The 86,596-nt window shown below is 69.2% G+C and carries 55 protein-coding genes and 3 pseudogenes; 31 read left to right on the top strand and 27 right to left on the bottom strand.

Going from position 1 to position 86,596, the window contains the following annotated elements; genetic code table 11:
* Positions 1-211: 211 nt before the first annotated feature.
* The 3 genes from ACFU8W_RS37055 to ACFU8W_RS37045 all read left to right on the top strand — a co-directional run bounded on the left by ACFU8W_RS37055 (position 212) and on the right by ACFU8W_RS37045 (position 5,659).
* A complete protein-coding gene (locus ACFU8W_RS37055) occupies positions 212-1,063 on the top strand; it encodes an IS5 family transposase (RefSeq protein ID WP_384047182.1) in 852 nt (283 codons plus the stop codon).
* 148 nt (positions 1,064-1,211) lie between these two features.
* Complete coding sequence (locus ACFU8W_RS37050; RefSeq protein ID WP_384047179.1) at positions 1,212-4,661, top strand: DNA polymerase III subunit alpha; 3,450 nt, start codon at positions 1,212-1,214, stop codon at positions 4,659-4,661.
* Positions 4,658-5,659 (top strand): hypothetical protein, encoded by a 1,002-nt coding sequence (locus ACFU8W_RS37045; protein WP_384047177.1) that lies wholly within the window; start codon positions 4,658-4,660, stop codon positions 5,657-5,659. Before ACFU8W_RS37050 ends, ACFU8W_RS37045 begins: the two co-directional genes overlap by 4 nt.
* Positions 5,660-6,030: 371 nt before the next feature.
* On the opposite strand, the gene ACFU8W_RS37040 is transcribed toward ACFU8W_RS37045, so the two are convergent.
* Positions 6,031-8,040 (bottom strand): PQQ-binding-like beta-propeller repeat protein, encoded by a 2,010-nt coding sequence (locus ACFU8W_RS37040; protein WP_384047174.1) that lies wholly within the window; start codon positions 8,038-8,040, stop codon positions 6,031-6,033.
* A gap of 110 nt (positions 8,041-8,150) precedes the next feature.
* On the opposite strand from ACFU8W_RS37040, the gene ACFU8W_RS37035 reads away from it, so the two are divergent.
* The 4 genes from ACFU8W_RS37035 to ACFU8W_RS37020 all read left to right on the top strand — a co-directional run bounded on the left by ACFU8W_RS37035 (position 8,151) and on the right by ACFU8W_RS37020 (position 13,652).
* Complete coding sequence (locus tag ACFU8W_RS37035; RefSeq protein WP_384047171.1) at positions 8,151-8,291, top strand: hypothetical protein; 141 nt, start codon at positions 8,151-8,153, stop codon at positions 8,289-8,291.
* A gap of 27 nt (positions 8,292-8,318) precedes the next feature.
* Positions 8,319-9,281 (top strand): Gfo/Idh/MocA family protein, encoded by a 963-nt coding sequence (locus tag ACFU8W_RS37030; RefSeq protein WP_384047168.1) that lies wholly within the window; start codon positions 8,319-8,321, stop codon positions 9,279-9,281.
* Positions 9,282-9,504: 223 nt separating this feature from the next.
* Positions 9,505-10,995 (top strand): hypothetical protein, encoded by a 1,491-nt coding sequence (locus ACFU8W_RS37025; protein WP_384047166.1) that lies wholly within the window; start codon positions 9,505-9,507, stop codon positions 10,993-10,995.
* Positions 10,992-13,652: a hypothetical protein gene (locus tag ACFU8W_RS37020; protein WP_384047163.1), complete on the top strand. Its 2,661-nt coding sequence runs from the start codon at positions 10,992-10,994 to the stop codon at positions 13,650-13,652. Before ACFU8W_RS37025 ends, ACFU8W_RS37020 begins: the two co-directional genes overlap by 4 nt.
* A gap of 72 nt (positions 13,653-13,724) precedes the next feature.
* Here the strand turns inward: ACFU8W_RS37020 and ACFU8W_RS37015 are convergent, their stop codons facing one another.
* A complete protein-coding gene (locus ACFU8W_RS37015) occupies positions 13,725-14,558 on the bottom strand; it encodes a DUF429 domain-containing protein (protein ID WP_384047160.1) in 834 nt (277 codons plus the stop codon).
* 84 nt (positions 14,559-14,642) lie between these two features.
* A complete protein-coding gene (locus ACFU8W_RS37010) occupies positions 14,643-15,083 on the bottom strand; it encodes a hypothetical protein (protein WP_384047157.1) in 441 nt (146 codons plus the stop codon).
* A 569-nt stretch (positions 15,084-15,652) separates the two neighbouring features.
* On the opposite strand from ACFU8W_RS37010, the gene ACFU8W_RS37005 reads away from it, so the two are divergent.
* Together ACFU8W_RS37005 and ACFU8W_RS37000 are read left to right on the top strand one after the other, a co-directional pair.
* Positions 15,653-15,877, top strand: a complete 225-nt coding sequence (locus ACFU8W_RS37005) for an integrase core domain-containing protein (RefSeq protein ID WP_384047188.1) — start codon at positions 15,653-15,655, stop codon at positions 15,875-15,877.
* Between the two features lie 74 nt (positions 15,878-15,951).
* Positions 15,952-16,949, top strand: a pseudogene (locus ACFU8W_RS37000) (IS5 family transposase).
* A gap of 182 nt (positions 16,950-17,131) precedes the next feature.
* On the opposite strand, the gene ACFU8W_RS36995 reads toward ACFU8W_RS37000, so the two are convergent.
* The 10 genes from ACFU8W_RS36995 to ACFU8W_RS36950 all read right to left on the bottom strand — a co-directional run bounded on the left by ACFU8W_RS36995 (position 17,132) and on the right by ACFU8W_RS36950 (position 35,809).
* Entirely contained in the window at positions 17,132-18,892 is a 1,761-nt protein-coding gene (locus tag ACFU8W_RS36995) for an Hsp70 family protein (protein WP_384047154.1), read from the bottom strand.
* Entirely contained in the window at positions 18,889-19,635 is a 747-nt protein-coding gene (locus ACFU8W_RS36990; RefSeq protein ID WP_384047151.1) for a hypothetical protein, read from the bottom strand. Before ACFU8W_RS36990 ends, ACFU8W_RS36995 begins: the two co-directional genes overlap by 4 nt.
* A gap of 149 nt (positions 19,636-19,784) precedes the next feature.
* Positions 19,785-21,527 carry a hypothetical protein gene (locus ACFU8W_RS36985; protein ID WP_384047149.1) on the bottom strand — a complete coding sequence of 581 codons (1,743 nt, stop codon included), beginning with the start codon at positions 21,525-21,527 and terminating at the stop codon, positions 19,785-19,787.
* On the bottom strand, positions 21,527-26,992 hold the full coding sequence (locus ACFU8W_RS36980) for a DEAD/DEAH box helicase (RefSeq protein ID WP_384047146.1): 5,466 nt from the start codon (positions 26,990-26,992) through the stop codon (positions 21,527-21,529). Before ACFU8W_RS36980 ends, ACFU8W_RS36985 begins: the two co-directional genes overlap by 1 nt.
* Entirely contained in the window at positions 26,989-27,981 is a 993-nt protein-coding gene (locus tag ACFU8W_RS36975; protein ID WP_384047143.1) for a hypothetical protein, read from the bottom strand. Before ACFU8W_RS36975 ends, ACFU8W_RS36980 begins: the two co-directional genes overlap by 4 nt.
* Positions 27,978-30,038: a hypothetical protein gene (locus ACFU8W_RS36970; protein WP_384047140.1), complete on the bottom strand. Its 2,061-nt coding sequence runs from the start codon at positions 30,036-30,038 to the stop codon at positions 27,978-27,980. The genes ACFU8W_RS36975 and ACFU8W_RS36970 overlap by 4 nt, the downstream gene beginning before the upstream one ends.
* Positions 30,039-30,503: 465 nt before the next feature.
* Positions 30,504-31,574 (bottom strand): DUF3644 domain-containing protein, encoded by a 1,071-nt coding sequence (locus tag ACFU8W_RS36965; protein WP_384047137.1) that lies wholly within the window; start codon positions 31,572-31,574, stop codon positions 30,504-30,506.
* A 121-nt stretch (positions 31,575-31,695) separates the two neighbouring features.
* Positions 31,696-33,309, bottom strand: coding sequence for an RNase H family protein (locus tag ACFU8W_RS36960; RefSeq protein WP_384047135.1), 1,614 nt, complete (start codon positions 33,307-33,309; stop codon positions 31,696-31,698).
* Positions 33,310-33,485: 176 nt separating this feature from the next.
* The gene (locus ACFU8W_RS36955) at positions 33,486-34,319 is read right to left on the bottom strand and encodes a hypothetical protein (protein ID WP_384047132.1); all 834 of its coding nucleotides are present in this window, start codon (positions 34,317-34,319) and stop codon (positions 33,486-33,488) included.
* Between the two features lie 257 nt (positions 34,320-34,576).
* A complete protein-coding gene (locus ACFU8W_RS36950) occupies positions 34,577-35,809 on the bottom strand; it encodes a hypothetical protein (RefSeq protein ID WP_384047129.1) in 1,233 nt (410 codons plus the stop codon).
* 279 nt (positions 35,810-36,088) lie between these two features.
* Here ACFU8W_RS36950 and ACFU8W_RS36945 point away from each other — a divergent pair, with 279 nt between their 5' ends.
* The 4 genes from ACFU8W_RS36945 to ACFU8W_RS36930 all read left to right on the top strand — a co-directional run bounded on the left by ACFU8W_RS36945 (position 36,089) and on the right by ACFU8W_RS36930 (position 47,867).
* Positions 36,089-38,242: an N-6 DNA methylase gene (locus tag ACFU8W_RS36945; protein WP_384047126.1), complete on the top strand. Its 2,154-nt coding sequence runs from the start codon at positions 36,089-36,091 to the stop codon at positions 38,240-38,242.
* A 232-nt stretch (positions 38,243-38,474) separates the two neighbouring features.
* The gene (locus ACFU8W_RS36940; RefSeq protein ID WP_384047123.1) at positions 38,475-39,728 is read left to right on the top strand and encodes a protein kinase; all 1,254 of its coding nucleotides are present in this window, start codon (positions 38,475-38,477) and stop codon (positions 39,726-39,728) included.
* Between the two features lie 141 nt (positions 39,729-39,869).
* Positions 39,870-42,758, top strand: a complete 2,889-nt coding sequence (locus ACFU8W_RS36935) for a DEAD/DEAH box helicase (RefSeq protein ID WP_384047120.1) — start codon at positions 39,870-39,872, stop codon at positions 42,756-42,758.
* 24 nt (positions 42,759-42,782) lie between these two features.
* Complete coding sequence (locus ACFU8W_RS36930) at positions 42,783-47,867, top strand: class I SAM-dependent DNA methyltransferase (protein WP_384047117.1); 5,085 nt, start codon at positions 42,783-42,785, stop codon at positions 47,865-47,867.
* Between the two features lie 63 nt (positions 47,868-47,930).
* On the opposite strand, the gene ACFU8W_RS36925 is transcribed toward ACFU8W_RS36930, so the two are convergent.
* On the bottom strand, positions 47,931-48,131 hold the full coding sequence (locus ACFU8W_RS36925; RefSeq protein WP_384047114.1) for a DUF397 domain-containing protein: 201 nt from the start codon (positions 48,129-48,131) through the stop codon (positions 47,931-47,933).
* Positions 48,128-48,943: a Scr1 family TA system antitoxin-like transcriptional regulator gene (locus ACFU8W_RS36920; RefSeq protein WP_384047111.1), complete on the bottom strand. Its 816-nt coding sequence runs from the start codon at positions 48,941-48,943 to the stop codon at positions 48,128-48,130. The genes ACFU8W_RS36925 and ACFU8W_RS36920 overlap by 4 nt, the downstream gene beginning before the upstream one ends.
* Before the next feature lie 452 nt (positions 48,944-49,395).
* On the opposite strand from ACFU8W_RS36920, the gene ACFU8W_RS36915 reads away from it, so the two are divergent.
* On the top strand, positions 49,396-50,517 hold the full coding sequence (locus ACFU8W_RS36915; RefSeq protein ID WP_384047108.1) for a hypothetical protein: 1,122 nt from the start codon (positions 49,396-49,398) through the stop codon (positions 50,515-50,517).
* A gap of 178 nt (positions 50,518-50,695) precedes the next feature.
* On the top strand, positions 50,696-51,157 hold the full coding sequence (locus ACFU8W_RS36910) for an ATP-binding protein (RefSeq protein ID WP_384047105.1): 462 nt from the start codon (positions 50,696-50,698) through the stop codon (positions 51,155-51,157).
* A gap of 123 nt (positions 51,158-51,280) precedes the next feature.
* Here ACFU8W_RS36910 and ACFU8W_RS36905 read toward each other — a convergent pair whose 3' ends face one another.
* Complete coding sequence (locus ACFU8W_RS36905) at positions 51,281-53,542, bottom strand: hypothetical protein (RefSeq protein WP_384047102.1); 2,262 nt, start codon at positions 53,540-53,542, stop codon at positions 51,281-51,283.
* Between the two features lie 346 nt (positions 53,543-53,888).
* Here ACFU8W_RS36905 and ACFU8W_RS36900 point away from each other — a divergent pair, with 346 nt between their 5' ends.
* Both ACFU8W_RS36900 and ACFU8W_RS36895 read left to right on the top strand, forming a co-directional pair.
* Positions 53,889-60,788 carry a DEAD/DEAH box helicase gene (locus ACFU8W_RS36900; RefSeq protein WP_384047099.1) on the top strand — a complete coding sequence of 2,300 codons (6,900 nt, stop codon included), beginning with the start codon at positions 53,889-53,891 and terminating at the stop codon, positions 60,786-60,788.
* Complete coding sequence (locus ACFU8W_RS36895; RefSeq protein ID WP_384047096.1) at positions 60,785-63,043, top strand: UvrD-helicase domain-containing protein; 2,259 nt, start codon at positions 60,785-60,787, stop codon at positions 63,041-63,043. The genes ACFU8W_RS36900 and ACFU8W_RS36895 overlap by 4 nt, the downstream gene beginning before the upstream one ends.
* 33 nt (positions 63,044-63,076) lie before the next feature.
* Here ACFU8W_RS36895 and ACFU8W_RS36890 read toward each other — a convergent pair whose 3' ends face one another.
* Positions 63,077-64,021, bottom strand: a complete 945-nt coding sequence (locus ACFU8W_RS36890) for a serine/threonine-protein kinase (RefSeq protein ID WP_384047093.1) — start codon at positions 64,019-64,021, stop codon at positions 63,077-63,079.
* 427 nt (positions 64,022-64,448) lie between these two features.
* On the opposite strand from ACFU8W_RS36890, the gene ACFU8W_RS36885 reads away from it, so the two are divergent.
* Positions 64,449-64,997 carry a transposase gene (locus ACFU8W_RS36885; RefSeq protein ID WP_384047090.1) on the top strand — a complete coding sequence of 183 codons (549 nt, stop codon included), beginning with the start codon at positions 64,449-64,451 and terminating at the stop codon, positions 64,995-64,997.
* Positions 64,998-65,009: 12 nt separating this feature from the next.
* Here ACFU8W_RS36885 and tpg read toward each other — a convergent pair.
* The 10 genes and pseudogenes from tpg to ACFU8W_RS36835 form a co-directional block, all read right to left on the bottom strand.
* Positions 65,010-65,234 (bottom strand): annotated as a pseudogene (gene tpg / locus ACFU8W_RS36880) (telomere-protecting terminal protein Tpg); the annotation flags it as partial.
* A 149-nt stretch (positions 65,235-65,383) separates the two neighbouring features.
* The gene (locus ACFU8W_RS36875) at positions 65,384-66,760 is read right to left on the bottom strand and encodes a replicative DNA helicase (protein ID WP_384047185.1); all 1,377 of its coding nucleotides are present in this window, start codon (positions 66,758-66,760) and stop codon (positions 65,384-65,386) included.
* 2 nt (positions 66,761-66,762) lie between these two features.
* Positions 66,763-67,926, bottom strand: coding sequence for a hypothetical protein (locus ACFU8W_RS36870; protein WP_384047087.1), 1,164 nt, complete (start codon positions 67,924-67,926; stop codon positions 66,763-66,765).
* Between the two features lie 466 nt (positions 67,927-68,392).
* Entirely contained in the window at positions 68,393-68,644 is a 252-nt protein-coding gene (locus ACFU8W_RS36865) for a helix-turn-helix domain-containing protein (protein WP_384047084.1), read from the bottom strand.
* Positions 68,645-68,675: 31 nt separating this feature from the next.
* On the bottom strand, positions 68,676-69,089 hold the full coding sequence (locus tag ACFU8W_RS36860) for a dCMP deaminase (RefSeq protein ID WP_384047082.1): 414 nt from the start codon (positions 69,087-69,089) through the stop codon (positions 68,676-68,678).
* A 9-nt stretch (positions 69,090-69,098) separates the two neighbouring features.
* Positions 69,099-69,524, bottom strand: coding sequence for a GIY-YIG nuclease family protein (locus ACFU8W_RS36855; protein WP_384047079.1), 426 nt, complete (start codon positions 69,522-69,524; stop codon positions 69,099-69,101).
* Between the two features lie 154 nt (positions 69,525-69,678).
* Positions 69,679-70,820 (bottom strand): annotated as a pseudogene (locus ACFU8W_RS36850) (dihydrofolate reductase family protein).
* Between the two features lie 11 nt (positions 70,821-70,831).
* Positions 70,832-72,226, bottom strand: a complete 1,395-nt coding sequence (locus tag ACFU8W_RS36845) for a helix-turn-helix domain-containing protein (protein ID WP_384047076.1) — start codon at positions 72,224-72,226, stop codon at positions 70,832-70,834.
* 106 nt (positions 72,227-72,332) lie between these two features.
* A complete protein-coding gene (locus tag ACFU8W_RS36840; protein WP_384047073.1) occupies positions 72,333-72,908 on the bottom strand; it encodes an AAA family ATPase in 576 nt (191 codons plus the stop codon).
* 20 nt (positions 72,909-72,928) lie between these two features.
* Positions 72,929-73,687: a GntR family transcriptional regulator gene (locus ACFU8W_RS36835; RefSeq protein WP_384047070.1), complete on the bottom strand. Its 759-nt coding sequence runs from the start codon at positions 73,685-73,687 to the stop codon at positions 72,929-72,931.
* 341 nt (positions 73,688-74,028) lie between these two features.
* Between ACFU8W_RS36835 and ACFU8W_RS36830 the strand changes: the two genes are divergently transcribed.
* The 13 genes from ACFU8W_RS36830 to ACFU8W_RS36770 all read left to right on the top strand — a co-directional run bounded on the left by ACFU8W_RS36830 (position 74,029) and on the right by ACFU8W_RS36770 (position 86,377).
* Positions 74,029-74,889 carry a hypothetical protein gene (locus ACFU8W_RS36830; protein ID WP_384047064.1) on the top strand — a complete coding sequence of 287 codons (861 nt, stop codon included), beginning with the start codon at positions 74,029-74,031 and terminating at the stop codon, positions 74,887-74,889.
* A gap of 181 nt (positions 74,890-75,070) precedes the next feature.
* A complete protein-coding gene (locus ACFU8W_RS36825; protein WP_384047061.1) occupies positions 75,071-75,604 on the top strand; it encodes a WhiB family transcriptional regulator in 534 nt (177 codons plus the stop codon).
* The gene (locus ACFU8W_RS36820; protein ID WP_384047058.1) at positions 75,601-75,927 is read left to right on the top strand and encodes a hypothetical protein; all 327 of its coding nucleotides are present in this window, start codon (positions 75,601-75,603) and stop codon (positions 75,925-75,927) included. The genes ACFU8W_RS36825 and ACFU8W_RS36820 overlap by 4 nt, the downstream gene beginning before the upstream one ends.
* Positions 75,924-76,064: a hypothetical protein gene (locus ACFU8W_RS36815; RefSeq protein WP_326793985.1), complete on the top strand. Its 141-nt coding sequence runs from the start codon at positions 75,924-75,926 to the stop codon at positions 76,062-76,064. The genes ACFU8W_RS36820 and ACFU8W_RS36815 overlap by 4 nt, the downstream gene beginning before the upstream one ends.
* Before the next feature lie 227 nt (positions 76,065-76,291).
* Positions 76,292-76,462: a hypothetical protein gene (locus ACFU8W_RS36810; RefSeq protein WP_384047055.1), complete on the top strand. Its 171-nt coding sequence runs from the start codon at positions 76,292-76,294 to the stop codon at positions 76,460-76,462.
* A 28-nt stretch (positions 76,463-76,490) separates the two neighbouring features.
* Entirely contained in the window at positions 76,491-77,240 is a 750-nt protein-coding gene (locus ACFU8W_RS36805; RefSeq protein WP_384047052.1) for a hypothetical protein, read from the top strand.
* 58 nt (positions 77,241-77,298) lie between these two features.
* The gene (locus tag ACFU8W_RS36800; protein ID WP_384047049.1) at positions 77,299-78,459 is read left to right on the top strand and encodes a hypothetical protein; all 1,161 of its coding nucleotides are present in this window, start codon (positions 77,299-77,301) and stop codon (positions 78,457-78,459) included.
* Between the two features lie 238 nt (positions 78,460-78,697).
* A complete protein-coding gene (locus tag ACFU8W_RS36795) occupies positions 78,698-80,326 on the top strand; it encodes an FtsK/SpoIIIE domain-containing protein (protein WP_384047046.1) in 1,629 nt (542 codons plus the stop codon).
* Between the two features lie 224 nt (positions 80,327-80,550).
* Positions 80,551-81,495 (top strand): NlpC/P60 family protein, encoded by a 945-nt coding sequence (locus ACFU8W_RS36790; protein ID WP_384047043.1) that lies wholly within the window; start codon positions 80,551-80,553, stop codon positions 81,493-81,495.
* A 3-nt stretch (positions 81,496-81,498) separates the two neighbouring features.
* Entirely contained in the window at positions 81,499-81,774 is a 276-nt protein-coding gene (locus tag ACFU8W_RS36785; protein WP_384047040.1) for a hypothetical protein, read from the top strand.
* Between the two features lie 2 nt (positions 81,775-81,776).
* Positions 81,777-83,048, top strand: coding sequence for a hypothetical protein (locus ACFU8W_RS36780; protein ID WP_384047037.1), 1,272 nt, complete (start codon positions 81,777-81,779; stop codon positions 83,046-83,048).
* A 111-nt stretch (positions 83,049-83,159) separates the two neighbouring features.
* Positions 83,160-84,227, top strand: coding sequence for a hypothetical protein (locus ACFU8W_RS36775; RefSeq protein ID WP_384047034.1), 1,068 nt, complete (start codon positions 83,160-83,162; stop codon positions 84,225-84,227).
* Positions 84,227-86,377, top strand: a complete 2,151-nt coding sequence (locus ACFU8W_RS36770; RefSeq protein ID WP_384047031.1) for a hypothetical protein — start codon at positions 84,227-84,229, stop codon at positions 86,375-86,377. The genes ACFU8W_RS36775 and ACFU8W_RS36770 overlap by 1 nt, the downstream gene beginning before the upstream one ends.
* The last annotated feature ends 219 nt before the right edge of the window (positions 86,378-86,596 follow it).

The following is an 86,596-nucleotide window of genomic DNA, read 5'->3' as shown; positions in this document are numbered from 1 at the left end:
AGGCCCGCACCCGCAAGAACCCCACCAGCAAGTACGGACCGAACGCCGGACAACACCCCACGACCAGCCAGAACTACACCGTCCACAGCACCGTCGCGTTCTTCGAACACGGACTCTCGACCCGCTCACGGACGTAAACGCAACGGCGTTGCAGGCACGGGCTCTGCGCGATCATGGAGTTCTCTACGCTCAGTGATCACACGGAGGACCCGTGCCTGCGCTGCCATCTTGCCTGCTCGAACCCCTGTGGGACCAGTTCGCCGCGCTCTTGCCCGCTCGGGGGGCGTTCGTTGCGGACCACCCGCTGGGCTGTCACCGCCGCCGGGTCGCCGACCGGACCGTCTTCGAGCACATCGTGCTTGCGCTGGTCCACGGCTCCGGCTACGAGCGCATCTCCAGTCCCGGATGCTCCGACCGCACTATCCGACGGCGTGTCAAAGAGTGGGCCGAGCTGGGGATATCCGAGAAGGTTCATGCCCTCGCCCTGGAAGCCTACGACCGCACGATCGGGCTGGGGCTGGCCGAGATCTCGGTTGACGGCTGCATCACCAAGGCCCCGTCCGGTGGCGAGAAGGCGGGTCGCTCACCGGTCGACCGGGGCAAGCAGGGACTGAAACGCTCGGTCGCCTCCGACGCCTGCGGCGTCCCGCTCGGCATCGTCTCCGACGGAGCCAACCGGCATGACTCGCCCATGCTCGGCCCGACCTTGGAGGCGGCCCGCGCCCAGGCCGGCGCGATGCCCGAAGGCGTCAACGTCAACCTGGACCGCGGCTACGACAGCGCCAAGTCCCGTGCACTGATAGCGGAGTTGGGCTTCACGGCCGAGATCGCCCGCAAGGGAGTCCCGGCACCGATCCAGGCCGGGAAACGCTGGGTGGTCGAGCGCACGCACTCCTGGATGAACGACTACGGCAAGCTGCGACGCTGCACCGAGAAACGCGGTGAGGTCGTGGACTTCTACCTCTACCTCGCCGCCGCCCTCGTCACGCTCCGCATGCTCATCCGACGCGCGACCAAGCGTTACCGCTGGGACGGCCGCCCCACCACCCGACGCCTCAAGTGATCCATTTGCCGGTCGGTCTAAGTCACAGGAACACGCCACGCGAGGCGCTGGGGTAGCGATCCTCGCTTGTTCGATTTTTGTTCGAGTAGGGTGGAGATCTAGCCAGGGTGGTTAGAGCGTATTTGGGGGTATGTGACCGGAGGGCGTGATGGGTGGTGGTGTGCATCTGCATGTCGCCAGCGGCTACTCCGCCCGCTACGGCGCTTCCCACCCGCACGACCTGGTCGCCCGTGCCACCGAGCGCGGCATCACCACGCTCGCGCTGACCGATCGCGACACCGTCACCGGCATCGTCCGCTTCGCGAAAGCCGCGATGGCGGCGGGCGTGCGGCCGGTCTTCGGCGTCGACGTCGCGGTCGCCCCGCATACCCCGGCCGGTCACGCCGCCAGGGTGCGGACGCCGGTGCGCGGCGGCGCGCATGTTGCGGAGGCGCCGGTGAGAGTCACGCTCCTCGTGCAGGACCTGTCCGGGTGGGGTCGGCTGTGCCGGATCGTGTCTGCCGCCCACGCGACCGCTGCCGGCGGCCCGCCGATCGTGGCCTGGCCAGTGCTCCAGCAGTACGCAGACCAGGGCCTCACGGTCCTGCTCGGGCCCGCTTCGGAGCCGATCCGGGCCTTGTCGGCCGGGCGTCCGGACATTGCCGAGCGGCTCCTGGTGCCGTGGCGGGAGCTCGCCGGGCCGCACCTGCGCCTGGAGGTCCTCCACTGGGGGCTGGAAGGCCTCGGGCCCGGCTCGTTGCGGCTCGCTGCCCACACGCTCGGCCTGGCCGATCGGCTCTCCATCCCCACGGTTCTGACGAACGCGGTGCGCTACGCCGACCCTGCGCAGCACCGGATCGCGGACGTCTTGGACGCGGCCCGGCTGCTGCGGCCCATCGACCGGCGGCGCGTGGACTGCGGTGAGCGGTGGCTGAACGGCCCTGCCGAGATGGCGGCTGCGGCGGAGCGAATCTGTGAGGCCGCTGGTGCCGGCCCGGGTCGCGCGGCGGAGCTGCTCGCCGTGACCGCGCGGACCGCTGAGCAGTGTGTGATCGATCCGGTCGCCGATCTCGGGCTCGGTACCCCGCACTTTCCCGAGCCGACCGTGGTCGGCGCTGAGCCCGGTGCGGGTGGGGCGATGCGGCTGCTGAGGCAGCGGTGCGAGGCCGGGATGGTTGCCCGCGGTCTGGACCGTGACCGGCGGGCGGTCGAGCAGCTCGACTATGAGCTCGGCGTCATCGGCCGGCTCGGTTTCGAGGCCTATTTCCTTGCTGTTGCTCAGGTGGTTGCCGACGTCCGTGACATGGGGATCCGGGTCGCCGCTCGCGGTTCCGGCGCCGGTTCCATGGTCAATCACTCCTTGTTCGTGGCTACAGCGAACCCGTTGGAGCACCGGTTGTTGTTCGAGCGGTTTCTGCCGGAGCGTCGGGCTTCGTTGCCGGATATCGACGTCGATGTGGAGTCCGCCCGTCGCCTGGAGGTGTACGACAGGATCTTCGAGCGGTTCGGCTCGGAGCGGGTCGCGGTGACGGGGATGCCGGAGACCTGGCGGGCGCGTCACGCACTTCGTGACGCCGGTCTTGCCCTGGGGCTGCCGCCGCGGACGGTCGACCGGATCGCGAAGTCCTTCCCGCACATCCGGGCCTGCGACATTCGCGGAGCGCTCAAGGAGCTACCCGAGCTGCGGCAGCTCGCCACCGAGGCTGATTCGTATGGTCCGTTGTGGGAGCTCGCCGAGGGGCTCGATGCGCTGCCGCGTGGGATTGCGATGCATCCGTGCGGTGTGATCCTGTCGAACGCGACCTTGCTGGACCGGCTGCCGGTGCAGCCGACGCCGGGTGGGCAGTACCCGATGGTCCAGGCCGACAAGGAGGACGTTGAAGGCCTCGGCCTGCTCAAGCTCGACGTTCTCGGGGTGCGGATGCAGTCGGCGATGGCGCACGCCGTCACCGAGATCCGCCGCACGACCGGCCGTCAGATCGATCTCGACAATCCTGACCACGTGCCGCTGGACGATCAGTTCGCCTTCGCCCTGATCCAGGACTCGGACACCGTGGGGATGTTCCAGCTCGAGTCGCCCGGTCAGCAGGACCTGGTCGGTCGGCTCCAGCCCCGCGACCCGCAGGACGTCATCGCCGACATCTCGCTGTTCCGGCCGGGCCCGGTGCAGGGCGGGATGCCCGCGCTCTACATCGCCGCCCGCCACGGCGCCGCCCCCGTCTACCCCCACCCCGATCTCGAACCCGTACTGCGCGATACGTACGGGGTGACGATCTGGCACGAGCAGATCATCGACATCCTGGCCGTGATGACCGGCTGCGACCGCGCCCTGGCCGAGGTTGCCCGACGCGCTCTCGCCGACGAGCAGCGCCTCCCCAAGCTCGAAGTGTGGTTCCGGGAGAAGGCCGGCACCCGCGGCTACAGCACGAAGGTCCTGGACGAGGTGTGGGAGATCGTCGCCTCGTTCGGCGCGTACGGGTTCTGCCGTGCACACGCCGTCGCCTTCGCCGTCCCTGCCCTCCAATCGGCATGGCTCAAGGCCCATCACCCTGCTGCCCTCTACGCGGGCCTATTGGAGCACGACCCCGGCATGTGGCCGCTGCGTGTGATCGTCGCTGACGCCCGCAGGCACAACGTGCCTGTGCTGCCCGTCGACGTGAACAAATCCGCGCCCACGCATCAGGTCGAGCAGACCGACACAGGCTTCGGCGTCCGATTGTCGCTGTCCTCGGTCAAGGGCATCAGCGAGGATCAGGTGACCCGGATCGCTGCCGGCCAGCCCTACAACTCCCTGCAGGACTTCTGGCAGCGGGCCCACCCGGCGCTACCGATCGCCGAACGCCTCATTCAGATCGGCGCGCTCGACCGGCTCAAGGGCGACCAGACCCGGCGTGACCTGCTGCTCCAGGCCGCCGAACTCCACCGCCACACCCGTACCCGTCCCGGCGCCGGACAGCTCCCGATCGACGACACCCTCATCACCGCCGGACCGTCCGGGCTCCGGGAGATGACCAGCCGCGAGGCCCTCGACGCCGAACTCAGCGTGCTGAAGATCGACGTCTCCCAGCACCTGATGGAGCACCACCACCGGTTGCTGCGGGAGATCGGTGCCACCGATGCCAAGCACCTCAAGGCGATGCACCCTGGGCAGCAGGTCCTGGTCGCCGGGGTGCGCGCTTCCACCCAGACGCCGCCCATCCCGTCCGGGAAGCGCGTCATCTTCGTCACCCTCGAAGACGGCTTCGGACTGGTCGACATCGCGTTCTTCGAGGACTCCCACGAGGCGTGCGCGCACACCATCTTCCACAACGGACTGCTGCTCGTCCGCGGCACCGTCGAAGCCCGAGGCCCGCGGCGCACCGTGGTCGGGCAGATGGTCTGGGACCTCGAAGAGCTCGCCGCGGCCCGCCGTGACCACGGACCGCAGGCCGTCCTCGACATCCTCGGCCGCCGCGAACCCGCAGCCACCCCCGCCCAGCCAGCCGACGTACCGGCCCGGACGCTCACGAACGGGACCGCCGGAGCCAAGCTGCACCCGTACGCCGATCTCCAGCCCGCCGGCACCCGCTCCGCAGACCTCACCCGACTCGGCCACACCAGCCCCGGCAGCGCTGGATGACCACCAGCCCCCGCGCCGTGATGCGTATCTACTTCCACCTCCACAAGCCGGACGAGGAGCTGTACGAGCAGCTCCTGGCCCTCCTTGAAGGCATCACCCCGCGGGTTCAGGCCCACCCCGCGGACTGGTCCGCCGACGTCGACCTCACCGGCGCCCTGCGGTACTGGGACCGCGACGCCGAAGGACTTGCCGCGGTGATCCGGCTACGCGCGCTGGCCCTGCATGGGGTCCAGTCGAGTGCGGGTATCGGGTCGTCCCGGATGGTCGCGGCAATGGCGGCCGCCGTCACGCCACCTGGTTCGACTACCGTTGTCGGCAACTCCCCCTATGACATTGCCGCTTTCCTGCGACCTCAGCGTGCGGCCGCCCTGCCGGGAGTTGGCCCCACGGCGGCGAGATTTCTGTCCCGGTACGGGATCTACAGCATCGGCGACATCGCGGACACCCCGCTCACCACCCTCCAACGGCTGCTCGGCACCGCCACCGGCCGACAGGCCCACGACCGTTCCCACGGCCGAGACGACCGCCTCATCGTCCCGCAGGCCGCTCCCCGTTCCGCCTCCGCCGAGCACCGCTTCGACACCGACGAACTCAACCCCGACCAGCACCACCAGGCCGTCCTCGGCCTCGTAGACGAACTCGGCGCCCGGATGAGGTCCGAGCACAGCGTCTGCTGCGCCATCACCCTGGCCGTCCGCTACGCCGACCGCACGCACACCACCCGCACCCGGACCCTGACCGAGCCCACCGCCCACTCCCCCGCACTCGCCGACACCGGCCTTGCCCTCCTCGAATCCCTCGGCCTGCAACGGGCCCGCGTCCGGGCGATCTCTGTGCGAGCCGAGCGACTACAGCCCGCCGAGACCGCCACGCACCAGCTCACCCTCGACCCCACCGACGAACGGACACGCGACCTCGAAGCCGCTATCGACCGCGCCCGAGCCCGATACGGATACCGTGCAGCCGGACCCGCGAGCACCTACCAGCGGGCCAACTGACGCCGTGTCCCCTTCTGTAGACGCGTCTTTATCTTGCGAGCCGGTACTCACGCCGCCCGGCGACTCCACCACCTCATATGGGCGGCAGCCGATAACGCCGGGGGCAGGGAGCTCGAGCCGGAAGTCTCCAGGGTCGACGTCGGTGTCCGCGGTGGCGGTCAGGTTCGCCCGGACGGTCAGTTCGGTCTCGGGCAGCTGGTCGCGGCTCAGTTCGGTAGCCAAGATCAGGCTGGCGGTGATGGGGCTCGTTGAATTTCCCCAGCCAGTGCTCACGGGTTCCCCAGGCTTGCTCACTTGGTTCCCCACCCAGGGCGCACCGATCCGCGGATGGGCACCACTCGGCAGGGCGACCTTAAGAGCTGACCGCAGGCCTAGGTAGGGGCCGCTGCTGAGAGGGCGAGCAGGCCCCTGCGTTCGGTGGCGACATAGACCACGCCGTCTGCGATGACGGGTGTGGAGGTGGCGCCGGTGTCGTGCAGCCGCCAGCGGACCGCACCGGTGCTGGCGTCGACCGCGCAGACCATGGTGTCCGAGGAGACCGCCAGTGCTCCGCCGCCCAGCTGCGACAGGTCGGGATGTTTGCCCAAGTCCGCGCTCCAGCGTTCCCGCCCGGTGATCGCGTCGAGCCCGTGGACTCTGTCGTCGGCGTAGATGCACAGGGTGCGGCCCGCGATGGCGATGTCGAAGACGTTGAAGTCGCTCCGCGCGATGGTCTTGCGCAGGGTTCCGTCGGCCGGGGCCAGGAGGGACAAACCTCCGAAATGGCTCACATACAACGTGCCGTCTGACATGGCCAGGTCCTGGGGTGCCTCCACCTCGGTCCGCCACACCCGTTTCCCTGTCGCGGCGTCGACCCGGTCCACTCCCGTCCCGCTGTAGACGAAGAGCGCGTCCCCGGACAACAAGCAGCTGACCATGTCGGGGTGGGGCAGGTCCCGCGCGTACGACCATCGTGCGGAGCCATCAGCCGGGTCGAGGGCATGCACCGGCTCACCCGGCAGATACACGAGGTCCGGTCCTGAGATCACCGGGTAGCCCGATTCCCTGGCCAGCGCAACGGACCAACGGGTGTCGCCGGAGCGGGAGTTCAGCGCCGTCAGTCGCTTGCCGTCGGAGTGGTACAGGGTGTCGTTCCCGAGCACGGGCCCGTACACCGCGTCGTTCAGGGGGCGGTGCCAACGCTGTGAACTGGTATGGATGTCGAGCGCCACGAGCCCGTCTTCCTTGCTGATCGCGTACACCGTGTCCCGGGTCACCAGCGGGGTGAAGGCGAGCCCTTTCATGGCATGCCGCCAAAGGATCTTGGGGGCGGGCCCTGATGGGCTGTTCTGGTTGATCAGCCAGGCCGCAGTGCCAGCGGCGGCCGCGGCGGCTCCCAGGCCGAGTACACCGCGCCGGAGGAACTGCCGCCGCTGGCCGATTGGGGCGGGCGCGGTGCCGGGGGCGGCGGACGTGCGCCCGGTGCTGGGCGCGGGTTCGTCCGCCGCGGTGGGCGCATGCGGCCCCGGCGCACCGGCCCGGCGGGTGCGTGCCCGCGTGGTGACCTCATGGGTACGCCGGCCGATGACGTCGAGCAGGGTCGGCGGCATCCAGGACCCGCCGCTTGCTCTGCCGGGGGTGGCCAGGGCGGCGAACTCGGCCAAGGCGGGCCGGTGCGCCGGCTCCCGGGCCAAAGCGCGGCGGAGCAGGGCGGCGAGCGTCACGTCGGCGACGCCGGAAAGATCGGGATCGACCGCCACGGGCCTGGCCATCACAGCCGCGGCGGGCCCGGTCCCGTACGGATGGCGTCCCTGGGCTGCGAAGGCGAGCAGCGCGCCGAGGGCGAACACGTCGGCGGCGGGCCCCGCCGCGCCGCCCAGCAGCACCTCGGGCGCGATGTAGCCGGGGGTGCCAGGGGTCTGGCCGGTGCGGGTGATGGCACTCTCGTCTGCGGCCAGGGCGATGCCGAAGTCGATCAGGCGGGCACCGTCGGCGCCGAGGATCACATTGGACGGTTTGAGATCGCGATGGATCAGGCCCGTCGCGTGGACGACCGTCAGTGCCTGGGCCAGTTGCTCGGCGAGGGCACGGCAGGCCTCGGCGGGCAGTTCGCCGTGCTGGGCTATCGCTTCGCTCAGCGTGGGCCCCGGAACGAACTCCGCGGCCAACCACGGTGTTTCGGCATCCGGGTCGGCACCGGTCACCGAGGCGACGCCGGGCCCGTGGACCCGCGCGGCGAGCCGGACCTCCCGGGCGAAGCGCCGCCGAAACTCAGGGTCGTGCGCGCGCTCGGGATGCACCACCTTCAGGGCTACTAGCGCGCCCCGCCGGTCCTCGGCCAGATAGACCCGGCCCATGCCGCCCTGCCCGAGCCGCGCCAACAGCCGGTAACCCCCCAACATCCGAGGATCCTGATCAGTGAGTGACCGCACGCCCAGCCCCCTATCCATCCGCCCACGCTAGCCCCGGGAAAGTCTGCAGTCCGCCCAGAACTCGGGAAAGACTGCACGCCGTGCTGAGCCACTGGGTACCCATCGTGACGTCGTGGATCGACGGCGTCGACGCGGCGGCCGAGCACCATCCCGCCGTCGACTGGGTCGACGGCCCTGCGCCGTCGCTGGGGCGCTGGGCCGAGGTGACCGCCCCCCGATGACAAGAAAGCGCAAGGAGGGCGGATTTCATGAGTGACCTTGTACAGGTCGGCCTCGTCGGGGTCGGGATCATCGCGGAGACGCATCTGGCCGTCCTCGCCGAACGGGCCGGGGTGTCCCTGGAGTTCGCTGTGGACCCGCATCTAAAGGAACCGCCCGCGTTCCGCGGATCCAAGCCGTCCCACTACGGCAGCCTGTCGGACGCCCTCGAAGCTCACCAACCCGACCTGGTCGTGATCGCCACTCCCACAGACACCCACGCGGACCTGGCCGTCCAGGCCCTCACCCTGTCCTCGGCCCAGGTCTTGGTAGAGAAGCCCCTCGTCCGCGATCTCACCTCCCTCGGCGATCTCACCTCCCTCGCCCGGCTGCGTTCCCTGGACGGGTCAGCGGACGTGCGAGGCCGCGTTTTCGCCGCGCACCATTTCGCGTTCTCGCCCGAGGTGGACTGGGCTGCGGAGGAGATCGCCGAACACCCCGAGTGGGGGCCCGTCACCAGCGTCACCTCGGCGTTCTGCGACCCTTACATCCTCCGGGGCGAGCAGGCTTTCGCCTCGTACATCTCCAGTTGGATGGACTCCGGCGTCAACCAGCTCAGCATGCTCTCGCGCTTCGTCGAATTAACGGAACTCACCTCAGGCGACCGTCAGATGGACGGCGGCGCGAGTTCCTGGGCAACGTTTGCTTACCGCTCCCGTGACACGACGGGTACGGCCCGGCTGCGTAGCAGCTGGCTCACTGGCTCCAGCAGCAAGGAGACCGTCCTCACCTTCGGCCGCTCCGGCGTGGAGATCTGGATCGACCACACCTCCATGACCGGCTTCGCCACCCAAGGCACGAGCCTCCTCGCCGCCCACGGCAACGACGGCCTCACACCCAGGAAGATCGCCCATTATCGGCCCCTCTACGAAAGCCTGCTGTCCGGCCGCCCCGACCCTGTGCTCAGCTTCGACACTGCCGCGACTGTCACCGAACTCCACAGTGCCCCCTGAATCCGCCGGGCCCGCATGGAATCGGTCCCGCCACTGCAACCTCCGGACCAGCCGCAGGAATCACTACGGGTCCTGCATTCCCGGATCTCCCACCGAAGTTGGCATCTACCCTGAGAGAGGATCACCCAGCGGCTGCTATGCGCCGGTCCGGCAGTCCTGATAGGGGGAGCGGCGAGTGACAGCGGATGTGCAAGGGCCGGCGTGGGCGCTGGAGGGGCTGGGCGTGCGGTCCGGACGATATCCCCTGGCGGTCGAGGGCCCGGTGATGCGGGCAGTGGACCGGCTGGTTCCCGGGGTGTCCACGGTGACACGCTACATCCGTTACCACTCGATGTACGCGGCGATCGCGGCACACGCCGGACAGAACGCGTGGGACATCGCCGCGTGCCGCCAGTCGGTTCGCCGCAGCGAGGTGCTGCTGGCCGCGCTTCAGCACCATGCGGCGCCAGATCCGGCATGGCCTGCCCACGGCGTCGATCGGATGCGTCGTTTTTGCGTAGCGGAACTGGAACTCGCACGAGCCGCCGACGAGGAGCACCTGAGCCAGTCGTACTCGCCCCGCCGGTGGGGCTTTTGGGATCAGTACGGGGGACCCGCCATGCTTCTCGGCACCGTGGATGTCCGGGACGGCGCGCTCAGGCCTGGCCGGCATGTTTGCCCTCCCGCGGTCAAAGACCTCTTCGCCCCGCTGCTGTCTCTCGCGGCGCGGGACGTCGTGTCCTTCACGGACCTGGAGACGGCTGGGCAGGCTGCCCTTGGTGTCCCGTGTCCGGCCGAGCGCGAATGGCTGACGGACGTACTGACCGCCACCCGTGACGGAGGAACCCACGTTCCGGAGGACTGGGAGGCGTCCGACCGCACGCGGCGCGCTACCCTCCGTATCCTCGGCCGGGCAATCGATCTCCATGGCCATGAGGGCGACGGGTATCAGGAGACTCTGCGCTCCGCGGTGGCCTTCGGCGAGGAGGCGACAACGGATCCTGTACTGGCGGCGATTCCTGAGACGGCCGGTTGGCGGGGAGCGCTGCTGCGCCACTATTCCGTGGGTGCCTGGCGTCGGCTGTGGGCGGCGCTGGTGGCCGGTGTCGGCTCCAAGGACGGTGAGGCCGACCGGTCGGCCGAAGACCTGCGCGACTGGCTGGCACAACAGGCCCCGGATGCGGATGTGCGGCAGGTCCTGGACGGGATACCCCCGCTCAAGAGCTCGGCAGGTCAGTTGCTGCCGGCCGAACGACAGCTCCTGGCGCAGGGTACCGATGCCCCGATGACGGATGTACTGCTTCTGATGGCGGGTGCGCTGCGGTCCAGGGAAGGACATCTGCCAGGCGACGTACGCGCCGTCTTCCTGGGCCGGCAACGACACTGGGCCGAGTTCCTCGACCCGACATGGGTCGACGGCCTCATCAACGACTACATCGACCGGTCCGCCCGCGACCTGGCCGCCCGCCTGGTGGACGACATGCTCGCCCAGTCCCGCAGGGTCGCCCTCGCGAAGCTGCGCACCGACCCGGTAACAGGTGGTCTGAAGATTTTCTCCCGATTGCATCTTCGCAACGAGCGCTACTTCAAGACCGGGGACGAAGGGGACTCCGACATCGGCACCCGCATCCCCCAACTGGGCTTCCTCGCAGAGCAGCTGGGACTCTTCGCCGCCGTCGACAACTGCCGTACCGTCACCGCGGAGGGACGGCGAATCCTGGAGACAAACCCATGAGCGCGGCACAGCACACCCGGTTCGCATCCCCCGCCACGCTGTTGGGAGAGTGGAGCGAACGCAGCGACCGGCAGGGGCTGCACGAGGCGCTCTTCCTGGGTTTCACAGTAGATCTTCCCTTCTTGGAGAAAGTCGCCATACCCGTAGCACGTGGTCTGGGCGCCCGCACCGCAGTGATCGGTGACGCCGCCCAAGGGCTCTACGACCCGGTTGATGTGCGTATGGCCGGCCGCAGTTATCTGCACGGCCTCGCGACGTGCCGTGGAGCCTTCCACCCCAAGGTCGTCCTTCTGATCGGTGAACACGCATGTCGGCTGGCAGTGGGCTCGGGGAACCCGACCCTGTCCGGCTGGGGTGCCAACGACGAACTGTGGACGGTCGTGGAGACCGAGGACGACGACTCCCACGCGCTCCTGGCCGACCTCGCCGACTGGTTGGAGGTGCTGCCCTCCGCCGTGGACCTGGCCCCCTGGGCGGCTGGTCATCTCGCGGAACTGGCCGCCCTTCTGACCGAACGGCATGTCGCCGCTCCCGCCGGACCAGAGGGCGGTCCCCGGCTCCTACACAACCTTCAGGAGAGCCTGCTGGACCAACTGCCGCTCGGTCCTGTCGATGAACTGCACGCGCACGCCCCGTTCGTCGACCCGGCGGGTCATGCCCTAAGCGCGTTGGCCGGCCGCTTGAGACCACGTCGTACCACCCTCGGTCTCCAGCCTCGCTGGTCCAGTTACGACGCTGGAACGATCAGGGCAGCTCTGAACGGCTCCGACGCGCAGATCCGTCTTCTCGACGAGACACGGATGCGGCACGGCAAATTCGTCGAATGGCAGGTCGGCGGCCGACGACACGCTCTCACCGGGAGCCCGAACCTCACCCGCGCCGCGCTGTGCACCAGCACCAGGGACGGCGGCAACTGCGAGCTCGCCGTGCTCGCCGCCGACACTCTGCCGCTCCTCCCTGAGGAAGGGCGCGTCACCGCACTCGCGAGCCTGACCGGCCGCACCATCCGGCCCTTCGGTTCAACCGGCCACACGCTCGTCCTACTGGGTGCGAAGACGGACAGCGAAGGCCTGCACGTCTCTCTGGCCCGCAGCCAGCCCTCGCCCGTGGTGATCAGCACTTCTCCGGACGGTTCGCCGGGCTCCTGGACGGAGACCGGAACCATCCCGGCAGGGACGTCGGCCTCCTCCTTCCCGCTGCCCGAGGTCCCGGGGGCGGCGGTGCGCGCCACCCGTACCCGGCCCGACGGCACCACCGTCGAATCCGCCGTCGTCTTCGTCTACAGCCCTGTGCACTGCGCAAGACGCCACAGCGCCGACAACGGGCCCCGGCTGAGATACGACTACACGGCACAGACGTTGTTCGCCGACGAGCTTGCCGCACGCCGTTTCGAGGCCGATCTGCTACGCCTGCGCGAGCTGACCGCCGGCACATCCGCTCCTCGGGTGAGCCCGGCACCAGGCACCACAGCAGTGGTCTCTGTGACACCGAGCAGCGTCGACCGCTGGGACGCCTATCTCGCGGACTGCCGCCGGATGATCGGGGCCCCCTTGACGGATCTCGCGTTCGGCACCTTGCAGATCGACCTGCCGCAGGCGCCCTCGTCGCGGTGGATCGTGTCGGCGGTCACCGGTGGTGGGAGGACGGAGGACGACGAGCCATACGAGGACGAGACGCAGGACACCGACCCCCTCACCACGAGCCAGCCCCTTGCCCCGTACATCGCGCCAGAACAGCGTTCCCGTTGCCGCACCTGGGCCCAACGCTGGGTGGGGACGCTCGCCGCCTCTGAGACATCACCCGCGGCACCGGTTCCGGCTCGGCTGCTCGTGACGAACCTGTACGTCCAGCTCCTGGCCGCCGGGGCCTGGGACGAGAACGACCAGAGCTGGCGCGACGGCCTCAGCCGCCTCCTCGAAGCTCTCGGTTCCGAAGACACACCGATCGAAGTGCAGCAACATACTCCACCGGAGACCCGGCGCCGACTGGACGCGACGGCAGCCGTGGTGATGACGCTGCTCATCCAGGACGCCACCTTCACCGGCGGCGGTGAGCACGATGTACTGGCTGCCCGCGCCTGGCACAACAGCAAGGCGATGATCGCGCGTGCCGAGCCTGCTGAAGCGGAGGACCTGATGTTCCCGCCGGACCAGGCGCTCGCCCGCGTCGCGCCCTGGAGCGAGGTGGAGCGGCTCATCGCCCTGGCCCAGGAGGACGATCCCCACGCGGAGGTGATCGAGGAGTTCACCGCGATAGGCTGGTCGGCCAAGAATGAGGATGGGTTCTGGGAGATCACGGGCTCCTTCGGCAATCCGATTCCGGTCGCGGCCAAAGCCGCCGAACGACTCGGGCGGCACCACCCGAACGGCGTGCTCGTCCAGGCCCGCAGCAGGAACCGCTGGGCGTTCGTCGCCTGGGCGGCCCCCCACCTGGTCCTCCTGAATCCCCCGGCGCGCGTCTGGCGCACCTACCAGGTACGTCCCCCGGCCACACCGGAGTCACGGTTCAGCGGTGGCGACCTTTCCACGGTGCCCGGCCGTGTAGGCGCCCCGGCCCCGCTCCCAGCGGGCGCACCCGAGGCCTTGAGGAAGATTCTGACCGAAGTAGGCCTGCCCTACCCGGAGTTGATTCGGCGGTTGTTCGCAGAGGGCACGTGAACAGGGAAGGGCACCAATCAAGGATCGAACCCCCTGCACGCCGCCCCGGTGAACGGCTGTGTTCCCTTCGGTTTAGCTCGCCCCGCCACGCATCTGCTCGGGGCGGGCAGGCGCGATGATGGTAGGAGCCGATCCGAGGGGTACGAGGCTGTCCGCTCCCAGGACTTGGCAGCGCGCCAGTCCGTGCCGGGACCACAGTGCGGCCGTCCACGCGCAGAGCAGCGCGTCAATGAGGTCTTCCCGATGCTTGTAGTCGGCTGCAAGCTGAGGCGAGGGCTCGTCGAGTAGCCGACGGGACACCACGTGGGAGGAGAGCAGGAGGGGCGGATCGGCGGTGGCCAGGCCCGCCATACGCGCGATCAGCTTGTCGCACTCCTCCGCCCGGACCGCTCGCCACTGCGCCGTCGGCACTCGCGCGGGCCGGCGCTTGTAGGTGGGGCGTTCCTGCTCGTAGCCCAACTCGGACGCGCCGACCAATGTCGTATACGGATAGCACTCGGAGACTACCTTCCCGCCCGTCGGCGGTCCGCCCCTGCCGTCGTCGTAGGCCCAGCCGGACTCCTGCAGCAACGCCCTCAACAGCACTCCGGCCCGACGGGGAGAGCTCTGGTTGGTGCTGTTCGCGCTCACCTTCCACCGGCCGTACCGCTGACCGACTTCCCGCTCGCAGGGCCGCTGGCCGGCCGGATTGTCAACGACCAGCGGCGCGTCGACAAAGGCCAGGGCCGATCCGCCAACGGCTGTCTTGGCAAGCCACGCCATCGTTTCTTCGAGCCCGAAGGTCCAGCCGCATTCGATCACCACGCCGCGACCGTCGATGGCGGCTACGCCGGTCTCGTTGGGCTTGGTACGTGCTCCGCCCTGCGACCAGGCGAGGTCGATGCCGATGAACCGCTCAATCCCCATACGTCGGTAGTACCAGAGAACCGGCCACTGGCGTGGCCAGGTCCCCTTCTTCGCCGATCACCAGCGCCACCTGAGGACAGGCGTTCACGGTTTGTAGCGCCCACCACTGTTGAGCGGTGGCACCCGTGAGCTGAAGACCCAGACCCCTTGGGACAGCGTCGCGCCGAGCATGCGCCCGAAGGTCCGTAGCCACGGGTTCGCGGGCTGGAGCGGCGCGAAGTTGTCATTCGAAACGATCACGCCGTCCACGGCATTGGCGATGTCGACGACGAGCGCGTCTCCACGCCCTTCCGTACCGGCGGGCGGCTGTACTACTCGGCGGGCATCGATCGCTGCCTGCACAGCTGCTCGCTCTTTCTCCACCACGTCGTGGCGCAGCGTCGCATCGATGACGACGTGAACGTCCCGGTTGGGGTAGCGGCGCTGCAGAGCGGCGACACCCTGTTCCAAGACGGCGAAACTCGGTCGTCCACCCGCGGCCCGACTGGCGCTGGAGATCCAGGCAAGGTTGGAACCGTCGACCACCAGAGGACGGTTGTCCACCGTGGCCGCGAGGCGGGCCAGGGCCGCCGGGGACGCTGTGCCGGACTTCGGGCTTGCTGCCGCCGAGGGGACGACGGGCTTGGGCCGCTGCGGGTGTGTGGGCAACGGGGTACTGCGATGGGGCTCCCCCCGCAGGGACATCAAGTGAGTCAGCTCGTTCTCGACCTCGGGCGACGCCCCGGTTGTGCCGAAGCTTGACACCGGTTCGTTGAGGACGACTTCGCCAGGTCGGCAAGCCCAGGTTCGAGGACACCGACCGCGCTGTCCTCGCCGGCAGCTCTGGCAGCTCCTTCTGTTGGTACGCCCAGACACGATCCTGCGCTGGCACCGCAACCTGCTCAAGCGCCGCCATGCCCCGACCTGCGTCCCGAAGCAACGCGAACGCCCACCCACCATTCGATCGATCCGCGCCCTGGTCCTGCGCCTCGCCCGCGAGAACAGCTCGTGGGGGTATCGCCGTGCATCAGACTTCACTCATCTGATCCGCGACCGGGACACGAAGTTCACCGCCGGCTTCGACGCCGTCTTCGCCAGCGAGGGCATCAACCAAAATCCCTCCGCGCTCCCCCAACTGCAATCCCCACGCCGAGCGGTTCGTACGCTCAGCACGCGAGGAGTGCACCGACCGGCTCCTGATCTTCGACCGCGGCCACGCCGAAAAGGTCCTCCACGACTACGCACGCCACTTCAACCGGCATCGGCCGTATCAAGGTCGCGACCAACTCGCACCGCTGAACGATGCCAACGTCATCCCCCTGCCACCAGCCCGGATCTAGGGCCTGTTCCGGGTTGAGATCTAGATTTTCGGTTTTCTGCCCCGTGTCACCTTCCGTGCTGGTAGAAGGCTGGTGTGACACGGTCTGAAGTGACGGATGACGAGTGGGCGTTGATCGAGCCGTTCCTGCCGATAGGCGAGTTCGGCCCGTACCCGAAGCGGCTGCGGGAGCAGTTCGAAGGGGTGGTGTGGCGGTTCCGCACCGGCAGCCCGTGGCGGGACATGCCCGACGACCACGGCGCCTGGACGACGGTCTACCACCGGTTCCTGCAGTGGCGTGACCTGGGTGTCTTCGAAGCCCTGATGGACGGCGTGATCTCCGAGGCCGCCGCGCGCGGACAGGTCGACCTCAGCCTGGTCAGCGTGGACTCCACCGTGGCCCGGGCCCACCACGACGCCGCCGGCATGGTCGTGGACGCCGAGGTCCTCACCGCGCTGGAGAAGGCGGCCGAGGAGGAAAGGGGGGCCCGCGCAAGGGAGGAAAAGGGCAGACGGGGGCGGGCGCCGAACCCGTCGGCCCGGAACGTGAAGAGCGTCGGCGAGTGCGCCGGCGGCGACGGGCCCGGCTGAAAGCGGCCCTCCTGGGCCGGTCGCGTGGCGGGCTGACCGGAAAGGTTCACCTCTCCGCCGACCGGCGCTGCCGCCCACTGTCCTTCGTCCTCACCCCGGGGCAGTCCGCCGACAGCCCCCAGTTCACCGCCGTCCTGGCCGGCATCAAGGTCCGCGGCCCGGTCGGCCGCCCCCGCACCCGCCCGGACGCCGTCGCCGGCGACAAGGCATATTCTTCCCGCGCCAACCGCGCCCACCTGCGTAAACGCAACATCAAGGCCGTCATCCCGGAGAAGAAGGACCAGGCTGCGAACCGCAAGAAGAAGGGCAGCCGGGGCGGACGGCCCGTCAGCCACGACTCCGATCTTTACAAGGAACGCAACAGCGTGGAGCGTTGCATCAACAAGATCAAGGACTGGCGCGGCCTCGCCACCCGCTTCGACAAGACCTCTGCCAGCTACCTCGCAGGGCTCCACCTACGCGGCTCCCTCATCTGGATCCGCAGCCTCCGCCCCACCGAGTGATCTCAACCCGGAACAGGCCCTAACGCCGGCAAGCCGTCGCCGGACTGATCAATGAGTACCACCGAGCCAGCTGACCGTCCGGCAAAGCCACAGCTCACAGGCTGTGAAGCCATTCTGAAGCGGTACGAGTGGAGCGAGCTACTGGCGCACCCGGAAATTAACCACCAGAGTCCAGTGGCTGATCAGAGTCCCCCCGTCACCACGCCCTGCGGCTCGCCGTTGACCGTTACGGCCGGATCGGCCTCCACCACACGCACAGACATGTCGATCGGTGCTGGGCGGGCGTTGGCTGATTCAGCTGCCGAGAGATGTTGGACGTTGGCGGAGCCGTCGGCGAACGGGCGGACAGTGTGGGCCAAGAGGCGGGTCAGTTCATCTTCGAGACCGTGCTGCAGCGGGGTACCGTCGGGGCCGAAGGAATCGATCTCGCGCTCGGCGAGCTGCTTGCCGGTGGCCGCGTGGGTGGCGGTGAATCGCAGGATGCCGCTCTCGTTGTAGCGGAACTTGATCTCGATCCTGTTCCGGCGGATGTCCTGTTCGCGGGTCGGGAGATGCACCTCGATGTTGGCCAGGGGGAAGGCACGGTCGCTGTCCGCCGTGTAGCCGGCCTCGCCCTCGATCACCGGCACGCGCACGAAGGAAGCGCCCGGCGTGTCCGGGTAGAAGTTGGCCGAACCCTCCGCGGGGAGCGTGGCGTTGCGTCGGATGATGGCGCGGAAGCCCTTCTGTTCGCCCGCACTCACGGCCGTGCCCAGGTCGTAGCTGGTGACCAAGGAGAAGTCTCTGTCGTCGCCGAGTTCGCCGTCGAGGGAGGCCGCGTAGATGGCCGCGCCTCGGGCGACGGCGGTCATGGGCCGGCACAGGCCGCTGTCGACGATGCGGTCGTGGCCGAGGAGCTCGCCCAGGGCGTGACGCACCTGGGGGATCTGCGAGGTGCCGCCGATCATCAGAACGGAGTCGATGTCATCGGCGGTGATGGCCAGGTCTTCCAGGGCCTGCTGGACCGGCTCCAAGGCACGGGTGATGAGCGGGGTGATCGCCTCGGTGTACTCGGCCGTGCTGATCCTGACCTCACGCCTCGAAATCGAGGGGGCGAGACCCACCGGAAGGTCGAAGAAGAGCGTGCCGTCCAACGGCACGGAGGACAGGGCGATCTTCGTCAGCTCGACCGACCGGCGCCACCGGCGTCGTTCGGCCTTGGTGAGCCGGTCCGCGGTCAGGCCGATCCTCTGCTGGATCAGCCGGGCCAGCGCATTGTCGAACTCCAGGCCTCCGAGGGCAGTGATGCCACGGGAGGTCTGCTCCTCAAAGAGGCCGTCGTCGTATTCGAGGACGGTGACGTCGATGGTGCCACCACCCCAGTCGAAAACGAGGAAGCGGCCGGGGATCGGGACGTCGTGGGCGTACGAGATCGCAGCGGCGGTGGGCTCGTTGAGCAGGGCCCGGACCTTGACGCCGCCGAGCGCTGCCGCGGCACGGGTGCGGTAGCGGGCGCCGCCCGTGGCATTGGCGGGGACGGTGACGACCGCATCGGAGAGGTCGAGCAGCTGGGCGGAGACGCCTTCCTTCATCCGGCTGAAAAGGGAGGCGGCCGCGACCGTGCTGTGGAACTTCTCCGAACCGACCCAGACGCGGTGTTCCTCGAGCTGGGCTGCGACCTCGAGGCCGTCGGTGTCGCCGTCCTTCTCGGCACCGGAGCGGGTGCCGAGCATGCGCTTCACGGCGTCGAGCGGCTCGCTGGTGCCGGTCTTGGCCTCCCAGCCGAAGCAGAGGGTGCGCTGGAGGTCGCGGACGGACAGCACGGAGGGGAAGAGCTGCTCGAACTCCGACATCTGCCACTGGGCGGGCACGTTGTCGCCGTCGACCGGCAGCACTTCGGTGGTGTGCCCGTTCCAGTGGGCCACCACGGAGTTGCTGGTGCCGAAGTCGATTCCGAAGGTCATCGCGTTCCCCTTTGCTTCATCTGGCGGTCCTCACTACCTCCAAAGCGGGGACGTGACCCGCCGTTTCGCCCCCCGTCGCCTCTGTTCTGCTGCTTCTCGGGTTGCTGACCCCGGTGGTGCCTCTTCCTCTCCTGCGGTGCAGGAGCCTCCTTCTCCGGCTGCTTGTTCCCAGCCTTGGCATGGATTGCTCTACGCCTCTGCCCGGGCGTCATCTCCGCGGGCGGGATTTTGGCAACGGCCCTCAGCCAGCCGCGTTCGACCAGCTTCCCCGACTCCTTGTCGACGTATGCGGGCGCGACGACCTCAAAGGTGACCGGGCCTGTCTTCATCACGCCGGGCTGGTCCTCCACGACGTTGAACAGCGACTGATCGCCGGTGTCGCCGACGATCTGCAGGCCCGCCTTCGCCGCCTCGTGGTCGAGGCGGGTCAGCACCACCTTCAAGGTCTTCGCGTCCAGCGCCTGCCGGTGCAGCACAGCCAGCTGGGCCAGGTGCATCTGGCGTGTGCGGATACTCTCCAGCACCCCCTTGCGCACTGCTTCGGTGAACTGGGGAAGCACTCGACGCATCAGCTCGGCCCGGAAGGCGGAGACCAGATCGGACTCGGTCTCTTTGTCTGCCAAAGCGGCGCCCAGTCTCTCGGTCGCCTCCTCCAACTCCTTCTCCACCACGGGCAGGAGCGTCTCGTTGACCGACTTCAGGATCGCAGCGGCGTCCAGGCTCCCCGGGGCGAACTCGGGCATGTGGCTCTCGGTGAACCGCCAGGGGGCGGCCTCGGCCGCCCTGTGCTCCCCACGGCTCCGCACGCTTCCGCTGTTCGGCCCGCGTCCCCGGATCGGCCAGGACTCGTCACGGGGGCCAGAACCACTGTCGCCTTTACCGGCTCCGTTGCTCACGATGTGCTGCTCTCTGGGTCTTCAAGGGCTGCAGGGTCTTCCGCAGCCGGGGAAAGGCGTTCTGTCGCCCTGGTGATTATTTCTCGGGCCGCCTCGGTGCGGGACCACTCGCGGTCGCTGTCCGTGGGCAACTCAGTGAGCCTCTGCACAGGCTCGGGCGGGAGTTCCAGCCGGTGGCTCGTGCCGGTCGGGTCCTTCCAGCGGTGCGGGACGAGCGGGACGGCGAACGAAAGTACTTCCCGCTGCTCCCGCTCGGCCTTCTCGATCATGTCCTTGGCGCGGTTGATCCGGACGCGGCCGCTGTCGTCGAGTTCCTTCCTCAGGGCTCGCCAGGCCTTCTTCCAGTCGTCCGCCCCGTCGGGCACGCCGAGCACCAGATAAGGGTTGAGCGACTGGTCGCGTTCTCCGAGGGGCCGGTCCTCCAGGAAGCCCCGGTTCTTCCGCAGCATGGCTACGGCACCTCCGCCGAGCTGGTCCCGCACCGGGGGACGGCCTTCGGCGTCCTGCTCCAGGAGTTCGAGCGACTCCGTCGTCTCCTGGCCTGCGCGCAGGTAGGCCTGGATGTTCTGGGCCTCCCAGCGCACCGGCTGCGAGTGATGCCGGAGCCTTGCGGCCATGGCGAGCGCCGCGTTCCTCCGTTGCTCCGCCGTCTCGTCGTCCCCGCGGAGGAGGGTACGGTGCATCTGCCGCACGGCTCTGACCAGGGTCCGGACGCCGATCCAGCCGTTGAACTTCTTGTTGCTCGCGCTGCGCACGCTGGGGTGGATCCGCTCCAGGAGGACCCACAGCCGCTCGTCGGCAACGAGGTCGTCCGGGACCTCTCCGGTCCGCCGCACCTCGCGCAGGGCGTCGAGGAGCTTCTGCGTCGGCGGCAGGAGGTCGGTCCACTCCTCGGCGATGGCCTTGGCATCGTCGGCCTGCAGCCTCACCAGCAGGCACCAGTCCTGCGGCCAGTCACCGCCGGGTTCCGTTCCCGGGCCGGCCTCCCGGCGTTCCCGTTCCAGAGGCCAGGCCAGTAGGTCCATCTCCTCGTCGGTGAGGGACGCCGGGTCCAGGCGGGCGCGGAAGTATGCGGCACGGGAGGTGCCGTCGCGCTCGGGGACCGCGCCGATCCACTCCTCGTCGATGTAGTCGTCGAGAAGCGGCCGGGGAAGCTTCGCCAGGAGCGCCCTCTGCCGAGGGGCCGGCAGGTTGGTCTCCATCAGGCGACGGTCGTCCTGGTAGATCTGCCACATGCTGCCCGGCTCCCCCAGGAGCGGCAGCGGCTTGTCCTCCAGCAGGGCGCGGGCGCGGTCGTCGAGCCGGCCGTTGAAGACGCCCAGCCCGTGGTCCTGTGCCATGACGAGCAGGGAGACGCCCCGAACCGGGTCGTCCTGCTGGGACGCCGCATCGGCCGCGGCCCGCGCCAGCTTCTGCGCGGAAAGCGTCCCGGTCTCCGCCATCAGCGCGTCGGGCAGCATGAGTTCGGCGAAGGAGCGGGCGCGCTCCCAGGCCTGCCGGTCGGTGAATCCTTCGGGGACCGGCTGGGGCGTGACCAGTTCCGGCTCCGGCTGCTTCTGCGGCGGAACGACCGGAGCAGGGCCGCCGACAGCTTCCGCGCCCTGCGGGGCTTCCCCAAAGGTCCGGCCCTGGGCGCGGGCCTGGCGGAGGGCGAGGCGACGGGCGATCTCGCGCTGCCGCAGCTCCTCCAGCCGGGCCTGCTCGTCGTGGCCCGCTCCCAGCGGGATTCCTGCCGTCATCAAAGCTCCTCCGCGAAGATGCGCACCTGCTCGATCACCGCGGCAGGAGTCCGGTCCAGGCTGTAGGAGTCGGCGAAGGCGATCCTCGCGGCGAGGCCACCGGCACGGACCTCGTGACGAAGGGCCTGGAGCCGTTCGTTCCCACACTCCTCGGTGGCGGACTCCAGCGGATGCTTGACAGCGACCGCGACGGGCTCGCCGGTGAAGTCCGAGGTGAAGAGCGCCACCGGTCCGGCAGCGGTCTCCTTCAGGCTCACGTTGGGCTCCTCGTCCGCCCAGCCCTTCAGCAGAACGGCGTGCTCGTTCGGATCGATCTGCAGTTTCCGGCCGCGCAGGGCGTCGGTCAGGTCGCGCGCGAGCCGCCAGTCGTACAACGGGTGGAGGCGCATGTTGGAGTAGTCGCGCAGGCAGGCGTAGCAGGAGCTGCGGCAGTTCTGCGCATGATGGTGGGTTTCCAGGTCGTGGACGTACCGGTCGACGGCCCGGAGGAACTCCTCAATGTGTTCCTCCGAACCGAGGTAGGTGCTGAAGCCCGCGCCGTTGTCGAGGCTGTCCGCCAGGTAGGCCATGACGGGAGCGGCCACTGGGGCATCCGAGCCATGGATGCCACTGAGGAGTTCCTCCGGCTGCACGTCCAGGTGCGGGGCGGCGGCGCGGCGCAGCAGGGCAGCCAGCGAGTACCAGGCGGCGCGCCGGCCGTGGTAGGCCTCGGGGAAGCGGTCGATCTGCTGGGACTTCGATATGTCGAAGCGGAGGCCCCGGCTGATGTCGAGGGCGTCCTTGGCCCCGATGAAGAGCATGTCGGTGTGCTGGGTGGCGCCGAGGGCGATCTCCAGGTCGGCTTCCGCCTTGGGGTGGTCCAGAGCAACGTATCCGCCCCACGGGCCGGTGTTCTTGGCGAACCGGAAGAGCTTTCCGGCGTTGGTGTTCACGATGTAGCGGTCGCCGCTGCCGGTGTGGACGACCATCCAGTCGTCGGCGGCACGGTGGATGCGCGGGGCGGTCTTCTCCAGGTCGGTGGCGGTCCGTGCGCTGGTGGCGTTGGAGCCGAGCTCCCGGTAGCCGTCGTAGTCCCGTGCTTCGCGGGCAGCCCGGAAGCCTGCGGGCTCCCGGAAGGGGACGGCCCTGTAGTACTTGCTCTCCGCGCCGCAGGCGGGGCAGGTACCGGCACTCCCAGTTTCCGGGTCGACGACGGTCTGCGGGTCCACGTGGGAACAGATCCGGCACATGGCGACCAACTGTTCCGGTCCGAACGGGTCCTCGGCGGCCTGTACTCCGCGACCGCTCGGAACGAGGGAGACAACTCCCCTGGAGCGGAGCAGACGGCCGTCCTGCGGGGTTTCGCTGCCCGGTGCGAACTTGCTGAGGGCGACGGCCAAGTCGCGGTTGACGGAGTCGGCCGGCGGCCAGGGGAAGGTCTTCTGCGGGATGGTCCGGTAGAGGAGGCGGGAGCGGGTCGGGAAGCCGAACATGGGCAGGAGACCCGCCTCTGCCAGACGCTGGCTGAGGTCGGAGTGGCCGACCGTCCGGGCTGCCACCTCGTCGACCTGTCCGAGGAGTTCGTCGATGGCGGCCACCGGCTCGATGGCGGCGATATTCTCCGCTGTTCCCGACTGGAGGGCGGCGGCAGCGGCTCTGACGCGGTCCGGGTGCCCGGCGATCCAGCAGCGGACGGCATCGCGATGCGTCGGCCAGTCGGCGGCGAGGCCGAACTGTCCGTGGACGTTGGTCGTCATGCCCGGTCCCTTCCGGCGGCCCTCCGGCTGCAGGGGCTCGAAGGCCTGGCGCAGGACCTCTCCCAGCAGAACCCGCCGGAAGACGGAGACCATGCCGAGGACCAGGTAGGGCGGCGGAGTCGGGTCGTTGGTGATGGCTTCCGGGCGGGCGAAGTAGTGCTCGTCGTGACTGCGGCCGCGGCAGACGGTGAGGGCCACGGCGACCGGGCTGTTGCGTCGGCCGGCGCGCCCCACCCGCTGCTGGTAGTTGAAACGGGTGGGCGGCATGTTGGCCATGATCACGGTGTTGAGGGGGCCGATGTCGACACCGGCTTCCATGGTCGTGGTCACGGAGAGCAGTTCCAGGCTGTCCGCCTGCGGGACGTCGTTGTCGCCGAGGAAGACGTCCTGGAAGAGACTCTGCCGACGCTGGGCCTCCAACCGGTCCGTCTGGCCGGTTAGTTCCGCAGTGCGCAGGGGGAAGTCACCGGTGCGGTGGGCGGCCTTCCACGCGTAGTAGTCGCCTTCGAGGACTCCGCTGTACTGCTGGGGCACGGCGGGCAGCGGGGTCAGGCACTTGGTGCACAGCCCCGTGCCCGGGTGAAGATGCGGCCGGTGGCAGGAACGGCATGTCCAGGTCTTGTTCGCGCCGGGGCGGAGCGCCACATTCTCCGGCGTGATGACGTAGTCGACCACGGCGTCCTTCCAGACGCCGAGGACCCGGTCCTCAACCGTCTGCACATCGGTGCCCTGGCGTTCGGCGACCTGCTTCCAGAAACGCTTCAGAGGCGCAGGCGGCCTCTGCAGAGAGGCACGTATCCGGGCGAAGCGCCGCATCAGGCCGAGAATACGCAGACTGGCACGCGCCACGGCCTGATCGCTGTCCAGACCGATCTCCAGAGGCGAGCGGTCGTCGCGCAGGCAGAGCCAGCCGAGTCCGAGCGATTCGAAGTCACGGCCGCCACCAGAGAACAGACTACCGACGGTCTCGAGGCGGAGACGGGAGCGGATGCGGTTGAGCAGTTCCTCCTGAGCCTGAGTCTCCACCACCGCTTCCCGGTCCCGCTCCCAGTTATAGAGCGCGGTCCAGGGCTGTCCGGCCGAGGTCTGCTGGAGCGAGGCCGCGGGACCGGCGGGGTTGGTGCCGTACTTCAGCAGCATGCCTTCGAGGTCGGAGGCGAGGTCGTCCAGCGAGGGCAGTTCGGAGAACTTCCGCTCCAGGTCGGGCAGGAGTTCCGGTTCGGCGTCGAGGTCGTCGGTAAGGATCGCCTTCAGGCGCCCCCAGTCCGCCGGATTGCGGTCCCGCAGCCGTTCCATCGCGGCACGGGCGCCCGCACGATCGACCGACTCCCCGGCGTAGTAGGCCTTCACCATCCGAAGGTCTCCGAACGGATTGCCCTGGTTCTCGACGGCCTGGGCGCTGAGCAGGCGGAGAAGGTCCTGGTGGTGGCGGAGGGCAAGGCCACTGGCGAGTTCGGAGGCGTCGTCACGGCTGTCGGAGAAGGCGATCGCCTTGCGCCTGCCGTCGGGGAGGTGGCCGAGGGCTTCGGTCACCAGCACCTGGTTGATCTTGTAGAAACCGGTGCGCATCCGCCGGACCGGCGCGTTGCGCAGCCGGTCAGGAGATTCCAGCGGGATGAAACGGCCGTCCCGGTCGTGCTTGATCTCCCAGTCGTCGCCGCAGGCGGGGCAGCGAGTGGGGAAAGCCTGCAGCCGGGCTGGGTCGTAGGCAGGCTTCTTGCCTTCCTTGTCCAGGGGCACGGAGATGTGGAAGGACCATCCGGAGTGCTGCACGTCCCGGTTCTCCAGACGGCCGGTGGCGGGCTGGTAGGCGCTGCGGCGGAACTCGAACTCAACCTGCGGCCCGCCGTCGGACAGGCCCGCGTGCCAGTCGGGGCCGTCGAGGCCGAGGCCCTTGGTACGCGGCCAGTACACGACGTAGTTCGCCGCGGTGGGTGCGCCGCTGGCTTCGTCGGGGAGTAGGTCCAGGTCCGGGAAGTCGGTGTGGAGGGCACCGGTGAACTTGCGCCGCTGGGTGTCCTTGGGGCTGGCGTACCCGCCGAGCATGAGGTCGCCGCAGGCCTGGCAGGAGAGGAGCTCCAGTACGCGGGCACCGCAGGTGCAGCGGGACGTGGGATCGGCGAAGAGCCGACCGACCTGCCGTTCGGGGCTGTGTTCCACGGGGATGTCGGGGCAGTTCGGGTCGGAGCAGGCCCAGATGCCCTCGATGTTCCGGAAGAAGAAGTGGGCGCGGAGCTGGGGAAGTTCGGGGTCCTGGGCGGAGCCGAGTACGCGCAGCACGCCGTGAAGTGACTCCTGGCGCCCTTCCTCGGAGACGTCCGGGAAGAGGTTCTTCGCCAGTGCGGGGGCGGGCAGAGCACGAGGCTTGCCATCTGGGGTGAGTGCGCGCTGGAGCGCCGGGCCAAGACCGGTCTCCCGGGCCAGGGCGACGGCTTCGTCCTGGGTGACAGGGGCCTTCGCGGCCTTCGCGAGGCGTTCGGCGTGGGCGGCCAGTCCGCCCTCGCCGTGGATATCGTTCGATTTCCCGGGGATGATCACGCGCCGGGAGCTGGGCAGGGCGAAGAACCCGTCGAGGAACTCGTCGTCCCGGCCGGCCTCCAGAGAGGCGGACGCGGCGAGTACACGGAACTTCTCGGGGCTCTTGTCGAGACCGAGACGGTGGCGGAGGTTGCGCAGCAGGTAGGCCACCTCGGTGCCGGCCGTGCCGCGGTACATGTGGAGCTCGTCGAGGATCAGGGTGAAGCGGGCGTCCGGGGTCTCCTCCAGCCACTTCCTCGTGGCGCTGAAGACGTGCTCCTCCTGCTTGCGAAGCAGCATGATGTTCAGCATCGAGTAGTTGGTGACCATGATGTCCGGCGGAGCGGCCTGCATGTCCCAGCGGGCGTGCATCTCCGCTCCGCCGAGGCGCGGGATGAAGGGCCGCAGCTCCTCGTCGAGCTTCTCGCCGGCCTTGCGTTGCCGTTCCTGGACCTCCCGCAAGTACTGCCGGAGACGGAAGTTCGCCGGCTCGGAATCGCGGCTGCCGGAGACGGGGGTGGCTCCGGTGTAGCGGCCGAAGTAGAAGCGGTGTCCGTTGCGCTTGCGGTCCAGCCACGCGTGGGCTTCACGACTGTCCAGCGACTTCCGGAGCCGGACCAGTTGGTCGTCGGCGAGGGCGTTGGTGGGGTAGAGGATCAGCACGCGCATCGCGGCAGGGTGCCCCTGCTCGCTCTGACGGCTGGGCACGTAGTCGCCGTCTTCCCGCCACCATTCCCGCTGCATCGCACGGGTGCCCGGCCAGTGGGCGGACTCGGCGACCAGGTCGGCGAGGACGGGCAGCAGGAAGGACTCCGTCTTGCCGGAACCGGTGCCTGCGGTGACCACGAAGTCCTTGCCCTCACAGGCGGCGACCAGGGCGTCGTGCTGATGCTGGAAGAGGCTGGTCACGCCGTCGGGGAGCGTGAAGCGGGCGAACTCGGCCGCGTCGGGGTGCGCCCCCGCTTCGGCGAAGGACTCCGCGATGCCGACGCCCCGGGAGGCGTACCGCGGGCGCAGTTCGATCAGCGGGTCGCGCCAGGCCCCGTTGTCCCGGTCCAGGAGATTGCGCCGTTCCTCCATGACGGAACGGTCATCGACGCCGAAGGGGGTGTCGTAGTAGCGGAAGAGTGCGCTGCGCAGGTCGTCGAAAGTGCCCATGACATCCTGGACATCAGCGTTCGCCACTGCCGCCGTCTGCTGTTCGACGCTCACTTGGTCCTCCCGCCGGTGGCCGCCACCGGTCGCGGCACGGTCTCCAGGTTCTGCTGCAGCGAGGCCGCGATCGCCTCGGCGAGCGCCCTCGGCACGTTGTCGTAGGCGCGGGTCTGCGTCTGCTTGCCCACCGAGGGCGGGAAGCCGCTACACAGGACGGCCGCGCGCTCGTGCAGGGCGGGCAGGGGGGCATACCGGTCGACGAAGAGTCGGCCGATGCCCGCACGGCCCTTGCCGGATTCCGGCCGCCAGCGCATCGCGCCGACGCGGTGACGGGCGAGTTCCAGGTAGATGCCCGTCTCGCGTTCGACTGTATGGAAGATGCCGTTGCGTCGGACGCGGGTCAAGCGCGCGTAGTCGGCTCCGCGCCACCGGTACAGCCCGTCCTCGTCGTCCCTTTCCACGGGGACGAACCGCTGGAGGCGCAGCTCGTACTTCTCCAGCGTGTTGGCGGTGCTCCCACCGGGCGGTGCCGACTCGGGGCCCGGCGCCGCCTGCGGAAGCAGTTCCGTCAACTGCAGGGCGGCGCAGGGAACGTAGCGGGCCCCGAGGAGCTCCACGGCTTCCTGCAGGGTCAGCGGGTCCTCGTACTGGAACAGGAGGGTGTCGGGCAGCGGGGCCTCACCGGCCTCCGGCGTGTGAGGGACGGTGATCAGCTCCATCCACTCCTGTGCCGCCTCCTCGACGCGCTTGCTGATCTGCTCGGTGCGCGCTCCGGTCAGCACCGCGAGGCCGTCGGCGTGGGGCAGCTTGGTCAGCACCGGCGGGGCCACCGACCATCGGTCGGCGCGCAGGTCCACGTCGATGAAGCCGAGGGCCGCGGCCTTGCGCATCCAGTCCCAGCCGGCGTACTCCTTCAGCTCCAGGCCCCATGCCTGAGCCTGGCTGCGGACCCCGTCGCGCAGTGCGGACGCCTTGCCGCTGCGGCTCTCGCTCAGCCAGCGCAGGAGGATTCCGCCGAACTCGTTGTTGCTCATCGGTCCCGTCATCGGTCCAGCTCCTTCGCTGCCTGCACGTACGCGGCCCACGAGGACTCGACGGACGCCTGCTGGGCGTTGAGGACGGCACGGGCCCATGCCCGCAGGTTGCCAGCGTTCTTCGGCTTCGGCGTTCCGGAGTTCACCGGGCGGCCCTTCCAGCGTCCGCTCCGGCGCTCCAGGAGCCAGCCGCCGATGCCGTGGAAGTCGGCCTCGAAGCGGAGCGGGGCGGGGGTGTCGGGGAGACGTTCCGTCCACCAGCCCGGTTGCTCAGGGGCCTCCAACGTCCACAGCCGTCCGTCGGCCGCCGCGAACAGCACCTCGTCCGCGTCTCGACGGCACAGCTCCATGACGGCTGCCGCGTCCTGAGTGGTGGCGCTCGTGCAGTCGGCGCCGGTGATGCCGGTCGGAAGGGTCTGCTCGACGAGAAGGGAGGGTGACTCCAAGGCCTTGCCGTCCACGACGGTGAAACCGCAGACCTTGGTCATCTTCGGCTCGACGACGGCATGGTCCGCGGTGGCGAAGTCGATCTCCACGCCTGCGTAGCTCACCGTGTGCCGGCCCGGCCCCAGGCGGAGCACGGTCAGGGGGACGGGGCGGCCTGTGGCGATCGCCTCCCTGAGCTCGGACCGCTCCTTTCCGTCGATCAGGAGGGTGCCCGTGCCCTCCGTGGCGTCAGGGAGGACCACTTGGGGCTCGCCTCCCCGCAGATACAAGTGGGAATCGAGCGAAGGCGCAAGCTTCAGTCCGCCCTCGAGGCGGAGCTTGAACTGGGCCGGGGGCTGCAGGAGGCTGACCGCGCCCTGGACCTCCTGGAGCGCCCGGCGCAGGGTGACGGCGTCGTCGAAGGTGACAGGCTTGTGCATGGACCAGCCCTGTGGCACCCAGGCCAGCTTGCTGGTATCGGCGCTCCGGCCCGTGGTCGCGGCCTTGTCCAGCAGCCGCTGCACGTCTCGCTGCGCGGTCGGGGCGGCGAGCACTACGTGTGCCTCTCCTGGGCGAAAGCCGTCGGTGCCGGCCCAGACGCCGAGCGCGTCGTCCCGTGCGAGCACCAGGACGGAGGAGGAGGGGCGGCTGAGCACCAGGTTGTGCCCGTCGCGGCGGATGCCCCTGGCGAGGGTGTCCGCGCTCGGGGCGGACAGGCCCGTCACCTCGTAGTAGGCGGTGTCACCAAGCTGCTCGAGAACGACCCCGTCCGTGAGCTCGATGCGCTTCTTCTGCTCCGCGGACCGCAGGCGCGCCACCCAGCTGAGACGCCCTGCGTCCAGCCGCACCAGGAGTTCGGCTCGGGTGACACCGCTGGGCACCAGCTCGTCCGAACCGTCCCAGGAAGCGGCGTAGTTGCCGATCAGCTTTGCGAGGAAGGGGCGGAACTCCTCCTCCTGCAGAACGTTGCGGAAGCCTTTGGAGAAGTGCTGCTCCATGCCCCGGATCTCGATCTGGGCCAGAAGCGTCTCCCCCGGCAGCGGCCAGGTCGTGCCGTACTCCCGCAACGACCGGAAGAACTTCGGCATGAAGGACCGGTCCGCGCCGCTGAGGAGCGCCTGGGACTGGGCGAACCCGATCATGCTGCGGTTGGAGGGCAGGTCGGCGGGGGCGGGAATGGTGCAGAGGCCCCGCGCGCCCTTCTGGCTGTGCTGCCAGGAAGCCAGCACCTGCCACATGCGGGAGATGGGCTCGTAGCGGTGGCTGCCCAGTTGCTTCTCGTCGCCGGTCAGAAGCTCGGAGAAGCGGGCGTGGTAGGCGGTACCCCGGTGGTTCCGGTCGTTCACCATCCTGGATGCGGCCATCACCGAGCAGGCCAGCAGCGGCAGGAAGGCGGGCACGCCGTCCTTGTCCTGCTGCCGCTTGCGCCAGCGGTAGTCCTCCAGCGCGCTGTACGGTTCCGCGGTCCCCAGCCGCAGGTACTTGCCCACGCACTGGGCGAGGGGCTCCTCTATGCCGTATCCGTGCCTGAGTTGCTGCTCCACGTCGTCGTCGACGTAGAACAGCGTCGGGTGGCCGACGTGCTGCCGTCCGAAAAACTCTTCGGCCAGCACTTCCTGCCACGCCTGATAAGAATGGTCCACTCTGTCCCCAAAAGAGAGGTTCCAACGCCCTATTTGTGAAATCACCCGGTATGGAACGGTCTTCCGCGTCACCGTAAATTCGCCTCTACCAACGGGCCACTACCGACTGCCTCTACCCGGCGCAACCTAACGGCGCGCAATACGCAGAGACGTCCCACCCATCCCTCACCGTTTCCACAAGCGTCCATTGCAGCGCTCGCACAACCACCCGGAAGACATGGCCAGAGCTTCACTAAGGGCGATGCACCCGCAGCAATCGCAGCATCCACCGCGATCACCCAGGCGTACCAATCGATGCGCCCTACAAGGAGAGGCTACATGTGTAGATGATGTGAGCAAGATGTGGGGGACCGTCAACTGTGCTGCTGCCGAACTACTGCGACACTTGTCGCCCGCACCCCTGTCGACGATCGGCCCCGGCGTGTGCTGTGCCACCCGTCCGACCTCCTCGGCACGCGACGCCCTCTACGCCGCCCACTTCGACGCGGCGGCCCCCGTCTTCATCCGCGGCTCCCTGCCGAAAAACGCGCGGTACTTCTCGACCGTCCCGATCTCCTTGAGGATCTTCTTTATCCATGCCTGGGTGTAGACGTATTCGTTGAAGGCTTCGTTGTACGTGCAGTACCTGGCGTTGGTGGCATACGGATCGCCGGAACCCTTGGCCGGACGGACCCTCAGCCGCTTCCACATCGTCACGTGCTCGTTGTATACGCTGAACCGGAACGGCAGCTGGTCCTCGACCCGGGCAGCGACCTGCGCCGGGCGCATCCTGTCCAGATCCGACACTTCGACATGGCGGTCCCTGGTGATGACGGAACCATCCCGCCCAGCCTCGACCATGGTGCGTCGCTCGTCGTCGCTCAGGTCGTCGAGTTTGACGAAGTTGACCGCCAGGTCGGCGTCCGTCTTGGAGCCGGTGATAGGCACCAGCCGTACGCGGTAGTCGTACCTGGGGTCGTCGAGGACGGACGGATCGATGCCCGCCTCGTACCTGGCCACCAGGTCACGGGGCTTCCTGGGCAGCTCCCTGGCGGCCTTCCGCATCTCCTCGTATCCGTCCGCGGTCAGCGCCTGGACGGAGAGCGGGAAGCGGAGCCGGTCGGCGAGGCTGTAGCCGCCGAAGTAACCGGTCATCTCCTGCTCGTAGTTGATCACATAGGCCTGCGCCCTGCCGCCCGTGACGATCCTCAGGTTGTGCTCGTAGCGGTGTTCCACCTTGTTGCGCAGGGCGACGAAGAGCTCCGCGTTGAGGCGCACCGTGTCGCCGCTATTGGGAAAGCGCTCCTTCAGACACTTCTCGAGATCCCATGCCTTGGGTTCACCGTCGATCATCTGGTGGCGGCCCGTCTTGGGGTCCCGGTAGTGGTAGTCGATGTTGGCCTTGTGGAATTCCGCGTGGAGCAGGTAGTGCCAGGCCTTGTGCATGTGGGTGAGGAAGTCGCTGTAGTCGCCGCTGGAGTTGTTCCACTCGTCGAGCGCCTTGAGGGCGTGACGCTGGGACTCCATGAGGATGTGGTGCCAGCGGGGATGTGCCATGAAGAGCGTCGCTCACTTTCGTCCGGGGTGAGGAGATCGGTTCTCAGGGTGGTAAGGCTGTCCGCAGACGGCGTGCCGTGGGCTGCCCCGCGTCTCCTGCGGCTGTCCTCAGTCCATGGGTTCAGGCAGCAGCCAAACCGAGCGAGCGCAGTATCCGCGCCTCCTCCTTCCTAGCGGCGGAGGAAGGGATTCGGCCGTTGGCGCGGCGGATGGCGAGGCTGGCGAAGGCGTCGGCTGTTTCGTTGAGGTCGTGTCCGATGTGGCCCTTGAGCCAGCGGACCTGGACGCGATGGCGGTGGCGCAGCAGGCGGTCCATCAGCTGCCGGCTCTCCGGGAAGAGGAGGGTGCGGTGGGCAGTTGTCGGGTCGGCGGAGCGCAAGGCCGTGTTGACTGCTTCGACTGCCTCGGTGCTGTCGCACAGGAGGACCACAGGTGCGTCCTCGTGGCGCTCGAGGAGGCTGAGGGCGGCAGCGCAGATACCGATGACTTCGGCTTCGCCGCTGCTCGAGGCCAAAGAGTCGCCGTATCCAGTGGTCCCGTCTTCGGCGGCCCAGCCGTAACCGCACAGTGCGGACTCGTCACCGACGGCGGCGTCGGCGACGGCCACGACGGCGGTATCGGGAAGGTCGGCGAGCACGGCGTAGCGGTCCTCGTCAGCCGGAAGCGTTGCCGTCGGCTGTTCGCCGTCGCCGTCCTCGGCCGTGTCGGCAGGATGGGCTTCGGTGAGGAGGGCAGCGAGAGCGCGGTGACAGTGTGGGCAGCCGTCGGCCCGTTCGGGGCAGTGCGCCTGGTGCCTCACGGTCAGCTCACGCACGCCGTACCACACCTCAGGTTCGGCGTCGGCGAAGCGCGCCAGAGCCGCGGCGCGACACTGCGCGATGAGCACCGCGAAGGGCCCCGTGGTCACGCAGGCCAGCATCCGGTCGTGCAGTTCCGTGCCCCTGAGCAGGGCTTCGCGTGAGCGGGCAGCGAGAACCGCTGTGTCCTGGTAGGCGTCGTCCAGAACGTCAAGTCGGGTGCGTCGTAGGGAGAGAGAGCAGGCGAGTACGTCCCGTTCGGCCTGGGCAATCGCGTAGCGGCCCCAGGCCAGCGCGGCACGGTCATGGCGGCTCCACCGTTCGGCCACCGCGTTGTGCGTGAGGTACGGGTTCTCCTCCTCCCGGGCATCACGCAGGAGGGCCTGGACGAAGGCGTCGTCGTCGCAGTCCCGCAGTTCGCGCACCGGCGCCGGCAGTTCGTGGCCTGCGGTTCTCCGTTCCCAGGCCCACCGGGCGAGGTCGCTCTCCGGCGCCTTCGGCGTGCCGTCCGGCAGTCCCATGTCGCGGAGTTCCTGCCGCAAGGCCTCGGCGAAGGCAGCCGGGGATGTCGTGCGCGCCACCCTCAGCTCCAGCATGTCCACCGGCCGGGAGCGGCCGGCGAGGCGGCGAGCACGCTGCTCCTTGTACACGGCCTCCGCCTGCGACCGGGCCCGTCGCACCTTCCGCGCGTGGGCTCGCAGCCGGCGCAGCCACTCGGGAGGCTGAGCCGAGAGCTCCGCGCGCCGGACGGCCCCACGAGCGAGGACGTCGGCGTGAGCGAGAGCGACGGTGACGGGACCGGCGAGCGAAGCGTGCTCCAAGGCCGCGGCGGTCTCCGGACCGCAGATCCCGTTCATTCGTGCGAGGACGGCCTCCTGCAGGGCGGTGAAGTCGTCGGCGAAGCAACGGATCAGCTCTGTGCGCTCGGTGATCGTCACAATGGCCTTCCAGGTCGCGGGTGGTGGTGAGCGGGCCGCACATGGTGTGCGATCGGGCGTGGGTGCGGACGGACCCGTGGGTGCGTCATCGTGTGCACCCGATGACGGCAGAGGCGTGAGCCGCCGCCGTGTGGGGACGACGAGGGCACCCGGCAGGGTCCCGTCCGCGGTCCGGGCTACTGCACCTGGCCGGTGAAGATGGCCGTGCGGTACCAGCCGGAGCCGGAGGTGTCCATCGGCATGATCTCGATCTGGGCGTTCTTGGCCGTCTTGGGGAACACGCAGGCCGCCTTCCAGGTCAGCGACTTGCCCGGCAGCAGGTGCGTGTCCGGCATGCCGTTGAAGCCGGCGTCCGTGTCGAAGATCTCTTCGGCTCCGTCCGGGCAGGACAGGCTGACCATGCTCAGGTCGATCGAGGACTTCGAGCCGTTCTGCATGGTGACGGAGAAGGCCAGGTAGGCGTTGCCGGACGGGCTGGCGTACTCGCCGGAGGTGCCCCGGCTAAAGCCGCTGAGGTGCGCCTTGACGCCGTTGTTCCACGTGGCGGTCTTGTCCAGCGCGACGGTGAAGGTGTCACTGTCGGAGTCGTCCTGGGTGTCCTGCGCGTCCTCGGCGCTCCCAGTGTCCTGCGAGGCGCTGACGGTGGCTGTCGGCGGCGCGGTGTCGGTCTGGGTCCCGCCGATGCTGGAGCAGGCGCACAGCGAGCAGCCCACGGCTGTCGCGGCCACGGCGAGGACGGTCCTGCGCGAACGGGTCAGGGGCGCCGCGATCAGCGCGAGGAGCGTTGAGGCACCGCGGGTGAGCCGCGCTCCGCGCCGCGACGGCTTTCTCCCGGCCGAGGGCGGCGCGGAGGCGGGGGACGTCTGCGGCGCCGTCCCGGGCGTGCCCGAAGCCGGGGCCTGACCGGCCGCTGTCCAGTGCTGGGGACTGCCCGTGGATGTGGCGGGGACGGCGTACGGGGACGAAGGGGAGGGAGAGGACGGCGTGCCGGAAATGTTCGGGTAACTCATGAGGCCATTCCTCGTATGGATGGGATGGAAGGAAACTGCCGGGTGGCGGGAGGAGACGGCGCGCACGCTGACGGAAGCGGAGCCGCCCTGCCGCACCCGGTCCGGACCGAGCCGGCCCTGGGCGCGGCATCGCAGCCTGGACGCCACGAATACGTGGGTGCGAGAGCCGTGGGTCGTGCCCGCAGGTGGCCCTCGTCCGGAGAGGGACGTTCGGCTGAGAAGGTCTCGGCGTCAAGGAACCCGCGCCGCAGGCCTGTTCAGCTCCGCACCCCCCGGATCTTCTGGCCCAACTCGCTGTTCGGGTCGAGGAGCGCGCCCGCGACGCGGCCGGTGGAGTCCTTCACGCCGCCACTGAAGTTGAGCCGGCCGGTGGAGCCGACGCTGGCGCAGACGCCGTCCCAGTAGACGGGTTCACGCTCCCAACGGACGTCGGCGAGCAGGTGCTCGACCGTCTCGTAGTTCAGGGCGTCGCCGGGGGCGCACCAGGGAGTGGCGCGGTGCAGCAGGACTCCGAGGCCCGCCATCACGGCCGGGGCGGTGATCGCGCTGCGCCGGGCGAAGTCCGGGAAGTGGCCTCCAATCAGCCGGGACACCAGACGGACGACGACCGTCTCCACCTCGTCGGCGTCGGTGTTGGGCGACAGGTCGTCCGCCTGGACGTTGGCCGCCGAGTACTGCACACCCTTGCTGCCGTAGACGGTGGTGACGATCAGCGTCCGCAGCGCGGACAGGGTCACGACCTCCTTGTCGGTCCTGGTGAGCTGCCGCTTGCCGGCGTTGACCAGCTTGCCGAACGGCATCCGCTGACCGTTCGACTCGACCTCGAGCTTCTCGCCGACGATGTAGGCGAGGCGGGTCGCGAGGTCGCGCTGGTCCATGGACATGGCCAGGTTCTTGGCGACGTCGATGCCCTTGACGTTGCGGTCGTAGAAAATCTGCCGCGCGTCTGCCGGGGAGATCCCCAGGTAGAGCTCAAAGGGGACACGGACCCGCAGGCTGAGCTCGGTGTAGGTGAGGCCGAAGGATTCCGGGTCCTGGTAGATGTCGTGCCAGGCGGTGGTCTGGGTCTCGCCGTCGATGGCGATCACCATGGCGTCCGGGGCGACGGTCAGCGTCCGCAGGCCCGAGTCGGTGACCAGCTCGTCGCTCATCGCGGCGATCTCGCCCGCGTGCCAGAGCGTGATCGGGGGCGTGGACCAGGCGGAGCCGTGCTTGCCGAGGATGCCGGCGGCGATGTACTCGGCGTAGGCCGGGATGTTCTTGCCCTTCTGGGACTTCAGCGTCCGCTGCACGGTTGCGCGCAGCTCGGCGTGCCGCCGGTCGTGCCCGGACGCGGCCTTGAGTGCCCGCGGGTCCTCCTCCTGACGCGGTGACGGCACGAGACGTACGAGCGTCGCAAGCGACATGGTTCCGATGACCGCGTCCTCGCGGAACGGCATGACGGTGAGCGGGATTCCTTCCGGGGTGCCGCTCGGCATGGTCAGGCGCATGGGTGTCCCCCTGGGTGGTGGTCGGTCGGCCGTCGCCTGGCCCCGAGGCGCCGCACGTCCCCCGGCGGCACGCCGAGAGGCGTTAGAGCAGGACAAGGGGCTGGGCGCTCAAGGACGTGGCTGTGGCAAAGAAGTCACGCTTCACGCCGGGGAGCGTCGCTCACCGCCGGAAGCGATTACATGAAAGCACGACAGTGAAAGCACTGTCCAACAGGCTCCGAGAGTTGACTCGTGCTGTAGGGTGTGATCACGCCGACCATCGGAGCCAGGACCACACCCATGTCGCAGCCACCCGCACCATCCGCCCAGGTGACCGCTGCCGAGATCTCTCGCATCGCGGGGGTCACGCGCGCCACGGTCAGCAACTGGCGTCGCCGGCACGAGGACTTCCCCGAGCCGTCCGGCGGCACGGAGAGCAGTCCGCTGTACGACCTGGAGTCCGTGCGTGCCTGGCTCGCCTCGCGCGGTCACGCCTCGGCGGCAACCCCGTCGGAAGAACTGCGGACGACCCTCCGCCTGCACGCGCACGACGGCGGTACATCTGATCTGCTGCTCCTCGTTCTCGCGATGGCGGGCAGCTCGCCGGAGGAGCTGACGGCCGCCACGCAGTTGCCGGACGCCGACCTGGCCGGGCGCGCACAGCGCGACGCGGGGTCCACGGCCGGCGCCGTGCCGGACACGGAAGAGGTCCGTTTCGAGACGGGCGACGCGGCGGTGCTGCGCGCGCTGTACGCGTGTGTACGCGACGAGGGCGGCCAGGCCGCGCTGGGCGTGCTGGCGGAGCGGGAACTGGAGGAAAGCGCCGCTTCCGGCGCGTACCAGACCCCCGCGCCGCTCGCGGACCTGCTCGCCCGCCTGATCCCCGGATCGCCGGCCCGCGTCCTCGACCCGGCCTGCGGCAGCGGCACCCTCCTGGCGGCCGCCGCCCGCCGGGGCGCACGCGAGTTGTACGGCCAGGACACGCTTCCTGTGCAGGCTCGGCGCAGCGCCGTGAGCCTGATACTGACGGCCCCGGAGGCCCGGGTCGCCGTGCACGCCGCTGACAGCCTCCGCGCGGACGCCTTCCCCGGCCTGGTCGCCGACGCGGTGCTGTGCAACCCGCCGTTCGGCGTCCGGGACTGGGGTCACGACGAGCTCGTGTACGACCCGCGCTGGGCGTACGGCGTGCCGCCGCGTGCCGAGTCGGAGCTGGCCTGGGTACAGCACGCGCTCGCCCACCTGACACCCGGCAGTTACGCGGCCCTGCTCCTGCCGCCCGCCACGGCCGGCCGCGCGTCGGGCCGTCGCGTACGGGCGGAGCTGGTACGCAGCGGGGCCCTGCGCGCGGTGATCGCGCTGCCGGTCGGCGCGGCGGTGCCACTGCACGTCGGTCTGCAAATCTGGGTGCTGCAACGGCCCGAGCCAGGCGGTCCGGAGCGCAAGTCGGTGCTGTTCGTGGACACGGCGGCGGACGCGGCGACGGCCGCCGGGCGCGGTGGAACGGCGGCGACCGCCCGGACGCGGGGCGCGAGCCGGTCCGCCTCCCCGGACTGGGCGGGGATCACGGCGCGTGCCCTAGGTGCGTGGCGGGCGTTCACGGAGAGCCCGGACACGTACGAGGGCGAACCCGGTGTCGCGCACGCAGCCGGCGTGGTGGACCTACTGGACGACGTGGTGGATCTGACCCCGGCGCGGCTCGTACGGGCGTCACGGGCCGAGGTCGACCCGGCGGAGCTGTCGGTGGAGGCCGACGCCACACGCCGGAGCCTCGCCGAGGCCGCGAAGTCCCTCGCGCGGACGGCGGGTCAGGAAGGCTGGAGCGCGGCGGGCGCCTCGGCCCGCGAGTGGCGGACGGCTACAGCATCCGACTTGTCGCGCGGCGGAGCGCTAACCCTGCTGCGCACGCTGCCCGACAGCATGCGCAGCAGGGGACAAGCCGCGAGCGGCGGGGACGGGGGGGCCGAGACGCGGGCGGTGCTCACCGGCTCGGACATCGCGACCGGGTCAGGTCCTACGGGAGCGCCGATGGGGTTGTACGACGACACAGCACCCGTGATCGCTGTCGGGGACGTCCTCGTACGAGCGGTCACGAGCACGGACGGCCCCATGGCCCGGGTCGCGGGCGAGGAGGACGCCGGCGCACTGCCCGGCCCTCAGGTCCACCTCTTCCGGCCGGACCCGGCACGCCTGGACGCCTGGTTCCTCGCCGGCTTCCTGGGCGCGGAGGAGAACATCGCGGGCGCGTCGACGGGCAGTACGGCGCTGACGGTCATCCCGGGCCGGCTGCGCGTGCCCCTGTTGCCGTTGCAGGAGCAGCGGCGGTACGGGGAGGCGTTCCGTCACGTGCACGCGCTCCGGGCGGAGGCGCGGCGGGCGACGCGGTTGGCGGAGGAGACGGCACGGCTGCTGTCGGGCGGACTCACGGGCGGCCAACTGCTGCCGCGCGGAACGTGACAGACCGTTCATCACGCGAAAATTCGCTTTGCCGAGCAGCGGCCACATGAGGAGCGTCCGGACTGCGGCCGACCCACACTCAGCCGGACTCTCCACACGTTCTCCACCCCAAGAGGTTGACATCTCCATCACGCAATCCCTGTTCCCGGCCCCGACCGCATCCACTACCGTGTCTCCAGGCGCGCATCGCGGCTGATCAGACGCCCGCCACGACCGAATTCCGAGGACACACGTGCAGATCACGCCCCTGAACCCCGAGGACCCGCCCTCGCTGGGCGACTTCGAACTCCTCGGCCGGATCGGCCAAGGGGGCATGGGCCAGGTCTTCCTGGGGGAGTCGCCCGGCGGTGAGCCCGCCGCGGTGAAGGTGATCAAGCCGTCGGTCGTGGACTCCGAGTCCCGCCAGCGATTCGCGCAGGAGATCGAGGTGCTCAAGACCATCTGGGGCCCACGCCTCGCGGCGTTCCTGGGAGCCGATGCGGAGGCGGAACAACCCTGGCTGGCCACCGAGTACGTGGACGGCCCGGACCTCGCCCGGCACGTCAAGACGCACGGACCGCTCCCATCCGTCCTCACCGCCGCGCTCTGCGCGGTCCTCGCCGAGGCGCTGTCGGCCGTGCACACGCAGGGCCTGCTCCACCGCGACCTCAAGCCCGCCAACATTTTGCTCGGGCCGAACGGACCGAAGATCATCGACTTCGGTCTGGCCGCCTTCACCGAGTCGCATGTGTCCCTCACCGCCCCCAACCAGGTCGTCGGCACTCCGATCTGTATGGCCCCCGAGCAGGCCGCCGGCGTGAAACCCTTGACGGCGGCCGTGGACGTGTACGCCCTGGGCGCGCTGCTCCTCTTCGCCGCGACGGGTCACTATCCGCACGAAGCGGCGACCCCATACATGGTGTTCCACCTCGTCACCGACCCCGACACGGTCCCGGACCTGTCCGATGCGCCCGGCGAACTGCTGCCGCTCCTGACTGGCATGCTCGCCCAGAGCGCGGAGGACCGGCCTTCGCTGACCGATGTGGTGCAGCAATGCCGCTCGGTGATCGAGGCCCAGGGCATGAAGATCGCCCAGGCGCGTCGCAGACTCACCGCGCACACCACGGGACAACGGCAGAAGGCCGCGCCCACAGACCACTCCCCCGCCCTCCCGTGGCCCACCCCCGCCGGCGACGCCCCGAACACCGCCCCCGCCGCTCAAGACGTTCCGGCCCCGCCCCTCCCCGACTCACCCGCTCCCTCCCTGACCGTGGTCGAGACCGTCCCCGACCCCGCCGACCCGGCGACCCAGGAGTCCCCCGCCCCCACGCCTCCCACCACGGAGGATCCCTCCCACGGCTCCCGCCGCGAGCAACCGGCACCCGGCCGCCCGCCCACGGCGTCCAGGCGCCCCCGGGAAGGAACGCACCCGCCGCGGCACTCCGTGCAGGCTCGCAGGACGGCGGAACGCCTCCGCGCCGCGTACGCGGCGAGCGCTCCCTTCTGAGGCCCGCACCCGGCCTACCGCACCGAGCCGAACGGCCGCTCCCCCCGTCCGCGCGTCCCGCCGCTTCGGCGGTGACGCCACCGGACCACCCGTGACAGAACACACCCACCCCACCCACACAACCGCCCAGGAGGCACCCGCGTGACCGCCGACTTGAGCACCGCCCCCGCGACGAGCGGCGAGGACGCCCAGTTCCCGCCGGGCGCCCAGATACTCGTACGGGACGAGGTGTGGCTGGTGCGCAACGCGACGCGGACCGAGCACGACGGCGCCCGGATCGAAGCCGTCGGCGCCTCGGACTTCGTGCGCGACCAGGAAGCGGTGTTCTTCACCGGGCTGGACCGGATCGAACTGCTCGACCCGCGGCAGACCCGTCTGGTGCGGGACGACTCGCCGAACTTCCGCCGCTCGCGCCTGTTCCTGGAGGCGGTCCTGCGCAAGACTCCGCTGCCGCAGGCCGAGCGCGGCCTCGCGCTCGCGGACTCATTCCTCCTGGACTCGCTCCCCTATCAGCAGCGTCCCGCGCAGCTCGCCCTGTCGGGCCGCAACCTGCGCCCCCGCGTGCTCATCGCGGACGTCGTCGGTCTCGGCAAGACCCTGGAGATCGGCCTCACCCTCGCCGAGCTGATCCGCCGCGGCCGCGGCGAGCGCATCCTCGTCGTCACCCCGCAGCACGTCCTGGAGCAGTTCCAGCACGAGCTGTGGACGCGGTTCGCGATCCCGCTCGTGCGCCTGGACTCGGTGGGCATCGAGCGGATCCAGCGGGAGATCCCCGCGGGCCGCAACCCCTTCACCTACTTCAAGCGCGTCATCGTCTCCATCGACACCCTGAAGAACACCGACCAGTACAAGCACCACCTGGAGCGCATCACCTGGGACGCGGTTGTCATCGACGAGTCGCACAACCTCATCAACAAGGGCTCCCTGCGCAACCAGCTGGCCCGCACGCTGGCCCCGCACACCGATGCCCTGCTGCTGGCCTCGGCGACCCCGCACAACGGCGACGCCCGCTCCTTCGCCGAGCTGATCTCCCTGCTCGACCCGGCTGCGATCCGCGACCCGGAGCACTACCGCGCCGAGGACATCAAGCACCTGTTCATTCGCCGCACCAAGGTCAGTCCCGAGGTGCGCGAGCAGATGAAGGGCCAGTGGGCGGACCGCGGCCCCTCCCGCTCGATCCGGGTGACGGCCACCCCCGCCGAGGAGAAGGTCTTCGAGGAACTGGCCGAGGTCTGGCTGCCGTCCGACGGTTCCAAGTCGGTCAGTGACGTCCCCCTGTTCCCCTACACCCTGCTGAAATCCTTCCTCTCCTCCCATGCGGCACTGAAGTCCACGGTCACCACGCGCATCAAGACGCTGGAGAAGAAGGACGACCCGGAGTCGACGGCCGCCGAGCGCGCGGCCCTTCACCAGCTGCTGGAGCTTGCCTCCGGCATGACGGAGGAGGACTCCGGCAAGTTCGGGGCCCTGCTGGAACAGCTGCGGGAGATCGGGGTCGGGCCGAGGTCCGACAAACGGGTCGTGGTCTTCTCCGAGCGGGTGCAGACCCTGGAGTGGCTGGCGCGGGCCATGCCGCAGGCCCTCGGCTTCAAGGGGAAGGCCGCCCAGGAGGCGGCCCGGGTCATGCACGGCGGTCTGTCCGACGAGCAGCAGATGCAGTGCGTGGAGGATTTCGGCCTCGCGGACACGCCCGTGCGGATCCTGTTCACCGGCGACGTCGCCTCCGAGGGCGTCAACCTGCACCGCCAGTGCCACCAGCTCGTCCACTACGACGTGCCCTGGTCGCTCATCCGCATCGAGCAGCGCAACGGCCGTATCGACCGCTACGGGCAGGCGCACCAGCCGCAGTTCAAGGCACTGATCCTGACCAGCTCCGTCGACGGCGCCAAGGACGACACCCTCGTCGCGGAACGCCTGCTGGAGCGCGAGGCGCAGGCCCACCAGTCGCTCGGCACGGCGGAAGCGGTCTCCGGCCTCTACCGGGCCGAGGCCGAGGAGAAGTCCCTCATCCAGGACCTGCTGCGGGGCCGCACCGTGGACGAGTCCCTGGACACCGACCGCACCTCCGACACCGACGACGGCGTGGACGACTTCCTCGCCGACTTCTTCGGCGCCGTGAACGACGAACCGGAGGAGGACGCGACCACCACCGACACGGGCAGCGGCGACGGCACCGGGGCAGTACCCCGGGCGCACGTGCCCCGGCTGTTCGCCTCCGCCCGCGAGTTCCTCGACGAGGCGCTGCGCGAGGTCTACCCGGACGCCCACGACCGGCTGGACCTGTCCGCCGACCCCGAGACCGGCCTGCTCTCCTTCGTCCCGCCCTCCGACCTGGTCCACCGTCTCAAGGCGCTGCCCCCGGACTACGTCCGCGAGCAGGGCCTGCGCGACCGCCTGAAGGTCACCTTCAACCGGCGGCTCGCCGACCACAGCCTGACGCGCGCCCGCGCCTCGGCGACCTCAAGCTGGCCCGACATCTCCCTGCTGACCGACCTGCACCCGGTCATGGAGTGGCTCACCGACAAGGTCCTGGTCCGCCTGGACCGCCAGGAGGCCCCGGTGCTGACCGCCGACGTGTCGGAGCCCACGTACCTCGTGCAGGGCATCTACTCCAACGCGCTCGGCCGCCCGACCGCCGTCAAGTGGATGGCGGTCACCACGGACGGCGAGGTCGACGACGACATGGTGGCCGTGCTGCGCCGCGCGAAGGTCGGCCCGACGATGGCGAACCCGGGTCTCGCCCACGACCCGACCCGCCTCGCCGAGGCGATCCCCGGTGTCCTGGACACCGCGGAGGCGTTCCTGGAGCGGCACCGCGCCGCATGGAACGAACCACTCCGGGCCCCCATCGAGGAGTACAAGACCCGCCTGGGCTCCTGGGAGCAGCCGACACTGACGGGCGGCGGCGCCACCTCACCCACCGGCACCCGCGAACGCCTCGCCTCCCTCGCGGACTCCCTCCTGACCACCGGCCGCCCGATGCTGAGGGTGCTCGCCGTCCTGGCCCCCGCCACCGCCCACGCCGCCTGACCGACCCCGCAGAGGTTCACGAAGATGACGTACGACAGCCTGGTCAACCGCGGCGACTACTTCTCCGCGCACTACCTCGCCGAGGTCCTCCCCAAGGACCTCAAGTCCGGCCTGCTCGCCGAGTGGAAGCAGCGCGAGGAGGACGCCGCCGGCACCGAGCGCCCCGAGGGCGCCCTGCCCGTCACCCCGCGCGCGGGCCTGCGGGCCCTGCGCCGCCCCTACTTCGCGGCCCGCTCCTACTTCACGATGGACGAGGAACGGGCGGCGACCGGCGACGACGCCGTGACGTACGACGCCCCCGACTGGCGCGACCGCGTCCGTGCCCTCAACGAGGAGGTGCTGCGCGCCCTCGGCTTCGACGCCAAGCCGGGCACGCTCACCGTCGTCCGCGCCGACCAGTCCCACGAGGTGAAGGTCGCCCACGCGGAGAAGGACCTCGTCGCCCTGAACTGCGGCTGGTCTGCCGAGCCCGACGACGCGCTTGACCCCGACGGCGCCGGACGCCTCCTGGAGGAGCTGCGCCTGGACGGCCAGCACACCGTCGCCACCGGTTCCAAGCTCGCCTCCTTCCTGTTCGCCTGCGAGGACGCCCCCCGCTACGTCCTGCTGCTGGTCGGCGGCGTCGTCGTACTCGCCGACCGGGCCGCGTGGGGCGAGGGCCGCTACCTGGCGGTCTCGCTGGACGCGGCGCTGGAGCGCAACGACGTCAAGGCGGGCGGCGAACTCGACACGGTGGCCGCCCTGTTCGGCGCCGACTCGCTGCGCACCCCGGAGGAGGGCGGCGAGAACCCCCTCGCCTCCCTCCTCGACAAGTCGACCAAGCACGCGGTGGGCGTCTCCAGCGAACTCCGCGACGGCCTGCGGCTGAGCGTCGAACTGATCGCCAACGAGGTCCTGGACCGGCTGCGCGAGTCCGGCGTCCGCCCCGAGGAGGTCAAGGAACTCCCCGAGCTGGGCCGCCAGTTGACCCGCGAGTCGCTGCGCTACCTGTACCGCGTCCTGTTCCTGCTTTACGCGGAGGCCCGCCCCGAGCTGGGCATCCTGCCCTCGGACTACCCCGAGTACCAGCTGGGCTACGGCCTCGGCCGCCTCGGCGAGCTGATCGCCGAGCGCGACCTCGTCGACGAGAAGTCCCGCAAGGGCTTCTACCTGTACGAGTCTTTGGACCTGCTCTTCCGCAAGGTCCAGGAGGGCCACCGGCCGCGCCGTACGCACGGCGTGGACGCGGAGTCCGCCGAGGCCGTGACCGCGAAGACGTCGGAGGACGTCGGACTGCGCTTCGAGCCGCTGCACTCCAAGCTGTTCGAGCCGGACGCGATCCGGCTGATCGGCCGGGACACCGTCCCGGACCCGCGCGTCGACACCGAGGCGGACGCCGGCGGCGAGGGTGAGCCGGGCGGGGAGCGCTTCGTCGACACCCGCCTGCGCAACGAGACCCTGTACCGGGTGCTGCGCCTGCTGATGCTGACCCGCGGCAAGAAGCGCGAGCGCGGCGGCTTCATCTCCTACGCCCAGCTCGGCATCAACCAGCTCGGCGCCGTGTACGAGGGCCTGATGTCCTACACGGGCTTCGTCGCGGGCGAGGAACTGTACGAGGTCGCGAAGAACGGCGACCCGAAGGACGGCTCCTGGCTGGTCCCGGCGACGAAGGCCGACGAGTACCCCGACGAGGTGTTCGTCCGGCACAAGGACGAGGACACCGGCGTGGAGGAGCGCGTGCGGTACGCACCGGGCGCGTTCGTGTACCGCCTGTCGGGCCGCGACCGCCAGACCTCGGCCTCGTACTACACGCCCGAGTCGCTGACCCGGGTGACGGTCCAACTGGCCTTGCAGCACCGCCTAGACCAGGACGACACGGTCACCGAGGCACGCGAGATGCTGGACTGGAAGATCTGCGAGCCGGCGCTCGGCTCCGGCGCGTTCCTCAACGAGGCGATCAACCAGGTCGCGGCGGAGTACCTGCGGCGGCGGCAGGACGAGTTGGGCGTCGCCGTCGACACGGAGAAGTACGCGGTCGAGCTCCAGAAGGCCAAGGCGTACATCGCCCTGCACAACTCCTACGGCGTGGACCTCAACAACACGGCCGTGGAGCTGGCGGAGGTGTCGCTGTGGCTGAACACCATGCACCCCGGCATGGAGGCCCCCTGGTTCGGCCTGCACCTGCGGCGCGGCAACTCGCTGATCGGCGGCCGTAGGGAGGTCTACTCCGCCGAGTCCCTGAAGAAGGGCGGCTGGCTGGGCACGACCCCGGAGCGCTTCCCGCTGTCGGAGGCCCTGGCGGGCGCCCCACTGCCCGAGGGCGCCGTCCACCACTTCCTCCTCCCGGCGAAGGAGTGGGGCGCGGTCGCGGCGGAGAAGGAGGCCAAGGCACTGGCCCCGGAGGAGTCGAAGGCGCTGGCCGCCTGGCGCAAGGCGATCACCAAGTCCCCGAGTGCTGTGCAGACCAAGCGGCTTCAGGGCCTCGCCCGTCGGGCCGAGTACCTGTGGGGACTGGTCGTGCGCCGACTGGAGATCTCCGAGCGGGAGATCTCGCGGCGCATCGACGTGTGGGGCGCGGAGGAGGGCTGGCTGCGCTCGCCCGAGGTCGCGGTCCCGAGGGAGAAGGTCAAGGCCGACCTGGAGGCGGTCGACACTCCGTACTGGCGCCTGAAGACCCTGATGGACGCGTGGTGCGCGCTGTGGTTCTGGCCGGTGCAGAGCGCTGCGCTGCTGGACGGCTCGCACGAGTCGTACGCGCGGGCGGCGGAAGTTGCTTCGCAGTCGGCGGGGTGGACTGTGTCGGCGACTTCGGTCCCGGCCCAGTCGGGTGCGGTTGCACGGGAGACGTACGAGTCGGAGGACCTGTTCGGTGACGTGCAGGTCGTCGAGGTCAAGTCGAAGGGCGCGCGGGGCGGCAGCCGCAAGGAGCAGATCCGTGGCGAGCGCCGTTCGGTGATCGCGCTGGCTTCGCTGGACGACTGGCTGGACTTCGCCGAGTCGCTGCTGGGCACGCAGGACGTGGCTGCGGACTCACTGGTGGCCCAGTTCGACACGCTGGACGAGTTGGAGCGGTACGAGGACGAGCTGCCCGAGTGGATGGGCATGGAGCGGTTCTACTCGCTGGAGTCGCGGTATCCGTGGGCGGGGGTTGCGAAGGATGTGGCCGAGCGGCAGGGGTTCTTTCACTGGGAGTTGGAGTTCGGGCAGGTCTTCGGTGCATGGGGCGGGTTTGATTTGCAGGTGGGGAATCCGCCTTGGGTTCGGCCAGACTGGCAAGAGGGAACCGTTCTAGCCGAGTTGGAACCGTGGTTCGTACTGTCAGGTACTTTGAGTGCAGAACTGTGGAACCAACGGAAGACGGATTTGCTCAGGCGTGAGGAGCATGCCCAATTCGTCGGGAAAGAATTGGCCACTACAACAGGAATTTCCACGCTACTGAGCGCCGAATCCACCTATCCACTCCTGTTCAAAACACGCCCGGACCTCTACCGCGCCTTCATGTCACAAGTTTGGCGACACACAGCTCGCCATGGGATCGCCGGACTAATTCATCCCGACACTCACTTCAGCGGCAGCAAAGAGGGCAGGCTGCGCTCCGCCGCTTATCACCATCTCCGCACTCACGTGCACTTCTCCAATCGACTGCAGCTCTTCGAGGACGTCGAGGGAACTCGCCAGTTCAGCATCAACATCTACGGTAGTCACTCACCCGCACCATCCTTTACACACGTCAGCTGGCTATTTTCTCCGGAAACTCTGACAGAATCATTTACCCATGACGGGCAAGGCCCACTCCCCGGCATCAAGCATGCAGGGAAATGGGAACTGCGACCTCACAGGGATCGCCTCGTGCACGTCGATGCAGCTCGACTGGCCGATTGGAATAAGCTCGCCGGAGAAGGAAGCACTCCCAATTCCGAGGCTGGACTCTTGTACCCCGTCACCGCTAGCGAACAGGAAGCGATTGAAGCACTCGCACGATACTCCGTGAAAATCGGCGACTCTGGAGTACTCCACAGTCGCTGCTATAACGAGTCGGAGGGGCAGCGTGATGGCCTATTCGCCCGAAAGACCTCAACTTGCGAGACACTGGACGAACTGATCCTCCAAGGACCGCACATCGGGGTAGCGAACCCGCTCTTCAAACAGCCAAACGAAGTTTGCCGAACGAACCGCGACTGGACTCCAATCGACCTAACACAAATTCCAGCCACTCAAGTTCCACGGACAAATTATCAACGATCCACCGATCTGGTCACTTACCGTTCCGCGCAAACAAAGTGGCGCGACGGAACCTATACTGACTTCTTCCGCCTAACTTGGCGTGTCATGATCCCATTCGACACCGAGCGCAGCCTCTTTCCATGCCTGCTCCCTCCAGGGCCAGCACATGTCCACTCGCTGGGTTCTATTGCGCTCGCAGATAATCGCCTCACCGCATTGGCGGCAGGCTTTTGGGCTGCACTCCCGCTCGATTACATGCTTCGAATCTCTGGCCGTCCCCACCTACAGATGACGGAAGCAGACAGGATGCCAGCCCCCTTGCCCACTCACCCTCTGGCTCATCCCCTACTTCTGCGCACTCTTCGCCTTAACGCCCTGACCGAAGCATATTCCCCACTCTGGGAAGAGTTGTTCCATCTTTCATGGCCGGGTTACGAAAACTGGGCCAACGGTAAGTGGACTAATTTGAACCCATTGGCTGCAGGTTTGACCTCGCAATGGACGTATGGTACGCCGCTACGTACGGAATGCGAGCGTCGCGCGGCTCTCGTCGAAATCGACGCCCTCGTATCGGTCTGGCTTGGCATCACTGGGGATCAGCTAGTAGCAATCTACAAGTCTCGATATCCTGTGCTCTCCGACTACGAGTCGGCCATGTACTTCGACGCAAACGGCCGGAGGATTGCCGCCAATCACAACGCCTACGGCCACGGCCAGGCCAAGCAGGACTACATCGACCTCATGTCCCATCTTGAGGCCCCGGAGACAACGCCACCCCCGGCCGGCTACACCGCCCCCTTCTACAAGGCGGACCGCGAGGCCGAAATGCGAGCCGCACACGCACACTTCCAGGCTCGCTTGGACAAGGAGATCGCTGCCGGGCGTTGGACTCCGCCGGAGCGCTGAGGCACGTACCTAAGAGTGATGGTGGGCACTCCACGAGGAGCGCCCACCATCGAGGTTCCTTGCTCAGACCGCCTCAAGCAGCGCCGTCCACGCCGCCGTGCTCACCCTCAGCATGGGTGCAGCCTCCACCTGCTTCGAGTCCCGCACGTGAACGGCACCGTCAGCGACAGCGACCTCCACGCACTCGCCACCCTCGCCGCTGCTGTAGGTGCTCTTGCGCCAGACCAGTCCATCGACCGCCTGCGCTTCGTCCACGGCGTTCATCGCTCTCCCAATAGCTTCTCGATCAGTTGCAACGACTCGCGGGGTGTCAGCGCCTGCGCCCGGAGGATGCCGTACTGCTCCTCGTACTCACGCACGGAACTCCTTTCGTGGAAGAGATGGCTTTCCTTCTGCACCTCCACATAGGCGATCCTCTGACCTTTGACCGTTTCGATCAAGGTGAACGGACCGGCCAGTGCAGCGTGTTGGACCACCTCGGTCGGCATGATCTGCATCTCGACGTTTCGCCCCTGCCCACGGAGGTAGATCTGCTCCAATTGCCCACGCCAGATGCTCCACCCACCGATGGGCCGTCGCAACACCGTCTCTTCGATCACGAAGCTGATCGTCGGCAGCGGTCTGCGGTCGAAGATCTCTTGCCGGGCAAGGCGGGCCGCCACCCGCTCGGAGATGACCGTCTCGTCCAAGAGGGGACGGCGAACGTCGAACACCGCCCGCGCGTACTCCTCCGTCTGTAACAACCCCGGCACGGCCTGGTTGGCGTAAACATGCAGCTCAACCGCCTCCGCCTCCAGCTTCGCCGCATCCCGGAAGAAGGCGGGGTAACGAGCCCGCCCGACCTCCTCCTTCATCACCGTCAGCAGGCCGCCGGCCTCCAGGACCGCGTCCGCCCGGTCGATGAACTCCGGTTTCGGGATGCGCCGCCCAAGCTCCACCGAGGTGACCATGTCTTCGCTGTACCCGAGCTTCGCTCCCAACTCCGCCCGTGTCAGCCCCCGACTTGTCCTCAGTAACCGCACCTGCTGCCCGAAGCACCGCAGGATGCCCGTCTCGCTCTCGCCGTTCCCCGTCAACGGTGCCGTCTCCCCTCGCCCCGCCCGCCCAGAACCGCCGGTACAGAAACCTGCCGCACAGCACGCAACCTTCACTCTCCGCTCACCATAGAGACACGCACCGCACCTGTCCCCTGACTCGGCACCACTTCCCCCGCACCGCGTACCAGCACCCTCCCCGGCGTACAGCACCGTTCTGTACAAGCTCGTACGCGGGTGAGCCCGACCGCATACCGGGACTTCGCGGCTCCAAATCGCCTTGCCCGTGACGCCGTTTGCCGTGGTGAAGGCAGTCATGACGAAGGTCGACGCTCTGGCGCAAATCGTATGATGACCAGTTAGGGTGCAGCTCAACGTGACATGACAACAGTCAGCCAATGCGCTGCTCGCTGCGCAGCCGTGTTGAAACATCAGCGAGGACGTCCAAGCCTCGCGACCTGGCTATTCGCCGAACCGCCTGGGGGGAACTCGCCGTGACCGATGCTCCGATGGACGCTGTCGACACCGACGGAGACGACGACGCCGACCGGAAGGTCGTCGAGGAGGAGCGGGCCGAACTCAAGAAGTTCATCAAGGGCCTGAGCGCGGACGATATCAAGTCGGGCAACTGGTTCACCAAGCTCATGCACCAGGCCATGAGTTCCTACACCGAAAAGGTCGACTGGCAGTACTTCCAGGAGCGGTACCAGGGCGTACCCGCGGATGGCATCGTCGACCAGCGGATCAAGATGGCGGCTCGGTACGCCGCGCTCGAAGGCGGACTCTCCGCCGGCGCCTACACGGCAACCGTCGTCGCCACCCTCGGCAGCGCCGGCGGTGCCTCGCCGGCAACCGTCCCGGCGGCCGTCACAACCATGATGGTCGACGTCGCGTTCATCAGCCGGCTCCAACTCCGCCTGGCCTACGACGTATCAGTCCTCTATCGGGTCCCGCTCGACATGTCCGACCCCGAGGACATGTGGAAGCTCATCCGCGTGGCCTTCACCATCAAGAGTGGGGAAACGGTCCAGAAGGGTGTGACCAAGGCCGTCCCGGCCATCATGCGGCCGCTGATCAAGCGCTTCTACTCCGGAGACGCACTCGCCGCCGCGAAGGCGCTCCCGGTCGTCGGGAAGCACCTCCTGCAGAAGAACGTCATCAAGATCGGTATCCCCCTGGTCGGCGTTCCCCTCGCCGTGGTCCTGAACCGCTACACCACGCTCCTCGCCGGCCGGCACGCGCAGGCCGTCTTCCGGAACGAGGCGCGGATAATCGAACTCGCCGAGAACCTGAGCAAGCGGAGTCAGCACCCGCAGTTGATGCTGTGGGTGGCGTGGCTCGTCATCAGGGCGAACCGCAAGATCGCCGACGATGAGGCGCTGTTGATGCGGCACCTGGTGAGGGTGGTCCGGGAACGGCATCAGGTGGTCGACGAGCAACTCGCGAACCTCGTCGACATCGACCCCGCTGAGGTGTGGCAGCGCATAGACGCCGAGCCGGGCGATCTGAGCGACATCCTCGACGCAGCCGACCGGGTCGCCTCCGTGGACGGTGACGTCAACGCGCGCGAGAAGGCCATCATCTCCGAGCTTCGGGATCGCTGCTGCCGGGTCTGACGCCGGACAAGGTACGAGGCGGCCGTCCGCCACGGGGACCACTCGACGCAGCCGGAACCGGCGTCCTCCGGCAAGTCGACACCACATCCCCACAGCGGCCCGCCGCCTCGTGTACAGCACACTCCCGTACAAGCGTCGCTCCTGGTGGCGCGCCCGGCACGGCCGCGACGCTGAGCCCATGCACACCCCTCGCATCCCGCTCTCCCCTCCCCTTCGCCCCCCAGACGCCACCGAGTTCGCCATGGCCTTCGCATCCACCCCGCGAGGCGCCCGCCTGGCCCGCCTGTTCGTCTCGCAGTGCCTGGACTCCTGGGGGCACCCGTACGACGGCGACGTCAACGAGACGATGACCCTGATCACCGCCGAGCTGTGCGCCAACGCCGTACGGCACGGGCGGGTCCCCGGCCGGGACTTCCACGTCCGGCTGGCCACCGAGGCGGACGGGGGGCGGCTGCGCCTGGAGGTCTCCGACACCCGCGCCGAATGCCGGCCCACCGTCGCCTCCCCCACTCCCCCTGACGCCGAGTCCGAGTCCGGTCGCGGCCTCCTGCTCGTCACGGCCTTGGCGGACGACTGGGGCGTCACCGACCGCCTGCCCGGTCCCGGCAAGACGGTGTGGGCGGTCGTCGACATCGGTTGAGCGCGAGAACGAGAGGAGTCGGACGCACCGGACACAGCCGAACGCGGGCAGTTCGCCCGAGACCGTCCCGCGATCAGGGAGCCGTCCCAGGACGCCCTCCGTCACGCGGCGAGGCGCCGTCCCTCACCGCGTGGCCGGTGGGAGCCAGTCGGCGAAGATCTCCGGAAGGCGGTGCAGGTCCTGGGCCGTCACCGTGACGAGACGCAGGCCGGAAAGGCTGGCCAGTTCGCGCTTGCGGGCAACCTTGGCCGCGTACGCCTCTCGTGCCATCAGCCCCAGCGCCTCGACGAACGTGCCGTCGGCGAGGCGCCAGTCGGCGCGCAGCCCGGTCGTGTTGAGTTCCGGATGGCGCGGGTAGTGCGGCTCCTGTTCGTGCGCCACGCCCCAGTGGTGCAGAAAGTCGTCCACGTGTCGTTCGAAGAGTGAGCGGCACAGGTGGCCGTCCGTGGCCACCGTGACGATGCCCATCGACGAGCGCATCCCGTCCTTGAGCAGGTCCGCGAACTGGAGCCACTCCGTCCAGGTGCGGGCCGGGCGTGCCGGGCGGGTGCTCAGCAGCGTGGAGCCGGGCCGGGGGACGAGGAAGCGGCAGAGCATCGCCTCGTCCACGAGGGACGCGTCGGTGAACGGGACGGAGATCCGGTCCAGTTGGGCGAGGGACGGCGGTCCGGAGAACTCGATCTCGGCGAGCCGTCGGACGGCGTACACGATCGCCTCGGTCCACTCGCCGTCCGCGCCGTTGTCCCGCAGCACTCCGCCCAGCGCGAGTCCGCAACAGCGGTGGCAGTAGTGGAGGCCCGGGCGGGCCGACTGGGCCGAGCGCCCGCACAGCCGGCACGGCCCTCGGTGTTCGAGGTCCACGGGAGCGCCGAAGAGCGACTCCAGGGCACGCCGGTAGTAGGAGTTGTCGGTCGCGTCGTCGACGAGCGGGGGCAGGAAGCCGTCCGACGACTGCGCCGGGGCCGGCTTGACGTTGAGCCATCTGCGGTGCCGCTCGGGAATCAGGCGCCGTACGGCCTCCGTCACCCGGCTGGAGCTGCTGAAGGGGCTGATCTCCGACGGGGCGAACGCGGCCCGGAAGTTGTGCCTCTCCACGTCCTCGCGCGGTGCGCCCCAGGTGACGAGCAGCGGGCTGACGCCGTGTCGGCGGAGCAGCACCGTCATCGGCTCGATGAACGGACCGGCGTAGACGGCGAGGGTCCCCGAGTCCGGGTCGTACCAGCCGGCTTCGGGCAGCGCGGAGAGCGGCATCCCGTCCTTGGGCAGCCGGATCGACCACATGCCGTCTCGGACGACGACCGTGGCGTCGGGGAAATCGCCCAGGGCGTCAAGCCGTTCGGGCGCTTCCACGTCCACGCCGTGCGCACGCAGGGCCTCCAGGGCCTCGGCGCGCGTCCGCTCGTCGACGAGGGTGAGCGGGCCGTCCGGGTCGTGGTACTGGCCGACCTCCACCCCGGTCTCGTCGAGGACGAGGATCCTGGTGTGGTGGAAGACGGACCGGGTGGTGGCGCGCAGCCCCCTGAAACCGTGCGGCTTCTCCCGGAATGCCTCCCAGGCCCGCGGCAGGGGCGCGGCCTCGGCGTCCCGGCGCCGGCGCGCCCGGTCCCGTTCGGTCTCCCGGCCCCAGGTCCCGTCGGTGGCCCGGTGGTGCAGGGCCGTCCTCATCGCGATGCCCAGCCGTTCCGAGAGCGCGCGGCGCAGCGTCTGCTCGACGAGGGACGGGGGCGTGGAGTCCGTGCCGGAGGGTTCCTCGGTGACCCCGGCGGCCTGCGTCGGCTGATGCTCTTCCAGGTAGTCGTCCACGAGTGCGCGGACGGTGTCCCGGGCGGGCAGGACGATGCGCAGGGTCCCGATGCCGTGGCCGAACTCCTTCTGTTCCGCCCAGGAGAACGGCCGGTCGTGGTCGGGCTCCCACCCTTCGTCGACGTCCTGGCCGTCCTCCTCCTCGTAGAAGTAGCCGTCGTCCTCGAGTGCGTAGAGTTGGATCCAGCCGTGGCAGCCCACGGGTGTCCCGGTCTCGTCGGTGAGCCGGCGGATGCTCTCGCTCGTGACGTGGAGGGCGCTGCTGTACAGGTAACCCATGTGCCGGTCGAGTACGGATCCGCCGTGGTGCGGCGGGGCGGCGACGGAGACGGCGCGGGGGTCGTAGTCGTTGTCCGGCCGCGGGACGAGGGCGAGGCGTACGGGTATGCCGAGGTCGAACTTCGCCCCCGGCGGGGCGGGCACCACTCGGTCCTTCCGCAACTGGCTGAGGACGAAGGCGCGCAGGGCGGGTACCGAGTCGTCGAAGACCGCGAAGGCGGTGACGTAGTCCCGCGCCGGATCGCCGGGAATCATGAGCATGCCCTCGTCGGGCGCGTGCTGGATGGTCTCTTGACGCGACATGTGCGGATTATGCCAGTGGCATATGCGTGACCTTGTCAAAGGGTGTGCTGACGACCGGCCGTTCACGGCGCCGTGGATGCGCCGGGCCTGGTTCCGGCGCTCGGCGTCGCGAGCAGCCCCCGCACCACGGGACGGGGCGCGGTCACGCGGGTGCGGCGGCCGATCGCGACCGTATGCCGCGTTCGCCCTTTTGACCCCTTTTCAGGGAGGCCTGGCATTCGACCAGGTGGGTGCCGTTGTCCGAGGTGGGCGTTATTTTTGACGCTGATCGTCACGGTGCCTTCGCGGGTTGTCACAGCGCCGCGCACCCGGCGGTCCCGGTAACCGTCCTGTCCGAAAGGTCCTCGTGAAGCCCACCCTGGCCGCCGCTCAGCTCCGCGGCAGTCTGACGCAGTACCTCACGACGACGTACGCGCTGGCCGACGAGGACACGCGGCTCGCGCTGGAGCGTTTCCTCGACGACCCGGAGGCAGGCATCTTCCGGGGGCCCTACCTGCGGATCAGGACGCCGTTCCACCCCGCAGGCGACGAGTGGCGGTCGGCGCTGGAGTGGCAGCCGTCGTTCACGCCGTGGCGGCACCAGGCGAAGGCCTGGGAGCGGCTGAGCACGTACCGGGGGGCGGCCGAGCCCACGCTCGTGACGACCGGCACCGGGTCCGGCAAGACCGAGTCGTTCCTGATCCCGGTGCTCGACCACTGCCGGCGGCAGAAGGTGCTGGGCAGGCGCGGGGTGAAAGCCGTGCTGCTGTACCCGATGAACGCGCTCGCCACCGACCAGGCCGGCCGTATCGGCGACTACCTGACGCAGCCGGAACTGGCCCAGGTGACGGCCGGTCTCTACATCGGGGACAAGCCGGACACGGACTTCCGGCGGGTGATGACGCGGCGCGAGGAGATGCGCCAGTCGCCGCCGGACGTGCTGATCACCAACTACAAGATGCTGGACCTGCTGTTGCAGCGGGCCGAGGACAGGCCGCTGTGGGAGGGGGCCGACCCGGCGTACGTGGTGCTGGACGAGTTCCACACCTACGACGGCGCGCAGGGCACCGACGTGGCGATGCTGCTGCGGCGGCTGGCGGCGGCCGTGGGCGCCTCGAAGCCGGAGCGGCCGCTCGGGTCGATCTGCCCGGTGGCGACCTCGGCGACCCTCGGCGAGGGCGGGGGCGACACCGGCGGCATCCTCACCGTCGCCGAGCAGGTGTTCGGCGTGCCGTTCGGTCCGGACGCGGTGATCGGCGAGGAGCGGCTGAGCGCCGACGACTTCGTCGGCGACATCGACTACGAGCTGCCCGAGCCGCCCAGCCCCAAGGAGGTCATCGACGTCTCGGGCGGACCGGACGTCGAGTCCGACCCGGACCGCCTCGACCTGGACGGGCTCGCCGAGCGGCTGCTGGGGCGGCGCGGCCTGGACGCCTTCCAGATCGGGCGGCTGCTGAAGAAGCACGACTTCACGCACGGCGTGCTCGCGCTGCTGAACGGCGAGCCGCTCGACGAGTGGGGGCTGCGGGACCGTATGGCCCGCTTCGGCTACGCGTGGGCGCGCACCGCGCGGGACAGCCCGCGGCTCGCGCTGGAGGCGCTGTCGCGGTTCGTGGCGCTGCTGTCGTCCGCCCGGGACCCCGGGTCCGACGAGCGCAGGCCGCGTCCGCTGCTGCACATCGAGGCGCATCTGTGGGTCCGGCCGGTGAGCCGGATCCTCGGTGGAGTGGGCGCCAAGCCGGAGTTCCGCTGGTACGAGGACGAGCGGACCGTCGCGCGGCGCTCCGCGCTCACCGCGGCGTCCGCCTCGGAGGACTCGTCCGACGGCGACGAGTGGCCGACGGCGGACTCGCGCCGGCCCCAGGCGCTGCCGGGTTCGGACACCGTGCAGCGGCCTGCCCAGGTGCACCTGCCCGCGGTCTACTGCCGTGTGTGCGGTCGCTCGGGCTGGGCGGCGCTGTCCCCGGAGGCCGATCCGCAGAAGCTCGAGACGAGCCCGCAGCGGATCTGGTCGGCGGCCGTCGGGCGGGACAAGCGGCGGCTGCGGTACTTCATCTCGGCGACGCCGGCCGAGGCGCGGGACGCCCTCGCGGCGCTCACCGGCACCGCTCCGAAGCAGGCGGGTGGTGTCGACCCGCAGTCCGTGGTGGTGCTGGACGGGGCGCAGAGCACGTACCGTCTGCCGGTCGCCGAGGACGGGGAGGGGCTTCAGGACGCGTGGTTCGCGCGGGCGATCCTGGACAACAAGACCGCCGACCAGGCCGCCAAGGACGACACCTGTCCGGCCTGCGACACGGACAACGGCATCAGGTTCCTCGGCACCGCGCTCGCCGCGCTGGCCTCCGTCACGGTCACCCAGCTCTTCACCGGCGGCCAGGAGATCGCGCTGGCGCCGGAGGAGCGCAAGACGCTGCTGTTCAACGACTCCACGCAGGACGCGGCGCACCGCGCCGGGTACGTCGCCAACGCCTCGTACAAGTTCTCGCTGCGCTCGCTGCTGGCGCACCAGTTGGACGAAGCCGGTGCGCCGGTTCCGCTCAACGACCTCATCGGCCAGGTTCTGGACTCCGTGGACGACCCGCAGACGCTGGCCGCGGTCGTCCCGCCGGACCTGCACGACGAACCGGGCGTGGACCGGCTGCTGTCGGGGCGCGGCACCGGGGACGCGCGGACCTGGAAGCTCATCGGCGAACGGCTCGCCTTCGCGACCGTGATGGAGTTCGGGCTGCGCTCGCGGCTCGGGCGCACCCTGGAGCTGACCCGGACCACGGCCGCGGAGGTGGTGGTCGCCGATCCGGACCGGATCGTCGCGCTCGCCCGCGACCTGCACCTCACGCTGCCGGGCCAGCTGGGGCTGGACGGCGGCCTGCCCACGTCCGAGCGGTACCTGGCGTACGTACGGGGGCTGCTGGAGCGGGTGCGGCTGCGCGGCGGCGTGCGGCACCGGTGGCTGGACACCTGGATCAGGGAAGCGGGTGTCAACCAGTACCTGATCTCCGGGCAGCGGCCGGAGGGCATGCCGGCCTTCCCCGAGGGGTACGTGGCGCCGCCGAGGTTCCTGCTCGCCGGTCCCAAGGAGAAGACGAAGTTCGACACGATCACCGGTCGTGGCACCTGGTACCAGGACTGGACGCGGCGCTGCCTCGGCCTGGACGCCGTGCAGGCGACCGAGTACCTGCGCAGGCTGCTGCCGGTCCTCGCGGACGAGGGCGTGCTGTCGGCGCGCACCGCCAAGGACCGCACGACCCGCGTCTACGGGCTGCAACCGGGCCACATCCACGTACGGCTGCTGGCGGACGACCTGGTCAACAAGGCGTTCGTGTCCTGCGAGGAGTGCGGCTGGCAGCAGGTGGTGCCGCCGGAGCGGCGCACCCGCTGGTACGGGCACCCCTGCCCGCGCTGGCGCTGCACCGGCCTCCTCACCCCTCCCCAGTACGGCACGTCGTCGACCGGGGCGGGCAGCGGCGGCTTCGGCGGGAAGCTGGAGCGCGACTACCGGACCGACTACTACCGCCGCCTGTACCTGACCGGCGGCACCTACCGGGTGGTCACGGCCGAGCACACCGGCATGCTGACCCGGCCCGAACGGGAGCGCGTGGAGCGGACGTTCCGGCAGGGCACCCACTACACCGACCCCAACGTGCTCTCCTGCACGCCCACCCTGGAACTGGGCATCGACATCGGCGACCTGTCGGCGGTGCTGCTCGGTTCGCTGCCGGGCGGCCCGGCGAACTACGTGCAGCGTGCCGGACGCGCCGGACGCAGGACCGGCAACGCCCTGGTGGTCGCCTTCGGCGGGCGCCGGGCCCGCGACCGGTACTACCTGGACGACCCGACCGAGATGATCGCCGGTGACATCGTGCCGCCGGGCTGCTACCTGTCGGCCGTCGAGATCCTGCGCCGGCAGTACACGGCCCACCTGCTGGACCGGGCGGCGCGCGGCGAGCTGACGACGGCGGACGGCGAGCCGCTCATGCCGGTGCCGCGCCTGTCGTCGGCGCTGTTCGGCACGACCGGCTGGTGCCAGGACCTGTCGGACGCGGCGCTCACCCACGGGGCGCGGCTGGTGGAGGAGTTCCTGGCGCTGTTCCCGCAGGCGCCCGGCGGCCCGGACGACGACCGGGGGGTGTCCGCGCACGCGGCGGACGAACTGCGTGCCTACGCCACCGGCGGCATCGCGCGCGCCCTCCAGGAGGCCGAGGAGGAGTGGACGGTGCGCCGCGAGGAGCTGCGCCGTCGCATCTCCGCCATCGACACCGCCGTGGACGGGCTGCTCGCCGAGGACCGTGAACAGGGCGCCGAGCGGCGCGAGCTGCTCGCTGAGCGGCGCGCCACGGGCGAGCTGCTGCGCGAGCTGAGCCAGACCAGCGCGCACGGCACCCTCGTCGAACTGGGGCTGCTGCCCAACTACAGCCTCACCGACACGACGACCTCGCTGGAGGCCACCCTCTACTGGAAGGAGGCCGCCGGGGACGACGAGGGCCCGGAGGCCCCGGAGGGCCACGACGAGCGCCGGGAGTGGGTGTACCGCAGCGAGGTGCGCGACTACGAGCGCTCCCGCAAGCTGGCCCTGACCGAACTCGCGCCCGGCAACAGCTTCTACGTCAACGGCTACCGGCACGTCGTGCGCGCCCTCGACATCGGCAGCCCGGAGCGGCGTGCCTGGGCGGTGTGGCGCCTGTGCCCGGCCTGCGGCTACGCGCGCACGCACGGCGACCCGAAGAACGACACCTCGCCGTGCCCGCGGTGCGGTTCCCGGGAGATCGCCGACGCGGGCTGTGTGCACCATGTGCTGGAGCCCCGGCGGGTGATGTCCCGGGACAAGCGGGACGACGCCCGGGTGCGGGACGACCGTGACGAGCGGGACCGGAGGCGGTACGCGGTCCTCACCACGGTCGACATCGACCCCGCGCATCTGACGGCCGGATCGTGGCGGCACGACACCGCGGTCTTCGGCGCCGACTTCACGCGCAAGGCCGTCGTCCGCACCCTGAACCTGGGGGTCGACCGGCAGGACGGCAGCAGCACGGTTCCGCTGGCCGGTGACGACGTGCGTCTGAACCCGTTCTACGTGTGCACGAGTTGTGGTGGGGCGACGGCCGACGGGCGGCCGGTCGTCGACCAGTCGCAGCACGCGCTCACCGCGTCCCTCGCCCGCTCCACCCGCGCGAGCGCCCACCACCAACTGTGGTGCCCGCGCCGACGGCTGCTCGGCAGCGGGGAGGAGCAGGGCGCCGGGACGGACGTGCCACTGCTGCTCGCGCACGAGCTGACGACGGAGGCCGTCCGCATCCTGCTGCCGGCGTCCGTCGCGCGGGCCAAGGAGCGGCTCGCCTCGTTCACCGCCGCACTGTTCGCGGGCATAGCGGCCCGCTACGGCGGCGACCCCGACCACATCGACATCACCGCCGCGTCCATGCCGGACGGCGAGGACCGCGACTGGCCGCGTCGGTTCCTCGTGGTGTACGACCGGCTGCCCGGCGGCACCGGGTACCTGCACCGCCTGGCGACCTCCGACGGCTTCCGTGAGGTCCTCCTGAAGGCCCGTGAGGTGATCGAGGGCTGCGGCTGTCTGGAGAAGGGGCTCGACGGCTGTCACCGCTGCCTGCTGCGCCGCGTCCCCCCGGCCGACTACGACAAGGTCAGCCGCAATGAGGTCCGGCAGATGCTGGACGAACTGCTCGGCGCGGACGGTGAGCGCTGGCACACCTCGCCCGTCGCCACCACCCAGCACATCCCGATGCACCGGCAGGCCGAGAGCGATCTCGAAGTCCTGTTCATCGACACGCTGCGGGAGTGGGCCGGACTCCCGGAGAGCGGTGCGAGCGGTGACGCCTACATAACGCCGGCCGGAACCCACGCGCTGGACCTGCGGCTGACCGCGGCCGACGGCACCACGCTGAGCTGGCGGGTGTCGCAACAGCGCGTCCTCGACGGCACCCGCCCCGACGTCCTGTTCGAACGGGTCGACGCTCCCGGCCCCCGCGTGGCCCTCTACCTGGACGGCTACGAGTTCCACGCCGGCCGGGAGCACAACCGGGTCGGTGACGACGCGGACAAGCGGACACGGCTGCGCGCGGAGGGGCTCAGGGTCTTCCAGCTCACCTACGGCGACGTGAGGGAATGGCAGCGCCGTGTCCGGAACACCGGCTACGCGGGCGCCGGCCCGGCCGACCCGGCGTGGGAACCGTACGAGGACAAGGCTCGCGGCAAGGCCCGCGACTACTACGCCAAGGTGTGGGGCGCCCTGCCTGGTGAGCTTGCGGAGACGGTGTGGGTCAACCCGGCCGTCCAGCTCGTGGAGTATCTGCGCCAGCCGGACGCCAAGCGCTGGCAGTGGCGGGCGGAGGCCGCCCTGGCGGGCTTCATGGGCGCCGGGGCCCGCCCCGTCGCGCTGCCGCCGGACGTGCTCGGCGAGCAGATCACGGCGGCGCTGCGCGGCACGACACCCGCAGGGCCGCCCGGCCTGGTGCAGCTGTTCACGGTCACCGACCGGTCGGGGCTGCCGCTGGTCCTCGCCGCTGACGGCCGTGCGAAGCCCCCCGCGTGGACCGGCATCGTCCTCCTCGACGACGCGCCCGGCGTGCACGCCCGGGAGGAGGCGCACAAGCGCCGCTGGCGGGCCTGGCTGTACTGGTCCAACCTGCTCCAGTTCCTGGACACCGGCGGCGGCGACGCCGTCCAGCTGACGACCGGCCGTCTCGACGGGTTCCCCGTGGAGACGCTGGCGGTCACGGGCGGGAGCGGTGTCCTGGAGAGTGTCCGCGCCACGCTCACCGTCACCGCGACCGCGCCGGCCGAGACCGCCGCGCCCTCGCCGCGGGCCCCCGCGATCGCCGAGGCGTCCACCGCGGGCGCCACCGCCCCCGTCCGGGACTCGGCGTGGGACCGGGTCGTCGAGTACCTCGACCCGGACGAGCCCGGTCTGCTCGCGCTCGCCGAGGCCCTAGCCGTGCGCGGTGTCGCGGCCCCCGAGGACGGTTACGAGCTGGACGAGAACGGCTGGCTTGCCGAGCTGGCGTGGCCCGCCGCACGCGTCGGCATCGTCCTCGCCCCGCGCCCGCCGGAGGGAGAGGACGCGGATCCGGAGGCCATCGACCGGGACCGCGCGTTCGCCGCGGCCGACTGGGAGGTGCGGCCCGCCGCCGGCTGGACCGCAGACGACATCACGAACCGCCTCGACGGCGCACAACCATCCGGCGACCGGGAAGGTCGTAATCAGCCGGACGGCACCACCACGGAAGACGGGGAGAACGAACAGCCGTGACCGGCAAGAACGTGACACTGCGCCTGCTCGACAAGGCGGACCGGGAGATCCTCAAACTCTCCCGCCCGGTCAAGGGCGCGATCTACGACTTCCAGCACAAGTTCAAGACCAACCCCGACTCCGCGGGCCTGCGCCTCAAGCAGTTGCAGGGGCACGACAAGCTGCACTCGGCGCGCGTCAACGACGAGTACCGCGCGCTGCTGCTGCGGCTGGCCGACGACGACTGGCTGATCGTCTCGGTCAAGCACCGCAAGGACGTGTACGCGCACCTAGACCGGCTCACGTACTCGGTCAACCGCGTCACCGGCGGCATCGAGTATGTGGATCTGCAGGTCGTGCAGGAGGAGGTACTCGCTCCTGCGGTTCCCCCCGGCACCACACCCGCCGAGCCGCCTCGGCCCGCCGCACCGGCCGACCCCCAGCCGCTGTTCGCGCAGTGGTCGGAGCAGCAGCTCACCGACCTGGGCGTGGCCCCGTCCCTGGTCCCGGTCGTCGCCGCGCTGACCACCGAGGATCAGCTCCTCGGCCTCGTCGAGTACGCTCCGCAGCTCAGCGGCGAGGTGCTGCTGGCACTATACGACGGCAAGGAGTACGACGACGTCCTGGAGCAGGTCACCGCTCCCGTCGCGGTCCCCGACCCCGTGGACCCCGAGGACTTCCGGGCCGCCGTCGAACGTCCCGCCACCATCGTCACCACGACCGACGACGCTCTGCGCGAGGCGCTGGAGGGCGACGACTTCGGGCGCTGGAAGGTGTTCCTGCACCCCGCCCAGGCCAAGCTGGTCACTCGGGACTACAGCGGTCCGGCGCGCGTGGGCGGCGGGCCGGGCACCGGCAAGACGATCGTGGCGCTGCACCGCGTCAGGCACCTGGTCGAGCGGCTCCCGGCCGGCCGGACCAAGCCGGTGCTGCTGACCACGTACAACAAGAACCTCGCGACGGACCTGCGTTCGCGGCTGCTCGCCCTGGGCGGCGAGACGCTGCTGTCGCGCGTCGAGATCAGCAACGTCGACCAGCTCGCGCTGCGCACCGTCCGGGAGGCGGAACCGGGCAACCGCAAGCGGATCGTCGACGAGGCGCAGGCGGTCCGCGAGTGGCGCTCGCTCCTCGACGAGCTCGGCGAGGACGGCTGGGACGCGGAGTTCCTGCACGACGAATGGACGCAGGTCATCCTCGGCCAGGCGGTGACCTCCCGCACGGACTACTTCCGTGCCCGCCGCGCCGGACGCGGACGCACGGTCACCCGCGCCGAGCGCGCCGAGATCTGGCAGCTCGCCGAGCGGTTCACCCAGCGTCTGGACCGGCTCGGAGTCCAGACGTGGGACCAGATCGCGGAGCGGGCAGCGCAGTTGGAGGTCGCGCGCGCCCGGCGCATCCAGGACATTGACCGCCGGCGGGAGGAGGCGGGCGGCCTTGACAACATCCACGTGGCAGACGGTTCGGGGGGCTGGCTGCGCTACCGATACCGTCACATCGTGGTCGACGAGGCCCAGGACCTGCGGCCCGCGCACTGGAAGATGCTGCGCGCCATGACCGCCCCGGACCGCAACGACCTGTTCCTGGTCGGTGACACTCACCAGCGCATCTACAAGAACCAGGTGACCCTCGGCAGCCTCGGCATCAACATCCGCGGCCGGTCGTCGAAGTTGTCTCTGAGCTACCGCACCACCCGGCAGATCCTGCGCTCCGCGCTGAACGTGCTCGGCGAGGAGAAGTATGACGACCTCGACGGCAGCGCCGAGACACTGGCCGGATACCGTTCAGTGCTCAGCGGTGGCGTACCGGACCTGCACCGGCTGGGCGACTGGCAGGACGAGCGCGAGGCGATCGCCACGCTGATCGAGTCCTGGGGACAGGTGCCGCACGAGCAGATCGCCATCGCCGTGCCGACCAACGACATGGCGCGCGAGGTCGCGTACACGTTGAGGGAGCATGGCATTCTGGCGCTGGAGATCGGCCCGGACGGACCCCGCGGCGACAGCGGCGTCCACATCGGCACGATGTTCCGGTTCAAGGGTCTGGAATACCAGCGCATGATCATCGCCGGGGTGACTGACGGGCTCGTGCCGCGCGCGGACGTACAGCGGCGGCGCGCCACGGACCCGGCACGTCACCGGACGGAGATGCAGCGCGCCCGGTCCTTGCTCTTCGTGGCGGCCACGCGCGCCCGGGACAGCCTGGACGTCTTCTGGCACGGAGAGCCGAGCCCGTTCCTCAAGGAACTGATAGAGGTCCGGCCGCCGGCCGCGGCATGACCCACACCGGGGCCGTGCCGCGGTTCGCCTCGGCTACTGCGGCGCGACCGGCCCCTGCGGCACGAGGAACGGCCGCCGGGGATCCTCCGGCAGCATCCTGCGGGTGGCGAACGCCGGGTCGGGTGCCGGCAGGTACGGTGCGAGAGCCGCGTACACGTCACCCGCACCGCGGGGACGGTCCTCGGGACGCTTGGCGAGCAGTGCGTGCGACAGGTCCTGGAGCGCGGCCGGGGCGTCGACACCGCGGTCGGCCAACCGGGGCGGGATCGCGGTGAGGTGCTGGGTCACCAGCTCGGCGGGACCCCGACCGCGGAAGGGAGGGTGGCCGGTGAGCATGTGGTGCAGCAGGCACCCCACCGCGTACAGGTCACTGCGACCGTCCAACGACCCTTCCCCGGCCAGGAGTTCGGGCGAGGCATAGGTGATGTTGCCGAGCGTTTCGCCGGTCATGGTGAGCTGTGGGTCGGTGTCCGAGAGGACCTTCACGAGACCGAAGTCGAGGATCTTGACCAGGCCGCTGGTGCGGACCATGACGTTCTGGGGCTTGAGGTCGCGGTGGACGAGGCCGGCCGCGTGCGCGGCGGACAGCCCCGAGCACAGTTGCGCGGCCACGGAGACCGCGGCGGACACGGACAGGCGCCCGTCGTCGGCGCCGTCGACGACGTTGTCGAGGGTCGTCCCGTCGACGAGCTGCATCACCAGGCAGCAGACGTCCTCGGTGACGGCCGCGTCGTACACGGTGGTGATGTTGGCGTGGTCCAGACGAGCGGCAGCCTTGGCCTCCCTCTCGAAGCGCGCCAGGGCGGTGTGGCGCCAGTCGGGCAGAGCCAGAAGATCCGCGGCGACGGTCTTGACCGCGACAGGACGCTCCAGATACACGTCCGTCCCCCGCCAGACGTGCCCCATCGCCCCTCTGCCCAGAATCCGGTCCAGCCGGTACCTGCTGCGCAGAACCTTGCCTGCGGCGAACTGCTCCACGTTCTCTTCCTTCGATGAGCCACAGCGGTACGTCAGTGCACGGACTGCCTGGCCGGAGGCCCGCCGTCGACAGCCCGCACGGGATCAAGTCAACCAGCCTCGTGCGCACACCGGAAAACCCTCAAGGACCACGGAATCCCGCCCGGACCCCACGAACGTGACGCCAGGTAGCCCAACCCGAGGTGGCAGGCTGTCCTCTACCGGATGCTCTGCAAGAGCTGCCCTGTGGCAGTGACGGCCCAGAACGACCATCCGTTGCGATTCGGACTGACGTGCGGTTTGAGGGTGCCGTGGCTTGTTGACGGCGGATTCGTGCGGGAGTAGGCCGGGGGGAGGCGTCAACTACGGCCTGGGAAACTTGAGATGACGAAGCTGTTGCCGTGTCCGCCCGCGCCCGGTCCACTGGAAGCGTACGCCGTCCACTTCGATGATCTCTTCGAGACGCTGGCCCAGCGGCGTGGGTTTCGCGAGTACCTGGGCGGGCTGCTCCTTCCCCGCGATCGCAACAAGACGCTTGGCCTGCCTGGCCGGCACCAAACCGGTGGCCGGCGCCCAGCATGCGGCGGTACAGCGGCTGCAGTTCTTCCTGTCCGAGTCGACCTGGAGCCAGGAAGCGGTCAACGCGCGTCGCCTGGAGTTGCTGCTGGCCGACCCGGCCACCGCCCCGCATCCGGGCGGGTTACTGGTGGTCGATGACTCCGGCGACGGCAAGGACGGCAGCGCGACAGCGCACGTGGGCAAGCAGTACCTCGGCTCGGTCGGGAAGATCGACCGTGGCGTGGTCACCGTGACCACCTGCTGGGCGGATGAGCGGGTCTACTACCCGGTGGCCCGCGCGACCTCCGCCGCCGGCTCCGGCCATGGCTGCGGCTCCATCGACACCCCGACCCACCCCCACGACCGGGACAGACAGAAACCGGCCGCACCACGATCATCCCGAACCGAGGCGCCCCAGCAACACCCACTCAGCGAATGACCACCAGGGTCCCTCGCTCGTAAGCTTCGCCGCGAGCTCGGGACGAGGAGATTTGATCTGACCCTTGAGGTAACGCTCCACGGTGCGCTGCGAGATGCCCAGGCGCTGCGCGACGGTCCGGGTGGAGCCCTTCTCGTGTTTGACGAGGAACCGTATCTGGGCGCCGGCCGACTTCGGTATCGGGCAGGTCGCGGTGTTCGCGGCGACCTTGTCGAGGCTGTCGCCGATGATGCCCACGGAACTACTCCTGTCGTTGATCGTTTGTACGGGCCGCTGAGCGCCGATCTCCACCCCGGACGACCCGAGGGACTCCGAGGTGAGTGATCGTCAGCAAGATCCCCGTACAGGGGGTTTATGGGGCGGCTGGAGTAGACGGGTCGCCACGATCATTCGGGCTCGGCGGTCATGTCGCGCAGGCGGCTGTAGTGGAACTGGTGGGCGACTGTGATCGTGCACGTGGGCCCGTTGCGGTTCTTGCTGAGGATGAGATCGCTCTCGCCGGCCCGGGAGCTCTCGGGCTCGTAGGCATCCTCGCGGTGCAACAGGATGATGCCGCTCGCGTCCTGCTCCAGCTGCCCGGAGTCGCGCAAGTCGGACGTCTGCGGCCGCTTGCCCTCCCGGTGCTCGGATCCGCGGTTGAGCTGCGCGCAGCAGATGATGACCGCGCCGGTCTCCTCGGCAATGATCTTCAGTTCGCGGCTGACCTCACTGACGCGTTCGTAAGGGCTCTGACGGGAGTTGCGCTGGTCGGTGTACATGAGCTGGACGTAGTCGATGACCACCAGCGGGGCCTGGCCCGTCTGGCGGATCAGGGATTTGATGCGGGTGCGGACGAGGCCGGGCGTGACGCGGGGGGTGTAGTCCATCCACAGCGGCAGGGTTTCAAGATCCGGCATGCGGCGGGCGATGCGGGTCCAGTCGTCGTCAGTGACGGCAGGTCCGCCCTCCATGAGGTGGTGCAGGGCGACGCGGGACTTGCTGGACAGCACGCGGTTGGTGACCTCCTCCTTACCCATCTCCAGGCTGTGCACGAGGGTGGTCCGGCCGGAGGAGGCGTTGGCGAGCGCGACACCGAGCGTCATCGCGCTCTTGCCCATGGCCGGGCGCCCGGCCACGACGACGACGTTCCCGGGCCGCAGCTTGAGCACCCGGTCCAGGTCGGTGAGCCCGGTGATCGCAGCCGCCTCCACCGTGGTCTCCAGGCCGTCCAGGTGCTCCTGGAGGCCGTCGCTGAACCGGCCGAACAGCCCGTCGTCGCCGGTCTGGTCGGCGGCAAGGTGCTCCAGCTCGGCCTGGTGCGCGGCGATGGCGTCGGTGACGCTGGCCGGGTCGCCCTGACGGGCCGTCTGCATCCCGCGCACGAGGGTCTGCTGGTAGCGGCGCAGGCGGGCGTAGCCATGGACAATCTCCGCGTAGTGCTCCACCTCGACCGAGGTGCACGCCTGGCCGGCGATCAGCGATAGCTCGACGAAGCCGCCAACCCGCTTCAGGTCACCGCTGCGGCGCAGCTCCGCCTCAACCATCGGCACACCGGTGGGCTTGCTCCGGCCGTGCAGAGCGAGGATCGCCCGCCAGATCGTCTCGTGGTGCGGTCGGTACCAGTCACCGTCATCGCTCAGGATCTGCGCGGCGCCGGGGATCGGGTCGTACCCCCCGGTGGCCATCATGCACGCGCCCAGAACCGCAGTCTCTGCGCTCACGCTCACCGCGTCCGGGGACTCGTCCAACTGCTGCGCAGGGATGTCCAGGGCCTCGTCGAACATGCTCACTGCTGCTCCTTGGCAGTGTCGGCCGTGATGCCCGGGTGGGTGCAGCGGCGGTTCGGCTTGTCGTCGTCGTCGTCCAGAACCCAGCCGTACTGGTCGCAGGCACGGCAGGCCGCCCTCAAGGCAGCAAGATCCTGCGGCACCGAGCCTGCGGCCGTGGCGGTGGCCCGGGTCGGCTTGCGGTAGAGGCACAGGTCGTCGACCCAGCCCGGCAGACACTTCACCCACGAGGTGGCGCCCCCGGTGTTCTTGAAGATCTCGGCCTCCAGCACCAGGCGCTGAGCGTCATCCATGGCGGTCAGCGTCGGCCAGCCCTGGGTCTCCATCGCACGCAGCAGCCGCGGGGCGCACTTACGCGCGGTCGACAACCCGGCCTGCCACCGCTGCATCCGCTGGAGGAAGTCCCGCGCAGCCGCGAGCTCCTCGGGAGTGAACTCCCGCCCCTCCTCCCGCTGTGACGGCAACGACTCCTTGGTGCGCGTGAGGGGGTTGGGGGAGGAGGAATCCTCCTCCTCCGGGGGGCGTGGGGGGGATCCGGCATTGCCGGAAGTAGTGTTGACCTGCGGAAACGTCGCCTCGGCATTGCCGGATCCGGCAATGCCAGATCCGGCAATGCCGGAAGTGGTGCTGACCTGCGAAGGTCGATTATTTGCAATCTTTTGGGCGATTTCACTTCCGGCAATGCCAGATCCGGCATTGCCGGAAGTGGTGTTGACCTGCGGAAACTCTGTGAAATCAGTGGTGGCCGGGTGCTTCGGGGCATCGGGGTTCCAGGACGGCCAGTCGTAGAACTCATAGGCGACCCGGGTCCGCCGCCCGCCCGCGTCTCGCTCGTCTATCCGGCGGATGTAGCCCTTTTCCTGGAGGCGGGTGAACGACTCGTAGACCGCGTCCCGGCCGACCAGCCGGGAGCCGTTGCCCGAGACCACGCCCAGCTCACGCAGACGCTCCAGGACGGTCAGAGGCGTCACGCGCAGCGGTCCCGCATCGGGGCCCTGACGGGTCTGCTCCGCGAGCATGAACATGAGCTGGATGACGACCTTGGTGTCTAGTGGAACCGGCAGGGCGTAGGGGCCGAACTCCATGTGCGCGTGCACCTGGACACCCGCCACCGGACCCCGGTAGGTGATGGTGCCCATCTCGTTGATCTGCTGAGCAGTCACAGTCCACCGCCGCGCGTGAGCGAGACCGCCGAGCGAGCAGTGGATCGCGTAGCCATGGGGTGATCCTGCGACGGATCCCCTATGGGTAGATTCCGTGCAGGGCAGGGAAGCGTTACCCCTCCCGCCACGCGGGCGAAAATCTTGATGTGCGTCCCGGCTTGTGGGACGGCCGCTGCCGAGGGCCAGCGGGGGCGGAACTGGTGGCGCATTGTGGTGGTTCTCCCCTTGATAGGGGAGCCGTGACCAGCGGGTGTGACCTGACCGGGGACCCAGGGTGGTGGCGTCCCGCGTGGCGGTCCGCTTATTCTGGGTACAGGTGACCACGCGGACCGGAAGGTCCACGGGCATCACCCCCGGTGAGGTCACCTCACCGGACACGACTCGTGATCTATGGCTAGGTCGAGTCGATTTGCAGGTGAACGGTCCTCGTTGTGGCGACGAGGACCGTTCTGCGTTTTGGCGTCGTCTACGTTGAGCTGCCCCCCAGGTCTATCGCGGGGTGCTTCTTGGCGAGGCCTTGCAGCAGGCGCAGGTATGCGGCTCTGGACCGTGCCCGCGGCTCCGCCTGCCCTGTTTCCCAGCGGTGGAAGGCGACGCGAGACACCCCGAGGGCGTCTGCTACCTCCGCCTGAGTGAGCCCTTCTGCCTTGCGCAATGCCGCCCGCACTGCTGGAGGCGGCAGGTTTGGGCGCGAGAGGAGAGCCTCGATGGCGTCCATGTGAAGCCCTCCTTTTAGTCTGGGAGACGATTCAAACTATACATTTTTCTTTACAAGATGGGGCGTGGCGCGCGCAGAGATCCCTGACGGCCTTGGCGGCCGCGGCGAGCTTGTCCACCACAGTCACTCCGACCTTCACCAACGGCTCGTAGCCGATGCAGTCGTCGACGAACAGCGCTGGCTTGCGCCAGGCGATAACGACACGGGGGACGCCAGCGGCGAGGATCCGTTGTGCGCAAGGGGTGTGCGGCGAGCGTCGTTGAGAGCAGGGCTCCAACGTGCTGTAGATCGTTGCCCCGGCCAGGTGCGGGTCGCCTGCCGCCAACTTGTCGAGGGTGACTTCCTCCGCGTGCTCGTGCGGTCCCGCTTCGCGGGAGTAGCCGGCGGCCAGCTCGCTCCTTGCCGTGCCGTGAACTTCGCAAACAAGGTATGCGAATCCCGCCACGCGGGAAGGTCAGCTGCCGCAAAGGCATTTCCACACTCCCTTGTAGGTCGGGCACTCCCGCTCCATGCGCTCGTGGACACGTGGCGGGTCCTCAGGAAAGTAATCAGCCCACTCCTGCAACGTGACGTCGTCGTAGCGCAGCTCATGCTTCGGCTGCCGAGAGCCCATGCGCTCCGCTTCCTCCACCTGAGCCACCCTCACGAACGGGCTCACGACCTCCACAGGGTTCGGCCCGAGATCAAACCATTCGCCATGACGGCGTTTGTCGACGAAACGGCGATGAAGCTCGGCCTCGACGATGCTGCCGCCCTCGAAGAGGGCGAGCAGTTGGAGAGGCACAGGCGAACCAGTTTGCAGGTTACGGAGGCGATGCTTCGGATTGTCGGTCCAGCCGATCTTCACGAGCGGAGAGTCGGGAGAGCCGATCAGGTACACGCGCTCAGGGCGAAGGCTGGTCAATGTAGATCGCCTTTCACAGTAGGGCGGAGAAGCCACGGCCTAGCGTGAGACAGCTCCTTGCCTGGGTAGAGAAAGCCGGGCTGCTTCAAGGAACAACGATCGGGTGCCTTGCCAGCGCATCGCCTCCCCCTCACAGCAGGTGCTGGTTCGGTGCCATCGCTGCCATCTTGAACTCCGGCAGTTCGATCACAGTCACGCCCGCAGCCTCGAGGATCTCCGTGCCGTCAGCCCCTGGCACGAACGTGTCAGGCTCCCGCCACGCCGTCACCACCCGCCGAACCTCAGCGCTGATGAGCAATTGGGCACAGGGGCGGGGACGGGAGGCGCGTCGCGCGCACGGCTCGAGACTCGAATACACCGTCGCTCCGATCAGCCGCGGATTACCCGCAGCCTTGGCAAGCGCGGCTTCCTCGGCGTGCACGTGCGGGTCGCCCCCCTCGCGGGAGAAGCCGCGGGCCACCTCCACACCGTCGGCGTCGACGATGACGGCGCCCACGGAGAACGCCGTGCGCGACGGCGGGCACTCGGCAGCCAGAGCGCACGCGGTGGACAGCCACAAGGCGTCGTTCACGCCGCCACCTGTCCGCTGCTGGTTTCCTTCGGGGCATAGCGCAGGAGAATCACGTCGCCGATCTGCCGGGACTCCAGCAGATGCATACGGCGCAGCGGCCCGCCCGGGTAGGGTCCGTCCCCGAGCATCTTCGGAGCGTCGGCCTGTCCGACGAGGAGCGGCGCGACAACCAGGTGCAGCTCGTCGGCCAGGCCCTGCTGAAGCAGTTGTGTGTGGACCTGTCCGCCGCCCTCGACCATCAGTCGGCGTACGCCATGCGCGGTGTACAGGTGCTCGAGCAGCATCTCCCAGTTCTTCACCGGCGGCATCGCGTACACGTCCGCCAGATCACCGAGGAGGCTGCGGGCCTTGTCGGCGGCCTCCTGCCCAGCCGCGTACGCGACCTTGCGTCCTCCGTGGTGCCAGAACTTCCAGTCCGGGTCCAGGTCCCCGCTGGCCGTCACGGTGACCTTCAGCGGGTACTCCGGCAGGCCTGCAGCCTTCCGGTCGGCGCGCCGCTGCTCCGACTTCACCAGGAGCCGAGGGTTGTCCAGGCGAAGGGTGTTCGAGCCGACGAGGATCGCGTCGCACGAGGCGCGCACCGCGTCGACGCGGTCGAAGTCGGCGTCGTTGGACAGCAGCAGCCGGTCCTCACCGGGCCGCGTGTCGAGGTAGCCATCGATCGAGACGGCTGCGGACAGCAGTACATGCGGGCGGGGCACAGTCAGCTCCTTCACTGGGCAGGGTGGTAGAGGATGCGGTCGAGCGCGGAACGGAACTCCCTGACGCCCGTCGCGGACGAGGTCGCTGTGAGCGTCACGTCCAACAGGCCGAGCTGGTCGATGATGCGGGCAGAGCCGGTTTCCGCGGCAATCTGCACCGCCTCCAGTCCCACCGCCGCCGCCTGCTCGACGTCGCCGACGCCGGCATGGGAGCGGGCGGCCCGCGCCAGGTACACGCCACGGTCACGCCGATACCCGGCCGGTAGCGCTTCCAATGCGTCACGGAATCCGGCCACGGCCTGATTGTGATCCCCTAGATCCGCCAGCGACCGGGCTCGAGCCGTGTGGATGTACGCCGAGTCCAGCCACGAGCCCCACACGCTGTCCTGATCCGCACGATCGAGGAGGAGCAGCGCTTCGTCGTAGCCGCGCAGCGCTTCCAGCTTCTCGCCGAGCAGGGAATGCCCGTGCGCTTGGTGCATCACCGCGATGACCTCCAGCCGCGACCCCGCCGGCGCGGTGCGCCGCGCTGCCGTCGCGAGACCAAGCGCGTCACTGCGATGCCCAAGGTCCGCTGCCAACTGCGCCTTACGGCCCAGGATGTATGCAGTCAGTTCCATGTCACCGGTTATGTGACTGTCGTCCAAGGCCCGTGCGGTGTGCGCGTAGGCGGCACGCTGGTCGCCGATGTCCTGCGCCAGCCACCCCGCAAGCTCCTCGAACCGGGTCTCCAGCTCGAGAAGCCGATCGGCGTCCTTCCCGCGCGCCCTGCGGCGCAGCCCGGTCAGCTCGCCGAGCTTCTGCGTGATGGCCGGCAGGACGGTCCGAGGACCCATCAGGTTGTCGGTCTGAATGAGAACACGCCGCACTTGAGCGAAGTGCTCAACCGGCGCGGGAGTAGACGAGCCGACAGGGGAGTAGGGCGCGGCGAACGCCGGAGCAGGAAGGCTGGCAGCGGCCAGGCCGACCAGGCCAGACGCGAGGACAGCACGGCGGGGCACGGGCACGAAGCGGATCCCTTCAGGAGTACGACAGGGGACGACCACCGTGTCCGTATCGTCCTCTGGCGAGACTGCCTGCTGTTGATCTGGGAAGGCCAGCTTGTTCAGTGCGTTGGCCACATGGGCGGGCGGATTGGCCACATGGTCATGCTCGTCGCCGATTCGTTCCCAAAGCCGAAGCAGCATTCCGTTCGCGCCCAGGACGACGTCCAGCTGGGCGGCTTGATCCCGGCTGGCCATCCTCTCGGCACGCTCGAATCGGCCCAGGTGGGCGTGATCGAGCACCGCTTGTTTGGCGAGCGCACGGAGGCTGAGACCGCGCAGCGTTCGTAGCTCGCGCAGTTCGTAGCCCCAGCTATGTAAGGGCGATACCCAGGGTGTCAACTCCCTCGGCTTCTGTGCCATCCCGCCCCAATCCTGTGGCCGATGTGGCCAGTTCGACCGGCCACATGTCAGATCTGGAACTCCCGACTCCTGCGGACCTAGAACCGAATGCATACGGCCCGGCCAGTCAGGGAGGCGCTGCTCCGTGGTCTATGTTTCCGTCTTTATTCACATTCGCCCGCTCCGTGCGGCGGAGCTCGGCAAGGACAGTCTCTGGATGACCGTCATACACGATGTGCGGCTCGTCATCGGTCGGCGGGTAGAAACGGCCCGCATGCCGAAGAAGATCCTGTTCGCTGAACGCGATGCTGTTCGCATCCATCAAGGACTGTTCGTTGCGCTTCCGAATCCGGTCCCAGCGCAATTCATGCGGCGCAGGCAGGTAGATCAGAACGGGTTTGCCGCCGACCTCCATTACGGTTGCTGCCCACTGGGCCCGCTCTTCCGGAGTCCAGAAGCCGTGGTCGATCACGGTGTCGTGTCTGGCGGCCAGGAGTTCCTGGAGCTCAAGGGCGATGTCCGCGAGTACGGGCGCCTCTCTGATTTTGAATTCGCCGCGGGGAAAGTCTCTGCCGTAGTGGCCGTAGCGGCGGAACATCTCCTCGTCAGGGCAGAGGCGCTGGAATCCGGCCTCCTCCAGGGCGCGGGCAAGGGTCGTCTTGCCGGAGCCCTGGAGGCCGGCCATGAGGATCGCGCGAGGCACGGGAGCAGTGTCGCGCCCGGTCACCTTAGGACCTCCGACGTGGTTCGCCGGGTGCGCCCGGGAGCCCCCAGGTCCACGCCGTATTCCAGCAACTCGCCATCGGCGTCCAAGAAGCGCGCGGTCAGCACGAGGATCGCCGCGACGGTATCGGCCTCCAGCTCCAGGAGTTTGAGGTCCTGCGACGTGGCGATGCGAGCTGTTTCCTCGTCCTCGCGCTTCACGACGTGCCGCCCGGTAGCCCGAGCGATCAAGTCGAGTGACACCCCGCCCTTGAGTCGCTCGCTCCGAGCCAACCCGGGTACGGCTTGGGCGAATTCTGCCGGGATCCACGACGTGGAGTGGGAGACGATGCCATGACCGTCCCGGTAGACCCGACTGCGGCGAATTACATCGTCACCAGGCGAAATGCCCAGCATGTGAGCGACGTCTTCGGGGGCCTCGACTATGCCGCCGGTGTGGCCGGACGACTTCTCGCCGACGCCCCACGACGACTGTGTCTTGCCGCTGCGGTCGTGACGCTCTGCTCCGGAGGACAGCGAGATGGGGCGTGCCATCACCTCGGTGCCGACGCCCGGGATGCCTTGCACCAGCTTCTCTTCACGCAGCAGCTTCATGGCTCGGTCGGCCGTCGCGGTGCTGACGTCCCACTGTTCGGCCAGAGCTCGGATGCTTGGCAGCAGGTCGCCCGGCGAGAGCTCCCCGGAGCTGATGAGGTCGCGGTAGTGACCCGCGATGCGCGCGTACGGCGGCCGGTTGTCCGCTCGGGGTTGCCCTGGCATGTCGCCTCGCCTCCTTCATTTTCCGTCTAGGTCCCTCACTATACCGCTTGACACCTCAGGGTACCTGAGGCACCCTGAGGTATGTAAGGCGTCGGTGACCCCCTAGGAGCACCGAGTAAGCACCACCGCAAAACAGCAGGAGCCCTTGCCCTGAAGAGGGGGAGGGCCGGGGTTGATAGCTCGACCAAATCCCCCGGATCGGTCCCCTGGCCGAGTGCTCCCGTGCACGTCGCAGCGCAGATGCGTTGTCCGTCCTCCAGGATCGCTGGCCTATGTCGTGCGCCTGGCGGGCGGAGAGCCCACCGCGAAGCAGCCCCTCCCCTTTGACCTGAGGAGCCCCTATGACGACCACGACTGTGACCCCCGAGGCCCGCAAGCGCCGCCGTAAGACCCGCACCAAGACCGTCAGCAACCTCCCGGCGATCGTCGCCTCCGAGTTCAAGACCAACGAGCTCGACCTGACGCCGGGCAAGGAGCACTTAATCTGCCCCGGCTGCAAAGGGTGGACGCCAATCACCGGGATGCTCGGCACCCCGAAGCTGGTGCCGCACCACACCAAGCGCTATCGCACCACCGAGCCGCGCCGCTGCTCGAGCAGCAACCGTCAGGTCACCATCGACGTTGAAGTCGACGACTGGCGTACGGAGCTCGTTGAGGCGGCCCCGACCATCGCGTCCCGTCGCGCCACCAAGGTGCTGCCCAAGCCCAAGGCAACGACAGCCCCGGCCCCCGTGCACAAGCTCGCCGTCACCCGCGAAAAACAGGCCGCCCCCGCCGGGGTCCGGCTGCTCCCGTTGCTGGACCGGGCCCGCCGCACGGTCGTCGCGCACCGCGCTACGTGCACGACGTGCGGGGCTGGCGCCCGGTGCGCTGCGGGCCGCGAACTGGAGATCGCGCTCCGCGAGGTCGAGGCCACCGCCGTACTCGCCCGCGAGCAGCAGACCCTCCGTGACCGGACCGCAGCCCGGCAGCACCGTGCTGAGCAGCAGGAGCAGGCCCGAGCGCGCCAGCGGTCGCTGCGGCAGGCCCTCCCGAGGGTGGACCGGGCAACCCGCGCCCGCCACAACGTCCCGCTCCCCGAAGCCCGGACGACGCTGGCGAAGAACATCGTCGATGGCCACGAGCTCATCCGCCGCGCCGCTTCCTGGCCCGCCCCGACGCACGGTGGTCCGGGCCTGCCTCTCGAACACCTCCACGTCTGACACCGCACGAACGACCACGGCCGCCGCCACCCGACAAAACGGGTGGCGGCGGCCGTGGCTGCTCGTACAGCAGCCACGAGGCCAACCAGGCCTCGAACGCGACGGACCCCCGGGGGCGCAACCCCGGGGGTCCGTCTTCGCACGTCACCCTCCATGAAAGGGCAACACGCGCATGCACAGGATGACATCCACTCAGGCCCGGCATACACGCCGGGTCGTGCTCCAGTCCGCGATCGACGCCGGCGCCCGCTGTGCCACCGCCGACCCGGACCTCTTCTTCCGCACCGATGGCGAGGCCCAGATCACCTGGCAGGCCCGCCGTGCCGAGGCGGTCCGGGTCTGCACCGGCTGCCCGGTCCGTGCCGCGTGCGAGGAACTCGCGCTCCGCAACGGCGACGGCAACCATCGTGTCGACGACATGGTGCGCGGCGGGCTCTCCGGTACCCAGCTCGCGGCCGCCCGCACCGCCCAGGCCGAGCGCCTGGCGGCCGCGGTCGACGCGGACCGGGACACCGAGGGCCGCCTGCTCGACGACCTGTCCGTCGAGTTGCGCACCCAGGCCGGTCTCAACCCGGACGGCCGCCGCAACGGAGGCCGTCTCCGCCAGGACGAGAGCCGGATCGAGCAGAACCTCCGGATCCGCGCCCTCGCCGCCAGCATTCGCCAGATCCGTACCGCCCGCCGGGCGCGTGCCGGTTGGGGGGTTGCGGCATGACCATCACCTTCACCCCGCGTGCCGGGACGATCGACGACATCCGGCGCGAGGACGACTGCGGCAGGGACGACGGCCGCGGATACGAGCGGGACGAGACGGACCGGTTCCGCCAGGTCGTGCGTCAGCTGGTCGCCGACGGCGACGATCGTGCCCGGGCTGCTGGCCGTCGGGTACGGCGCACGCTCACCGAGATGGCGCCGGGTTACACCCGCCAGCCGGTCCTACGCCTCATCCGCCCGCTCGACTTCCGGGCGGCAGATGACGCCTGCCCGATCTGCGGCTACTGGACGTGCCGCTGCGGCAGTGCGGGGGTGGCCCGATGACCACCTGCACCTCCTGCGGCGGCTCCGGCCAGCAGATGGTCGTCGTCAACCACGTCGGCGCGGACGGCACCCCCTACCAGGGTGTCGAGTACCAGACCTGCAGCCCCTGCGGCGGCACCGGGCAGCGGCAGGGCTGAGCACTGCACCTGCACATACGCACGGCCCGTACCGCACAGCACCACACGCGGTACGGGCCATCACCGCACGCGGTCTGGCCCACTCGCTCACCCTCGCTCTGCTCGCGGCCGCCGCCACGGCGGCCGCGAAGGCCTGGGACGCCGGCCACCGCGTCAACGACACCCACCCCGCACCACAGCGCACCGAGAGGCACCGCCCCTCATGACCACCTCTGCGGCAGGCCGTCGTGCCTGACGACCTGCACGCCCGCTACATGCAGGCCACCGCCACCTGGCGCACCCACCTCGACAACTGCCGCCCCTGCCAGGACAGCCAGTACTGCCCGGCCGGGGCCCGGTTGTTCGAGCGGTTCAGCCGCCTGCAGGACGCCTACAACCAGCGCCTGCGCAGGCGCTGACCCCGACGACCCCATGAGGAGCACAGACATGACTCGAACCATCGCTCTGGCCCACGACCTTGACCACTCCGGCCTGCACGCCCCGGCCCCGGCCTCGCCGACTGCCCCGGCCCCGCTGGTCGACACCGGCCGGTACGACCATCCGCTCTTCCAGCGGAGCGAGCCGGGACGCTACGAGGGCTGCGTCACCTACTACTTCGCCGCTTTCACTGGCAGCGAGCCGGAGCCGCAGATGCCGCTCGCCGCGTACAAGGTGCTGGGCCGGGAGCAGATCGTCGAGCTCGGCAGGCAGTACGAGGCCGCGCGGATCCTGTGGTCCAAGGCGCGGCTGCGCCGGCAGGCCGCCCCGGTCCTGGCCAAGGCCGCGCCCGTATGGGACGCGTGGACGGCGGCGAAGGCCCGGCTGGAGCACGTGTACAGCGCGTTCTGGGAGACCGGAGACGGCCGGTGGCGCGCGCAGCTGCTGTGTCTGACCGACGCGGAGAACGCGGCAGAGGCTGCGGCCGGAGCGTGGGAGGAGATTGCCCAGCAGCTCGCGCGGCTGGCCGACGACCAGGTCGCCGTCGCCGGATACGACGACGAACTGCGCCTGACCACGGTCGCCGCCGAGCTCGGTCTGGACGCGTCTGACTGGCACATCGACCACATCGACGCCTACACCGACCGCTCCTGGGGGCGTCCCGGCCCGCTGCTCGAGCGCCTGGCGGCGCAGATCAACGCGCAGCGCGAGCGGCTGGTCGAGGTCGCCCGGCTCGCCGGTGACCGCGAGCTCGCCTGACCAAGGCCTACCTGAACCGCCGCCGCACCTGAACTGACCAAAAGGAGAAGGCATGAAAATGCCGGAACGCTTGCAGCAGCCGCGCGGGATGGTCCTCGCCGCCCTGTGCATGATCACCCTGGCCGTGGCCATCTTGTCGGTGGCCGTGACCTACGACATTCTCGAGCCCCGCTTCGGGATGTGGGCCGTGCCCACGGTCGGCGCCCTGGACGCCCTGTGGGTCGTCTTCCAGGCGACGGAGATCCTGGCCGGCAACAACCGCCGCCGCGCCGAGAGGGTTCAGTACGCCGGGCTGGCACTCACGCTCATCAACGCGGCCATCCCCACGGCTCACCTGATCCAGGCCGCCAGGGACGGCGCACCGCTCGACCTGGCCGTGGTCATCACCCCGGTCGCGATCATCGCGACCAAGGGGGCGTGGTGGATGGCCCTGCCCGCGCTCGGGCGGCAGGTGTCCGACAAGACGCGGCAGGCGCTGGCCACCAAGCGGCAGACGGTGGCGGACCGCCTGGAGGAGATGGAGGCGGAGGCCGCGCACCGTATCGAGCTGCTGGAACTTGCCACCACGCTGGAGACGCAGGTCGCAGCAGCCGAGACGAAGTACCGCGTGTCGGTCCTCAAGGCGCAGCAGGACATGACTCAGCAGCTCCACGGGCAGGCCGAGACGACCGAGAAGACCATCTCGGAAAAGCCCCTTCCCGCATCGGTCGCGGCGATCTTGCTGCCGGAGCTGGAGAGCTGGGAGCCGACCGCGCCCGCGCTGCCCGGCACGGTGGAGCGTGCCGGATCCGGCACGCTCGCCCTCACCCGGCACATCCCCGGCACGCAGGTCAACGGCCTGCCGACCGGATCCGGCACACCCGGCGGCACACTGCCCGGCACGCCGGGCGGCACACCGGCACAGCGGGCGGCACGGGCCGCCGCTCTCGCGGACCTCGCGGCCGTGGCGGGTGTGCCGGTCCCACGGCCCGGCGAGCCACTGACTGACGGTCAGGTGGACGTCCTGCTGCGCCACCTGCGGTACGTCGATGACCCGCCGCAGTCCTACCGCCAGGCCCGCGACACCCTGCGCGCGGACGGCTACATCGGCTCCGAGGAGCGGCTGCGCCGCGCCTGGGCTGCGCTGATGGCGAAGGAAAAGGCCGCCGGCCCGCAGGCCGACAGCGACGGGGGAGTCGAGCAGGCCGAGGAGGAGGAGCCCGAGGACGCGGGCGCCTGACCCCCGGTCACTGAACATCCGTCCGGCACCACCGATGCAGCCCAGCCGGTTCGTCCGGCTGGGCTGCGTCGCGACTGCCGGAAGCAGCAATGCAGTCGATGGCGCAGACCCGGCGAGCGGCCCGGCGAGCGGACCACGCGTTCGCAGAGCCAGGACAGCAGACCCGGCGAGCAGCCGAAATGCCAGTGCTTCGCATACGCGCGCGAGATTCGTGCGCCCGTGATCGAAAGAGGGGGACGTGGCCAAGAAGAAACAACAGGCCGACGATGCCTATGGTCAGGCGGCGGGCGCCATCGGCGCCCTGGCCATGGCCGCCGGGGGACTCGCCGCCGTCAAAGACAAGACGGGGCTTTCCTGGCCGGCCACCCTGGCCGTCACCGCCGGAGCGCTCATCGCTCTCGGCTATGCGGTCTGGTGGATCCGCACGCGCGTCAAGGCGCTCTGGGGCCGCGAGGCGCAGCCCGTGGCAGCCCTGAAGCAGGAAGCGTCAACGGTCCTGGAGGAAGCGGTCCTGGAGGGCGCGCAGGCCCCGCAGGGTGCTGTACACGCGGCGCTGACGACCGCGCTGAGCAGGGCCGGGGCCATCGGCAGGGAAGAAGTGATCCTGGCCGACGACGTCACCATCGAGCAGCTGCCCGTCGGCACCGTTTACGAGTTCCTGGTGCCCGCGAGCCGCACGTCCGAGGACATCGCCACCCGGCTCGGACCGATCGCCTCGATGTTCGGCGTCACCCGGCTTCACCTGAAGTTGGAGACCAGCCGCCGCAGTGAGCGCCAGGTGCGCCTGCTGGTGCTGAACGAACCACCGTTCAGCACCCTGTTTCCTGCTCCGACCCGGCAGGAGATCACGACGTTCGCGGGCGTTCCGATCGGCCACGACATCACCGGCCGGCTCGCCGGAGTCCCGACGTTCGACAAGGCGTCGCTGCTGATTGGCGGCATGACCCAGATGGGCAAGACGACGCTGGTCAACGGGCTCATCACCTGCCTGCTGATCGCGTACGGCGATTTCGACCTGTACCTGCTCGACGGGAAACTGTGCGGGCTGACCAAGTTCGAGAAAATCGCCGTCCGCTATGAAGCGTCCGATGACCCCGCTGTTCTGGAAAGCATGCTCGATGAGCTGAATTCCCGGGTGGGTCGCCGCTACGAGGAAATGCAGGATGCCATTCGAAACCGGCGGCCTGCGCCCGTTTTCAAACCGGTGTTCTTCATCATCGATGAGGCTGCCGACTTCTACACCGACAACGGGAGTAAGGAATCGCAGGAGACAGTGCGCCGCAACGAGGATAAGTCGCGGTCGCTGGTCGCCAAGAGTCTCGAATCCGGGATTGTCACGGTGATGCTGACGCAGCGCCCGGCAAATGATGCGATTCCGGTAAAGGTTCGGGATCAGTTCCTTTACCGGATGTGCCTGTATGTGGCTTCGAAGGGTGGAGCGAAAGTCGCCCTCGGAGACTCGTACTTCGAAACTGTCGCCCCGATTCACCCTTCACTCCTCGATTCGGCAGTCAAGGGACAGGCGGTCCTCTTCGCGAACGGGATGTCCACCCTGATTCGAGGCTTCCATTTCCCGGACGCGTTCATCTGGGGAGTGGTCGATGACGTCTATGCCCGGCGGCAGAAAAAGATGGAGGCGGCGCCGGTAACCCCGCTGAAACAGGCAATCGACCTGATGCGGGATAGCGGCGTGGAGTTCATGCCCACATCGAAACTCGCCCCGGCTCTCGGGATCACGGAAACCGCCCCGGTTATGCAGGGACGAAAGCTGTCAGCCCTGCTCCGTGCCGCATCGGGCAAGGACGACAAGGGGGTGCGGGGCTACCACCTCGCCGACCTCACTGCCACCGCTATGTCCGGTTCATGATCCTGTCTGCATCTGCCGGACCATCTGCCACACATCTGCCGGGCATCTGCCGGGATCTGCCGTCCGGCGGATGTCCGGCGGTCTCCGGCAGATCCCTGGCGGATCCCTGGCAGATGCGAGTGATGGTCCTGACCTGCGAAAACATCGAAAACCCCTAGGAAGGAAGGGAAAGGCTGTTGAGGAGCTCTACAGCGGTCACGATCGGCGTAGGAGCGACCGCGGCCGTGGTCGTGGCCGCGCTCGTGCAGGGCGCCGGTGGCGATCCCATGGGCGCGGCGCTCAGTCTGTCCGTGCCCGCCAAATACAAGAGGCTGATCGAGGACGCGGGAAACACCTGCCCCGAGGTCACACCGAACCTTCTCGCCGCGCTTCTCAAACAAGAATCCGGTTTCATTCCGGGGCGCCGCTCTCGGGCCGGCGCTGAGGGCATTGCGCAGTTCAAGCCATCCACGTGGGAAACCAGAGGAATTGACGGAAACGGTGACGGGCGGCGTGACGTGTGGGATCCCGAGGACGCGATCCCGTCAGCAGCCAAGCACCTGTGCGACATCGTCAAGGAAGTCAAAGACGTTCCCGGTAACAAGCAGGACAACATGCTTGCCGCCTACAACGCCGGAAGCGGCGCCGTCCAAAAATACGGCGGTGTCCCTCCCTACCGGGAGACACAGAACTATGTCCGGTCCATCAGCGCACTCGCTGACGTTCCGTCCGGCGGGAAAATGACAACCACCGAACAGGCCGCCACCGCCATCAACACGGCAAGCGGCGAGCTCGGAACCCCGTATTCGTGGGGCGGAGGCAACGCAAGCGGCCGCAGTACCGGGTCGTGCTGTTCCCCCAATGGGAGTTCTGGAGCGAGCATCAATGGTTTCGACTGCTCCGGGCTCACGCTCTATGCCTACGCGCAGGCCGGAATCACCCTGCCCCGCACGGCAGCACAGCAATATGCCGCCTCAGAGCCGGTGAAGCCCGGACAGAAACGCCCCGGAGACCTCGTCTTCTACGGGAGCAGCCCCACCAGCATTCACCACGTCGCCATCTACGTCGGAAGCGGCTACATGATCGAGGCCCCCCGGCCCGGCACGTCAGTTCGCTTTTCCCCCATCGACTCAATGTCCGACCTATATGCCTTCGCACGCCCCATACGTCACACGAACAAGGAGATCTGACCCATGAACAAGCTCATCCCCCTCGCCAAGCCCGTCGACATGTCCAACGGCTTCAAGGACTTCTTCGACACGATCGGCCTCACCGGCGGTGGGCTGGTCACCAAGGGCATCGCCGCTGTGATCGCCATCATCGCGATTCGCATGCTGCTCCAGCTGTCCAACGACCCCAAGGGCGCCCTGCAGAAGGGATCAATGGCGCTGGGCACCCTGTTCGTCGCGGTCATCCTCGCGCTCTACGGCGACACCCTGTTCTCGACCGTGACGAACGCGAAGGGCTGAGCATGCCCGACAAGGACCCTTGCGGCCTGATCACAGGCATCGCCAAGAGGATGTGCGAAAACGACTGGAAACCCGGCTCAGGCGGGTCCTCCGACACAGATGGTGGTGGCGGCGGGATCACCCAAGGGGCCTCCGACCACGTCAAAGACCTCGCCGAAACCCTGATCAACACACTCAAGGGGCTCCTCGCTCCCAAGAGAGCATGGGCGCCGGAGGAGACCGACAACTGGCTGTACCAGCAGTTCTTATGGCTCGGTCAGCATCTGGCCGTCGCCATTTTGGTCTGCGTGATCGTCGTGTGCGCCCTGACCGCCTGGCAGGGCGCACCCCGCCTCAGGCAGCTGGGCGCATCCACGGGATGGACGCTGGCCGCCGTCGCCGGCATGGCGTCCGTCCCGGGGGTGGTGATGCTGCTGAACCAGGCCGTGAGCTCCGCGTTCACGACCGCGTTCGACAGCGACCAGTCGACCCTCCTCAAAACCATCAGCGAAGACCTGGATCACGGGGCGGATTCGGGGAATCCCGTGGCGATCCTGATCATCATCTCCGCGCTGGTCGTCGCGCTGGCGTTCGCGGCGCTGGTGTTCATGACGCGCCAGCTCGGGATCCTCGCGTTCGTGTGCATGGCACCCCTGGTCCTGGCCTCCATGGCTCGCGGAGGTGACACGTCCGCAGTCCGCGCCTGGGCGATGCGCCTGCTGGGGCTGATGTTCACCCCGTTCGCCCTGCTGCTGGTCAGCCCGTTCGTCCAGATGGTGAGCGGCTCACTCGTGATGGACGCCGTGCTCCTGATCGCGGCGGACGCACTGATGCTGCGGATGATCTTCCACGGAATCCCGTACTTCGGTCCCAAGATCGCAGGAGCCGCACGCGGCTTCGTGGAGAGCCGGACAACCAACCCGCTGGCGCGGGCGGCCGTCCGGGCCGGATCCCCGGACTTCTACGAGCAGGAGAACAACCCACGGATGCCCCGCACCGTGGACACCCCAGGCCGCGCCACGCACCAGGACCGCGGTGTCCTCTTCGCCGCGTACGGGATCAAGCAGAAGCAGCGGTCCTCACGGCTGACCACCCACTCCACCATCAACAAGACCCAGCGGGAAGCGCCACGCAACCAGCAGCTCATCGAGGCGCGCAGAGCGGCGCGGGCTGCTGCCGCACAAACCACCACCCGCAGTCCCCGGACACCGGGACCAGCACAGGGGCCCGGACCGGCCGTCCGGACGCAGGCTCCGGCGGCGGGGCCGGCCCCGATCCGGCCGCCTAATCCGTAGCAAGCCAGCAGCAGCCCCTGGCCCCCGCGTACGACCTCCCGCCCCACACGGTGCAGAGCGTACGCCGGGACCAGGGCCCTATCTGGCCCAGACTTCAAGGAAGAGGAACCCGTGTACTCCCTGACTCCCGGCTACCGCATTCCCGCTCTCCAACGCGGCCTGAGCCCCGCAGAGACCCTGCTGACGAAGCTCAACGCCGGGGCAGGGAGCGCCGTCCTGATGTCGGCACTGATCACCCCACCGCCCGTGTGGACGTTCGGCACGGTGTGCGCGGCCGCGGCGCTGCTCAACCTCGCGCCGGGGCCGCGCTCGATCGCCCGGTGGGCGACCGTCGGCTACCGGCACCTGCGGGAGCGCACCGCGCCCGGCGCCATGGCCGCCCCGCCCGGGGTCACACGGACGTGGACGCTGTACCCGCAGCACGGCACCATGCAGGACCCGCACCAACGCGCCGCGTTCCACGACGCTTTCTCGCGAGCCTTGACGTTCGCAGGCAGCCAGGCCCGCAACGCCGGGATCCAGATCCACGTCACCCACCACGCCGACGTGCGCGACACCACCGAGCACACGCAGACGATTTCCGTCCACGTCCCCAAGGGACTGGCCCCGGCCCGCGTCATCGACACCCTGGAGGCGGAACTCGCCGCCCTCGGTGTCCTGACGCCCCTGGAACCCGAGCCGATCCCCGCAGTGACCGGGCGGGGCCCCGGCTGGATCGAGCTTGAGGACGGCCGCCACGCGGCCACCGCGCGGATCACCTCCTGGCCTGACGAGACCGGCGGCGACCTCATGCCCAAGCTGCTCCTCGGTCAGGAGCGGGACCGTTCCATTGCGGTGCTCTACCGGCCGCTGCCACCAGGGCAGTCCCGCCGATCAGCGAAATGGCAGCGCGCAGCCGGAGAGGCATTCACCACCGACAAGATCAAGGCCGATTCACACGATCTCGCGAGCGGGACGACGCACGGCGCGCTGGTCCAGGGCGCGACGCTCGTGGACGTCGACGCCTACCTGACGGTGTGGGGCGACAGCCCGCAGAGCGTCACCGATGCCCGCTGGGAGGTCGCTCTCGTGGCCGACCGGCACCGCATCCATCTGGACTGGCTTACCGGCCAGCAGCACCGCGCCCACGTGATGACCACCCCGCACGGAGCCTCCACCAGGAAAGGGGCGATCCTCTAATGATCCGTCTGCCCTCCAACCACGCCGCGATCACCGCCCCGCTCGTTGCCTCCAGCTCCCGTTTCCCCGGCATCCCAATCGGGCGGTCCCTGCTGGACAATCGCCCTTTCCACCTCTCCCCCGTCCTCACCGACGCGGCTGTGCTGCCCTCGACGAACAGCCTCGCGCTCGGCGGTCTCGGCTCTGGTAAGAGCACCACCGCGAAAGTGCGGATCGGCCGCGAGGTCCCCAACGGCCACCAGAGCGTCGTCATCGACAGCTGGGGAGAGAACAACCAGACCGGTGAGTGGGCGTCGATTACCCGGCATCTCAATGGCCGTGTCATCGACGCCAGTACGTTCACACTCAACCCGTGCTCAAACCTCTTCCCACCCCAGGTACGGGAGCAGCTGATCCGGTCGCTGATCCTCGCGGTGGAGCCCGCAGCGCTGACCCCCAGGGCCACGCACGCTCTCCAGCACGCCCTGAACCACCCCAAGTCGACTTCGCTGGGCGGTCTCGTGGACGCCCTGTCCTGCCCGGAGAACGGCAGGTGGCCGGCGGCCGGGCTCGCCGACTGGGGGATGGACGCCGCGATCGCCCTGTCCCGCTACACCGAAGGGTCGCTCCGTGGCCTCTTCGACGGCCAGGACGCCAGTCTCCCCCCGACGGACCTGCCGATCCTCTCCTTCGACTTCACGCGTCTGGACCGGAACTCGCCCGCGATTCCGTCGCTGATGGCTGCGGTGACATGCTGGGTTGAGCACGTGTGGCTGCCTCAGTCGACCGCCGTGCACCGTCACCTCGTCCTCGAAGAGGCATGGCAGATCCTGCTGTCCCCCGCGACGAGTGAACTGATCCAAAGGCTGCTCAAGAACTCGCGTAAGGCGGCCCTTTCGCTGAATGCCGTGATGCACACGCTGTCCGACCTCGGTGACGGCAGGGCGCAGGACCTGGCCAGGCTGTGCGAGATCGTCCACATCGGCCGCCTGGGACCGCAGGAGGCCGAAGCGGTCGGCTCACTGCTGGGCCTGCCCCAGTGGGCCATCGACGAGATTCCGAAGCTCCAGCAGGGCCAGGCCGTATGGAAGGTCGGCCCCGACTACGTCGACATCGTCCAGTCCGTCATCACCGAGGAGGAGGCCGAACTGACCGACACCTCAGCACGCCGCCGCCTCGCACAACAGGCCGGAGCAATCGAGCAGGAAGTCGAGATCGAGACTGCGCACGACACCGTGCCCGAGGACAGGGCCGATCACGAACACGAGGACGTCACTTCGGCGCCTGCCGCGCCCCAGGACGACGAGGGCGAGGCTGAGTGGGACTGGGATATGCCTCCCGTCATCGACACCCGGCACTACGACGTGATCGAGACGGCCCGGCAGGGCCGGTGCAACGAAGCGGCCGACTTGGCGGCCCTTGGTGAGCGTGAGGACATCGCCGCCCACGGCATCAACTCGGACGAGGCCGTCTCATGGCTCGCCACCCGGGCCCGGGTGGCGGATCTCTGCGGAAGCCGCGACCAAGCGACCCAGCTCCGCGCTGCCGTCGCCCGCATACGCCAGGACGACGATCGGGCCGGGCAGGCCCACGACATCACCCCGGCCCTGCACCGCGAGCCCCAGCAGCCCGCGCCGACGGACGACGACGACCCAACAGCGACTTCACTCCGGCGGCTCTGGCCGGCAGCTGCAACCATCGTCGCCCTCAGCCTCGCCATTGCCTTCGTCTGGGACAACCCCAAAGGCGAGGAAGAACAGCGCCAGCAGCGCGAGGAGCGCGCAGCCGCCGCCGCGTACAAGGGCAAGGCGGGGGCAGCAGTCACCATCGACGGCGTGAAGGCTCATGTGGTGGCGGACTGGAGCGACGACCGCAAGAGCGTTGTTCTGGCGCTGCACCCGTACTACGACATGGACAACAACGCCCGGTACCTGCGGATCGACGCGGCAGACAAGAGCGCCAGTGACGTGCGGGGAGAGGAACAGCTCCCCAAGGACCCCGAGATCGTCGTGCCGGTCAAGGACCCCTCCGCAGCGGTGACGGTGCGAGTAGCGATGGCCGGTAAGGACTGGGAAGAGGGGTCCCGAGCCGCGTCCCGCACAATCCGTCTCTCCCCGACCGGCGTCTCGTTCGACGCCAAGACCGGAAAGCAACTGCCCTCCGACCTCTGACGTGCCGTCGGCTGCGCGAGCACACGGAGGCACCCGGTCGGTCAGTCGGGATGAGGACCGCCTCCGGCCGGGTCACGAGGTACGCCAGCTGCCGCTCAGCCCGGTCCGTCGACGGGTTGGTCAAGTTGAACGTCAGCAGGTCTAACGTGCCGGTATGCCTGGTCACGAGCGGTTCCTCATCCACGATTCTCTGATTGCCTGAACGACGGCGTGGGCCGT

It is taken from the genome of Streptomyces sp. NPDC057565, from assembly GCF_042801455.1.
Taxonomy (GTDB): domain Bacteria; phylum Actinomycetota; class Actinomycetes; order Streptomycetales; family Streptomycetaceae; genus Streptomyces; species Streptomyces yanii.
The sequence above is the reverse complement of the archived record's forward strand: the minus strand, read 5'-3'. Positions and strand labels throughout refer to the sequence as shown.

Bases quoted from the DNA above. Each gene is read 5' to 3' on its own strand.
- ACFU8W_RS36905 (WP_384047102.1), bottom strand. From the start codon at position 53,542: ATGTCGCGTCAAGAGACCATCCAGCACGCGCCCGACGAGGGCATGCTC.
- ACFU8W_RS37040 (WP_384047174.1), bottom strand. From the start codon at position 8,040: ATGTTGGGGGGTTACCGGCTGTTGGCGCGGCTCGGGCAGGGCGGCATG.
- ACFU8W_RS36830 (WP_384047064.1), top strand. From the start codon at position 74,029: ATGACGACCACGACTGTGACCCCCGAGGCCCGCAAGCGCCGCCGTAAG.
- ACFU8W_RS36990 (WP_384047151.1), bottom strand. From the start codon at position 19,635: ATGCCCGAGTTCGCCCCGGGGAGCCTGGACGCCGCTGCGATCCTGAAG.
- ACFU8W_RS36815 (WP_326793985.1), top strand. From the start codon at position 75,924: ATGACCACCTGCACCTCCTGCGGCGGCTCCGGCCAGCAGATGGTCGTC.
- ACFU8W_RS36995 (WP_384047154.1), bottom strand. From the start codon at position 18,892: ATGACCTTCGGAATCGACTTCGGCACCAGCAACTCCGTGGTGGCCCAC.
- ACFU8W_RS36955 (WP_384047132.1), bottom strand. From the start codon at position 34,319: ATGAGTTACCCGAACATTTCCGGCACGCCGTCCTCTCCCTCCCCTTCG.
- ACFU8W_RS36945 (WP_384047126.1), top strand. From the start codon at position 36,089: ATGTCGCAGCCACCCGCACCATCCGCCCAGGTGACCGCTGCCGAGATC.
- ACFU8W_RS36835 (WP_384047070.1), bottom strand. From the start codon at position 73,687: ATGCCAGGGCAACCCCGAGCGGACAACCGGCCGCCGTACGCGCGCATC.
- ACFU8W_RS36930 (WP_384047117.1), top strand. From the start codon at position 42,783: ATGACGTACGACAGCCTGGTCAACCGCGGCGACTACTTCTCCGCGCAC.
- ACFU8W_RS36785 (WP_384047040.1), top strand. From the start codon at position 81,499: ATGAACAAGCTCATCCCCCTCGCCAAGCCCGTCGACATGTCCAACGGC.
- ACFU8W_RS36780 (WP_384047037.1), top strand. From the start codon at position 81,777: ATGCCCGACAAGGACCCTTGCGGCCTGATCACAGGCATCGCCAAGAGG.
- ACFU8W_RS37020 (WP_384047163.1), top strand. From the start codon at position 10,992: ATGAGCGCGGCACAGCACACCCGGTTCGCATCCCCCGCCACGCTGTTG.
- ACFU8W_RS36800 (WP_384047049.1), top strand. From the start codon at position 77,299: ATGCCGGAACGCTTGCAGCAGCCGCGCGGGATGGTCCTCGCCGCCCTG.
- ACFU8W_RS36845 (WP_384047076.1), bottom strand. From the start codon at position 72,226: ATGGCACAGAAGCCGAGGGAGTTGACACCCTGGGTATCGCCCTTACAT.
- ACFU8W_RS37015 (WP_384047160.1), bottom strand. From the start codon at position 14,558: ATGGGGATTGAGCGGTTCATCGGCATCGACCTCGCCTGGTCGCAGGGC.
- ACFU8W_RS36910 (WP_384047105.1), top strand. From the start codon at position 50,696: ATGCACACCCCTCGCATCCCGCTCTCCCCTCCCCTTCGCCCCCCAGAC.
- ACFU8W_RS36875 (WP_384047185.1), bottom strand. From the start codon at position 66,760: ATGTTCGACGAGGCCCTGGACATCCCTGCGCAGCAGTTGGACGAGTCC.
- ACFU8W_RS36950 (WP_384047129.1), bottom strand. From the start codon at position 35,809: ATGCGCCTGACCATGCCGAGCGGCACCCCGGAAGGAATCCCGCTCACC.
- ACFU8W_RS36770 (WP_384047031.1), top strand. From the start codon at position 84,227: ATGATCCGTCTGCCCTCCAACCACGCCGCGATCACCGCCCCGCTCGTT.
- ACFU8W_RS36820 (WP_384047058.1), top strand. From the start codon at position 75,601: ATGACCATCACCTTCACCCCGCGTGCCGGGACGATCGACGACATCCGG.
- ACFU8W_RS36975 (WP_384047143.1), bottom strand. From the start codon at position 27,981: ATGACGGGACCGATGAGCAACAACGAGTTCGGCGGAATCCTCCTGCGC.
- ACFU8W_RS36925 (WP_384047114.1), bottom strand. From the start codon at position 48,131: ATGAACGCCGTGGACGAAGCGCAGGCGGTCGATGGACTGGTCTGGCGC.
- ACFU8W_RS36965 (WP_384047137.1), bottom strand. From the start codon at position 31,574: ATGGCACATCCCCGCTGGCACCACATCCTCATGGAGTCCCAGCGTCAC.
- ACFU8W_RS36985 (WP_384047149.1), bottom strand. From the start codon at position 21,527: ATGACGGCAGGAATCCCGCTGGGAGCGGGCCACGACGAGCAGGCCCGG.
- ACFU8W_RS37030 (WP_384047168.1), top strand. From the start codon at position 8,319: ATGAGTGACCTTGTACAGGTCGGCCTCGTCGGGGTCGGGATCATCGCG.
- ACFU8W_RS37050 (WP_384047179.1), top strand. From the start codon at position 1,212: ATGGGTGGTGGTGTGCATCTGCATGTCGCCAGCGGCTACTCCGCCCGC.
- ACFU8W_RS36885 (WP_384047090.1), top strand. From the start codon at position 64,449: ATGATCTCTTCGAGACGCTGGCCCAGCGGCGTGGGTTTCGCGAGTACC.
- ACFU8W_RS37045 (WP_384047177.1), top strand. From the start codon at position 4,658: ATGACCACCAGCCCCCGCGCCGTGATGCGTATCTACTTCCACCTCCAC.
- ACFU8W_RS36825 (WP_384047061.1), top strand. From the start codon at position 75,071: ATGACATCCACTCAGGCCCGGCATACACGCCGGGTCGTGCTCCAGTCC.
- ACFU8W_RS36805 (WP_384047052.1), top strand. From the start codon at position 76,491: ATGACTCGAACCATCGCTCTGGCCCACGACCTTGACCACTCCGGCCTG.
- ACFU8W_RS36865 (WP_384047084.1), bottom strand. From the start codon at position 68,644: ATGGACGCCATCGAGGCTCTCCTCTCGCGCCCAAACCTGCCGCCTCCA.